At 68.0% G+C, this 90,616-nt stretch carries 83 protein-coding genes, 2 tRNA genes and 1 riboswitch (1 of these 86 only partly in view); of the genes, 41 read left to right on the top strand and 44 right to left on the bottom strand.

The features are described from left to right. Nucleotides 1-198: 198 nt before the first annotated feature. Nucleotides 199-1,413 carry an NADP-dependent isocitrate dehydrogenase gene (locus tag ABFX18_RS10450; RefSeq protein WP_090152143.1) on the bottom strand — a complete coding sequence of 405 codons (1,215 nt, stop codon included), beginning with the start codon at nucleotides 1,411-1,413 and terminating at the stop codon, nucleotides 199-201. 264 nt (nucleotides 1,414-1,677) lie between these two features. On the opposite strand from ABFX18_RS10450, the gene ABFX18_RS10445 reads away from it, so the two are divergent. The 5 genes from ABFX18_RS10445 (at nucleotide 1,678) to ABFX18_RS10425 (ending at nucleotide 5,327) form a co-directional block, all read left to right on the top strand. After that, nucleotides 1,678-2,760, top strand: coding sequence for an ABC transporter ATP-binding protein (locus ABFX18_RS10445; protein ID WP_090152476.1), 1,083 nt, complete (start codon nucleotides 1,678-1,680; stop codon nucleotides 2,758-2,760). Between the two features lie 170 nt (nucleotides 2,761-2,930). Beyond that, on the top strand, nucleotides 2,931-3,383 hold the full coding sequence (locus ABFX18_RS10440; RefSeq protein WP_200332283.1) for a GNAT family N-acetyltransferase: 453 nt from the start codon (nucleotides 2,931-2,933) through the stop codon (nucleotides 3,381-3,383). A 3-nt stretch (nucleotides 3,384-3,386) separates the two neighbouring features. Further along, the gene (rarD, locus tag ABFX18_RS10435) at nucleotides 3,387-4,295 is read left to right on the top strand and encodes an EamA family transporter RarD (protein ID WP_346058280.1); all 909 of its coding nucleotides are present in this window, start codon (nucleotides 3,387-3,389) and stop codon (nucleotides 4,293-4,295) included. 19 nt (nucleotides 4,296-4,314) lie between these two features. Then, complete coding sequence (locus tag ABFX18_RS10430; RefSeq protein ID WP_090152154.1) at nucleotides 4,315-4,629, top strand: metal-sensitive transcriptional regulator; 315 nt, start codon at nucleotides 4,315-4,317, stop codon at nucleotides 4,627-4,629. Nucleotides 4,630-4,688: 59 nt separating this feature from the next. After that, nucleotides 4,689-5,327, top strand: a complete 639-nt coding sequence (locus ABFX18_RS10425; protein ID WP_346058279.1) for a chlorite dismutase family protein — start codon at nucleotides 4,689-4,691, stop codon at nucleotides 5,325-5,327. A gap of 30 nt (nucleotides 5,328-5,357) precedes the next feature. Here the strand turns inward: ABFX18_RS10425 and ccsB are convergent, their stop codons facing one another. The 9 genes from ccsB to ABFX18_RS10380 form a co-directional block, all read right to left on the bottom strand. Next, nucleotides 5,358-6,299: a c-type cytochrome biogenesis protein CcsB gene (ccsB, locus tag ABFX18_RS10420; protein WP_346058284.1), complete on the bottom strand. Its 942-nt coding sequence runs from the start codon at nucleotides 6,297-6,299 to the stop codon at nucleotides 5,358-5,360. A 108-nt stretch (nucleotides 6,300-6,407) separates the two neighbouring features. Further along, the gene (locus ABFX18_RS10415; RefSeq protein ID WP_346058278.1) at nucleotides 6,408-7,400 is read right to left on the bottom strand and encodes an SRPBCC family protein; all 993 of its coding nucleotides are present in this window, start codon (nucleotides 7,398-7,400) and stop codon (nucleotides 6,408-6,410) included. A gap of 57 nt (nucleotides 7,401-7,457) precedes the next feature. Continuing rightward, complete coding sequence (locus ABFX18_RS10410; protein WP_346058277.1) at nucleotides 7,458-7,838, bottom strand: ArsR/SmtB family transcription factor; 381 nt, start codon at nucleotides 7,836-7,838, stop codon at nucleotides 7,458-7,460. Between the two features lie 67 nt (nucleotides 7,839-7,905). Then, complete coding sequence (locus ABFX18_RS10405) at nucleotides 7,906-8,553, bottom strand: DedA family protein (RefSeq protein WP_211649168.1); 648 nt, start codon at nucleotides 8,551-8,553, stop codon at nucleotides 7,906-7,908. Nucleotides 8,554-8,570: 17 nt separating this feature from the next. Continuing rightward, the gene (locus tag ABFX18_RS10400) at nucleotides 8,571-9,296 is read right to left on the bottom strand and encodes a VTT domain-containing protein (RefSeq protein WP_346058276.1); all 726 of its coding nucleotides are present in this window, start codon (nucleotides 9,294-9,296) and stop codon (nucleotides 8,571-8,573) included. Between the two features lie 91 nt (nucleotides 9,297-9,387). Continuing rightward, nucleotides 9,388-10,263, bottom strand: a complete 876-nt coding sequence (locus ABFX18_RS10395; RefSeq protein WP_346058275.1) for a bifunctional methylenetetrahydrofolate dehydrogenase/methenyltetrahydrofolate cyclohydrolase — start codon at nucleotides 10,261-10,263, stop codon at nucleotides 9,388-9,390. Nucleotides 10,264-10,266: 3 nt separating this feature from the next. Beyond that, entirely contained in the window at nucleotides 10,267-11,550 is a 1,284-nt protein-coding gene (gene glyA, locus ABFX18_RS10390) for a serine hydroxymethyltransferase (RefSeq protein WP_090152175.1), read from the bottom strand. Nucleotides 11,551-11,597: 47 nt separating this feature from the next. Continuing rightward, nucleotides 11,598-11,685: riboswitch (ZMP/ZTP riboswitch) on the bottom strand. Between the two features lie 80 nt (nucleotides 11,686-11,765). Next, nucleotides 11,766-11,969, bottom strand: coding sequence for a YbdD/YjiX family protein (locus tag ABFX18_RS10385; RefSeq protein WP_346058274.1), 204 nt, complete (start codon nucleotides 11,967-11,969; stop codon nucleotides 11,766-11,768). Beyond that, nucleotides 11,970-14,240: a carbon starvation CstA family protein gene (locus ABFX18_RS10380; protein ID WP_346058273.1), complete on the bottom strand. Its 2,271-nt coding sequence runs from the start codon at nucleotides 14,238-14,240 to the stop codon at nucleotides 11,970-11,972. 125 nt (nucleotides 14,241-14,365) lie between these two features. Between ABFX18_RS10380 and purU the strand changes: the two genes are divergently transcribed. Further along, complete coding sequence (gene purU, locus ABFX18_RS10375) at nucleotides 14,366-15,253, top strand: formyltetrahydrofolate deformylase (RefSeq protein WP_346058272.1); 888 nt, start codon at nucleotides 14,366-14,368, stop codon at nucleotides 15,251-15,253. Here the strand turns inward: purU and ABFX18_RS10370 are convergent. Further along, nucleotides 15,250-15,954 (bottom strand): TetR/AcrR family transcriptional regulator, encoded by a 705-nt coding sequence (locus tag ABFX18_RS10370; protein ID WP_346058271.1) that lies wholly within the window; start codon nucleotides 15,952-15,954, stop codon nucleotides 15,250-15,252. The two genes, purU and ABFX18_RS10370, sit on opposite strands and share 4 nt — an antisense overlap. Nucleotides 15,955-16,115: 161 nt before the next feature. On the opposite strand from ABFX18_RS10370, the gene ABFX18_RS10365 reads away from it, so the two are divergent. Together ABFX18_RS10365 and ABFX18_RS10360 are read left to right on the top strand one after the other, a co-directional pair. Beyond that, on the top strand, nucleotides 16,116-17,762 hold the full coding sequence (locus ABFX18_RS10365; RefSeq protein ID WP_346058270.1) for an amidohydrolase: 1,647 nt from the start codon (nucleotides 16,116-16,118) through the stop codon (nucleotides 17,760-17,762). 38 nt (nucleotides 17,763-17,800) lie between these two features. Then, complete coding sequence (locus tag ABFX18_RS10360; protein ID WP_211649177.1) at nucleotides 17,801-19,213, top strand: APC family permease; 1,413 nt, start codon at nucleotides 17,801-17,803, stop codon at nucleotides 19,211-19,213. A 115-nt stretch (nucleotides 19,214-19,328) separates the two neighbouring features. On the opposite strand, the gene ABFX18_RS10355 is transcribed toward ABFX18_RS10360, so the two are convergent. Next, nucleotides 19,329-20,009, bottom strand: coding sequence for a TetR/AcrR family transcriptional regulator (locus tag ABFX18_RS10355; RefSeq protein ID WP_346058269.1), 681 nt, complete (start codon nucleotides 20,007-20,009; stop codon nucleotides 19,329-19,331). A gap of 177 nt (nucleotides 20,010-20,186) precedes the next feature. Here ABFX18_RS10355 and ABFX18_RS10350 point away from each other — a divergent pair, with 177 nt between their 5' ends. Together ABFX18_RS10350 and ABFX18_RS10345 are read left to right on the top strand one after the other, a co-directional pair. After that, the gene (locus ABFX18_RS10350) at nucleotides 20,187-21,620 is read left to right on the top strand and encodes an amino acid permease (protein ID WP_090152488.1); all 1,434 of its coding nucleotides are present in this window, start codon (nucleotides 20,187-20,189) and stop codon (nucleotides 21,618-21,620) included. Nucleotides 21,621-21,693: 73 nt separating this feature from the next. Further along, complete coding sequence (locus tag ABFX18_RS10345; protein ID WP_346058268.1) at nucleotides 21,694-23,361, top strand: amidohydrolase; 1,668 nt, start codon at nucleotides 21,694-21,696, stop codon at nucleotides 23,359-23,361. Nucleotides 23,362-23,376: 15 nt separating this feature from the next. Here the strand turns inward: ABFX18_RS10345 and ABFX18_RS10340 are convergent, their stop codons facing one another. Further along, entirely contained in the window at nucleotides 23,377-24,255 is an 879-nt protein-coding gene (locus ABFX18_RS10340) for a biotin--[acetyl-CoA-carboxylase] ligase (RefSeq protein ID WP_346058267.1), read from the bottom strand. Between the two features lie 65 nt (nucleotides 24,256-24,320). On the opposite strand from ABFX18_RS10340, the gene ABFX18_RS10335 reads away from it, so the two are divergent. From ABFX18_RS10335 to ABFX18_RS10310, 6 genes are all read left to right on the top strand, one after another. Further along, nucleotides 24,321-26,354 carry a TPM domain-containing protein gene (locus tag ABFX18_RS10335; RefSeq protein ID WP_346058266.1) on the top strand — a complete coding sequence of 678 codons (2,034 nt, stop codon included), beginning with the start codon at nucleotides 24,321-24,323 and terminating at the stop codon, nucleotides 26,352-26,354. A gap of 64 nt (nucleotides 26,355-26,418) precedes the next feature. Then, the gene (locus tag ABFX18_RS10330; protein WP_090152208.1) at nucleotides 26,419-27,153 is read left to right on the top strand and encodes a PspA/IM30 family protein; all 735 of its coding nucleotides are present in this window, start codon (nucleotides 26,419-26,421) and stop codon (nucleotides 27,151-27,153) included. Nucleotides 27,154-27,247: 94 nt separating this feature from the next. Further along, on the top strand, nucleotides 27,248-28,585 hold the full coding sequence (locus tag ABFX18_RS10325; RefSeq protein WP_346058265.1) for a coiled-coil domain-containing protein: 1,338 nt from the start codon (nucleotides 27,248-27,250) through the stop codon (nucleotides 28,583-28,585). 85 nt (nucleotides 28,586-28,670) lie between these two features. After that, on the top strand, nucleotides 28,671-30,263 hold the full coding sequence (locus ABFX18_RS10320) for a carboxyl transferase domain-containing protein (RefSeq protein WP_090152492.1): 1,593 nt from the start codon (nucleotides 28,671-28,673) through the stop codon (nucleotides 30,261-30,263). Beyond that, nucleotides 30,260-30,616 (top strand): acyl-CoA carboxylase epsilon subunit, encoded by a 357-nt coding sequence (locus ABFX18_RS10315; protein ID WP_336661804.1) that lies wholly within the window; start codon nucleotides 30,260-30,262, stop codon nucleotides 30,614-30,616. Before ABFX18_RS10320 ends, ABFX18_RS10315 begins: the two co-directional genes overlap by 4 nt. A gap of 39 nt (nucleotides 30,617-30,655) precedes the next feature. Then, nucleotides 30,656-31,342, top strand: a complete 687-nt coding sequence (locus ABFX18_RS10310; protein ID WP_346058264.1) for an NUDIX hydrolase — start codon at nucleotides 30,656-30,658, stop codon at nucleotides 31,340-31,342. A 29-nt stretch (nucleotides 31,343-31,371) separates the two neighbouring features. Here ABFX18_RS10310 and ABFX18_RS10305 read toward each other — a convergent pair whose 3' ends face one another. Continuing rightward, nucleotides 31,372-32,010, bottom strand: coding sequence for a class II aldolase/adducin family protein (locus tag ABFX18_RS10305; RefSeq protein WP_346058263.1), 639 nt, complete (start codon nucleotides 32,008-32,010; stop codon nucleotides 31,372-31,374). Further along, on the bottom strand, nucleotides 32,003-33,622 hold the full coding sequence (locus tag ABFX18_RS10300; RefSeq protein ID WP_346058262.1) for a deoxyguanosinetriphosphate triphosphohydrolase family protein: 1,620 nt from the start codon (nucleotides 33,620-33,622) through the stop codon (nucleotides 32,003-32,005). The genes ABFX18_RS10305 and ABFX18_RS10300 overlap by 8 nt, the downstream gene beginning before the upstream one ends. Before the next feature lie 61 nt (nucleotides 33,623-33,683). Here ABFX18_RS10300 and ABFX18_RS10295 point away from each other — a divergent pair, with 61 nt between their 5' ends. The 3 genes from ABFX18_RS10295 (at nucleotide 33,684) to ABFX18_RS10285 (ending at nucleotide 36,163) form a co-directional block, all read left to right on the top strand. Continuing rightward, complete coding sequence (locus ABFX18_RS10295; protein WP_346058261.1) at nucleotides 33,684-34,292, top strand: hypothetical protein; 609 nt, start codon at nucleotides 33,684-33,686, stop codon at nucleotides 34,290-34,292. Nucleotides 34,293-34,326: 34 nt separating this feature from the next. Further along, nucleotides 34,327-35,283 carry a diacylglycerol/lipid kinase family protein gene (locus tag ABFX18_RS10290; protein ID WP_346058260.1) on the top strand — a complete coding sequence of 319 codons (957 nt, stop codon included), beginning with the start codon at nucleotides 34,327-34,329 and terminating at the stop codon, nucleotides 35,281-35,283. Between the two features lie 148 nt (nucleotides 35,284-35,431). Then, on the top strand, nucleotides 35,432-36,163 hold the full coding sequence (locus ABFX18_RS10285) for a YceI family protein (RefSeq protein ID WP_200332252.1): 732 nt from the start codon (nucleotides 35,432-35,434) through the stop codon (nucleotides 36,161-36,163). A gap of 20 nt (nucleotides 36,164-36,183) precedes the next feature. Here ABFX18_RS10285 and ABFX18_RS10280 read toward each other — a convergent pair whose 3' ends face one another. Beyond that, the gene (locus ABFX18_RS10280) at nucleotides 36,184-37,377 is read right to left on the bottom strand and encodes a RimK family alpha-L-glutamate ligase (protein ID WP_090152235.1); all 1,194 of its coding nucleotides are present in this window, start codon (nucleotides 37,375-37,377) and stop codon (nucleotides 36,184-36,186) included. A gap of 25 nt (nucleotides 37,378-37,402) precedes the next feature. Here ABFX18_RS10280 and ABFX18_RS10275 point away from each other — a divergent pair, with 25 nt between their 5' ends. Both ABFX18_RS10275 and ABFX18_RS10270 read left to right on the top strand, forming a co-directional pair. Then, on the top strand, nucleotides 37,403-37,882 hold the full coding sequence (locus ABFX18_RS10275; RefSeq protein WP_090152239.1) for a putative ATP-dependent zinc protease: 480 nt from the start codon (nucleotides 37,403-37,405) through the stop codon (nucleotides 37,880-37,882). A 54-nt stretch (nucleotides 37,883-37,936) separates the two neighbouring features. Continuing rightward, entirely contained in the window at nucleotides 37,937-39,034 is a 1,098-nt protein-coding gene (locus ABFX18_RS10270; protein WP_346058259.1) for an N-formylglutamate amidohydrolase, read from the top strand. Here ABFX18_RS10270 and ABFX18_RS10265 read toward each other — a convergent pair. Next, nucleotides 39,031-39,441: an META domain-containing protein gene (locus ABFX18_RS10265; RefSeq protein ID WP_176698400.1), complete on the bottom strand. Its 411-nt coding sequence runs from the start codon at nucleotides 39,439-39,441 to the stop codon at nucleotides 39,031-39,033. The genes ABFX18_RS10270 and ABFX18_RS10265 overlap by 4 nt on opposite strands. Nucleotides 39,442-39,873: 432 nt before the next feature. Here ABFX18_RS10265 and ABFX18_RS10260 point away from each other — a divergent pair, with 432 nt between their 5' ends. The 3 genes from ABFX18_RS10260 (at nucleotide 39,874) to ABFX18_RS10250 (ending at nucleotide 44,806) form a co-directional block, all read left to right on the top strand. After that, entirely contained in the window at nucleotides 39,874-41,892 is a 2,019-nt protein-coding gene (locus ABFX18_RS10260; RefSeq protein WP_346058258.1) for a trypsin-like serine protease, read from the top strand. 191 nt (nucleotides 41,893-42,083) lie between these two features. Then, complete coding sequence (locus tag ABFX18_RS10255) at nucleotides 42,084-43,442, top strand: MalY/PatB family protein (protein ID WP_346058257.1); 1,359 nt, start codon at nucleotides 42,084-42,086, stop codon at nucleotides 43,440-43,442. Next, nucleotides 43,439-44,806, top strand: coding sequence for an aminotransferase class I/II-fold pyridoxal phosphate-dependent enzyme (locus ABFX18_RS10250; RefSeq protein WP_090152262.1), 1,368 nt, complete (start codon nucleotides 43,439-43,441; stop codon nucleotides 44,804-44,806). The genes ABFX18_RS10255 and ABFX18_RS10250 overlap by 4 nt, the downstream gene beginning before the upstream one ends. Nucleotides 44,807-44,809: 3 nt before the next feature. Here the strand turns inward: ABFX18_RS10250 and panB are convergent, their stop codons facing one another. The 6 genes from panB to ABFX18_RS10220 are packed head-to-tail and all read right to left on the bottom strand — an operon-like array spanning nucleotide 44,810 to nucleotide 49,325. Further along, complete coding sequence (gene panB / locus ABFX18_RS10245) at nucleotides 44,810-45,655, bottom strand: 3-methyl-2-oxobutanoate hydroxymethyltransferase (protein ID WP_346058256.1); 846 nt, start codon at nucleotides 45,653-45,655, stop codon at nucleotides 44,810-44,812. A 1-nt stretch (nucleotide 45,656) separates the two neighbouring features. Next, nucleotides 45,657-46,529, bottom strand: coding sequence for a pantoate--beta-alanine ligase (gene panC / locus ABFX18_RS10240; RefSeq protein ID WP_346058255.1), 873 nt, complete (start codon nucleotides 46,527-46,529; stop codon nucleotides 45,657-45,659). A gap of 8 nt (nucleotides 46,530-46,537) precedes the next feature. After that, a complete protein-coding gene (locus ABFX18_RS10235; protein WP_346058254.1) occupies nucleotides 46,538-47,251 on the bottom strand; it encodes a DUF2520 domain-containing protein in 714 nt (237 codons plus the stop codon). Between the two features lie 6 nt (nucleotides 47,252-47,257). Next, nucleotides 47,258-48,448, bottom strand: coding sequence for a UDP-N-acetylmuramate dehydrogenase (locus ABFX18_RS10230; RefSeq protein ID WP_090152278.1), 1,191 nt, complete (start codon nucleotides 48,446-48,448; stop codon nucleotides 47,258-47,260). Next, nucleotides 48,448-48,873, bottom strand: a complete 426-nt coding sequence (locus ABFX18_RS10225; protein WP_200332234.1) for a MaoC/PaaZ C-terminal domain-containing protein — start codon at nucleotides 48,871-48,873, stop codon at nucleotides 48,448-48,450. The genes ABFX18_RS10230 and ABFX18_RS10225 overlap by 1 nt, the downstream gene beginning before the upstream one ends. Then, nucleotides 48,870-49,325 carry an FAS1-like dehydratase domain-containing protein gene (locus ABFX18_RS10220; RefSeq protein WP_346058253.1) on the bottom strand — a complete coding sequence of 152 codons (456 nt, stop codon included), beginning with the start codon at nucleotides 49,323-49,325 and terminating at the stop codon, nucleotides 48,870-48,872. The genes ABFX18_RS10225 and ABFX18_RS10220 overlap by 4 nt, the downstream gene beginning before the upstream one ends. 121 nt (nucleotides 49,326-49,446) lie before the next feature. Here ABFX18_RS10220 and ABFX18_RS10215 point away from each other — a divergent pair, with 121 nt between their 5' ends. After that, nucleotides 49,447-51,213 carry an acetyl/propionyl/methylcrotonyl-CoA carboxylase subunit alpha gene (locus tag ABFX18_RS10215; RefSeq protein ID WP_346058252.1) on the top strand — a complete coding sequence of 589 codons (1,767 nt, stop codon included), beginning with the start codon at nucleotides 49,447-49,449 and terminating at the stop codon, nucleotides 51,211-51,213. Nucleotides 51,214-51,284: 71 nt separating this feature from the next. Then, nucleotides 51,285-52,274 (top strand): LLM class flavin-dependent oxidoreductase, encoded by a 990-nt coding sequence (locus tag ABFX18_RS10210; protein WP_200332230.1) that lies wholly within the window; start codon nucleotides 51,285-51,287, stop codon nucleotides 52,272-52,274. Nucleotides 52,275-52,526: 252 nt separating this feature from the next. Here ABFX18_RS10210 and ABFX18_RS10205 read toward each other — a convergent pair whose 3' ends face one another. From ABFX18_RS10205 to ABFX18_RS10185, 5 genes are all read right to left on the bottom strand, one after another. Beyond that, a complete protein-coding gene (locus ABFX18_RS10205) occupies nucleotides 52,527-53,642 on the bottom strand; it encodes an FUSC family protein (RefSeq protein WP_346058251.1) in 1,116 nt (371 codons plus the stop codon). 95 nt (nucleotides 53,643-53,737) lie between these two features. Next, nucleotides 53,738-54,043 carry a biopolymer transporter Tol gene (locus ABFX18_RS10200; protein ID WP_346058250.1) on the bottom strand — a complete coding sequence of 102 codons (306 nt, stop codon included), beginning with the start codon at nucleotides 54,041-54,043 and terminating at the stop codon, nucleotides 53,738-53,740. Nucleotides 54,044-54,076: 33 nt separating this feature from the next. Continuing rightward, the gene (locus ABFX18_RS10195) at nucleotides 54,077-55,606 is read right to left on the bottom strand and encodes an MFS transporter (RefSeq protein WP_346058249.1); all 1,530 of its coding nucleotides are present in this window, start codon (nucleotides 55,604-55,606) and stop codon (nucleotides 54,077-54,079) included. 80 nt (nucleotides 55,607-55,686) lie between these two features. Next, nucleotides 55,687-56,184: a MarR family winged helix-turn-helix transcriptional regulator gene (locus tag ABFX18_RS10190; RefSeq protein ID WP_346058248.1), complete on the bottom strand. Its 498-nt coding sequence runs from the start codon at nucleotides 56,182-56,184 to the stop codon at nucleotides 55,687-55,689. Nucleotides 56,185-56,274: 90 nt separating this feature from the next. After that, nucleotides 56,275-57,849 (bottom strand): SDR family oxidoreductase, encoded by a 1,575-nt coding sequence (locus ABFX18_RS10185; protein ID WP_346058283.1) that lies wholly within the window; start codon nucleotides 57,847-57,849, stop codon nucleotides 56,275-56,277. A gap of 1,059 nt (nucleotides 57,850-58,908) precedes the next feature. Here ABFX18_RS10185 and ABFX18_RS10180 point away from each other — a divergent pair. From ABFX18_RS10180 to ABFX18_RS10170, 3 genes are all read left to right on the top strand, one after another. Further along, nucleotides 58,909-59,148: a hypothetical protein gene (locus ABFX18_RS10180; RefSeq protein ID WP_346058247.1), complete on the top strand. Its 240-nt coding sequence runs from the start codon at nucleotides 58,909-58,911 to the stop codon at nucleotides 59,146-59,148. A gap of 1 nt (nucleotide 59,149) precedes the next feature. Then, nucleotides 59,150-59,614, top strand: a complete 465-nt coding sequence (locus ABFX18_RS10175; RefSeq protein WP_346058246.1) for a BLUF domain-containing protein — start codon at nucleotides 59,150-59,152, stop codon at nucleotides 59,612-59,614. 123 nt (nucleotides 59,615-59,737) lie between these two features. After that, complete coding sequence (locus ABFX18_RS10170; RefSeq protein ID WP_346058245.1) at nucleotides 59,738-60,232, top strand: MarR family winged helix-turn-helix transcriptional regulator; 495 nt, start codon at nucleotides 59,738-59,740, stop codon at nucleotides 60,230-60,232. Between the two features lie 29 nt (nucleotides 60,233-60,261). On the opposite strand, the gene ABFX18_RS10165 is transcribed toward ABFX18_RS10170, so the two are convergent. Then, nucleotides 60,262-60,480: a hypothetical protein gene (locus ABFX18_RS10165; RefSeq protein WP_090152320.1), complete on the bottom strand. Its 219-nt coding sequence runs from the start codon at nucleotides 60,478-60,480 to the stop codon at nucleotides 60,262-60,264. Between the two features lie 308 nt (nucleotides 60,481-60,788). Further along, a complete protein-coding gene (locus tag ABFX18_RS10160) occupies nucleotides 60,789-62,048 on the bottom strand; it encodes a ferrochelatase (RefSeq protein ID WP_346058244.1) in 1,260 nt (419 codons plus the stop codon). Nucleotides 62,049-62,256: 208 nt separating this feature from the next. On the opposite strand from ABFX18_RS10160, the gene ABFX18_RS10155 reads away from it, so the two are divergent. After that, on the top strand, nucleotides 62,257-62,430 hold the full coding sequence (locus tag ABFX18_RS10155) for a CsbD family protein (RefSeq protein ID WP_200332220.1): 174 nt from the start codon (nucleotides 62,257-62,259) through the stop codon (nucleotides 62,428-62,430). 90 nt (nucleotides 62,431-62,520) lie between these two features. Here the strand turns inward: ABFX18_RS10155 and ABFX18_RS10150 are convergent, their stop codons facing one another. The 3 genes from ABFX18_RS10150 to ABFX18_RS10140 all read right to left on the bottom strand — a co-directional run bounded on the left by ABFX18_RS10150 (nucleotide 62,521) and on the right by ABFX18_RS10140 (nucleotide 66,988). Continuing rightward, entirely contained in the window at nucleotides 62,521-63,915 is a 1,395-nt protein-coding gene (locus ABFX18_RS10150) for an aldehyde dehydrogenase family protein (RefSeq protein ID WP_428833662.1), read from the bottom strand. Nucleotides 63,916-64,001: 86 nt separating this feature from the next. After that, the gene (locus ABFX18_RS10145) at nucleotides 64,002-65,807 is read right to left on the bottom strand and encodes a thiamine pyrophosphate-requiring protein (RefSeq protein WP_346058242.1); all 1,806 of its coding nucleotides are present in this window, start codon (nucleotides 65,805-65,807) and stop codon (nucleotides 64,002-64,004) included. 47 nt (nucleotides 65,808-65,854) lie between these two features. After that, the gene (locus tag ABFX18_RS10140) at nucleotides 65,855-66,988 is read right to left on the bottom strand and encodes a baeRF2 domain-containing protein (protein WP_346058241.1); all 1,134 of its coding nucleotides are present in this window, start codon (nucleotides 66,986-66,988) and stop codon (nucleotides 65,855-65,857) included. Nucleotides 66,989-67,218: 230 nt separating this feature from the next. Between ABFX18_RS10140 and ABFX18_RS10135 the strand changes: the two genes are divergently transcribed. Beyond that, nucleotides 67,219-67,377, top strand: a complete 159-nt coding sequence (locus ABFX18_RS10135; protein WP_211649216.1) for a hypothetical protein — start codon at nucleotides 67,219-67,221, stop codon at nucleotides 67,375-67,377. A 32-nt stretch (nucleotides 67,378-67,409) separates the two neighbouring features. Here the strand turns inward: ABFX18_RS10135 and ABFX18_RS10130 are convergent, their stop codons facing one another. After that, nucleotides 67,410-69,788 carry a glycoside hydrolase family 65 protein gene (locus tag ABFX18_RS10130; RefSeq protein ID WP_346058240.1) on the bottom strand — a complete coding sequence of 793 codons (2,379 nt, stop codon included), beginning with the start codon at nucleotides 69,786-69,788 and terminating at the stop codon, nucleotides 67,410-67,412. Further along, on the bottom strand, nucleotides 69,785-70,747 hold the full coding sequence (locus ABFX18_RS10125) for a TIGR03885 family FMN-dependent LLM class oxidoreductase (protein WP_336661827.1): 963 nt from the start codon (nucleotides 70,745-70,747) through the stop codon (nucleotides 69,785-69,787). The genes ABFX18_RS10130 and ABFX18_RS10125 overlap by 4 nt, the downstream gene beginning before the upstream one ends. A 393-nt stretch (nucleotides 70,748-71,140) precedes the next feature. On the opposite strand from ABFX18_RS10125, the gene ABFX18_RS10120 reads away from it, so the two are divergent. From ABFX18_RS10120 to ABFX18_RS10110, 3 genes are all read left to right on the top strand, one after another. Beyond that, the gene (locus ABFX18_RS10120) at nucleotides 71,141-71,806 is read left to right on the top strand and encodes a DUF6766 family protein (protein WP_428833661.1); all 666 of its coding nucleotides are present in this window, start codon (nucleotides 71,141-71,143) and stop codon (nucleotides 71,804-71,806) included. 56 nt (nucleotides 71,807-71,862) lie between these two features. After that, the gene (locus ABFX18_RS10115) at nucleotides 71,863-72,327 is read left to right on the top strand and encodes an SRPBCC family protein (protein ID WP_346058239.1); all 465 of its coding nucleotides are present in this window, start codon (nucleotides 71,863-71,865) and stop codon (nucleotides 72,325-72,327) included. Between the two features lie 506 nt (nucleotides 72,328-72,833). Then, complete coding sequence (locus tag ABFX18_RS10110) at nucleotides 72,834-73,430, top strand: hypothetical protein (protein ID WP_346058238.1); 597 nt, start codon at nucleotides 72,834-72,836, stop codon at nucleotides 73,428-73,430. Between the two features lie 183 nt (nucleotides 73,431-73,613). On the opposite strand, the gene ABFX18_RS10105 is transcribed toward ABFX18_RS10110, so the two are convergent. Both ABFX18_RS10105 and ABFX18_RS10100 read right to left on the bottom strand, forming a co-directional pair. Further along, nucleotides 73,614-73,687 (bottom strand) — tRNA-Met (locus tag ABFX18_RS10105). Between the two features lie 35 nt (nucleotides 73,688-73,722). Next, nucleotides 73,723-73,794 (bottom strand) — tRNA-Thr (locus tag ABFX18_RS10100). Nucleotides 73,795-73,924: 130 nt separating this feature from the next. On the opposite strand from ABFX18_RS10100, the gene ABFX18_RS10095 reads away from it, so the two are divergent. Continuing rightward, the gene (locus ABFX18_RS10095; RefSeq protein ID WP_346058237.1) at nucleotides 73,925-74,416 is read left to right on the top strand and encodes a hypothetical protein; all 492 of its coding nucleotides are present in this window, start codon (nucleotides 73,925-73,927) and stop codon (nucleotides 74,414-74,416) included. 96 nt (nucleotides 74,417-74,512) lie between these two features. Here ABFX18_RS10095 and ABFX18_RS10090 read toward each other — a convergent pair whose 3' ends face one another. The 4 genes from ABFX18_RS10090 to ABFX18_RS10075 form a co-directional block, all read right to left on the bottom strand. Next, complete coding sequence (locus ABFX18_RS10090) at nucleotides 74,513-75,352, bottom strand: sugar phosphate isomerase/epimerase family protein (RefSeq protein ID WP_346058236.1); 840 nt, start codon at nucleotides 75,350-75,352, stop codon at nucleotides 74,513-74,515. Between the two features lie 11 nt (nucleotides 75,353-75,363). Next, nucleotides 75,364-76,248, bottom strand: coding sequence for a carbohydrate ABC transporter permease (locus ABFX18_RS10085; protein WP_090152389.1), 885 nt, complete (start codon nucleotides 76,246-76,248; stop codon nucleotides 75,364-75,366). Next, nucleotides 76,245-77,132, bottom strand: a complete 888-nt coding sequence (locus ABFX18_RS10080; RefSeq protein WP_090152392.1) for a carbohydrate ABC transporter permease — start codon at nucleotides 77,130-77,132, stop codon at nucleotides 76,245-76,247. The genes ABFX18_RS10085 and ABFX18_RS10080 overlap by 4 nt, the downstream gene beginning before the upstream one ends. A gap of 69 nt (nucleotides 77,133-77,201) precedes the next feature. Next, a complete protein-coding gene (locus ABFX18_RS10075; protein WP_090152516.1) occupies nucleotides 77,202-78,524 on the bottom strand; it encodes an ABC transporter substrate-binding protein in 1,323 nt (440 codons plus the stop codon). Nucleotides 78,525-78,820: 296 nt separating this feature from the next. On the opposite strand from ABFX18_RS10075, the gene ABFX18_RS10070 reads away from it, so the two are divergent. The 3 genes from ABFX18_RS10070 (at nucleotide 78,821) to ABFX18_RS10060 (ending at nucleotide 81,981) form a co-directional block, all read left to right on the top strand. Next, complete coding sequence (locus ABFX18_RS10070) at nucleotides 78,821-79,816, top strand: SIS domain-containing protein (RefSeq protein WP_090152394.1); 996 nt, start codon at nucleotides 78,821-78,823, stop codon at nucleotides 79,814-79,816. 112 nt (nucleotides 79,817-79,928) lie between these two features. Further along, entirely contained in the window at nucleotides 79,929-80,849 is a 921-nt protein-coding gene (locus ABFX18_RS10065) for a PfkB family carbohydrate kinase (RefSeq protein ID WP_346058235.1), read from the top strand. A 31-nt stretch (nucleotides 80,850-80,880) separates the two neighbouring features. Next, nucleotides 80,881-81,981 (top strand): LacI family DNA-binding transcriptional regulator, encoded by a 1,101-nt coding sequence (locus ABFX18_RS10060; protein WP_346058234.1) that lies wholly within the window; start codon nucleotides 80,881-80,883, stop codon nucleotides 81,979-81,981. A 45-nt stretch (nucleotides 81,982-82,026) separates the two neighbouring features. Here the strand turns inward: ABFX18_RS10060 and ABFX18_RS10055 are convergent, their stop codons facing one another. Further along, nucleotides 82,027-82,770, bottom strand: coding sequence for a GntR family transcriptional regulator (locus ABFX18_RS10055; protein ID WP_346058233.1), 744 nt, complete (start codon nucleotides 82,768-82,770; stop codon nucleotides 82,027-82,029). Between the two features lie 169 nt (nucleotides 82,771-82,939). Between ABFX18_RS10055 and ABFX18_RS10050 the strand changes: the two genes are divergently transcribed. Further along, complete coding sequence (locus ABFX18_RS10050) at nucleotides 82,940-83,953, top strand: SIS domain-containing protein (protein ID WP_346058232.1); 1,014 nt, start codon at nucleotides 82,940-82,942, stop codon at nucleotides 83,951-83,953. Nucleotides 83,954-84,024: 71 nt separating this feature from the next. Here ABFX18_RS10050 and ABFX18_RS10045 read toward each other — a convergent pair whose 3' ends face one another. Beyond that, nucleotides 84,025-85,380 (bottom strand): nucleobase:cation symporter-2 family protein, encoded by a 1,356-nt coding sequence (locus tag ABFX18_RS10045; protein ID WP_428833660.1) that lies wholly within the window; start codon nucleotides 85,378-85,380, stop codon nucleotides 84,025-84,027. A gap of 160 nt (nucleotides 85,381-85,540) precedes the next feature. Between ABFX18_RS10045 and ABFX18_RS10040 the strand changes: the two genes are divergently transcribed. Continuing rightward, complete coding sequence (locus ABFX18_RS10040; protein WP_346058231.1) at nucleotides 85,541-87,664, top strand: glycosyltransferase; 2,124 nt, start codon at nucleotides 85,541-85,543, stop codon at nucleotides 87,662-87,664. Beyond that, a complete protein-coding gene (locus ABFX18_RS10035; protein ID WP_346058230.1) occupies nucleotides 87,661-88,965 on the top strand; it encodes a glycosyltransferase in 1,305 nt (434 codons plus the stop codon). The genes ABFX18_RS10040 and ABFX18_RS10035 overlap by 4 nt, the downstream gene beginning before the upstream one ends. Before the next feature lie 117 nt (nucleotides 88,966-89,082). On the opposite strand, the gene ABFX18_RS10030 is transcribed toward ABFX18_RS10035, so the two are convergent. Next, nucleotides 89,083-90,616, bottom strand: partial view of a molybdopterin-dependent oxidoreductase gene (locus ABFX18_RS10030; protein ID WP_346058229.1) — the 3' portion only. 83 nt of this gene lie beyond the right edge of the window; the window shows 1,534 of its 1,617 coding nt (coding positions 84-1,617); the start codon falls outside the window, past its right edge; its stop codon occupies nucleotides 89,083-89,085.

Here is a 90,616-nt window from a genome sequence, read left to right as displayed (position 1 = left end):
CTGCTGATACGAGGCATAGCGGGTACATCCCTTCGAATGAAGGGTGTTGCAACGACCAAATGAAACCGCCCGGGCTCAGCTCTCACCGAAGCCGAATCTCCCACCGAAGCCGGACCCGCTCATCCCGAGCACACGAAAATGGGGACCGGCGCCGAAGCACCGATCCCCATTTCACCGCGCGCCTTCGCGCCGAACGCACTAGGCCAGACGGGCAGCCAGGTTCTCGTCGATCGAAGCGAGGAACTCCTCGGTCGTCTGGTAGCCCTGATCCGGGCCGACGAGCAGCGCCAGGTCCTTCGTCATCTTGCCCGACTCGACGGTCTTGATGACGACGTCTTCGAGGGTCTCGGAGAAGGCGATCAGCTCCTGGTTCTGATCGAGCTTGCCGCGGTGCGCGAGGCCGCGCGTCCAGGCGAAGATCGAGGCGATGGGGTTGGTCGACGTCGGCTTCCCCTGCTGGTGCTGACGGAAGTGGCGAGTGACGGTGCCGTGGGCGGCCTCCGCCTCCACCGTCTGCCCGTCGGGGGTCATCAGCACGGAGGTCATGAGTCCGAGCGAGCCGAAGCCCTGCGCCACGGTGTCCGACTGCACGTCGCCGTCGTAGTTCTTGCAGGCCCAGACGTAGCCGCCCTCCCACTTCATGGCCGAGGCGACCATGTCGTCGATGAGTCGGTGCTCGTAGGTGAGGCCGCGCTCTTCGAACTGCTCCTTGAACTCGGCGTCGAAGACCTCCTGGAAGATGTCCTTGAACTGGCCGTCGTACGCCTTGAGGATGGTGTTCTTCGTGGAGAGGTACACCGGGTAGTCGCGTGAGAGACCGTACTTGAACGATGCGCGAGCGAAGTCGCGGATCGAGTCGTTGAAGTTGTACTGGCCCTGGATCACGCCGCCGTTCTCGGGCAGCGTGACGACCTCGAACTGCTGCGGCTCGGAGCCGTCGGCGGGCTCGTAGGTCAGTGTGACCTTGCCCGGGCCGGCCTTGAAGTCGGTCGCCTTGTACTGGTCGCCGTGCGCGTGGCGGCCGATGATGATCGGCTTGTTCCAGCCGGGCACCAAGCGGGGAATGTTCGAGATGATGATGGGTTCGCGGAAGACGACGCCGCCGAGGATGTTGCGGATCGTGCCGTTCGGGCTGCGCCACATCTTCTTCAGGCCGAACTCTTCGACGCGGGCCTCATCGGGCGTGATCGTCGCGCACTTGACGCCGACGCCGTGCTTCTTGATGGCGTTGGCCGCGTCGATCGTCACCTGGTCGTCGGTGGCGTCGCGGTGCTCCATGCCCAGGTCGTAGTACTCGAGCGTGACGTCGAGGTACGGGTGGATGAGGCGGTCCTTGATGAACTGCCAGATGATGCGGGTCATCTCGTCGCCGTCGAGTTCGACGACCGTGCCTTCAACCTTGATCTTCGCCAACGCTTCTCCCGTTTTTCGTCGTATATGAGCCGGGATTCATTCTACCCGAGTCCGTTTGAGTATCTCGACATCGAGATATATTCGCTCCGCTGCCGCCCCGTTGCGGCCCTCCTGCCGCCGCACATCGCGTGCGCCTCGCCCGTAGCGCATGGCCCCATCGCTCCCCTAATGTGGGTCTCACCCGAACCGGGTACCGACGGCGATGCAGCCGTCTTCCACTGCAACGGATCGTCCGGCACGTGCCTGCCGGCAGAGGAGTTCATCATGGCAACAGTTACGTTCGACAACGTCACCCGGGTCTACCCGGGTGCTTCACGCCCATCGGTCGATGCGCTCGACCTCGACATCGGGGACGGTGAGTTCCTCGTGCTGGTCGGCCCATCGGGTTGCGGCAAATCCACCACGCTGCGCATGCTGGCCGGGCTGGAGGAGATCGACGGCGGTCACATCCTCATCGGCGAGCGCGACGTCACCGACGTTCCCCCGAAGGATCGCGATATCGCGATGGTCTTCCAGAACTACGCGCTGTACCCCCACATGACGGTCGCCGACAACATGGGCTTCGCCCTCAAGATCGCCGGCGTCTCGAAGACGGAGCGCGAGGAGCGCGTGCGCGAGGCCGCCCGGATGCTCGACCTCGAGGAGTTCCTCGACCGCAAGCCGAAGGCGCTCTCGGGCGGCCAGCGGCAGCGCGTCGCGATGGGCCGCGCCATCGTGCGCCAGCCTCAGGTCTTCCTGATGGATGAACCGCTCTCGAACCTCGACGCGAAGCTGCGCGTGCAGACCCGCACGCAGATCGCGTCCCTGCAGCGCCGGCTCGGCGTGACCACGGTCTACGTGACGCACGATCAGACCGAGGCGCTCACCATGGGCGATCGCATCGCTGTGCTCAAAGAGGGGGTGCTGCAGCAGATCGGCACTCCGCGCGACCTGTACGAGACCCCGAACAACGTGTTCGTGGCCGGCTTCATCGGGTCGCCCGCGATGAATCTGCTGCCTGCGACGATCACGGGCGACGCGGCGCGATCCGGCTCGCTCGATATTCCCCTGGAGCCCTCCATCCGCAGCGCCGCGGCGAGCGGGGCGCTCACCATCGGCATGCGGCCGGAAGATCTGACGGTCGTGCCGGAGGGAGACGCCGGGATACGGGTGGAGGTCGATCTCGTCGAGGAGCTCGGCGCCGACGGCTACCTGTACGGGCACGCCGACGTCGACGGAGTGCGCACCGAGGTCGTGTCGCGGGTCGACGGGCGCGTGCACCCGGAGGCCGGCGAGACCGTCACCCTCGCCCCCAACCCCTCGCGCGTGCACGTATTCGACGGGGAGTCGGGCGCTCGCCTCTCCTGACGCTCGCGCCCGCTTCCGGATCGGGGTCGATCTCCGGGCACTCGCCGACCCGGCGACGCCCCGAAACCGACCCCGATCCGCGTCGGGCCCGCCGCCGGCGCCGCGGAGCGGCCGCCGAAGATCCTGCACCTCCTCCTTGCGCGAACGGCGCGAGGCGCTAGCCTTGATTCATGAGCGACCTGAGACTCGAAGAGCTTTCCGCAGCGACCATCGTCGCGGTGAATACGCTGGGCTTGAAGCGGGGCCAGGAGCAGTTCATCACGCCCGTCTCCTACGCTGCTGCGGCGGCGGTCACGCCCGCGCACACGGCGTGGCAGCGCGTCGTCCTGCGCGATGACGAGGTCGTCGGGTTCATCCACGGCAACTTCGATCCCGACGCCTCGCAGGAGGAGTTCAAGGCAGCGCTCTGGCGCATCAACGTCGACGCCGAGGAGCAGGGAACGGGCGTCGGCACCTTCGCCGTCAAGGCGCTCATCGAAGAGGCTCGGCGCCGCGGGTTCGAGCGCGTCACGGTGCTCTGGGAGCGCGGCGAGGAAGGGCCGGAGGGGTTCTTCCTGCACATCGGCTTCGCCCCGATCGGCGAGACGCCGTACGGCGAGGTCATCGGCGCAATCGATCTCTAAGGAGTGACCGGCTCGCTGAGCCGCGACTCGAGAGGGGCGATCGTTTCGGTCGCCTCTTCTGTGCTGTTCGCGGGAATCTACTTCGTCACGCCGCTGCTCGCCCCGGCCCCGGCTGAGGCGATCTGGGCGCTGCGCACGCTCTGCGCGATTCCCATCATCGCCCTCGCGCTCCTCGCCGCACGGCAGTGGGATCTCGTCGCCGAGCTCGGCCGCAGACTCCGGCGCACGCCGCTGCTCGTGATCGGAGTGATCGCATGCGGCGCGCTGATCGCCGTTCAGCTCTGGGTGTTCACCTGGGCGCCGCTGCACGGGCGCGGCCTGCAGGTCGCCCTCGGGTACTTCCTCCTCCCCCTGATGCTCGTGCTCGTCGGCAAGTTCTTGTACCGCGATCGCCTGCTGTGGTGGCAGTGGGCTGCCGCGGGCATCGCCGCGATCGGCGTCGGCTTCGAACTCGTGCGCGCCGGTGGCGTCTCCTGGGAGACGCTGCTCGTCGCCGTGGGCTACCCCGTGTACTTCGTGCTCAGGAGGGCACTCGGTTTCGCGCACCTGGGCGGCATGTTCTGGGAGTTCCTCGCGATGACACCGATTGCCGCGATCCTGCTGGCGCGCGAGCTCGTCACGGGCACGTCCCTCGCCGTCAACCCGAATCTCCTCTGGTTGGGACCCGTCTTCGGCATCGGCACCGGCATCGCGCTCGTCTGCTACATCCTCGCCTCTCGACTGCTGACGATCAGCGTGTTCGGGCTGCTCAGCTACCTCGAGCCGGCACTCCTCGTCGTCGCATCGATGCTCAACGGGGAACGCATCGCGCCTGAGGAGTATCCGCTCTACCTCGCCATCTGGGCGGCCGTGCTCGTGCTGATCGGCGGGGGTGTCGTCGGGTTGCTGCGCCGTCGGCGAACGGACGGCTGAACCCGGGTACAGTTCTCGCATGAGCGAAGTCATGGATGCTGCCTGCGCTGAGCACACGCACGGCTACATCGAGCACAAAGACGAACTGTTGAAGCGGCTGCGCCGCGCCGAGGGCCAGGTGCGCGGCGTCCAGCGCATGGTGCAGGAGGACGAGTACTGCATCGACATCCTCACGCAAGTCTCGGCGGCTACGAAGGCCCTGGAGCGCGTGGCGCTCGAGCTCCTGGACGATCACCTGCGTCACTGCGTCGCGTCTGCCGCTGCGGAGGGCGGGGCAGTGGCCGCCGAGAAGCTGCATGAGGCTTCGGCTGCGATCGCCCGGCTGGTGCGCTGACCATCGCGGCCGAGTCGCCGCCCCTTGCATCCCTCGCCTCCGGCCACCACGATGGAGGCATGAGCGAACTCGGAATCGATCCCGCAGCCATCCCTTCTGAAGCGCTGGAGAGCGGCGTGCCTGAGACCACGTTCTCGCTCTTCGCGGCGTTCCGCGTGAGTTCGTCGCACCCGGTCGTGCTCGACGGTCGTGACGTGCCCGGCATCGTCCGCGAGCTCGAAGACGTGTCGCGGGAGATCGATGATGAGGGCGTCGTCGTCCGCGGCTGGTACGACGTCAGCGGAGTGCGCTCAGACGCCGACGTGCTCGTCTGGCTGCAGGGGGCCGCACCTGAGGATCTGCAGTGGTCCCTGCGTCAGTTGCGGCGCACGGCGATCGTGCAGCCCCTCATTCGCACCTGGAGCACTCTCGGCGTCGTCGTCGATGCTGCCGCAGCCGATGAGGCGCCGAAGCAGTGGCTCTCCGTGAGCGGGGCGAGCGACCGGCCGGGCCTGGCCGGCGCCTCGGCGGCCGTCTCGGTTCAGTCGGCTGCCACCTGCGGGATCGGCGACACCGACTGGATCGTGACCAGTGAGGCCGACGAGCTCGTCTGGATCGTCGACCATCTGCGCGACGCGGGCGACCGCTCGGGCGTCACCGGCGGCACGATCGCGGGCCGCCTCATCGATCCGGCGGAAATGGTCGAGGTGCTGCAGTAGCCCATCGGCGCACCGCCGCTGGTCTCCCGCTTACAGGCCCGAGTAGGCGTGCAGCCCCTTGAAGAAGACGTTGACGATCGTGAAGTTGAAGATGACCGCCGTGTAGGCGATGACCGACAGCCATGCTGATCGCGTTCCTCGCCAGCCGCGCGTCGCGCGGGCGTGGATGTACCCCGCGTAGAGCACCCAGATGACGAAGGTCCAGACTTCCTTCGTGTCCCAGCCCCAGTAACGGCTCCACGCGGCCTCCGCCCAGATCGAGCCGGCGATGAGCGTGAACGTCCAGAAGACGAACCCGATGATCGCCAGGCGGTAGGCCAGATCTTCCAGGCGCACGGCTGCGGGGAAGGTGGAGAGGAACCGCATGGTCGGCGTGGCGCCCTGCGCATCGCGCGCTTCCCGTCGGGCTTGGAGCAGCTGCAGCACCGACAGTCCGAACGAGAGGGTGAGGAACCCGACTGCGAGCACGGCGACGAGAATGTGGATCACGAGCCAGTACGAGTCGAGCGCCGGCTGCAGCGGGACGATCGCGACGTAGAAGTTCACCTTCGTGACGCCGAGGAACAGGATCGTCATGCCCGTGATCAGCGCGCCGAGGAAGCGCAGGTCGACGAAGAACTGCACGACCAGGAAGATCAGTACGATCGCGCAGGTCGCGGTCAGCGCGAACTCGTACATGTTCGCCCACGGAACGCGCTCCGCCCCGATGCCGCGCAGCACGGTCGCTCCGAGGTGCAGCAGGAACCCGAGGACGGTGAGCGAGAACCCGATGCGCAGCGAGCGTGATCGCCGAGGCTTGATCACGGTACCGATGGCGCGGCTCGGCGGCGCCGTCCGCACCATCGTCGCGACGCCGCCGCCGGCCGTCGCCGCCTCAGCGTCGGCGGCCGGCGTACGGACCGCTGCGGCGTCACCGCTGCGGTTCGCGAGATCCACCGCGTAGAACACGAAGGCGATGGCGTAGACGATCATCGCCGAGTACAGGGCGATGGTCGAGTAGTTTTCCAGTTCCGTCAGCAGCACAGTCCCCTAGAGTAGCCGCTCCCGCTGTGAACGGGGCCCGTCGAGCCCGTCGTTCGCTCAGCCTGCGAGCACGACCTGCTCGAGACGCTGGTAGCCCGTCTCCATGCCCTCGGCCATGCCGGTGGCGAGCACCGCCTCGCGCACCGTCGCGTCCGGGTACGTGATGACGTAGGCGAACAGTGTGCCGCCGTCGACGGGAACGAGCGTCATCTCATTCAGGGTCTCGGGGCTGCCAGAGCCCTCGGGATCCTGCGGCGAGATCATCCGCTCCGTCGTCACGAGCCGATGCGGTGCGGCTGATTCGACGACGACCCCGGCGAAGCCGAAACGTTCACCGCTCTCGTCGTTCTGCCATTCGGTGCGCAGGCGCTGGCCGACTCCGGCGCCGTACTCGCAGACGGGCATGCTCCAGCCGTCGGGCCCCAGTTGCCAGCGCTGCAAGAGGGAGGGGTCGACGTGCGCCTGCCACACCTGCTCGACCGACCCGCGGATGATGCGGGAGACCCGCGCCTGCGTCTCGCCCAGCAGCTGCACTTCGGTCTCGCGCCCGGCGGCGAACGATCGGAGGTCCTCGACGACCGCGTCGATCTGCCCCATCGCAGCGCGCATGCCCTCTTCCATTCCCATCGCCTTGAGCTGTTCGAGCGCTTCGAGCGAACCGAATCGGGAGACGGTGGTGAGTCTGGAGCCGAGAGCCGACTCGGTGAAGGCGAACTCCATGCGCACGGTGGGGAACTCGGTGTTGGGCGTGCCGTCGTCGTTCGCGAAGCCGTCTCGCACCGCGAACGAGTGCGGTGCGTCGACGGACTCCCATTCCCAGTATCCGCAGCTCCGGTCTCCGCCCGGGCCCGTCATGATGTAGTTGCTCACGCCGCCCGCGACCGCGTCGTGCCGGGTGAACGTCGAGGGGTACTCGGGCGGCCCCCAGAAGCGTTCGATCTGCCTGGGATCGACGTAGGCGTCCCAGAGGCGGCGCACCGGGACGGTGAAATCGGCGACCACGGTGAGGGTGTACGCCTCGGTATCGGTCGTGACGGAGGTGATGGGCATGATGTCGACCTTTCTTCGCGTGCCGGGATCGCTGCGTCGGTGCAGCGCCGACGTGGGTTACTCGGGGCGTTCGGAGAGGAACACGTCGAGCCGATCGATGCGCGAGCGCCAGATCTGCTCGAAGTGGCCCAGGAGTTCCTGGACCCGACGGATGGTCTCGGGGTTGCCGCAGATGATGCGCTCCCTTCCCTTGGGGGTTCGTGCGACGAGATCCGCTGCTTCGAGCACGCTGACGTGCTTCTGCACCGCCGCGAACGACATGTCGTAGTCGGCCGCCAGCTCGGAGATCGAGGCTTCTTCGGTCAGGGTGCGTCGCACGATGTCGCGCCGTGTCGCGTCGGCGAGGGCGCGGAAGACGCGGTTCACCTGCTCGTCCGTCAGCCCGAGCGCGGGCTCGGCGCTGGCGTCAGCGGACTGGGGCGAGATTTGTGCAACCATTTGGTTGTACTTTAAGGCAGGATCAGCGCGCCGTCAACCGGCGAATGCCGATCGTACGCCGAGCGCTCTACGAGGCCCGCTTGCGGCGCGCGTTGCGCACCAGTCGGGCGATCACGAACCACAGGAAGAGCGCGACGATGATCACGATGATGGCGTCGGAGAGCACGCCGCTCCACTGCTCGAGTATCGGCTTGATCGCCGGCCCGAACGCGTACCCCAGTCCGATCCAGATCCCGTTCCAGACACCGGATCCGAGCAGCGTGTACATGCTGAACTTCGCGATCGACATGCGCTCGATGCCCGCGGGAATAGAGATGAAGGATCTGACGAGAGGGACGCAGCGGCCGAGGAGCACCGCCGTGCCTCCCCACCGCGAGAAGAACACTTCCGCACGATCGAAGTCGTCGTGGTCCATGAGCGGGATCCTGCCGACGACCCGACGGGTCCGGTCCCGGCCGAAGGCGGCGCCGATCGCGTACCAGACCCAGGCGCCCACCAGAGCCCCGAGTGTGGCCATCGCCCACGCGAACCAGAAATTCAGCCGCCCCTCGTACGCGAGAAAGCCGGCGCCGGGAAGCAGCGCCTCCGAGGGAATCGGAGGGATGAACGTCTCGAGGAAGACGGCGAGCCCGACCCCCCACTCGCCGATGCGCTCCATCAGCGTCAGGATCCAGCCGATGAGGCCCTCGTACTCGCTGCCCGGGTGCGTATTCATCTGTCTGCGCGCCCGCTTCAGGCGATCTCGTCGCCGTCGCGCGAGACGGGCGCCGCGACCGGAGCCCCGCGCTTCGCACGCCAATGCGAGAGGGCGCGGAAGAGTTCGATGAGGATCGGGATGCCCGGGATCAGCACGAGGACGATGATGAACACCTCGCTGTACTCGCGCACGAAGGGGATCTGCCCGAGGAAGAACCCGAGGAGGGTCACCCCGACGCCCCAGAGCAGGGCGCCGATCGCGTTGTAGAGGACGAAGTGGCGGTACTCCATCTTGCCGACGCCGGCAGCAGCCGGCACGAATGCTCGGAAGATCGGGAGGAAGCGCGCGATGATGATCGCCTTCGGACCGTGCTTCTCGAAGAACGCGTGCGTACGCGCGACGTTCTCGGGGTTGAAGAGGCGGCTCTTCTCCCGGTTGAAGACCGCAGGTCCCAGCTTCCGCCCGATCATGAAGCCCATCTGGTCGCCGGCGAAGGCGAAGAGGAAGAGGAGGGCGCACGTGATCCCGATCGGCACATCGATGATGCCCGTCGCGCTGAAGAGCCCGACCGTGAAGAGGAGCGAATCGCCGGGGAGGAACGCCAGCACGAGCACGCCCGTTTCCAGGAACACGAAGGCGCACGCGAGCACCAGCGCGATCCACCCACCGGCCTCCAGCAGGGTCTCCGGATCGAGCCAGTCGATGCCGAGCAGCGCAGGGACCGTCGCGGTCATGGAGAGTGCGGTGGTCGTCGATGTCACGTGCGGAGCTCAACTTTCGTCGGGATGGGCGGCGGGCACGACGCACACCAGTATGCCGCGCCCGCCTGAACGACCAGTCCGGGGGAATGCGTCAGGCCCGTTCCGCCATCTCCACGACGTTCTGCAGGAGCAGCGCACGCGTCATCGGCCCGACGCCGCCCGGATTCGGTGAGACCCACGCCGCGACCTCGGCGACCGAGGGATCGACGTCTCCGACGACACGGCTCTTCCCCGTCACCGGATCAGTCTTGCGCGACACTCCGACGTCGAGCACGATCGCGCCGGGCTTCACATGCTCGGCGCGAACGATGCCCTCGGAGCCGGCCGCAGCGACGATCACGTCGGCCTGCTGCAGGATGCTGCCGAGATCCTGCGTTCCCGTGTGCGTCAGTGTCACCGTCGCGTTGTACTCGCGACGCGTCAGCAGCGGACCGATCGGTCGCCCGACGGTGACACCCCGGCCCACCACCACCACGTGCTTGCCCGCCCATGAGATGCCGTTGCGCTCCACGAGTTCGATCACACCGCGCGGGGTGCACGGCAGCGGCGACTCGATCGGCCGGTTCGCGTTGAGCACGAGCCGCCCGAGGTTCGTCGGGTGCAGCCCGTCGGCGTCCTTGTCGGGATCGATGCGCTCGAGGATCCGATCGGTGTCGATGTGCTTCGGCAGCGGGAGCTGGACGATGTAGCCGGTGCACGCCGAGTCGGCGTTCAGCTCATCGAGCACGGCCTCGAGCTCCTCCTGCGTCACCGACTCCGGGAGGTCGCGCTTGATCGACGCGATGCCGACCTCGGCGCAGTCCCGGTGCTTGCCGGCGACGTACCACTGCGATCCGGGGTCGTCTCCGACGAGCACCGTCGCGAGCCCGGGCACGATTCCGCGCTCGCGCAACGCCGACACGCGGCCCGTGAGCTCCTGCTTGATCGCCGAGGCAGCTGCCTTCCCGTCCAGGAGTTCAGCGGCCATCGGTTACCACTCCTCGAGACCGGGGTACAGCGGGAACGCGTCGGCGAGCGCCGTGACGCGGGCCGAGAGCGCATCGACGTCGCCCGACTGCTGCAGCGTCAGTGCGATGATGTCGGCGACCTCGGCGAACTCGGCGTCGCCGAATCCGCGGGTCGCGAGCGCGGGCGTGCCGATCCGCAGGCCCGACGTGACCATGGGCGGGCGAGGATCGAAGGGAACGGCGTTGCGGTTGACCGTGATGCCGACCGAGTGCAGCGCATCCTCCGCCTGCTGCCCGTCGAGCGACGAGTCGCGCAGGTCGGCGAGCACGAGGTGCACGTCAGTGCCGCCCGTCAGCACATCGACGCCGGCTCCGCGCGCTGCCTCGGTCGTCAGCGCCTCGGCCACGAGCTTCGCTCCCGAGAGGGTGCGCACCTGGCGGTCGGCGAACTCCTCCGTCGCGGCGAGCTTGAACGCGGTCGCCTTCGCGGCGATCACGTGCATGAGCGGCCCGCCCTGCTGCCCTGGGAAGACGTTCGAGTTCAGCTTCTTGTGCAGGTCGAGATCGTTGGTGAGGATGAAACCAGAACGGGGCCCGCCGATGGTCTTGTGCACGGTCGACGAGACGACGTGCGCGTGCGGCACCGGGTTCGGGTAGAGGCCCGCAGCGACGAGACCCGCGAAGTGCGCCATGTCGACCCAGAGGGTGGCTCCCACCTCGTCGGCGATCTCGCGGAACTTCGCGAAATCGAGCGTGCGGGGGTAGGCGGACCACCCGGCGATGATCACCTTGGGCCGGTGCTCGAGCGCCTGCTGGCGCACGACATCCATGTCGATGAGGAACGTGTCGGGGTCGACTCCGTAGGAGGCGACCTTGTAGAGCTTGCCGGAGAAGTTCAGCTTCATGCCGTGCGTGAGGTGCCCGCCGTGCGACAGCTCGAGACCGAGGATCGTGTCGCCCGGCTCGGCGATCGCGGAGAGCACGGCGGCATTGGCGGACGCGCCGGAGTGGGGCTGCACATTGGCGTACGCGGCGCCGAAGAGCGACTTGGCGCGCTCGCGCGCCAGATCCTCGGCGACGTCGACGAACTCGCAGCCGCCGTAGTAGCGGCGGCCCGGGTACCCCTCTGCGTACTTGTTCGTGAGCACGGAACCCTGCGATTCGAGCACGGCGCGGGGCACGAAGTTCTCACTGGCGATCATCTCCAGCGTGGAACGCTGGCGGTTGAGCTCGTTCTTGAGGACCTCGGCGATCTCAGGATCGACGACTTCGAGCGGCTCGTTGAAAAAGGCTGACTGGGTGGTCATGCAATGCTCCTCGGTGGTGATTCGCGCGCGAGCGCGGCAACATTTCCGGATCCGACCCAGGCGAGCGGCCGTCCCATGCAAGCAGTGTGTCGTTTCCCGATGGTGACCATCTGTACGCCAGTCGCGACGGGCTCAGCTTAGCAAGCCGCGACGGCGGCGGCGAGCGGTCGGGCCTCGCCCGCTCGCCGTATCGCGGTGCGCCGCCGGCTCGTCGGTCAGCAGCAGCGCGCGCCGGGGTTCCGATCCTGCTCGGCGTAGTGCTCGCGCCAGAAGGTGCGCACGTCGGGCACCGGCGCGTCAGGGTGCGCGACCCGAAGATGCGCAACGTAGCGCTCGTACTTGGCGTCGCCGAAGAGCTCGCGGCAGAACCAGCGCAGACGCGCCCCGCCTGCCCCGATCGCGCGCACGAGCCGACGCACTCAGTGCCCCCTCGCGCGCGCCGCATGCGGCTGGTCGTCGGCCCATCGGCGCTCGAGCCTGCGCTCGTTCGGAGTCGCCAGTATGCCGGCAGGAGCATAGGTGCGGGATGCGACCGGCGGATCGCTCGTATCGACGGCCTCCGGGCTTCGGTGCGAGCGGAGTACCGCCAGTACGGCGGCGATGATGACGATGATCGCGAGCGTGACGAACAGGATCGAGAGCGTCGCCTGAATCGCGGTGTTGCGCACGACGGCGCTCATCGCCTCGACTCCCTCTGCCGTGCCGTGCGACGTCTCCCCTGCGGCGAGCGCCTCGCGGAATGCGACGTGATTCGCCCAGTAGCCGATCGCCGGATTGGGCGAGAAGATCTTGAACGCCGAGGCCGTGATCGTGACGACGGCGGTGAGGGCGAGCGGCACGACGACCACCCAGAGGTACTTGAAGTTCTTCTGCGCCGCGACGATGGCCATGACGACGGCGAGGGCGATGGCCGCGAGCAGCTGGTTGGCGATCCCGAAGAGCGGGAAGAGCGTGTTGATGCCCCCCAGCGGGTCGGTGACTCCCATGATCAGGATCGATCCCCATGCCGCGACCATGATCGCGGTCGTGATCCACACCCCTGGACGCCACGAGTTGTCGCCGAACTTCGGCGCGACGTTGCCGATCGAGTCCTGCAGCATGAAGCGGGCGACTCGCGTGCCGGCGTCGACGGCGGTCAGGATGAAGAGGGCCTCGAACATGATCGCGAAGTGGTACCAGAAGCCCATCATGGACGTGCCGCCGATGAGATCTTTCATGATGTTCGCCAGGCCGAGCGCGAGGGTCGGGGCGCCGCCGGTGCGCGAGACGATGCTCTCCTCGCCGACAGCGGCGGCCATGTCGGTGAGCTGCTGCGCTGAGACGTCGACTCCGGCGAGGCCGAGACCCATGACGAAGTCGACCGCGCCCTGCACGGTGCCGCCCGTTGCTGCTGCGGATCCGTTCATGGCGTAGTAGATGCCCTGATCGAGCGTCACTGCGGCGACCAGCGCCATCAGCGCCACGAACGATTCCATGAGCATGCCGCCGTACCCGATGACGCGGGTCTGCCGTTCCTTCTGCACGAGTTTGGGGGTCGTGCCGCTCGCGATGAGCGCGTGGAATCCGGAGAGGGCGCCGCACGCGATCGTGACGAAGAGGAACGGGAAGATGCTGCCGGTCACGACCGGAGCGGTGTCCGTGAAGGCGAACTGGCTGAGCGCCGGGGCCTCGACGTTCGGCATGACGAGGATCACCGCCGCGGCGAGCAGCAGGATCACGCCGATCTTCATGAAGGTCGAGAGATAGTCGCGCGGCGCGAGCAGCAACCAGACCGGCAGCACGGCCGCGATGAAGCCGTAGATGATGATGCACCAGGCGAGCGTCGTCTTGTCCAGGGTGAACAGGGCCGCGCCCCACTCGGTCTCGGCCACCCATCCGCCGGAGATGATGGCGGCCATCAGCAGCACGAATCCGATGATCGACACTTCCGTGATGCGCCCCGGGCGCAGGTAGCGCAGATACACCCCCATGAAGAGCGCGATGGGGATGGTGAGCCCGACGGAGAAGACGCCCCACGGGCTCTCGGCCAGCGCGTTGACGACGACGAGCGCGAGAATCGCGACGATGATCACCATGATGACGAGGGTCGCGAGAATCGCCGCCGTCCCGCCGATCCGGCCGAGCTGGTCGCGGGCCATCTGCCCCAGGGAGCGGCCTCCGCGGCGCATGGAGAAGTACAGCACCAGGTAGTCCTGCACGGCGCCTGCGACGATCACGCCGACGACGATCCAGATCGTTCCGGGGAGAAAGCCCCACTGCGCCGCGAGGATGGGACCGACGAGCGGCCCGGCGCCGGCGATCGCGGCGAAGTGGTGGCCGTAGAGCACGCGCCGGTCGGTGACGACGTAGTCGCTGCCGTTCGCCCGGTACTCCGCGGGTGTCGCACGGCGGTCGTCCGGTCTCGCGATCTTCCACTCGATGAACTTCGAGTAGAAGCGGTATCCGATGAGATAGGTGCAGACGCCCGCGAACACGAACCAGATGGCGTTCACCGTCTCGCCTCGCGCCAGGGCGAGCATGGTCCAGCCCACCGCTCCCAGGATGCCGACCGCGATCCAGATCGCGATCTTCAGACCGCGGTGCCTGCCCGCGTCCTCCGCGCGCTCGTCATCGCTGAGCGCGACCGGCGGAAGGCCGGGGTCCTGCTCGAAGATCGGGTCAGACGATTCGCCGGTACGTAGCTGCGACATCGATTCACTCCTTTGCGCTGATGCTCGCCGCCCGGTTGATGCTCTGCGCGCAACTCCGGGCGCCGCCCCCTGGCGTCACTGTAGCAAAATTGGGCCGATACGGCGCACGCACTACCCTGGAGACCGTGACTACGCTCTCCGCACCTCCCACCGCTTCCGACACCCAGTGGGTCCTGACCCTCTCCTGCATCGACGGACCCGGGATCGTGCACTCGATCAGCGGCGCCATCGTGGCGGCCGGCGGCAACATCGTGGAGAGCCAGCAATTCGCCTCGGCGGATACCGGCCGTTTCTTCATGCGGCTGCAGGTGGAGGCCGTCGCCCAGCCGGAGACGTTCGATGAGCGGTTCGCCGCTGCGCTCGCCCCGGTCACGGAGCGCTACCACATGACCTGGCGCCTGGATCGTGCGGACCGGCCGGTGCGCACGCTGATCCTCGCCTCGACGGCGACGCACTGCGTGAACGACCTGCTCTACCGTCGCCGCGCCGGCCAGCTCGCCATCGACGTCCCCCTCGTGCTCTCGAATCACGAGACGGTGCGCGACATCGCGGAGTTCTACGACGTGCCGTTCGAGCACCGCGCCATCGCCGGCGGCGATGACAAGGCGGCGTTCGAAGCGCGCGTCTTGGAGACGGTCGCCGAGCTCGACATCGAGCTCGTCGTGCTCGCGCGGTACATGCAGATCCTCTCGCCCGAGCTCTGCGCCGCGCTCGAGGGACGCGCGATCAACATCCACCATTCCTTCCTGCCGGGGTTCAAGGGCGCGAACCCCTACAAGCAGGCGCACCAGCGGGGCGTGAAGCTCATCGGGGCGACAGCGCACTTCGTCACGACCGATCTCGATGAGGGGCCGATCATCGAGCAGGACACGATCCGCGTGGATCACGGCTACACGGTGCGGTCGCTGACGCAGTTGGGCCAGGACGTGGAGGCGCGCGTACTGCGCCACGCCGTGCGCTCCTACGCCGAGAACCGCGTGCTCGTCGACGGCGATCGCACGATCATCTTCTAGGAGCGTCGCCGATCGTCGTTCTTCTGCGCTGCGAGAGCGGCGTACTCGGCGCGGAGGCCCGCGAGCATCGCACGCAGGCCGATGCCGAACGCGTCGTCGGCCGGGCTGGTCCCGGAGGCCTCGAGCGCCTCGCTTCGCGCGCGGTAGACCTCTGAGAAGGCCGGCACATCGCCCCGCCGCCCCGGATCGAGCATGGCCGGGTCCGCCGCGAGATCGAGCGCCGCCCCGAGGATGAAGCACTCGAAGGCCACGATCACCGAGAGCGCCCGCTCCTGCGGCCATCCAGCGCGCACCAGGCCGGCCGCGACCGCGTCGTACATGAACGACGTGCTCGAATCGGGGTCGAGTGGTTGCACGGCGAGCAGCGCGATCGTCGGCGGGTGCGACGCGAAGGCGAGCCGGTACCCGAGCGCCCACTGCTCGAGCGCCGCATCCCACGGCAGCTCGACGAACGGGGCGGTGGGGATCCGTTCGCTCACCAGGTCGCGCACGCCCGCGATGAGTTCGGCTTGACCGGCGACGTGGTTGTAGAGCGATGAGGGCCGCACACCGAGCTCAGCCGCGATCGCCCGCATTCCCGCGCCCTCGACTCCGTGCCGGTCGATGAGGCGGAGTGCCGTCTCGTGGATCAGCCGAGGCGACAGCACGTTCTGCTTGGGCCGGCCGGCTCGCCGCCGCTTCGCAGACTCCTCGCTGGCCATGCCACTCCTTCGTGCTCGCCGATACGGATTGCGCAACGAATCCGTGCGTTCGCTCGCTCTGCCGGAGAATCCGTACTATTCTCGACCCGCCGGTAAACGAACCCCGTTCGTTTACCACTCTAGACCTCCCGCCCTCCGGCACCGAGCAGCAAGGATGCAGCATGAGTGAAGCCTCGCACGTCACCGTCTTCGTGAACGGAACCGTCGTCGTCGATCCGATGGGGGGCGCGCACCGTGCGACGAGCGACGCGATCGCCTTCCGGTCGGGCAGGGTCGCCGCGATCGGGGAAGACGCGCGGGCGCTCACCGCTGAGGCGACGACCGTGATCGATCTCGCCGGGGGCGCGCTCGTGCCCGGCATCGGAGACGGCCACGCTCACCCCGTCCTGGGCGGCGTCGAGGCGCTCGGTCCGCAGGTGCGGCAAGCCGCCGACCTCGCAGGCATCGTCTCCGCCGTCGCAGCGTGGAAGGCCGAGAACCCCGACGCCGAGTGGATCGTGGGTGCGAGCTACGACGCGACCTTCTCCGAAGGCGGTCTGTTCGACGCGCGCTGGCTCGACGAGGTCACCGGGAGCACCCCCACCATCCTGCGCGCCTGGGATTACCACACCGCGTGGGTGAACAGTGCGGCGCTGGCCGCCGGCGGCATCACCGCCGACACCCCCGACCCCGAGCTCGGCCGCATCGTGCGCCGGGCCGATGGCGCACCGCTCGGCACCCTGCAGGAGGCGGCGGCCAACGATTTCATCGCGGACGTGGTGCCCCCGTTCGCGTTGGATCAGCGGCTCGAAGCGCTCGAACGGGCGACCCGGGGCTACGCGGAGCAGGGCACCACCTGGATTCAGGACGCCTGGGTGGAGCCGGCCGACCTCGAGCTCTACCTCGAAGCGGCGCAGCAGGAACGGTTGCACACGCGCGTCAACCTCGCATTCCGCGCCGACCCGGCGCGCTGGCGCGAGCAGGTCGCCGAGTTCGTCACGAACCGCAACCGCGTCAGGTCGCTGGACCACCCGCGACTGAGCGGAGAGACGGTGAAGCTCTTCCTCGACGGGGTCATCGAGAGCCACACCGCCGCACTCATCGAGCCGTACGCCGACCGGCCCGATGATCGCGGGCTGCCGAACTGGAGCGACGCCGAGCTCGCCGAGGCCGTGCGCGCCTTCGACGCGGAGGGATTCCAACTGCACCTCCACGCGATCGGCGACGCCGCGAACCGCAGCGCGCTCGATGCGCTCGCGCACGCCCGCGCGACGAACCCCGCCAGGGAGCGCGCCGACGTCATCGCTCACGTCGCGCTGCTCGATCCCGCCGACGTCCAGCGCTTCGCCGAACTCGGGGTCATCGCGAACTTCGAACCGTACTGGGCGCAGTGCGACGCGGTGATGCGCGACCTCACGATCCCGCATCTCGGCCACTCCCGCGAAGGATGGCAGTACCTCATCGGGTCGGTGCATCGCAGCGGAGCCACTGTCACGTTCGGCAGCGACTGGCCGGTGACGACACGCGACTGGCGGCCGGCGCTCTCCACGGCCATCACCCGCCACAGCCACACCGAGCCCGACGCCGACGCCTGGCTGCCGGAGGAGCGCATCAGCGCCGCGGCCGCGCTCGGCGCCTACACCACCGGCATCGCGCGGCAGGCCCTCGCGAATGATCGCGGCACCCTCGAGGTGGGCCGCGTCGCCGACGCCGCCTGGCTCTCGGCCGACCCGTTGACCATCGCCCCGGAGGCGATCGCCGAGATCGTCGTCAACGGCACCTGGCTCGCCGGCGACACCACCTTCCTGAGCACTTCCATCACCACCTGACCCGTTCCTCGACGTTGCACGAATCAAAGGAGACCATCGTGAGCGACACCCAGTCCAAGCCCCGATTGCAGCGGGCACTCGGCCTCACCGGCCTGACCCTCTTCGGGGTCACCTACATGACGGTCATCACCGTCTTCACGACCTACGGCATCGTCAATCAGGTCACCGATGGGCACCTCCCCGCGGCCTACGTCGTCGCGGTCATCACCATGCTCTTCACGGCGGCGAGCTACGGGGCGATGGTGCGCAAGTATCCGGTCGCGGGATCGGCGTACACCTATTCGCAGCAGTCCTTCGGGGGCGCGGCCGGGTTCCTGACCGGTTGGGTCATGCTGCTCGACTACCTCTTCATCCCGATGATCAACTTCATGCTCATCGGCATCTACATGAACACCCAGTTCCCGGCCATTCCGATCTGGGTCTTCACCCTCGTCGCGCTGGTGCTCGTGCTGGTCTTCAACATTCTGGGCATCACGCTCGTGAACAAGGTCAACTTCGTCATCATCGCCCTCTCCGTGGTGCTCGTGGTCGTCTTCGTCGCGCTCGCATTCAAGCAGTACCTCGGCGGCGACCAGTCGGTCGGCCTCATCGACCCCTTCACCTTCGGTGAGGGCGGCATCGGCGCGATCGCGTCGGGAGCCGCGATCCTCGCGCTCTCCTTCCTCGGCTTCGACGCGGTGTCGACGCTGTCCGAGGAGGCGAAGAACCCGCGCCGCGACATCCCTCGCGCGATCCTGCTCGCGACGATGCTCGGCGGCTTCTTCTTCATCCTCGTCTCGTGGGCCGGCGCCCTGGCGTTCAACCCCGAGTGGTCGACCCTCAGCAGTGCTCAGATCGACGCTGCGGGAACGACCGTGATGGACAGCTTCGGCACGAGCTGGTTCACGTCGTTCTTCGTCGCCATCTACGTGGTGGGCGCCTTCGGTTCGGGTATGACCGGCCAGGTGTCGGTTTCGCGCATCCTCTACGCGATGGGCCGCGACGGCATGCTGCCGAAGCCGCTCTCGCGACTGCACTCCCGCTTCGGCACTCCCGTGATCGCCGCGGTGGTCGTGTCGGTATTCGCGCTCTCCGCGCTCTTCCTCTCGCTCGACACCGTCGCGTTCATGATCAGCTTCGGCGCGCTCGCGGCGTTCGCGATGGTCAACCTCTCGGTCATCCGCACCTACCTCTTCCCGAAGCACGGCAAGCGACCGGAGGGCGCCTGGGCCCTGATCCGGTACGGCGTCATGCCGCTCATCGGGTTCGTGCTCACGATCTGGCTCTGGAGCTCGCTCGAGGCCCTCACCTGGCTCGTCGGCGGGATCTGGCTGGCCGTCGGCGTCGTCATCATCGCGCTCGTCACCGGCGGCTTCCGTCGGCCCGTACCGAAGATGGACTTCTCGGAGAGCGATCCGAGCACCGAGCAGATCGATCAGTTGGCGGAGGACTACCCGCTCGACCCGCGATAGTCACTGCGGCCGCGCGCACAGCGGCCCCCGCCCGCACGGGTGGGGGCCGCCATGCGTTTATGCATGCGCTCGCGCTCGTGCTCGCGCTCGTGCTCGCGCAGTGGATCCGCGCTGTTCAGCGCGGATCCAGCTGGGCCCCCCGTTCGCGCTGCTCGGATCGGAGGCCGCGCAGCAGCAGCTCGAGGCCGGCGGCGAAGGCCTGGTCCGCGGGCCCGGTGCACGTGTCCGAGCCCTGCCGATCGCGCTCCTCGTACGCCGCCGTGAAGTTCGGAACGTCGTCGCGGTCGCGCGCGTGCATCATGTCGGGCGCGGCAGCCGCGTCGAGCGCGGAGCCGAGGATGAAGGACTCGAAGGCGACGAGGATGTTGAGGGCAGCCGCCCGGCTCCACCCCTCCGAGGTCAGCAGCGCGACGATGCGATCGTACGAGGCGAATACGTGCGAGCCGGGGTCGAACGGCATGACGGCGAGCAGTGCGATCGTCGGAGGGTGCGCGGCGAATGCGTCTCGATACGATCTCGCCCAAGCGGCGAGGGCCACGTCCCAGGGCTCGTGCTCCAGTTCGCGCTGCGACACCCGGCCCGCGATCACCTCGCGGATGCCGCGGAAGACGTCTTCCTTGTTCTCCACGTGGTTGTAGAGCGCTGAGGGTCGCACCCCGAGTTCGCGCGCCAGGTCGCGCATGCCGAAGCCCTCGCCGTGCTCGTCGAGCAGATCGAGCGCGGTCTCCACGATCCTGACCCGCGAGAGCACCTGCTCGCTCGGGCGCCCCACGCGTCGCCGCACTGACTCAGTCACGCGCATCACTCCTTCGCTGACGCTTCGCGGCGCGAACCAGATGCACTCGACTCGCGCTCCCGACGATCTCCGTCTAGTCTAGTCACGTCAAAAAGAACCTTGTTCATTTTGGTGGTCGTTCCGCAGACGGAATCGGCGCACGGCACCGGCACCAGCCGCCACATCACAGGAGATTCAGTGAGCGAAGCAACCGGGGCGCATCTCAAGCGCACTCTTGGCCCCATCACCCTCACACTGTTCGGGCTTTCGTACATGGCGGTCGGCACCGTCTTCACGACCTACGGCATCGTGAACCAGCTCACCGAGGGCCACCTCGTCGATTCCTACATCGTCGCCCTCGTCGTCATGCTGTTCACCGCGGCGAGCTACGCGGCGATGGTGCGCCGCTATCCCGTCGCCGGATCCGCCTACACGTATTCGCAGCAGGCCTTCGGGGGCACGACCGGCTTCCTCACGGGCTGGGTGCTCATGCTCGACTACCTCTTCATCCCGATGATCAACTTCCTGATTCTCGGGCTCTACGCCAGCACCCAGTTCCCGAGCGTCCCGACGTGGGTGTTCACGCTCGCCGCGCTGATCGCCGTGTTCGTCTTCAACGTGCTCGGCATCTCGCTGGTCGGCAAGATCAACACGGTGATCGTCGTCGTCTCGCTCGCCGCCGTCATCGTCTTCGCGATCCTCGCCATCAAGGCAGCGATCAACGACCCGAACGCGCCGTCACTGCTCGAACCCTTCATCCCCGGCTCCGTCGGCTACAGCCCGATCTTCACGGGCGCCGCCATCCTCGCGCTCTCGTTCCTCGGCTTCGACGCCGTGTCGACCCTGTCCGAAGAAGCGAAGAACCCGCGCCGCGACATCCCACGCGCCATCATGCTCACGACCATCATCGGCGGCCTGATCTTCATCGTCGTCTCGTACGTCGGCGCACGCGCGTACTACCTCGACGATTGGAGCACCGCGTCGACCGAGCTGCTCGACGCGGCCGGTGCCGTGCTCTTCAGCCATGTGGGAGGCGAAGTGCTCGCAGCCATCTTCGTGATCATCACCGTCGCCGGCTGCTTCGGCTCCGGCCTCGCCGGCCAGGTCGCCGTGTCGCGCATCCTCTACTCGATGGGCCGCGACGGCATCCTCCCGAAACCGCTCGGCATCCTCTCGAAGCGCTTCGGCACCCCGATCGTCGCCGCGACCACCGTCTCGATCGTCGCCCTCGCGAGCCTCTTCGTCAGCCTCGACCAGGCGGCGTTCATGATCAGCTTCGGCGCGCTCGCCGCATTCGCCATGGTCAACCTCTCCGTCATCCGCACCTACCTCTTCCCGAAGGGCGGCCGCACCGAGCCCGTCTCGGCGTGGGGCTGGTTCCGGTACGGCGTGATCCCGCTCATCGGATTCGGGCTCACCATCTGGCTGTGGACCTCGCTCGAGGGCCTCACCTGGATCGTCGGCGGCATCTGGATGCTCATCGGCGTCGTCATTCTGGCGCTGAAGACCGGCTTCTTCCGCAAGCCCGTGCCGAAGCTGAACTTCTCTGAGGAGATCCCGTCGACCGAAGCGATCGACGCCCTCTCGGCGGAGTACCCGCTCGACGCGGCAGAGGCGCGCTCAGAGCGCTAGCCCGTGCAGGGGGCGCCGCACGAGCGCGGCGCCCCAGATCCCCCCATTCACCACCTGACCTCCGGAGGCCACCGTGACGACCACCCTGTACCGCAACGCCGTCGTCTTCACCGCCGACCCCACCCCCGAGCAGCCCACCCCGATCGCCGAGGCCTTCGCCGTCGAGCACGGACGGTTCATCGCCGTCGGGTCGATCGACGACGTGCGCACGGCCGTCGGAGGGGTCGCAGGCGGCGCCGGATCGCGGGAGGTCGTCGAGGTGGACCTCGAGGGGCGATTCGTCGCTCCCGGCGTCATCGATTCCCACACCCACCTCGTCGGGTTCGGCGAATCGCTCGCCCGCGTGCAGCTGCGCGACTGCGCCTCGCTCGCCGAGATGCACGAACGCCTGGTCGCTGCGCGAGCCGCCGACCCGGCCGGGGCGAGAGTGCTCGGCAGCGGCTGGCTGTTCGACGCGATCGGCGACGGCATGCCGACCGCCGAGATGCTCGATCGGGTGCTGCCCGATGTGCCCGTGTATCTCGACGCCAACGATTTCCACTCGGTCTGGGTGAACAGTGCGGCGCTCCGAGAGATGGGCATCACGCGCGACACCGCGAATCCCGTCGGCGGCGAGATCGTGCGAGACGCCGCGGGCGATGCGACGGGCTTGCTGCTGGAGACCGCCGGTACGCAATACGCCTCGGCGTTCCTGCTCTCCCAGACGACTGAAGCCGATGTCGTCGCCGCGCTCGATCGCGCGTTCGCGAGCTATCTCGAGGCCGGCGTGACCGGAGCGACCGAGATGTCGCTGAATGCGGCGGAGATCGACGGGCTGCGCGCCATCATCGACCGGGACGGCCGTCTCCCCTTCCCCATCACCGCCCACTGGATCCTCGAGCCGACGGGTGACGCGGCGCGCGACGTGGCAGGCGCAGCGCGCATCGCGACGCTCCGAGATGAGATCGCCGCGAGCAGTGCGGCCGACTGGCTGCGGGTAGCCGGAGTGAAGTTCATCATGGACGGCGTCATCGACGCGTGCACGGCCACAATGCTCGCGCCCTACGCGAACGGCAGCAACGCGGAGCCGATCTGGACAGCTGAGCGCATCCTCCCCGTCGCCGAGGCCGCCGATCGAGCCGGCCTGCAGATCGCCATGCACGCGATCGGCGATCGCACCAGTCAGATCGCCCTCGATGTGGTCGAGCACTGCGTGCGCATGAACGGGCCCCGCGCTCGTCGCCACCGGATCGAGCACCTCGAGAGCGTCGCGGACGACACCATCATCCGCATGGGCGAGCTCGGCGTCATCGCGTCGATGCAGCCGGTGCACTGCGATCCCGCCGTACTCGACAATTGGAAGGCGCAGCTCGGCGACGAACGCCAGGAACTCGGGTTCCCCTGGCACAAGTTCCGCGCGGCGAACGTTGCGATCACCCTCGGCACCGATGCGCCGACGGCGCCGCACGAGGCGATTCCCAACCTCTACATCGCGCTCACCGGCGCTTCAGCGCTCGATCCCGAACGGGCCCCGTACCACCCGGAGCGCGCCTTCAGCCCAGCGGACGCGCTGACGGCGATCACCGCAGGCGGTGCGTTCGCCGGCGAGATGGATGCGACGACGGGCCGAATCCGACCGGGCCTCGGCGCCAATTTCATCGTGCTCGACGTGAACCCGCTCGAAGCGGCACCCGAGGCGCTGCTCACCTCGCGCGTTCGCAGCACCACGGTGCTCGGCGAGGAGCTCTACCGGGCGGAGTGACGCGGCGCGACGCCGTCACCTGAGGTGCTCGACGTCACCAGCAGACACGGTGAGTTCGCCACCGGTGGGCAGATCGACGACGAGTGACCCGTCGGCGGCGAGCGCCCGGGCGCGCCCGTCCACGATCCGGTCACCGGGCAGGTGCACCCGCACCTCGGTGCCGATCGTGAGCGAGTGGCGGGCGATCCGCGCCCGTGCGGTCCCCGGGTCGTCGGCGGCGAGGCGCACGAGCCGGAGCAGCTCTTTGGCGTACTCGGAGAGCACGCGGTCTGCGAGATCCCGGCCCGCGGCGTCGGCGAGACTCTCAGCGCCACCCGTGTCGGCGCCCGCTGCGAGCAGCGAGGTCGCGCGGTCGGTGGGCAGCTCCCACTCGGGGATCAGCAGATTGATGCCAGTGCCGACGATGACGGTGTGCCCGCCGGTCGTGTCGCCCGGCAGCAGTTCGCACAGGATCCCGCAGAGCTTCTTGCCCGGCCTCCCGGCGATCGCGTCCTCCTCATCGCGCACGTGCACGTCGTTCGGCCACTTCACCCCGACGCGCTTCGCCTCGCCGCCTGCGGCCTCGGCAGCTGCCGTGAAGCACGGCTGCAGCGCGGTGACGATGGCGGAGCCGGCGAGCAGGGGAAGCCAGCTCACCCCCAGTCCGCTCGCTCCGAATCCGCGCACCAGCAACGAGGCCGCGATCGAGGTGTTCGGCGGAGTCACCCACCCGCGGTCGAGACGACCCCGGCCAGCGGTCTGATCACTCGTGGCCACCAACGTGCCGTGCGGAATGCCGGCAGCGTCTCGACCCGTCTCAGTCACCACGAGAGCGCGGAGCTCGGCGTTCGTGGAGGGCGAGGTCTCTGCCCATCTGACGTCGGGCAGTGCCGCACGCGTGCGAAGGAGCTCCATGAGCTTTACGTTAGCGCTTGGAAAACAATTGGACCCGGATGCCGAGGCACGAATACACTCCGATTGTGGAGCACTCAGGCTTGTCCCCCCGTCCGCATCCTCATCGGCCGCGCATCGGGCGCTGGTGGGCGAGCGCGCTGATGGGCGCCGGATTGCTCGCGCTCGGCGCGTCGAGCGCTGCTGCTGTCGCTCCCGGCTCCCTCGGCACCGAGTACGTGACCGACGCCGTCGACGTGCTCGACCCCGCTGAGGAGCAGACCGCGAACGCTCGTCTCGCCGCCGCCTTCGACGAGACGGGGCTCGACCTCTTCGTGGTGTTCGTCGACGAGTTCACCGATCCGGCTGACAGAATCGCGTGGGCCGACGAGACCGCGCAGCGCAACGGTCTCGGAGATACGCAGTATCTGCTCGCGGTCGCGACCGAGGGCCGCCAGTACTACATCTCCTCGCCGGAGAACGGGGCGCTGAGCAACGACGCGCTCGACAGCATCGAGCAGCAGCTGCTTCCCGAGCTCCGCGACGAGGACTGGGCGGGCACGATCGCCGCCGCCGCCGACCAGCTTGAAGCGGAGCAGGCGGCTCCCGGCCGCAACACCGCGGTCGCCGTCGGGATCGGCGCCGGAGTGCTGGGTCTCGGTGGAGCCGCCTACGGCATCACGCGCGTCGCGCGCAAGCGCCGCACCGAGGAGGCAGCCGAGCAGGAGCTCGCGGAGCTCGAGCGCGTCTCGGGCTCCGCCCTGGTCGCCGCCGACGATGCCGTGAAGAGCAGTGCGCAAGAGCTCGAGTTCGCCCGCGCTCAGTTCGGAGATGCCGCGGTCGCGGCCTATGCCGCATCGATCGAGTCGGTGCGAGCCCGCCTGCTCGAAGCCTTCACGCTGCGTCAGCAACTCGACGACGCCACTCCCGACACCGGCGCTCAGCGGCGGGAATGGCTGGAACGGGTCATCGAGCTCTGCGCCTCCGTCGACGACGAGCTCGACGCGCAGGCTGAATCGTTCGAGCGGCTGCGCGCGATCGAGCAGAACGCTCCGGCTGCGCTCGCCGCTGCGGCGGCACGCCGGGAACAGGCGGCCGCGCAGGCGGCGCAGACCGCTGCCGAGGTCGCCAGCCTCACGGCGACGTTCGCCCCGGAAGAGCTCGCCGCCCTCGAGGGCGCCCCCCAGCAGGCGGAGGCACTGCTCGCCTTCGCCGCGGAGCGGGAGAACGCCGCGGCCTCCGCGCTCAGCGCCACGCCACCGGAATCCGGCGCTGCCGCCGTGTCGATCCGCGAGGCAGAGGCAGCGATCGCGCAGGCGGAGACGATCCACCAGTCCATCGCGGCGCGCGGCCCGGAACTCGCGGGCGTCGAAGCGCGATGCGCCGAATTGATCAGCGAGTTGGAGGCCGACATCGCTGGGGCCCAGTCCGTCCCGGATGCGGATGGCGCCGTCGCGGCGGCGATCGCTGCGACGCAGGGGCGCATCGCCGAAGCACGGGACGATCTCTCGGGCGCCGGGCGCCGACCGTCGCGCGCCGTCGCAGCCCTCGAGGCCGCGAACGCGCACATCGACGGCGTCGTGCAGTCCGCCCAGCAGGCGGCGCGCGCTCGACAACTCCTCGACGCGCAGCTCATCCAGGCCGATGGCGACGTGCGCCAGGCCGAGGCATTCATCGAGGCGCGTCGCGGAGCGGTCGGCTCGATCGCGCGCACCCGGGCCTCCGAAGCACGGGCAGCGCTCTCCCGTGCCGGGGCGGCGCGCGGCGCCGACCCCGCCGCTGCGCTGTCAGATGCGCAACGCGCGAGCCAGCTGGCCCACCAGTCGCTCTCCGCCGCTCAATCCGACGTCTCCGGCTTCGGGTACGGAGGCAGAAGCCCGTCAGCATCGGGCGACCTCGCCGCCGTCCTCGGAGGGATTCTCGGCAGCGGCGGGGGCTCCAGCTACGGCGGCTCGGGCGGAGGCTTCTGGGGCAGCGGCTCCGGCAGCTCCTGGGGCGGCGGTTCCTCCCGCCGCTCGGGCGGAACCTCGCGACGCTCGAGCGGATCGTCTCGGCGCTCGGGTGGATCCTCGCGCCGCTCCCGCGGCGGCCGGTCGGGTCGCAGCGGCGGGGGCCGCTTCTAACTCGGCGCTTCCCCAGTACTGATCCCTACACTCAATCCAAACCGCTCCGCCGAAAGGAACTCACATGTCGAAGCAGTCCATCCTCGGGCGCATCACCACACTTGTCCGCGCAAACGTCAACTCGATGCTCGACTCGGCCGAAGACCCCGAGAAGATGATCGACCAGCTGATCCGCGATTTCTCGACCAACATCTCGGACGCCGAGACGGCCATCGCGGAGACCATCGGCAACCTCCGACTGCTCGAGCAGGATTACGACGAGGACGTGCGCACCGCTCGCGAGTGGGAGCGCAAGGCGATTGCGGCGAGTTCGAAGGCCGACGAGCTGCGCTCCGCCGGGAACTCCGTCGACGCCGACAAGTTCGACAACCTCGCGAAGGTCGCGCTCCAGCGCCAGATCACCGAGGAGAACGAGGCTCGTGCCGCGGAACCCACCATCGCCGCGCAGCGCGAGGTCACTGCGAAGCTGAAGGACGGCCTCAACGGGATGCGGGTGAAGCTGCAGCAGCTGCAGACCAAGCGCTCTGAACTCGTCGCCCGCGCCAAGACCGCAGAGGCGCAGAACCGCGTCGCCGACGCCGTGAAGTCGATCGACGTGCTCGACCCCACGAGCGATCTCGGCCGGTTCGAGGACAAGATCCGCCGTCAGGAGGCGCTCGCACGCGGCAAGCAGGAGATCGCGGCGTCGACGCTCGATTCGCAGTTCAACGAACTCGAGAACTTCGAAGCCGTCACCGAGGTCGAAGCGCGGCTCGCCGCACTGAAGGCCGGCCGCACGCCGCAGGCGCTCGAGCAGTAACCACGGAGAACCGAGCGGAGCGGACCGAGGCGGGTTCGCTCCGCTCTTCCATCGAACCGCAGTAAGCCATCGCACGAAGCAGACAGGACACACCGTGGCATTTTGGGGACGCCGAGACCGCGAGTCGCAGGAACGACAGCACGCCTCCGACGCGCAGCAATCGCAGCGCGCCCGCAGTGCGATCGTCGCCGCCGACGAGCGGATCCGCGCGACGAGCGACGAACTGGCATTCGCCACCGCGGAGCTCGGCGAAGACGCCACCGCCGAGTTGCGGGCCGGCCTCGACTCCGTGCGCGAGCACCTGAGCGAGGCGTTCCAGCTGCATCAGCTCAACCACGATCACATCCCCGATACGCCCGACGAGGTGCGCACCCGCAACGCGCGCATTCTGCAGCTGTGCGAATGGGCCGAGTCGGTGCTCGACGAGCGCACGACGGCGCTGCAGGCGAGAGTGGAGCGCGCCCGCCGCGCGCCGGAGATGGTGGAGCGCGTGCGCGCCGACGCCGCGGCCCTGCGCGCGCGGGTGCCGGACGCGCAGCGCGCTGCCGCCCGGTTGGCCGAGCGCTACAGCCCGTCAGCGCTGCAGCGCGTGCGTCTGCAGTCGGAGGACGTGGAGCAGCTGCTCGACTTCGCCGAGCACTCCGCCGATCTCTCGGATCGTCGCCGCACGGCCGGCGCACTCGCCGACGCGAACCTCGCGCTCGAGACTGCGACCGAGACCGTGCGCCGGGCGGCCTCCATTCTCGACGGCGTCGACAGCTTCGAGATCGAGGCGCTGCGCGCGCAGAACACGCTCGCCGACGTCATCGACGACTCGCGGGGCGACATCGCATCGGCCCGCACCGAACCCCGCAATGAGACGGTGGACGCCGCGATCGAGCGGCTCGAGCAGGCGCTCGCGGAGGTGAGCACGGGCCGCCAGCGCGACCCCTTCGCCGACCTCGCCCTCGTATCATCGGCCAACTCCGCGCTCGACGCCGCTCGTGCGCGCGCGGCGAAGCCAGTGCCGTCCGCCGCGCAGGTGCAGCACGGGGTCTCGGCAGCGGACCACGCCATCGGCATCGCCGCCAGCCTGATCGAGGGACACCGCGGCTGGATCGGCGCCGACGCCCGCACACGGCTCGCGGAGGCGCGTCGCCACCGCAGCGAGATCGCTGCACTGCCGGTCTCCGAAGACACCCGCGAGCAGGTGCTGCAGCTCGCACGCCGCGCCTCCGATCTCGCCGACGAGTCGCTGCGGCTGGCCCAGCGCGACATCGACTCGTCCCGACCCGACGACGACGACTGGGGTTGGGGCGGCGGAGGCGGAGGCGGCCAGTGGGGCGGCGGAGGTCGCGGTCGCGGCGGCGCGGGCGGAGGCGGTGGCGGCATGCTCGGACCGGTGATCGGCGGCGTACTGCTCGGCGGGCTGCTCGGCGATATCTTCGACTGAATCGTAGGTATCGCACCAAGGAGTTTCGATTCCGTTGGAGAGGTTCGGAGGGTCAGGGGTGGTGCTCCGCGCTAGGCTGGCAGGCGTGACTGCAGAGAACATCGCACCCGCGACGACCGCCGACCGCATCGCGGATCATCGCCGCAAGTACCAGGAAGCCGTGGGTGACCGCGATGCAGCCGCCGCGGCGAAGCAGCATGCGCGTGGAAAGATGACCGCGCGCGAGCGTATCGCGGCCCTCCTCGATGCCGGCTCGTTCGTCGAGTTCGACAAGTTCGTCAAGCACCGCTCGCAGGGCTTCGGCATGGAGCAGTCCCACCCGTTCGGCGACTCCGTCGTCACCGGCGCGGGAACGATCCACGGCCGCCAGGTCGTCGTGTACTCGCAGGACTTCACCACCTTCGGCGGATCGCTCGGCGAGGTCGCCGGCGAGAAGATCGTGAAAGCCATGGAGTTCGCGCTGAAGACCGGCGCTCCCGTGCTCGGCATTCTCGATTCCGGTGGCGCGCGCATCCAGGAGGGCGTCGTCGCACTCTCCAAGTACGCGAGCATCTTCCGGCTCAACACCATGTGCTCGGGAGTGATCCCGCAGATCTCCATCGTGATGGGCCCGTCGGCCGGAGGCGCCGTGTACTCCCCCGCGCTCACCGACTTCGTCATCATGGTCGACAAGACGAGCCACATGTTCGTCACCGGCCCCGACGTCATCAAGACCGTCACCGGCGAGGAGGTCGGCTTCGAAGAGCTCGGCGGCGCGCTCACGCACAACAAGACGAGCGGCGTCTCCCACTATCTCGCGAGCGATGAGCACGACGCGCTCGACTACGCCCGTGCGCTCATCAGCTACCTCCCCGACAACAACCTGGCCGAAGCGCCGATCTACGACACCGACACGGCGCTCGAGATCACCGACGCAGACCGTCGGCTCAACACCCTGATCCCCGACAGCGCGAACCAGCCCTACGACATGCAGACGGTCATCAGCGCGATTCTCGACGGCGGCGACTTCCTCGAAGTCCAGCCGCTGTTCGCCCCGAACATGCTCATCGGCTTCGGTCGCGTGGAGGGCCGAACCGTCGGCATCGTCGCGAACCAGCCGAACCAGATGGCGGGCACGCTCAACATCGATGCGAGCGAGAAGGCGGCGCGCTTCGTGCGCTTCTGCGACGCATTCTCCATTCCGATCCTCACGCTCGTCGACGTGCCCGGCTACCTGCCCGGCACCGACCAGGAGTTCCAGGGCGTCATCCGTCGCGGCGCCAAGCTGCTCTACGCCTACGCCGAGGCGACGGTGCCGCTCGTCACCATCATCACGCGCAAAGCCTACGGCGGCGCGTACATCGTGATGGGGTCGAAGCAGATGGGGGCCGACTTCAACATCGCCTGGCCCACCGCCGAGATCGCCGTGATGGGCGGCGCGGGAGCGGTGAACATCCTCTACCGCAAGGAACTCGCAGCGGCCGCCGAACGCGGCGACGACGTCGAGGCGTTGCGCGCCGAGCTCACCGCGAAGTACACCGCCGATGTGACGTCGCCCTTCCTCGCCGCAGAACGCGGCGAGCTCGACAACGTGCTCGAGCCCGCCGGAAGCCGCCTCGCCGTGATCAAGGCCCTGCGCGGGCTTCGCGGCAAGCGCACCGAGCAGCCGGCGAAGAAGCACGGCAACATCCCGCTGTGAGCGGGCCGTCTCCGAGCACGAGCACCGAGAGCGAGCACCACGTGGCCAAGCACGCTGCACCGCCCACCGACGTCGAGACCGACATCGACCGGCCGATCCTGCCCCCTGATGCCTCCGAGCGCGATGCGGCGAAACGAGATGCGGCGCTCGACGACGTGCTCCACGGCGACGACATCCGCTTCGTCACCGGGAAGGTCGACGAGACGGAGCGCGCTGCGGTGATCGCTGTGCTCACGCAGGTGCGGGCTGAGGAGTCCGACCAGGTGAAGCGCGTCGCCCGACGCGACCGTGAGCCCTGGGCGCGCTCCCAGCGCGTACCGGACAGCATCTACGACCTGCTCGCCGACGCCTGACCGTCCGCGAGCCGAGCGGGCGGTTGTAGGGTGACGGGTATGCCGCGAACCGTTGCCGACGCCGAAGGCGAGCTCCGCGCGCTCCTCAGCCGCCGCGTCGCTGTCTCGTACGAACCGCAGGCCCCCCGCACCGACCGGCCGCTCCGGCGGTCGGCGGTGCTGATCCTGTTCGGCGCCCTCGACCGTCGCCCCGCCGAGCACGGCGCCCGCACGGTGCCGCCGGAGCTCGACGTGCTGCTGACTCGCCGCGCCGACAGCATGCGGCATCACGCGGGCCAGATCGCATTTCCGGGCGGAGGCAGTGAGGCTCAGGACCGCGATGCCTCAGAAACTGCCCTTCGGGAGGCCGCGGAGGAGACGGGGATCGACCCATCGGGCGTCGAAGTGCTGGGATCGCTCCAGCCCGTGCACATCCCGGTGAGCAACAATCTCGTCACTCCGGTCGTGGGGTGGTGGCGCCGTGCGAGCGCCGTCGCCGCCGACCATGCGGAGTCGGTGGAGGTGTTCCGAGCTCCCGTCGCCGAGATGCTCGACCCGGCCGCACGCGGCACATCGGTGCTGCAGCAGGGCGCTTCCACGTATCGGGGCGCAGCGTTCGCCCTCGGCCCGCACCTCGGTGGGCACCTCGTGTGGGGGTTCACCGGGATGACCCTCGCGAGCCTCTTCGACGAGCTCGGGTGGGCGGAGCCATGGGACCCCCGGCAGGAGTTCCCGGTCGCCCCGTAGCCGCCGGCCCCGCCGAGCCCGGCTCCCGGTCAGGCGTGCGTCGCCCCGTCCTCCGGGAACGCGGTGGTGGTGTCGCCGAGCTGCACGGCCAGGGCGGTCGCCTGCGCGGCGTCCTCGAGGTTGAGCGCCCTGCGGTACGCCATCTGCACGGTGTCAGCGACGACCGAGCATCCGTGATGCTGCATCACGACGCAGTTGTGATCGCGCAGGGCCTCGGCTGCCGTGTCGGCGAGTTCGTCGGTGCCGTTGTGGTAGAACGGGACGACGGCGATCTCGCCGAGGTAGTAGGCGTGATCGAGGGTGAGCCGACGGATGGGAGTGCCGACGCTGGCCAGCACCACAGCCGTTCGCGGGTGCAGGTGCAGCACGCACTCCGCGTCGGGCCGCGCCAGGTACGCCCGGTGATGCAACTTCCACTCGCTCGACGGGCGCGGCCCGCCAAGCGCTGCGTCCCCCGACACGGAGGCATCGAGCGAGAGCACCGCAAAGTCTGCGGGGGTCAAGCGATCGAGCCAGGTGCCCGACGCGGTGACGACGAATTCCCGATCCGAGATGCGCGCTGAGAGGTTGCCGGCACTCGCGAGCACCAGCCCCCGCCCGACGGCGTCGCGGCCGACTTCGATCAGCTCCTCGACGAGTCGGTCCCGATCCCGCAACTGCTCACTCACTGGTCACTCCTCCGGTCAACGCACGATAGGTGGTCACGGCTTGCTGGTCGCTGAGCGAGGCGACATAGTCGAGGATCGCGCGACTGCGCCCCTGTCGCCGCATGCCGGCGTCGCTCGTGTCGCCCATCAGCAGCTCGGGTCGGTCGCGGCGCACGGCGAACCCCGCCTCGGTGGCCTCGTCGGCCCATTCGAGGAGGCGGCGGGGCGCACGACCGGCGTCATCGGGGTCGGCGAGCCAGGCGTCGAACCCGATGGCGAGCTGCTCGACCATCTTCGCCCGCCCGCGCTGCGGCTGCGCCAGTTCCGGCCGCTCGAGCACGAAATGCGCGTGGACGAATTTGAGCACCATCACCTCGTGCCAGGCCTGCGTGTTGAGTCGCACGTGGCCGCTCCGCACGTGGGGAGACTCCTCGACGACGATCGAGGTCCGCAGGTGGTCGATCCAGCGTCGGGTGAAGTCGGAGACGGATCGCTCGCTGTCGATGCCGCCGTCGTAGGGGGCGGCGAGGAGGGTCTGCCCCACCTCTTCGCTCACTCGGCGCACCGCGGCGCGGAATGCGTCGCGATCCGCGATCCAGCTGTCTTTCGCGTGCAGCCTGCGCCACAGCAGTTCCAGCGAGCGCCCCGGGGTGCGCCACTCCGCCGCCACAGCGTCATCCGCTTCGGTCGCGAGCGCCCCCGCGTGATCGAGCCAGGCGCGGAACTCCCCGGCGACCGACGATTGCTGCAGCACGCCCGCCCGGGTGAAGTCGTCGAGGTCGTGCACGGCGTAGGCGATGTCGTCGGCGAGATCCATCACGGCGCACTCGACCGTCTGCACACCGTCGGCGATGCGCCCGAACGGAGCGAGAGCGGTCTCCATCTCCGCGACGTCGAGCGCGTACACCGAGAATTTCTCGGCACCACCCGCGACATCGACCCCGACGCCGCGGGGTCGATCCGGCGCCGGTCGCGTGCTCGTGGGGACCCCGACCCATGCCCCGCGCGTCCAGGGGTACTTCAGGGTCGCCGCTCGCGTCGCCGCGGTGAGGTTGAGCCCGGGGAAGTCGCGCCCGAGGGTGTCGAGCTGCGTGAGGATGCGGAAGCTCTGGGCATTCCCCTCGAACCCCTCGGCCAGGCCGAGGCGCTCCCGGGCGACACGATCGAGCACGCGTTCGCCGAGGTGCCCGAACGGCGGGTGCCCGAGGTCGTGGGCGTGAGCCGCGGACTGCGCGACGATCGTGTCGCAGCCGCCGAGGCGCGCGATGATCGCCCCGATCGCGTCATCCTCCCCGCGGTTGCCGCGCATGAACTCGGCGTGCTGCGCGGCGCGGCCCGCGAGCTGCGCCGCGATCACCCGCGCCACCGCGCTCACCTTGAGCGAATGCGTGAGCCGGTTGTGCATCACGGGGCCGACCCCCGTCTGGGGCACGACCTGCGTCACATCGGAGAGGCGGGCGAAGTACGACGAGAAGCGGATGCGCTCGAGGTCGACCCGGTACTCCTGCGGTTCGACCGACAGCCCCTCGACGTCGGCGGGCCACTGCGAGTCGGCGATTCCGGCCGGGCGGTGCTGCGACGAGACGTGCTCCACATAGCGCCGGTGTTCGCGCCCGCCCCCCACTCCCTGCATACCCCTTATTCAAGCATGCGCGGCGCCACTACACTGATCGCAACGGCGAAAGGGGTCTTCCATGAGCGATGCAGCCGGATCCTCAGACGTCGCTCCGAACGAGTCCGGGGCATCGGCGACGGGGTCGAACCGCACCCGCGCCGAGAGCATTCCCGGCATCGAGCGGGCGACCGGGCGCGAGTGGAGCGCCTGGGTGACCCTGTTCGAAGCGCAAGGTGCCCCCACGCTGCAGCACCCTGCGATCGCGAAGATCGCTCGCGCAGCGCTGACCGACGAACTGCGCAATCCCGACTGGTGGGCGCAGGCCATCGCCATCGCGTACGAGCAGCACGCCGGCCTGCGCGTGCCGGGGCAGTCGTCCTCGGGAACGTTCCGCGTGAGCGCGAGTCGCACCCTGCCGTTCGATCGGGATGCGGCGATCGAGGCGTGGCGCACGGCGCACGGCTCACGCATCCAACATCTCGGGCACGCGGTGATCGATGCGCGAGCGTCGCGCACCGAGAAGCGCAGTTTCTGGCGGTTCGGCCTCGAGGGCGCGGGCAGGGTTGAGGTGTCGGCGTCTCCGAAGGGCGAGAAGGTGACCCTCGCGATCAGCCAGGACGGCCTCGCGGACGGTGAGCGCATCGAAGTATGGCGCGCTCATTGGAAGTCGCTGCTCGCGGCGCTCTGATCGCACCGCCCAATGGGGAATGAGGGAATGCAGTATGTCTGCTGAACGCATCGGCATCGTGTGGAACCCGTCGAAGGTCGCGGAGCACGAGATCCGTGCCGCCTGGGAAGCGGCGGTCTCCCGCGTGAGCGGGCCAGCACCGGAGGCCCTGTGGTTCGAGACCGATCCGGAAGACGCCGGACTCGGTGCGACCGCATCGGCTCTCGAGCAGGGGTGCGATGTCGTGATCGCCGCCGGCGGAGACGGCACGATCCGAGCGGTGGCGGAGGCACTGGGCGATTCGGGATCATCGAGCGCACAGCTGGGCGTCGTCCCTCTCGGTACCGGCAACCTGCTCGCCCGCAATCTGGGCATCCCGCTCGCGAATCCGCGCGCAGCGTTCGCCCGGGTGCTCACGCAGCATGCGTCTCCCCTCGACCTCGGACGCGTGACGTTCACGAACGCCGCCGGTGTCGAGGAACGACACGGCTTCGTCGTGATGGTGGGATTCGGCATCGACGCGCAGATGATCGTCGAGACGGACGACGAGCTCAAGGCGAAGGCCGGCTGGCTGGCCTACGTGGAGTCGCTCGGCCGAGCGGCGTCGGGTGCGGAGGTCGTGGAGTTCTCGCTCCAGCTCGATGATGCGCCGGCCGAGACGGTCGCCGCGCACACGCTGCTCATCGCCAATTGCGGATCGATTCAGGGCGGCATCACACTCCTTCCGGATGCCCGCCCCGACGACGGCGACCTCGATCTGCTCGTACTGCGCGCCGATGGCGTGGCGGCGTGGCTCGAGACGATGCACAATCTCGTCTGGCACAACGGTCTGAAGCGGATGCTCACGCGATCTGAGACGGCGGAGAGCGCCGACGCGATCGAGCATCTCACGGCCAGATCCGTTTCGGTCGCATTGCCGCTGCCACTCGCCTTCGAGGTCGACGGGGACGAGGTGGGCGAGGTCACGGCGTTCACCGTGGAGATCCTGCCCGGAGCCCTGCGACTGCGCTGAGCGCAGGCGCAGGCGGGAGAGAAACCGGGGGTTCCCAGCTTCTTCACCGGGTTCCCCGGGGGTGCTCCTGGGACGCGCTGCCATGGTTGAGGTCCATCGAACGCAGCGCACGGGCAGCCCCCACCCGCTCCAGGCCCCAGGAGACACTGTGAAGAAGTCCCAGAAAATCCTCATCGGCGTCGGCGCGGGAGTCATCGTGCTGGCCGCGGTCGCGGTCATCGCCGGACCGACGATCTATCGAGACCTGATCGCAGCCCCCGCCGCTGATGCTCCATCTCTGGCGTCGGATGAGGCCGACGGCGGCTCCGGGAACACGGATGATGCGGTCGCGGAGCTCGACCCCCGGTTCCTCGTCGGCGACTGGAACGTCGCAGAAGACTCGGAGGCCGGATACCGCGTGGACGAGGTGCTCAACGGCACCGACGTCACGGTGACCGGGCGCACCGATGACGTGACGGGCTCATTCACCATCGGCGACACCGGGCTCACGCTCGAGGCAGCCGACCTCACCGTCGACGTCGCCACCATCGCGACCGACAACAGCAACCGCGACCAGTACTTCCGCAGCGAGGCGCTGCGGACCGACGAGTTTCCAGAGGCGACGTTCGTGCTGAGCGAGCCGGTGACGCTCGACGGCGCTCCGGCCCTGGGCGATGTCGTGCAGACGGAGGCGACGGGTGAGCTGACCATCGCCGGCGAGACGCAGACCGTCACCGCTGAGATCGAGGTGCGCAGCGACGGAGAGACCGCCGAGATCGCGGGCTCGATCCCCATCACCTTCTCGGACTTCGGCGTCGAAGCACCGAACCTCGGATTCGTGTCGGTGGAAGACAGCGGCGCGGTCGAGTTCCAGCTGACCGCCGTACCAGCGCAGCGGTAGCCGGTGCCGCTGCTCGCCGGCTACCCGTCGGCGAGTTCGCGCGCGGCCTTCGACAGCTTGCGCACGCGCGTCCGGCGACGCCGACGCTCGGGGAGCATCGATCGCATCTCCTCGAGCTTCCCGAAGCAGAGCAGTCGGTCTTCGGCTTCGAGCACGAGGCTCTTGCGAGGATTCGGGATCACCTGCACGCCCCGGTGCAGCGTCAGCACCGTGACGTCGCGATCCCAGAGGCCGAGTTCGCCGAGCGTCTTCCCGACATATTCCGAGCCGTGCATGGTCAGCTCGGCGACCCCGTACGCGGTCGAAACGCTGAGGCGCTGCCGCAGATCGATCTCGGGGAAGTTCACCTGGTTGGCGATGAAGTCGATGATCGCACCGGCGATGTCGAGACCGGTCGCGCTCTCGATCCCCTGCAGGCCAGGCGAGGAGTTGACCTCCATGACGAGCGGTCCCTCGTCGCCCTCGAGCATGTCGACCCCGGCAACGCGCAGACCCATGATCTGCGCCGCGCGCACGGCCGTCTGCTCGTACACCGCGTCGAGCTCGACGGGCTCGACGGTGCCGCCGCGGTGCACGTTCGACCGGAACTCGTCTCCACCCGCGGTGCGCCGCATCGCAGCGACCACGCGATCGCCGATCACGAGAGCGCGCACGTCGCGACCGCGACTCTCCGACACGAAACGCTGGATGAGCACGTTCTGCCTGGTCGAGTGCAGCGTTTCGATGATGGCTTCGGCAACCTTCACCTGCGGGGCGAGAATCACGCCGATCCCCTGCGTGCCCTCGAGCAGTTTGATCACGACCGGCGCGCCGCCGACGCTTTCGATCGCGGGCCGCACGTCCGCACGATTGCGCACGAACGCCGTGGCCGGCATCTCGATGTTGTGGCGGGACAGAATCTGATTCGCCCGCAGCTTGTCCCGCGCATTCGCAATGCCGTTCGAGGTGTTCGGCGTGTACACGTCCATCTGCTCGAACTGCCGCACGACGGCCGTGCCGAAGTAACTGATCGAGCTGCCGATGCGCGGCAGTATGGCGTCGTAGTCGCTGAGCTGCTTGCCGCGGTAGAGGAGGTCGGGCGCCTCGCCCGCGAGGTCGATCGCAAAACGCAGGGTGTTGAGCACGCGCACGGTGTGCCCGCGCTCGAGAGCCGCGGACTGCAGGCGCTGGGTGGAGTACGCCTGCGGGGCGCGCGAAAGAATCGCGAGTTTCATCGTGATTTCCTGCCAAGATAGATGCGTGACCGTACCCGACCATTCAAGCACTCTCACGGGGTGGCGTGAATGGGTGAAGCTCATCGGAATCGGCGTGCCGTGGATCAAAGCGAAGATCGATACCGGAGCCCAGACATCGGCGATGCACGCGACCGAGATCACCGAGTTCGAACGTTCGGGCGCGTCGTGGGTGCGTTTCCTCGTGCAGCCCTGGCAGGTGACGGATGACGACGCGGTCGAGGTGGAGCTGCCGGTGCACGACCGTCGCACCGTGCGCAGCTCGTCGGGGCATGCTCAGCTGCGCCCCGTCGTACTCATGACGATCACGCTCGCCGGCCGCAGGATCAAGGCTGAGGTGACCCTGACCGATCGCGAGGAGATGGGCTTCCGCATGCTCATCGGCCGTGAAGCGCTCCGACAGGGGTTCGTCGTCGATTCGTCGGCCTCATTCCTCGGCGGCAAGCCGCCCCGGGACACTCGACGCCGCAATCGCGGGAAAGCCTGAAGCCGCGGCGCCAGCGCCGGGACTTGCCGCCTGCGAGACCACTACGCTGGTGCCATGGACGCGCATGATGTCGATCTGATCCCTGCCGGCACGGCGTTCTCGCCGGCCGACATCATCCACTACGCCGATCCCGACATGCGGGATCTGGCGCAGGCGATCTCGGACGCCGATGTGCTCGTGACCGCTCCGCATGCCGGCGCCGCGATTCCGGAGGAGCTCGCCGGCTTCCTCTCACCTGACCTCACCCGTCGCCTGCAGTACGACTTCTCGGACATCGCGACAGCGGCCGTGGTCAAGCGGTGGGCCGAGATCGATCCGCGCATCGTCGCCGTCATCAATCCGCATCCGCGGCTCGTGCGCGACCCGAACCGAGTGCAGCCGTCCGATCTGCGCGCCGTCGTGCGGGAAGCCTTCGATCGCGTGCGCGCGGCGGGCCCTCGCCGGGACGTCGACCTCACGGGGGTCGATGCGGTGCGGCCCGTCACCTATTCGTCCTTCCCCATTTTCTCCGCCCCTCGGAGTGACGTCGAACTCGCACGGCTCGTCGAGACGCTCTCGCACGTCGCGTCGCAGGGGCTCGACGTGTACGAGGCCACGCGCGAAGAGCTCACCGATCTCTTCATCACGAAGGTGCTCGCGCAGGGCGGCGCGTTCACGCGTCTGTCGTTCCACGATTCGATGCACGCGCCCATGCGCGCAGACGGCGCCCTCAACGACGATCCGGCGGTGCAGGCCGAGATGCCCGCCGTCGTGGCGCTGTCGAACCACGGCGACGAGGCCGGCGAGCAATGCGGTGCTGCCGATCCCGTGACGATGGCACCCGTCGAGTTGCGACGTCTCGCCGAGGCGCACCGCCGGGAATTCGAGGTCGCCGAGCCGGAAGCCGTGACCCTCAACCGGCCGTACCGCGGCAGTCACGAGATTCTCGACGCCGCCGAGCGCTTCGCCCGCGTCTCCGCCGAGACGGGACCCGCCGACGCTTCATTCGCCGCAGTGCAGGCCGAGTTCTCCCGCGCGTACGTGCTCGGCCCGCGTGCGTTGGAGGAGCTCTCCGAGCCGGGTGAGGCATGGGTGGAGGAGGATCACGAGCGCATCGAGTTCCTCGCGTATGCCTGCAAGCGAGCCTGGGACGCGTTCCGCGACCGGAGCTAGCTCTCTCGCTGCAGGGTGCCGATCTCGGCCCCCGAGCTGTTGAACACCTGGAGCTCGTCGCCCGAGAGCTGCACCTCGCGCACGCCGCGCAGCCAGTCATCGACCCCCGGGCAGGCCATCATCGTCGAGACGAAGCTCTCGATGAGCACGCGATCGCCCTCGACCTTGTACGTGGAACCGATGCCGTTGCACCCGTCCGTGCCCGAGACCTTCCCCGCGTCGTCGAAGGTCAGCGTCGGCTTGCCCTTCTCATCGGAGGTCCACGTGCCCACCACATCTGACTGCGCAACCATCTCGTCGTCCCCCGCTCCCGAATCCGTGCCTGCACCGCCGCCGTTCAGCGCTGCGCATCCCGCCAGAAGCGCGATCGCGCCGGTCATCGCGAAGACGCCGGCAGCCATTCTCATGCGTCGCTTCATCGCTCTCCCCCGCTTCGACCACGTTGCTTCCGTACCTATAGCGGTATCGTAACGACGCGAGATGCGCACTCCATCCGAAATTCTCAAATCGGACGGGCACCTGGGGTTTATAACGAATTGATACACTACCCAGAGGTCTCGCCCCTTGCATGGTGCAAATTATCAGGTTACGTTTACCGAGGCCCCTGGTGTCGGACCAGGGTGCTCGCGCAGGGGTAACGCGCGTGCATCCGACCGACTTCCACGTTAAACCTGCTCCAGTGGCCTCTTTTGACCATTCGAACACATAGGGGAACACACGTGACACAACGTCGCCCACTCGCGCTTGGCGCGGCCGCGGTGCTCGGTTTCGGCAGTCTCTTCATTGCCGCACCGGCAATGGCAGAGGAGACGCCGACCGTTGACACCACTGCTTCGGCAATGGCAGCAGTTACTGAGATCAACAAGGAGACCGCAGGGGACCCTGCGGTGGGTGCGGGGACCTCCACGAACGGCGAGCCCGTCGTTTTCGTGAGCGACGCAGACGCCATCGACGCGGAGGTGCTCAAGAGCATCAGCGCAGAGCACAACGTTGACAAGGTCGTCATCACCGGGGAGATCGAGGCGCAGGCTTCGACCGACATCGTCGGCGGCGCTGGCTACTTCGGCCCCGTGGCCGGCCAGCCGGAAGGCACGGTCGGCACGTGCTCCGTGGGCTTCACCGGCTTTGATCCCCAGGGTAACCCCGCTCTGATCACCGCTGGCCACTGCTCGAGCGACGGTGCGGTCACCGACATCGCGTTCTCCGATCCGTCGAACGACGTCGAGAACCCGGATTCGGTGCAGGACGACGGCAACGGCATCGCCGGCGCCTTCGGCTTCAGCCAGTTCGGCGGCGCGAACAACTCGCCGGGCGCAGAGAACGACCCGACGTCGACCGACATCGCTGTGATCGACATCACCAACGAGGCTCTGGATCTGCTTCCGGCGGTCACCGACTGGACGACCGCAGCGCAGGACGACCTGGCTGCGAGCGCCACTCTGATCAAGAACGTCGGGCTGCCCCAGTCGGGCACCATCTCGAAGTCGGGAGCCACGACCGGGCTGAGCAGCGGCGGAACGCGACTCAACATGCCGGTCCGCTACACCGACGGCTCCACCGGCATCGAGGAGATGGAGATCCTCGACGGCTACATGCAGGTCTCCGGCCGCTTCGTCCACGGCTTCCTCGGCGGGGCACTGACCAGCCCCGGCGACTCGGGCGGTGCGGTGTTCCAGGGCGAGACCGCCGTCGGCGTCGTCAGTGGCGGACCGGAAGAGGTCCCCTCAGGCGCGGACGATTACGCCTGGTACACCCTGCTCCAGCCGGCACTCGGCTTCACCGACGGCTACACCGTCGCACTCGACATCGACGAGCCGGTCGTCAAGACCGACGTCTCCGCCCCCATCAACGGTGGCAGCGACATCGTCGTGACGGTTCCGAGCAACGCCAAGGAGCTCTCCGTCGGCATGGGCAACATGGGTGACACGATCCCCGTTGAGGGCGCCGAGGTGTCGATCCCCGCGCCGAGCGAGCCGGGTGACTACTCGTACACGCTGGTTGCCCAGAACGGCTTCAGCAAGTCCGAGCCCGTTGAACTCAACTTCGAGGTCGTCCTCGGTGCACCGAGCGTCGACGACATCACCTCTGAAGAGTCCGGCGTTACACTGACGGGCACCGGCGTTCCCGGGGCCGAGCTCGACATCACCGTGACCCGCGAGGGTGCGGACCCCGTCTCCCTCACCGCCACGGTGAATGAGGATGGAACCTGGTCGGTACCCACCGAGCTCGAGTACGGCACGTACACCGTTTCCGCAACGCAGACCTTCGAGGATCAGACCTCGGCGGCCGGAACGGGCACCGTGTCCGTGGTTCCTGCAGCCCCGGCAATCACATCGGTGAAGCCGGGTGCTACCTTCGAAGCCGCTGATGCTCCCTCCTCGATCTCCGGCACGGGTATCGAGGGCGCCACGGTCGTTGTGAAGCTCAACGGCGAAGAGGTCGGCACCGCAACCGCAGGTGGCGCGGCATCCGAGTCCGGCGTGTCGGCTGAGGCCGCAGTCGTCGGCGCGGACGGCACCTGGACAATCGATCTCGGTGCTCAGCTCGGTGCAGGCGCTTACACCGTTGAGGCCACGCAGGCGATCAACGGAGCGACCTCGAGCGCAACGAGCCTCGTCTTCAACGTGGCCGCTGCACCTGTCACCCCGGTCGCACCGGTTGACCCGGGCGCACCGGCTGATCCCTCCAACCCGGCTGCCCCGGGTGGACAGGGTGGCACCGGCGGAGCAGAGCTCGTCAACACCGGTACCGGCTTCTCGATGCTGCCCTTCGGGCTCGCAGCACTCGGCATGCTGATCCTCGGCGGCGGCGCGATCGTCTTCACCCAGCGTCGTCTGCAGGCCACCGCCGCGGAGTAATCCGCGCATCGGCTGACGCAGTCGCGCAGCACAGCGGGCCTCGATCTTCGGATCGGGGCCCGCTGTCGTGTTTCCACCCGGCGACCGCACGGCTTCAGGTCAGTGGAAGCACCCATGACGTCTCGCGGGTAGATGACGGCCCGTTACTTCGCGGTTCGCGCCCGGAAGCGGCTCCGCGAGACGATGGGGGCATGAACGACGCAGACTGTGCACCGAGCCCGACTGCCGTCGACCCGTCGGTGCCCCCGTCAACCGAGGCCACTGCCGATCCTGCAGGCGTCCCCTTCGCGGCACTCGATCCTCGCCTCCTCCGCGAGCAGCGCACGAGCCTCAAATGGACGCGTTTCGCCCCGGACGTGCTGCCGCTCTTCGTCGCCGAGATGGATTTCGCGATCGCGCCCGAGATTCAGCGAGCGATGATCGAACGCGTGCAGGCATCCGATCTGGGGTACGTGGACGGCGCAGGCTCGCTTGCTCCGGCATTCACCGCATTCGCCCTGGACCGCTGGGGCTGGCATGTTCCGGACGAGCATGTGCATCTCGCCACCGATGTCGCGACGGCCGTCGTCGAGGCCCTGCGCGTCGGGCGCCCGGCCGGTGGGCGTCTCGCGATCTCGACGCCCACCTACCCCGGGTTCTTCGAAATGCTGGAGGAGGTGCCGTTCGAGGTCGTCGAGGTGCCGCTCACGAGAGATGCAGGCGCGGGGACCGGTGCCCCAGGCCGCGCCACGAGCGGCTCGGCCGTGCTCGCCCCGCCGGTGCGTCTCGACCTCGCGGCGATCGAGCACGCCTTCGCAAGCGACCCTGGGATCGACGCCTTCATCCTCTGCAACCCGCACAACCCCCACGGCCTCGTGCATACGCAGGCGGACCTGGCCGAGCTCGCTCGTCTCGCCGCCGCGTATGACGTGTTCGTGGTCTCCGATGAGATTCATGCCCCGCTGACCTTCCCCGGCGCGCGCTTCACCCCGTTCGCTCCGCTCGCGGCCGAGGCTGGAGCACTCTCCGTCTCGACCCTCTCGGCGAGCAAGGGCTGGAATCTCGCGGGCGCGAAGTGCGCGGTGCTCGTCGCCGCCGATGCGTCCGCCAACGAGCTGCTTCGCCGGCTGCCTCCTGAAACCGTCACGCGTGTGAGCATTCTGGGGTTGCACGCGAACGCGGCCGCATTCACCGCGGGGCGAGAGTGGCTCGATCGCGCCATCGCACAGGTCCAGGCGAATGTCGCGCTGCTGACGGACCTCGTCTCACGGCGCCTCCCCGGCGTGCGTCTCGTCGCCCCCGAAGCGGGGTACCTCGTCTGGCTCGATCTGCGGGGGGCCGGGCTGGGTTCGGACCCGTACAGCCGGATCCTGCACGACGCTCGCGTCGCCCTGAACGACGGCGCCGCTTTCGGTGCTGGTGGGGCCGGTTACGCCCGCATCAACGTGGCGTGCGCGCCGCAGACCATCCATGCGGCGGTGGATCGCATCGCGTCGATCCTGCCGCCCTTCGACGGCGGGGCCTCACCGGAGACCCGCTCGCCCAATCTCGATCTGGAGGAATCCCGATGAGTGAATCAGCCAACGACACCGCCCAGCCGGTCACGGATTGGGAGGGCTACTCCTTCGACACGCGGCAGGTGCACGCCGGGGAGTACCCCGACCGCAACACCGGTCTTCGCGTGCCCCCCATCGCCATGTCCGCAGGGTACGTCTTCGACGACTTCGACGATCAGGTCGACCGGTTCGCCGGACGATCGATCGACCCCATCTATTCGCGCCAGGGGAACCCGACGAATGCGGTTGCCGAGGAGCGCCTCGCGTCGCTCGAGGGCGGAACGGGTTCGGTGGCCGTCTCGAGCGGGCAGGCAGCCATCTCTTCTGCGCTCTTCGCGCTGGCGCAGCACGGCGACCACATCGTCTCGACGGCGTCCATCTACGGCGGCACACGCATCCTGTTCGGGCGCAGTTTCAAACGGTTCGGCATCGAATTCGATTACGTCTGGGACGCGGATGACGACGCGGAATGGGAGCGCGCGATCAGGCCGACCACGAAGGCGATCTTCACGGAGACGATTCCGAACCCGCGCAACGACGTCACCGACCTTCGACGCATCGCGGAGATCGCGGCCCGCTACAACCTGCCGGTGGTCGTCGACAACACGGTCGGCACGCCAGCGCTCATCCGCCCGTTCGAGCACGGTGCCGACATCGTCGTGCACTCGACCACCAAGTTCCTCACCGGGCACGGCGCCGCCGTCGGCGGTGCCGTGGTCGACGGGGGCCGCTTCGACTGGGCGGCGGCCGAACGGGCTGGGCGCGCGTACCCGCTCATCACGGCCGCGCCCCGGCCGGGTCTCGGGTCCATGCTCGACCGGTTCGGCACGGGCGCGTATGCACGCGCCGTTCGCGAAGCCGTCGTGAACGACATCGGCCCCTCTCTGTCGCCCTTCAACGGCTTCCTGCTCCACCAGGGCATGGAGACGCTGTCGCTGCGCATGGAGCGGCACGTCGACTCGTCGCTCTCCATCGCCGCGTGGCTCGAGCAGCAGCCGGAGGTCGAGTCGGTCGACTACGCCGGTCTCCCCTCGAACGCATTGCACGGGCTCGCGCTGCGAGACTACGACGGCCGCACCGGCTCCGTCTTCGGGGTCGCCGTGCGCGGCGGCATCGACGGTGCCCGCGCGTTCGTCAACGGTCTGCGCGTCTTCTCGCGCATGACGGGCATCGGCGACACCCGGTCCATGGTGATCCATCCGCTGTCCTCGACCCACGCGACGTTCCCGCAGGAGATCAATGATCGGCTGGGCATCACTCCGGGTCTGCTGCGCCTCTCGATCGGTCTCGAAGCGGTCGACGACTTGAAGCGCGACCTTCGCGCCGGGCTGGATCGCGTCGCCGCACTCGCGACGCCCGCGGTCTCTCTCGCGGGCTGATCGTCACACGCCGAGTTCGGCGCGCGCCGCGGCGAGCGCTTCGTCCGTGGCGGCGTAACGGTGCTCGGGCGCCGGGAACGCGCCGGAGCGCACGTCGGCCGCGTACGCCTCGATGGCGGCGGCGGAATCATCGCCGATGCTGGCGTACCGTTTGACGAACTTCGCGGCCCGACCCTCGGTGATGCCGAGCAGGTCGTGCGCCACGAGCACCTGGCCGTCGGCGTCGCCGGCCCCGATGCCGATGATCGGGATGCTCAGATGCTCCCGCAGGAGCGCCGTGATCTCCGCCGGCACCGCCTCGATCACCAGGCAGAACGCTCCGGCCTCCTGCACGCCGCGCGCCTCGCGCACGAGTCGCGTCGCGGTCGCCTCGGTGCGCCCCTGAGCGCGGAGCCCCCCGAGGGCCGTCGCCGTCTGCGGGGTCAGGCCCAGGTGGGCGACCACGGGGATGCCTGCGGCGACGATCGCGCGAATCCGACTCAAGCGCGGCTCAGAGCCGCCCTCGAGCTTGACAGCGTCAGCTCCGGCCTCCTTCACGAACCGCACGGCCGTGTCGACGGCCTGCGCGTCGGAGACCTCGGTCGAGCCGAATGGAACGTCGCAGACGAGGAACGCCGTTTCGGTGCCGCGACGCACCGCTCGTGCGAGCACCAGCATCTCGTCGGTGGTCACCGGCACGGTCGAGCCGTACCCGAGTACCACCTGAGCCGCAGAATCGCCGACGAGCACCATGTCGACCCCGGCACGCTCCGCAGCGCGCGCTCCCGGGAAGTCGTAGGCGGTCACCATCACGATCGGCTCGCCGGCCGCGCGCTTCTGTGCGAGCGCGGGAATCGTCACCTGTGGCATGTCAGTGCTCCTCGATCACATCGGGCGGGGTCAGCAGGGTGTTGTCGATGAGCCTCACCGCACCGACTCGTGCCGCGATCGCGCAGAGCACGGGCCCGGCGATCTCTGCGACGGGCACGAACGAGTCGGCGTCGACGAACGCCACGTACTCGGGGGCGATGCCGCCGGCGGTGAGCACGGCGACGACTCGCGCGTGCACGTGCTCGACCCGAGTCTCCCCCAGCGCGAACGCCGTTTCGGCTGCTTCGAGCGCGCGCGGGATCGCTGCGGCCTGCGCTCGTTCCTCGGCGCTGAGGCGCACATTGCGGCTCGACATCGCCAGGCCGTCGGCGTCGCGCACCGTCGGGCAAGCGACGATCTCGGTGGGGATGCTCAGATCGGCGACCATGCGGCGCACCACCATCACCTGCTGAGCGTCCTTCTGCCCGAAGTAGGCGGTGTCGGCGTCGACGGCCAGCAGCAGCTTCGCCACGACGGTCGCGACGCCGTCGAAGTGCTCGGGCCCTCGGCCCGCGGCTTCGAGCGTCTGCGTCAGCGGTCCGCCCACATGCACGGTCGTCGCGAAGCCGTCCGGGTACAGCTCGGACGGCTCCGGCGCGAAGAGGATGTCGACTCTGGCGGCCTCGGCGAGTGCCGCGTCCGCGGCCTCCTGACGCGGGTACCGCTCGAGGTCGGAGAGTTCCGTGAACTGCTTCGGGTTGACGAAGATCGACATCACGACGAGATCGCTGCCGTGCTGAGCGGCGCGCACGAGCGAGAGGTGACCGTCGTGCAGCGCCCCCATGGTCGGAACGAGCCCGACACGGGTGACTCCGTCCGTGCGCGCCAGTCGCACCGCTGCACGCGCTCCGCTCACGCTGCGTACGATCTTCATTCGGCCTCCTACGCCGGCGCAGCGGGCTGATCAAGCAGTCGCCGGCTCGCGTCCACCATCGCATCGTACAGGGCGACACTCGCCGGATCGCGCTCCCCGATCGCCGCGCGTTGCAGCGCAAGCGTCTCGTTGTCGCCGCGGACGACCGGGCCGGTGAGCGCTTCCGCTGGCCCGAGTCGCGCCCAGTTCGCCAGCGACCGTTCGGCGAGCGGGATCAGCGCTTCCCGCGGGACGCCGGCCGTCGCCGCAACCCGCTCCGCAGTCGCCGCGAGCACGACGAGGAAATTCGCCGCGATCGAGGCGGACGCATGATACGCCGCGCGATCCTCGTCGCGCACGCGGAACACTCGCAACCCGAGCAGGCGAGCGACCTCGGCCGCGGCGTCGACAGCGCGCTCCGTCGATCCGTCGATCGCCGCCCACGCCCCTTCGAATCGCGTGCGCGAACCTGCAGCTGCGAGCAACGGGTGCACGCTGCAGGCTTCATGCCCGACCAGAGGTGCGAGCGTCGTGATCCCAGACAGGTGGCCGACGATCGGCCCCGGCGCGATCATCGCCGATGCTTCGGCGATCGCAGCATCCGGAACGGCGAGGAGCACGAGATCTGCACCCGCCCCGTCGGCGCCTCGACCGCCGATCGGAAGCATCGCGGCTCCGGCCGCTCGCAGGGCGCCATCGATCGCTCGGCCCATGCGGCCACCGCCGACGACCTGAATGCGCATCGCCGCCTACAGCTCGAGACCGTACAGGTTCGGCTCGGGGGCCAGGATCACCCCGAACTCCTGCTGCACCCGCTGCACGACGAAGCGCGCGAGCTCGGCGACGTCGCCCGCACTCGCCCCGCCCTGATTCGTGATCGCGAGGGTGTGCTTCGACGATATCGCGGCACCGGATCCCGGCAGCCGGAACCCCCGCCGCACCCCGGCACGATCGATGAGCCAAGCGGCCGAGAGCTTCACCATGCGCTCCGGCGGCGGCGGCGGAACGCGCACCGGCAGCCCGGCCTCGAGCTCGGCGAACGTCGTGATCGCGTCTTCGGGCTCGGGCACCGGCTGCGGAAACCTCGGAGCGCTCTCCGGCAGCTCGCGCGCGAAATGCTCGGAGACGATCGGGTTGGTGAAGAAGGAGCCGCAACTCCAGGTGTCGTGATCAGCGGCGTCGAGCACCATCCCCTTCGATGCCCGCAGCCGCAGCACGGAATCGCGCAGATCCCGGATCGGCACGCGTTCGCCGAGTTCGACGCCGAGCGCACTCGCGAGCTGCTCGTAAGCGATGGGCTCGGAGAGCACCTCTGGTGCCGCGTGCGCTCGCCGGCCCGGGGATTCCTCCCCCACGCTCAACACGATGTCGATCGACAGAACGACGCCTTCGAGCCCCTGCTTGATCGCCGAGTCGCGATAGGCCAGGCCGAGCGCGTCGGCCGGGATCCGGCGGGCGTGCCCGCGCTCGCGGTCGAGGAACTCGATCGAGTGGAGCACGTCCGAGAGCTCCTGGCCGTACGCTCCGATGTTCTGCACCGGCGCGGCTCCCGCCAGACCGGGGATGCCCGAGAGAGCCTCGACGCCAGACCAGCCGTTGTCGACGCAGGCGGCGACCAGGTGGTCCCAGTCGTGCCCGGCCTGCACGCGCAACCGGATCTTGCCTTCGGGGAGCGCGTCGTCCGCGACGGGTGCGATCCCGTTCGTGCGCACGAGCAGCACGGTCCCGGCAAAGCCGTCATCATGCATCACCGTGTTCGAGCCGCCGCCGAGCAGCATCCACGGCTCATCCGTATCCCAGAGGCCCTGCGCATAGGCGACGAGCTCATCAACGGCGTGCGCCACGAGCACGCGCTCTGCCGGCCCGCCCACGCGCATCGTCGTGAGCTCCGAGAACGGGGTGCCGTCACCCGCGGGCTCCGGTCCGATCTCGGGAAGCATCACGCGAACGCCGCCACGAGCTGCGCCTTGCCGAGCACGGTCGCCCCGTCGAACGTCACCCGGAGGTCGATCCGCGCGGTGCGCGCATCGGCGTCCACCGCGCCGACCGTCGCGGTCACCGTGACACGGGCGCCGTCGACGGCATCCACGGGCACGGGACGAGTGAATCGGGACTGGAAGTCGCGCACGCTACCGCTCGTGCCGAGCCAATCGGTCGCGACCGACCCCGCGATCCCCATGGTCAGCATGCCGTGCGCCAGCACGCCGGGAAGTCCGACCGAGACCGCGATGTCGTCGCGGTAATGGATCGGGTTGAAATCTCCCGAGGCTCCCGCGTAGCGGACCAGGCGATCACGCGTCAGCTCGAACTCTCGCTCGGCGACGACGTCGCCGGTCGACAGGGATGCGAAATCAGGCGCGGTCATGCGGTCCCCTCCTCAGCAGCACGTACGACGAGCGTCGAGGTCGCCGTGACCACGTGCTCACCCGCAGCATCGACGACATCGCTCGATGCAGTCACCATCGAGTGGCCGCCGAGCTGCTTCACGGCGGCGATCGTCAACGTCGCGGTCAATTCATCTCCGGCGACGATGGGCCGCGTGTAGGTGAACCGCTGGTCGCCGTGGACGACGCGCGAGAAGTCGACACCGGCTGCATCATCGGCGAGGAGCTGGGCGAGCGTCGCCTCCTGCACCACGACCGCGAAGGTCGGCGGTGCGACGACATCGGCGTACCCGGCAGCACGAGCCGCCTCTGCATCATGGTGCAGCGGCGACGCACTGCACACGGCGCGCGCGAACTCGCGCACCTTCTCGCGCCCCACGAGATAGGGAGCGGTCGACGGATACACCCGGCCTGCGATCTCTGGATTCACCACGGTGCAAGTGTACCGAGCGGTGCATCTGACGCGCATACAGGCTGATTCCGGTAACGAATCACGAAAAGGTTTGTGCCATATATCCAAGGCTCCGCCCCGGCCCTCGAATAGGCTGTACCTCATGTCGCGCATCCGTAAAGTGCTCATCGCCAACCGCGGTGAGATCGCCGTCCGTATCATTCGAGCTGCTGCTGACAGCGGAATCGCTTCGGTGGCGGTGTACGCGGATCAAGATCGGGACGCGATGCACGCGCAGCTCGCCGACGAAGCGTACGCGCTGGGCGGCACCACGAGCAGCGAGACGTACCTCGTCATCGAGAAGATCCTCGGCATCGCACGGCGTTCCGGCGCCGATGCGGTGCATCCCGGATACGGCTTCCTCGCAGAGAACGCCGATTTCGCGCGCGCCGTCATGGATGCGGGCATGACCTGGATCGGGCCGGGCCCCGACGCGATCGAGCGTCTCGGCGACAAGGTCTCGGCACGCCACGTCGCGGAGAAGGTCGGCGCACCGCTCGCCGCCGGCACGAGCGACCCGGTGCAGAACGCCGACGAGGTGCTCGCCTTCGCCGACGAGGTCGGTCTCCCGATCGCGATCAAGGCGGCGTTCGGCGGAGGCGGCCGTGGTCTGAAGGTCGCATACGAACGAGACGAGGTCGCAGAGCTCTTCGAGTCGGCGACCCGTGAAGCCGTGGCCGCCTTCGGTCGCGGCGAATGCTTCGTCGAGAAGTACCTCGAGAAGCCGCGCCACGTCGAGACGCAGTGCCTCGCCGATCAGCACGGCAACGTCGTCGTTGTCTCCACCCGCGACTGCTCGCTGCAGCGTCGGCACCAGAAGCTCGTCGAAGAGGCGCCCGCCCCGTTCCTCACCGATGACCAGAACACCCAGCTCTACGCGGCGTCGAAGGCGATCCTCGCGGAGGTCGGGTACGTCGGCGCGGGTACCTGCGAGTTCCTCGTCGCGAAAGACGGTACGGTCTCCTTCCTCGAGGTCAATACGCGCCTCCAGGTCGAGCATCCCGTTTCCGAAGAGGTCACCGGGATCGACCTCGTGCGCGAGCAGTTCCGCATCGCAGAGGGCGGCACCATCGACTACGCCGACCCCGAACCCCGCGGCCATTCCTTCGAGTTCCGGCTGAACGGGGAGGATCCCGGGAACGGATTCCTCCCCGCCCCCGGGCCGGTCGCACTGTTCAAGCCGGCCGCCGGGCCGGGCGTGCGCATCGACACGGGCGTCGCGTCGGGCGACGTCGTCTCCGGCGCCTTCGATTCGATGCTGGGCAAGCTGATCGTCACCGGCGCGACCCGCGAGGAAGCGCTGGAGCGCTCTCGCCGCGCGCTCGACGAATTCGAGATCCAGGGCCTGCCAACGGTGCTGCCGTTCCACCGCAAGATCGTGCGCGATCCCGCGTTCACCGCGCCCGACGGCACGTTCGGTGTCTACACCCTCTGGATCGAGCGCGAGTTCGAGAACGACATCGAGCCCTGGGAGGGCGAGGTGCCCCCGATCGGTCAGGACGCGAAGCGCCGCAGCGTCACCGTCGAGGTCGAGGGCCGCCGTGTCGAGGTCACGATGCCCGCCACGCTGCTGCCCCTCGTCGACCAGGAGGTCACCCGCGGGCCCGCACCCCGCCGCGCCAAGGGAGCCGGCATCGCCGCTTCGGCCGGCGACGGCGTCGCTGCGCCGATGCAGGCCACCGTCGTGAAGGTGACCGTCGCAGACGGCCAGGAGGTCGCAGAGGGCGATCTGCTCCTCGTTCTCGAGGCCATGAAGATGGAGCAGTCGATCTACGCGCACCGTTCGGGCGTCGTCGCGGGCGTCGATGCGCCGGTCGGCCAGACGGTCTCGAACGGGCACCTGCTGCTGTCGATCATCGACCCGGCCTGAGTTCAGCTGACGGCGTACGCCTGAGGCCGCCGCCATGGAATAGGCGCTGATCGAGCGGGGTTGCACTCACCATGACTGCAACCCCGCTTTCGATTCTGGATCTGGCGACTGTCGAAGCGGACGGTACGATCGCCGACGCATTCCGGCACTCCGTCGACGTCGCACGACTGGCGGAAGCCAGCGGATACCGCCGCATCTGGTACGCCGAGCATCACAACATGCCGTCCATCGCTTCGAGCGCGACGTCCGTGCTGATCGCCCACATCGCGTCGCAGACCGCGTCGATCGGCCTCGGCGCGGGCGGCGTCATGCTCCCGAATCACTCCCCGCTCGTCATCGCCGAGCAGTTCGGCACGCTCGCCGAGCTCCACCCCGGGCGCATTCATCTCGGCCTCGGTCGCGCCCCCGGAACGGACGGTGCGACATTCCGCGCGCTCCGCCGCACCTACGAGGCGGCGGAGAGCTTTCCGAGCGACGTCGCGGAGCTGCAGCGGTACCTCTCGGACGAGCTGCCGCGCAATGCGGTGAACGCATACCCCGGGCGCGGAACGCGGGTGCCGTTGACGATCCTCGGATCCAGCCTGTTCGGCGCGAGTCTTGCCGCGCAGTACGGCCTCCCCTACTCGTTCGCGTCGCACTTCGCGCCGCAGGCGCTGAAAGCGGCCATCGAGCACTACCGCTCCCAGTACGTGCCCAGCGAGGCCCACCCCGAACCCTACGCGAGCGCGGGCATCAACGTGGTGGCGGCCGACACTGACACCGCAGCGGAATCCCTGTTCGCGCGGGCCGAGGTCGATCGTGTGCGGCGCTTCCTGTCGCGCGGCCGTGAACGCGAGCTCACCTTCGACGAGGCGTCGCAGCTGATCGAGACGCCCGCCGGGCGGGAGATCCGCGGCATGATGCAGTACACCGCCATCGGCGGCCCCACTCGCGTGCACGAGGAACTCGAAGCGTTCGCGAAATTCGCCGATGTCGATGAACTCGTCACGGTGCACATCGCGCCGACCCGGGCCGAGCAGCTCGAATCCGTGCGCATCGCCGCAATCGCGTCGCAGGCCTAGGCCGGTCGGCTCGACTCGGTTCTCCCGAGCCGCCCGCACCGCCCGCTCCTCCCGCTCCGCCCGATTCGTCCGAGCCACCCGCTCCGTCCGATCCTCCCGCTCCATCCGAGCCGGGTCACTTGGGGAGTGTGTCCCCCGTCGACCTGGCGCAACACACTCCCCAAGTGACCCGGCTGCGGTGGGGATTGCCGCGGAGCCGCGGAGGCGCGGAAGCGCGGAGGCACAGCAGCGCTGCCGATCGGCGGCCCGGCCTCACTCCGCCGCGGCGCTCGACTCCTCGATGCGCTCGTCGATGCGCCCCAGCATGCTGCGGAGCGCGAAGACGATGGTGCCGAAGCCGGACTCGGTCTCGGCCCGCTCGAACACGTCGCCGACATCCTGCACTGCGGCGGCGTACGTCTCCCGCGCCTCGTCGACGTCCACGTCCGTGTTCCACGCGCGGATGTACTCGGCGAGTGCGCTCAGCGCTCGACCGAGCGAATCGATCGCCTCGTCGGGAATCGTCACCGCCACGGGCTGATGCCAGATCGCACCCCCGAGCGCGTCTGAGATATCGGCGAGCCTGAGCCCGACGTAGCGCAGCGCCTCGATATCGGCGTCATCGCTCGACGCGTCGAACCGCCGCCACAGGTTGCGCGGATTGCCGCGACCGCTCTCCTTCGCCTCCCGCACCATCTCCTCCGCGTCGTCGACGGAGCGCTGACGACGGCGGGCGTCGTCGAGCCAGTCGGCGCGATCCGGCGGCCACGCCGTCGTGAGCACCGTTGCGAGGTCTTTCGCGGCGGCAGCGAAATCGCTCTTCAAGTCGGCGATGCGCGATCGGGCGTATCCGTACATGAGCGGCGGGATGAACACGAGGTTGACGACGGTGCCGACGAACAAGCCGATCCCGAACTGCGCGACGTACCCCGCGACGTAGGAGTCGGGGTCGCCCGCGCCGATGATCACGACGAACACCGCGGCGATAGCGACGTACGATCGGCCCTCGCCCAGCTTGCGCACGCCCGCGATGAGCATGCCGAGGCCGGCGGCGACTGGCGCGCGCACGTACCAGGGACTGCCGGTCGCGACGAGCACCCATCCGATGCCCAACCCGATGACGATGCCGGTGATGAGTTCGACGCTCGTGCGCACCGAGCTCACGATGGTCGGCGCCACCCCGAGCAGCGCGCCCAGCGGGGCGTAGTACGCGTACTCGTTCAGTTCGCCCGGGAGCACCCGCCCGATCAGCCAGGCGGCTGTCACCCCGATCGCGGCTTTGAGCGCGAGGAGGAGGCGAAAGCGCGTGAAGATCGGTCGCGCGGTGTTCAGCCCGCGGCGCAGCACGACCGCCACGCGCGAGGTCTCGGTTCGCTCACCATTCGGCACAGGATGAGCATGCCCGGGCGTGGGCGGTCGCAGACACCCCCTTGGTCACCGTGGACGGACGTGCTAGCCCCCGTTCCGCCGTCATGCTCCCGTCGTCAGTCCTCCCGCAGACGTCGCAGCCGCTCCTCCGCTCGCGAGACGCGGTCGCCCTCGTCCATCTCCCACCATGCGGTGCCGCGTTCTCCGAGCCCCTCCTTGGCGAGCTGCACGCGGTCCCTGAGGGCGGCGCGCCCTGCGTCGTCGGGGGCGGTGCGAATGCGTGAGCGCGCGCTGCCCAGTTCCGACTTCAGCGGCGCTGTGAGGCGTTCGGGCAGTGCCGGATCCATGGCTCGCCATCGGCGTCCGCCGACGATGATGTGCCGACCGTCTGGGGTGCGCTCGGGTCCGCTGGTTGCGTTCATGGTTTCGATGCGGGATCGCGTGCGGCCGGGTCGCTACGCCTGGTCCGCGGTTCGCTCCGGGAACAACTCGTCGAGGTCGAGATCCGGGTTCGTGTCCTGTCCTTCCACGAGTGCGGCCGCTTCTGCATCGGTGCCGACGCTGGGCATGGCGCCGGGAAGCGGGCGCCGTGCGGATTCCTTCAGCAGGGCGACGGCTACGAAGCCCGCGATCGAGGTGCCGATCACGTAGAACGCCGGCGCCAGCGCGGACCCGCTGAGCTGCACGAGCGATTCCATGATCACCGGCGCGGTCCCCGCGAAGAGTGCGACGGAGAGGTTGTACGAGATGCCCATTCCGCCGTATCGCGATGAGGTCGGGAAGAGCGCGGGCAGCGAAGACGCAAGATTGGCGACGTAGAAGGTCACGGGTACGGCGAGCAGGGCGAGCCCGAGAAGCGTCGACCACGTCTCGCCGTGCATCATGAAGAGGAAGGCCGGAACGGCGAGCACGATCGCGGTGCTCGAGCCGATGAAGAGCACCTTGCGTCGACCGATCCGGTCGGAGAGCTTGCCGGTGAGCGGGATGCACAGTGCCATTCCCACGAGCACGGGCAGCGTCAGGAGATTGCCGTGCACTTCGTCGTAGCCGAGGGTCTGGGTGAGGTAGGTCGGCATGTACGACGTGAGCGCGTACCCGACGGTGTTCGCGGCGGCGACGAGCACGAACGCGGTGAGCAGCTCGCGCCAGTACGCGCGGACCAGCGCGAGCACGCTCTTCGGGGCTTCGGGCGATGCCTCGGCGGATTCCGTGGCGCGCTCCGCCGCGTCGCGCGCCTCCTTGAAGGCTGGCGTGTCTTCGATCTTGAGGCGGAAGTAGATCGCGATCAGGCCGAGCGGCAGCGCCACGAGGAACGGGATGCGCCAGGCGAAGCCTTCCATGGCCTCTGCCGAGACGGTCAGCTGCAGGATCGAGACGAACGCGGCGCCGATCGCGAAGCCCAGGTACGAACCCATGTCGAGCAGCGAGGCGTAGAAGCCGCGCGTCCGATCGGGTGCGTACTCGGTGATGAAGGTCGTGGCCCCGGCGTATTCGCCGCCGGTCGAGAACCCCTGCGCGAGCTTCAGCACGATGAGGAGGATGGGGGCGAAGACGCCGATGACCGAGTAATCGGGCAGGACGCCGATGAGGAAGGTCGCGGCCGCCATCATGATGAGCGTGAACGCCAGCACCTTCTGCCGACCCATTCGGTCGCCGAGCTGGCCGAGCACGACGCCGCCGAGCGGGCGGGCGACGAAGGTGACGGCGAAGACGCCGAGGGAGAAGAGCGCCTGCGCCCCTCCCGAGGCGTCGGGGAGGAACACGCGACCGATGATGACCGCGAGGTACCCGTAGATCCCGATGTCGTACCACTCCATGAGGTTGCCGACGACCGTCCCGGCGATCGCGCGCTTGAGCATGGGGCGATCGACGATGTGGACATCGTCGACGGTGAGCCGCCTGGGTTCAGCGCTCTTCGCCTGGAAACGAGCGAACCATCCTCGCCAGAAGGCTCCGGCGCCGTTCGAATCGGGTGGGATGTGCATGCGCTGCTCCTTCGATTTCCGCATCGATGGAAGGCGAATGCGAGACCACGGTGATGGAAGGTGGTGGGAGGGTTGAGAGGTCAGTCGAGTTCGTCGAGCGCTCGGGTCAATCGTTCGAGCACCCGCGCCGCCGTGCCGGCATCCGCCTCGTCGATCTCCTCGATCTCGGAGACGAGCGCGGCGTGGTGACGCATGAAGATCGCCTCGACGTTGGAGATCGCCGTCGCGGTGGGCCGCAGGTAGTGGGCACGACGATCGCTGGGGTGCTCGACCCGGGCGACGAGGTGCCGCTTCACGAGTCGATCGACCACGTTGGTCACGTTCGCGCTCGACGTGCCGAGCATGCCGATGAGGTCTTTCGGCCCGAGGTTTCGCTCGTCCCTCGTCGCCTGCACGAGGTATCGGAGCGCACGCAGGTCGAGATCGGAGAGACCCGAGAGCCCGAGCGCGCTGGCTTCTTGGCGCTGCTCCGCCCGGCGCATCCGCAGCAGCGCGGCCGAGAGCGCCCGTCCGGCTTCCGAGGCGGGCTCGGGCGCGTACAGGTGCTCCGATTCGTTCAAGATGATGTTCTGCGGCATCGTCACCCCTCCAGCAGGCGCCACTCCATTTCGATACTCAGCATATTACACAAGTTATATGCAGTCTAATTGCTGAATCAAAAGGTCGTCTCAGCTATCAGCGCCACGACTGCGCTCCTCCTCCGCCAGACCGACGATGCGCGCCACCATGCCGCTGAAGATCAATCCGTGGAAGGGCAGCATTGCGAGCCAGTACAGCCGGCCCGCGAGTCCGCGCGGGAAGAACACCGCGCGTTGCCGGTACACGGAACCGCGGCCCGTCGGCTCGACGGACAGTTCGAGCCACGCCAGCCCGGGAACCCGCATCTCTGCACGGAGTCGCAGCAGACGGCCGGGCTCGATCGACTCGACGCGCCACACATCGACGGCGTCGCCGACGACCAGCCGAGTGCGCGAGCGCCGCCCGCGCTGCAGCCCCACACCCCCGGTGATGCGGTCGTACCAGCCGCGCAGCGCCCAGAGCCGCGGTGACGAGTACCAGCCGGTCTCACCGCCGATCTGCGTGATCACCGACCACACCGCATCGGGGGACGCCGTCGACTCGCGCTCGCGCTGATCGGTGAAGACGGTGCGCCCCGCCCACTCGGGGTCGCTCGGCAAGGGCTCGCTCGGTGCAGCGACGCGAGCGTCGACCCAGCTCGTCTCGACCCCGTCGACTTCGATCCGGCCGAGCGCGAGCCGCACGGCTTCGCGATAGGGAGTCAGGCCGTGCTCCGGTTGCGGCAGGATCGCATCGACGTCGTGGTTCTGCATGACGCAGCGATGCTGCAACGACTCGACGAGCGGCCGGGCGATCGACGTCGGCACCGGCGTCACCAACCCCACCCAGTGCGAGGCGAGCCGGGGGGTCAGCACCGGCAGGGATGCGATTCCTCGCTGCGGCAGACCCGCCTCGACGGCATACCCGTTCATCATCTGCCCGTACCTGAGCACGTCTGGCCCGCCGATGTCGAGCGCTCGATTGACGTCGTGCTCCACCCGTGCCGCGGCGAGCAGGTAGTGCAGCACATCCCGCACCGCGATCGGCTGGATGAAGTTGCGCACCCATTTCGGGGCCGGCATGTACGGGAGCACCTCCGTGAGATGGCGCACCATCTCGAACGATGCGGATCCCGATCCGATCACGACCCCGGCTTGCAGTTCGAGCGTCGGCACTCCCGAGGCGAGCAGAATCTCTCCCACCTCTGTGCGAGACGCGAGATGGGGAGAGAGCCGCACCCCCTCGGGGTGCAGGCCCCCGAGGTAGACGATGCGCGACACCCCGGCCTCGCGCGCCCGTGCGGCGACATTCTCGGCGATCTCGCGATCCTTCTCGGCGAACTCCGCCCCACTCGACATCGAGTGCACCAGGTACACGATGATGTCGACGTCGCGCACCGCCCTGGCCATCGCCTCGGCATCGCCCGCGTCGCCGACCTCGATCTCCGTCTCCTCCGACCACGGATAGGCGCGGATGCGCTCTTCCGAGCGAGAGAGCGTGCGCACGCGATATCCCGCATTCAGCAGACGCGGCATGAGCCGCCCGCCGAGATACCCGGTCGCTCCGAGCACGAGCACTCGCGGCATCTCCCCAGCGGGGCGAGGGATCGCACGAAGCACTTCTTCCTGCCCGGTCGGGGCGCTGAGGCCCTCTTCGCCCCCTGAACGATCTGCGCTGCTCTTCATCCGCTCCCCCACACCATCGGCCGAGACGGCACCCGTCTCGCGCTCCACCCCATGATCCGCGACTTCCCGCACGACCGCGATGGTCTTGACATTGTCGAGGACGCGAAAGTGCCCTCCCGTGTCGATCGGCACGTTGCGCGCTCCCGCGAGTTCACTGCCCTCGGGAATGTGGGGGTCGAACCGGGCGTAGACCGAGACGATGCGCGCATTCACCTCAGGAGCCTCGGCGAGGAGCACGATGGTCGGGTCGACAGGGGAGAACGCACGCAGGGTGCGGCCGAGCAGGTATCGCGCGTACCGGGATCCGCCGAACGGAGCGGCGACGGCCACCATGGACCGCACCCGGTCGGCGTGCCGCCCGAACGCCATCACGTGCTTGCCGATGAGCCCGCCCTTGCTGTGCGCCAGGAGCACGACGTCGGCCAGCCCGGCCGCGGCGAGATACTCGTCCACGATTCGCGCCCCCTCGACGACCGGAACACGGTTGTTGCGCAACGGGTCGAGCACGTGCACGGGGTGCCCGTCGCGATGCAGCCGTCGGATCAGCGGCAGCATGAACCGCCAGGGCTCGTACACGCCGGGAATCACGACGACCGGCGATTCCGAGCCGTTCAGGAAATCGCGCGGACCCGAGCGATCCCAGAGCGCGCGAGCCTGCCGGCGCACCGCGTAGACATAGTCCGCGGCCCACCAGGCCAGGCGACGCACGGTGCTGAAGCGGCGCTCGGCCGGGGCGCTCGTCAACGCGCGAGGCGCTGGGACTGGCGGCGCGTTCGTGTTCGTCGTTTCCCCCCGAGATCGTCATCGCACCGCGGCCCGAGGTCACTTGGTCGCCGTGGCAGTACGTTCCTGCTCGCGTGCGACGGTATCGCGCTCAGGCCCGCGTGACAAGCGCCGTGCCTCCCACGTCGCGGCCCACACGGAGTCATGGCGCGACCCATCCTGTCGGCCGCGGTACGTGAGCGATAAGATTGCTGCGGGCGACTCGCGTCACCCCCTCGCTGTGACCCATCGCGTTCTGTGCGACTTCGTGTCGATGGCATTTTTGAAAGGTACGCAATGAACGTCAGTACGAGCAGCCTCGCGGGAGCGATCACGTGGGCGAGAATCGAAGACGATTTCTTCGTCGGGAGCAGGGACGGCGAGTTCCTCGGCTTCATCGATATCGAGGAATCCGGCGTGTACGTGGTCTGCAACCAGTTCTCTCGTCCGGTCGGGCAGTACTCGGAGCTCGACAGCGCGATGGCCGCGCTGAGCGACGCATCGCTCGCCGCTCTCGAACAGACAGGAGTCGCCTGACATGCAGACCAACATCGCATCCACCGAGACGCGCACCGAGACGCTCAAGTCGCTCGTCTATTCGAGCGTCGCCGTCGCCCCCTTCAACGATGCCGAACTCGACGCCCTGCTGCTGCAGGCGCGTGCGCGCAACGAGGCACTGGGTGTGACTGGCATGCTCTCGTACCGCGGTGGCAGCTTCATCCAGTTCCTCGAAGGCTCCGAGGAGCACGTCGCGGAACTCATGGCCGATATCGAGGCCGACCCGCGCCACACGGACGTGCGCATTCTCATCGACGAGCGCATCTCGGAGCGGCAGTTCTCCAGTTGGACCATGGGGTATCAGCGCATGCGCACGACCGAGACACCCGTTCCCGCGGGGTTCCGCGATACGTTCACGGACCTCGAGCAGGGGGCAGATGACGTGATCACCGCTCGCGCGGCGAGCGAGCTCACATTCTGGTTCAAAGTTCGATCCGCTCGCTGACCAGTCGGAAAGCCGCTGTCGCAGGCGACCGGAAGCTCGCAGGCACTGGAATAGTCGTATTCTGTACTAAAACCTGACTTAAAATGGTCAGGGGACCAAGAATACGCGCGTGAAGGAAGTGTCGTGAGGAGCATCATCAGCAGCGAAGAGGAGCATCTGTACTCCACGGAGCCCATCACGGACTCCGCGCGCGCGCTCATCACCGCGATGCAGCAGTTGCGAGGCGCCCAGCAGCGCCAGGAGGCCCGGTCGCTCGATCAGTCGGGGTTGCACAGTCAGGACCTGCGCGCGCTGCGCTACATCGTGCAGGCCGACCGCAGCGGGCAGCCGATCAGCCCGAAGGATCTGATCACCATGCTCAAGACGTCGAGCGCGAATGTGACCAACGTCATCGACCGCCTCGTGAAGAAGTCGCTGGTCACGCGTGATCCGCACCCGACCGACCGGCGCGCGCGGTTCTTGAAGCCGACCGGGGTCGCGATCAATGAGGTCGATGCCGCGTTCGAAGAGCATCATGCCGCACTGATCGCCGCCGCGAACGGCATTCCGCAGAAGGACGTGGATACCACGATTCGCGTGCTCGGCGAACTCACCGCCGCACTGAACGACGTCGCTTGACCGCTGAGGCCGGGGGTGGCCGGCCCGAGCTACCGATCGAGGAGCCGCGGTCGCCGACCCGCCCGGCGGTCGAAGTGACTGCGCACTTCGAAGTGCGCCCGCACGGCATCAGCCATCTGCTCATCGAGCACCCAGGGCTGGTGGCTCGGATGATCGGGGTAGCGGAGGCGCAGAAACTTGCGCACGCGATGCCCGGGATGCACCCCTGGGGTGTGGCCGAGTTCATCGGCCAGTTCGCTCGGGCTCATCGGGTACTGCAACGCTGGTCTCCCCTCGGGCGCACGGCTCACTGAGGCTGTGCCGGTGCGCCATTGATCGGTCGCCGCGCACCCGTTCGAGGGGTCCGCGGATCAAAGTCGCCGTCACCGACTCCACCGGTAGCGTGTCAGGAGATCACAGTTCGGTCACGCGGCGCGCCGCGAAAGGTAAGAAGCTGACTTTAATTCTTTCTTAAACCAAATCCAATTTTCGCGAGGGGCCACGCTCTCCCGCGAGTGTCGAGCCGCCGCTGCATCTCGCGAACACGCGAGCGCAACGGCGGCTCAGATCACCGCGCTTAGGGCTGCAACCCTGCGATCGCCGGTTTGAAGCCGAGCCGCGGGTTCTCGCAGCACCCGGGGCGGCAGACGTCGAACCACGGACCGATCGACGTCGCGTTCGCACGCTCCTCGACCGGCCGCCCCTCGATGCGCTCCTGCACCAGATCGACGAGGGCTTCGACGAACGCGGCGTGCACCCCCGGAGTGGGCACGCGCGTCACCCAGAGCCCGCGCTCGGTCGCCGTCTCCGTCGCCTCCTCGTCGAGATCCCACATCACCTCCATGTGATCGCTGACGAACCCGAGCGGAACGATGACCACAGCCGTGCGGCCCTCGAGCGCAGTGATCGCGTCGTTGATGTCGGGCTCGAGCCACGGCTGCGACGGCGGGCCGGAACGGGACTGATACACCAACTGCCACGAGAACTCCGGGGCGGCCTGAGCGATGATCTCGGCGGCTGCGGCCAGGTGCTGCGCGGCGTACCCTCCGCCATCAGAGTCAGGGAAGAGACCGGCACCGGACAGCTCGGCGTCAGCGGTCGGAATGCTGTGCGTCGCGAACATGATCTCGACCTGATCCCCGCGATTCCCGGCGGCGAGCGCCTGCTCGACGCCGGCTCGCACCCCCTCGACGAACGGCTGCAGAAAGCCCGGATGGGAGAAGAACTGCCGCACCTTGTCGATGCGGAGCGCCTCCTGCAGGCCAGCGCTCTCGAGCGCATCCGCCCAGTCCTCCCGGTACTGACGGCACGACGAGTACGAGGAGTACGCGCTCGTCGGAATCGCCAGCATCGTGCGCACCCCGTCCGCGGCCGCTGCCGCGAGCGCCTCATCGAGATACGGCGCCCAGTTGCGGTTGCCCCAGTACACGGGCAGATCGATGCCCGCGGCGCTCAGTGCCGAGCGCAGCTCCGAGAGCAACTCCCGGTTGTGATCGTTGATCGGGCTCACGCCGCCGAAGTGCCGGTAGTGGTGCGCCACCTCTTCCAGACGCTCATCCGGGATTCCGCGCCCGCGTGTGACGTTGCGCAGGAACGGCAGCACGTCGTCCTGACCCTCCGGGCCGCCAAACCCCGAGAGCAGGATCGCGTCGTAGGCGAACGGCACGGTGGTGTGCTCTGGTCCGTCCTTCGTCGCGGAGGTCGCACTCGGCACGCGTGCGCCCGGGTCGAGATGCACCCGAGTCGCTGCGGGCGGCTTCGTCTCCCGGCGACCCGTAGGCCGGTAGCCCGTTTCCCCTGGAACGCTCTCGGTCAACGATGCGTCACTACTGTCCATCACGGTTCCTCCCATCACACCTGCTCCAATCAGCATAGATCTGATCTATGAGCATTCTTGCCAGGCTTCTCAGTAGCAGGCGCCGGCTCACGGGATCGACGCCACTCAGCAAATGAGAAAGAAACTGTGTTACAAAGTGAGTGTTGGAACGCGGTGGTGCCATCGCAAGCGGGCTCCGGCCCGAACCAACCGACGAAAGGGGATCATCATGGGACTCGACGACAAGATCAAGAACGCAGCTGAAGATCTCGGCGGCAAGGCGAAGGAAGCCGCTGGCAAGGCGACGGGCAACGAGAAGCTCGAAGCTGAAGGGCGCGCCGATCAGGCGAAGGCCGATATGAAGCAGGCCGCCGAAAAGGCGAAGGACGCCTTCAAGAACTGATTCTTGGGAGTACGCAGGTGGGGCGCGGAACGCGAGTTCCGTGCCCCACCTGTGCGTGAGGCCCTTCTTCGAGCGACTGCCAGCACCCGGCTACTCTGGCACTGGTTCGAGATGCACGACCTTCACCGTCGACATCTCGTCCAGCAATTCCGGCCCGTACCCGAACCCGGCACCGCTGCGGCCGCGAGGCTGAGCGGCCCCTCCGGGAGCGCCGCCGAAAACATTGTTGATCTTCACGGTACCCACCGCCAAGCGATCGATCGCGGCGTGCGCGTGCCCCAGGCTCGGCGTCAGCACCGACGCCGAGAGACCGTACTCGTCTGCTGCGGCACGCTCGAGCGCCTCCGCGAAATCATCGACGATCATGACCGGAGCGACGGGTCCGAACGTCTCCTCCCGCATCACGGCCATGTCGGGTGTGCACGCTTCGAGCACCGTGGCGGGATACCGACTCCCCGGCCCCTCCGGCACCACACCTCCGACGCGCGCTCGCGCCCCGCGATCCATCGCCGAGCGCACCTGCTCATGCACCTCGTCCCGCATCCGATCGTCGACGAGCGGAGGAACACGCTCTTCGGCGTCCCATCGCTGCGCCTCGGCGGCGAGCGCATCGATGAAGTCGGCCGCGATGTCGCGATGGACGAAGATGCGTTCGACAGAGGTGCAGATCTGGCCGGCGTTCGTGAACGCCCCGATCGCCGCCTGCTCGGCAGCCCACTGCACGGGAACGCCGGAATCGACGATCAAGGCGTCGTTTCCGCCGTTCTCGCGCACCAGGTGGGCTCCGGTGAGCGCGACGCTCCGCGCGATCCGCTCACCGGCATGCGTGGATCCCACGTGGGCGACGAGGTCCACCTCTGCAGAGCCGACGAGCACCTCGCCCTCTCGGGCGCCGCCGGTGACGGTCGAGAGCACGCCGTGCGGGAAGTGCTCGGCGAGAATCTCACCCAGCAGCACTCCCAGGTGCGGGCAGCGCTCGCTCGGCTTGTGGACGACGGTGTTCCCCATCGCGAGCGCGGCTCCGAGCAGACCGGCGCTCACCGCGACCGGGTCGTTCCACGGCGTCACGATCGCGGCGACCCCGCGGGGCTCTGGGCGCATCACGTCGAGCGACGTGCCAGAGCCCAAGAGGCTCTTCCCCCGGTGCACGGGTGCCAGTTCGGAGTACTGCAGCAGGGTGTCGACAGCTGCCCGCACTCCGCCGAGCGCGCCTTCGAGATCCTTCCCCGTCTCTCGGCGGTGGAGCTCGGCGACCTCCGCTTCACGTTCTGCCAGCGCGCGACCGGCTGCGCGAAGCATCTGTCCTCGCTCGCCCGCTGAGGTTCCCCGCCATCCGGGAAACGCCTCCCGCGCACGCTGAATGGTCTCGCGGATCTCAGCCTCCCCGGTCTTAGCGATGCTGCCGACGCTCGTGCCGTCCGCCGGATTCGTGATGTGCAGTTCGCTCTCGGCGGCTGCGTTCGTGTCGCTCTGATGCACGCGCATCCCTTCTGTACTTGGATCAGTGGTTGGTGGGGAGTTCTCGGTGGTCTCTGCCGCAAGCGGGCTGTGCGCCGTTGCCAGCGCGGGCCTCACTGCTCAGGGGCTGCGGCAATGTGCTCGTACGCTTCGAGGAGACGAAGCGCCTCGGTGCCGCGAGCGCCTTCGGCATCGAGGCCGGCCCGAACCGACGACAGCTTCTCCTCCGCCCCCGGGAACGGCGGCAGGAGCGGAACGTGCTGGGACACTGCCGCTTCGATGACGACCGGGCGCTGCGCCTGGAACGCCTCGTCCAGCGCAGATCCGAGCTGCTCGGGGGCTTCCACCCGGATCCCCTCCAGGCCGAGCAGCTTCGCGTACTCGGCGTAGGCGAACTCGGGCAGCTCCTGGGACGGAACGAAGCGCGGCTGCGCCCCCATCTCGCGTTGCTCCCAGCTCACCTCTGCGAGATCTCGGTTGTTGAGCACCAGCACGATGAACTGCGGGTTCTTCCAGCTCTGCCATCGCTGCGCGACGGTGATCAGCTCAGTGTTTCCGAGCATCTGCATCGCACCGTCGCCGGCCAGTACGGCGACAGGCCGACTGGAATCGGCTTCCTTCGCAGCGACGCCGTACGGTACGCCGCAGCCCATGCTGGCCAGCGTGCTCGACAGGTGCGCCGGCACCCCGCCTGAGAGCGGGATCTGCCGCGCGTAGTGGTAGACGCAGCTGCCGACGTCGCAGGCCAGGCGCATCGGCGGCGCGAGGCGCGACCCGAACTCCCGCACCGCGAGCTCCGGGTTGATGGGAGGAGCCGGCACCTCGGAGCGCAGTCGCGCCGTTTCGCGCCACTGCGTCACGCTGCCTTCGACCTCGTCGCGCCACGGCGTCCGGTCGCGCGGCTTCACTCGAGCAAGCAGCACCTCGAGGGTTTCGCCGGCATCGCCGACGAGACCCACTTCGACCGGGTATCGGTTGCCGAGCACGGCTGCGTCGACGTCGATCTGCACCGCCCGAGCGCTGCCGGGGGCGGGGTAGAACTCCGTCCACGGGTCATTCGAGCCCACGATCACCAGGGTGTCGCAGTGCTGCAGTGCGAAGGCCGACGCGTCGGAGCCGAGGTGCCCCATCGTTCCGGCCACGAGCGGGTGCGACTCGTCGACGTACGGCTTCCCGAGCAGACTCGTGGTGACGGCCGCTCCGAGGTGATCTGCGAGGCGGAGCAGCTCCGACTGCGCATTCGCGACTCCCCGCCCGGCGAGGATCGTGATGCGCTCCCCCGCTTCGAGCACGTTCACGGCGGCATCCAGATCCGCCGCGAGCGGGCGCGGCGTTCCTCGCGTGGAGAGCGGCGCGGTCACCAGGTGGCCGTGCTCCTGTCCGAGGTCGGGGGCGGGGGCCTCCTGCACGTCGTGGGGAAGGATCACCACGGTCGGCTGCGATCGGGCGCGCGCCGACCGGAAAGCGCGGTCGATCGCGAGGTAGATCTGCTCGGGAGAGCTCACGAGCTGCACGAACGGCGCGGCGACGTCGTGGAAGAGGGTTTGGAGGTCCACCTCCTGCTGGTAATCCGATCCGAGCACGCTGCGGTGCTGCTGCGCGACCAGGGCGACGACGGGAACGCTGTCGAGCTTCGCGTCGTAGAGCCCGTTGAGCAAGTGGATCGCCCCGGGGCCCTGCGTCGACGTGACCACTCCGACTCCGCCGGAGTATTTGGCGTCGCCGACGGCCATGAATGCCGCGCTCTCTTCGTGCCGGGCTTGGATGAACCGCGGCGCACGGTCACTCCGATCGAGCGCTCCGAGGAGCGGGTTGTTCCCGTCGCCCGAGTAGCCGTACAGTCGCTCGACTCCCCAGGCCGACAAGCGCTCGACGATCGCGTCTGCGACGGTGCCGCGTTCTTCCTCTGACTGTCCCATTACCGTTCCCTCCGTATTCGACGTGCTCGTCCCACCGCGGCGCGGCCCTACCAGCGCAGCAGCGCGAACGGCGGGCGCGGCTCGCGGGCCTCCCGGGCCGCGTCATCGGCCTCGGGTTCGTCTTCGATGATCCGAATCTGGGCATCGGTGAGCACCGCGGCCCGCGCGAGCGCTTCGGCGACAGGCACTCGCGCGATCTCGTGCGCCGCCGCGAACGTACCGCTCTCGGAGGCGACCCACGGCTCCGCATCCAAGACGCAGAGCGTCGCGGCCGAATCCTCGGTCGGACCCGGGATCAGACGCGCGTCGAGGAAGAGCTGCGCGACCTGAGCCTGCTGCAGCGCGGCGACGACCGCTTCCACGCCTTCCGCTCGGAGGCGCCCGCCTTCGGCGTGGGATGCGTCGATCGCTCCCGCCGTCTCCTCCGCGATGACGCGATCGAGCGCGGTCTCGATCGCGTCCGTCAACGCCGCATCATCCGCGCCGTCTGCTCGGGTGTTCGCGTCGACTTCGACGACGAGCGCCGAACTGTCGGGTGACAGCTGATCGCGCAGCAGCTGACGCGCCCGCACGTCGCCGGAGAGCGCGATGAATGCCGGCGATGCCTGCCGCGTCAATCGCTCAACGACCTCCGCCACTTCTGACTGGGTGTGCTTCCAGATCTCCTCCGAGTGGCGTTGCCAACGCGGCTGAGACCATCCGCCTGCCTGCACCTTCGGAAGGGAATCGGTGCGCCCCTCAACGCTCTCAGCTGCTTCGACGCCGCGCTGCCCGGCGGTCTCGAGGCGCACATCGGCTCCGTCGCGAGCGGTCTCCACGATGAGATAGCGAAGCATCGTGCCTCGGTGCCGGATGAGCGGTACGAGCTGGGGAAGGCTCCCGTACGCGAAGACTTCCGGGCCGCGGCGGGGGCCCGCGATCGCTTCGCGGATCACGATGCTCCCGTCGCGCACGAGGAGAAACAGCGTTGTCGGGTCGGGCGCTCCGGTGCGATCGCGAAGCACTTCGCGGATCGCCTCCACATCTGCGTCGGGCGCGCCGGCGGCCGCCACTCCGCGCAGCGTCCGCTCCTCGCGGGCCTCTGCTACGACCTGGGGCTCATCGCTGGTTCCGTCGGTGTACACCGTCGTCCACGGCCCAGGCGCCTGCGCTGCGTCCCGAAGTTCTCTTCCTGCGGTCATCACATCTCCTCTCGGTGATCGAAAGGCCTCGGCATCGAAGCTCCACTTCTAACCTGGGGCGTCGGGGTCGTCTTCGCGACGGCCTTGAAGCAATGCCCGAGTCCCCCTAAACTCCCCCATCACCGGCTCATGAGGCCGCCGCACGAGGCGGCGGCCAGACTCCGCTGATGCAGCCGGCCAGGATCGGCGCCGGCAGGCGCAGCGATCCGCACCGAGAGAAAGGGAATCCGATGGAAGACCAGAATCCAGAAGTGATCCGCGACAGCGCGGACAAGGCCGAAGAGGACGTCGAGACCACTCAGGAGAGCGACACTCCCCAGCAGGCGGAATCCGAGCACGCCGAGGAAGACGGGGGGCAGCAGGTGCTCCCGGAGACCGACCTCGGATAGCCGGACCGAAGCGCCGCCCCGCCCAGAGGATCTCACTGCTCAGTGAATGCGCGGCTCGCCGGTCGCGGTGATCGTCCTCTGGGCGACGCGGGTGCGTCTCCCGGCGCGGAGTGATCCGGCGTCGGGAGGCGCACGTCGCGACCCGGTTCGAGCTGCGCCTCGTCACCGAAATGCCGGATGCGGAGCGGTGGCCCCTCGCGCAGGCGATACGTCGTCGCGTCCCGGGTGATATCCAGTTCGATCACGGAGCCGTGGAGGCGCACCGCGAAGCTGAGACGGCTGAGGCGCGCAGGCAGCCGCGGGCTCAAGCTCGGCGCTGCAGCGCTGTCGCGGAGGCCCCCGAATCCGCACACGAGCGCCGTCCACACGCCTGCGAGCGCCGCGACGTGGAGGCCCTGGTCCGTGTTCTCGTGGAGGTCGTCGAGGTCGAGGGTCGCGACCTCCGCGAGATAGTCGTACGCGAGGTCGAGGTGACCGAGTTCTGCGGCTACCACGGCTTGGGCGGCAGCGGAGAGCGAGGAGTCGCGCACGGTGAGCGCTTCGTAGTAGGCGAAGGCGCGATCCTTCTCCTCGTGCGAGAAGTGCTCGTGCGCGAAGAACAGCGCGAGTACGAGGTCCGCCTGCTTCACCACCTGCTTGCGGTAGAGATCGAAATACGGGAAGTGATCGTGCAGCGAGTACTGCTCGGGATGCGTCGACTCGAAGTCCCAGCGCTCGAGATCCGTGTACCCGGCCGATTGCGGATGCACCTCGCGCTGGGCATCGAACGGGATGTGCATCGCATCTGCCGCAGCGTCCCATGCGGCGACCTCGTCGTCCGCGATGCCGAGGCGGCGTGCGACGTCGGGGTGCGCCCGTGCCGCCGACACGGCTCCCCGCAGATTCACCTGAGCCATCAGGTTCGTGTAGACGTTGTCGTTCATGACGGCTGAGTACTCGTCCGGGCCGGTCACGCCATCGATGTGGAAGGCGCCCTGGCCATCGGTACGGCCGAGCGAGAGCCAGAGCCGCGCGGTCTCGGCGAGCATCTCCACCCCGCACTCGCGTTCGAAGTCGATGTCGCCCGTGGCGCGCACATACTGCACGACGGCGGCCGCGATGTCGGCGTTGATGTGGAACGCCGCGGTGCTGGCCGGCCAGTACCCCGAGCTCTCACGCCCATCGATCGTGCGCCAGGCGAACGACGCTCCCCGCAGATGCAGCAGCTTGGCGCGCTCGCGTGCGTGGTCGAGCGTTGCGTACCGCCAGCGGAGCGCCTGCTCGGCAGCGCCGGGCATGGTGGAGATGAGCACCGGAAGCACGAACGCTTCGAAGTCCCAGAACGTGTGCCCCTCGTACCCCGACCCGGTGAGCCCTTTGCCCGGGATCGAGCGCAGCTCCAACCGCGCCGAGGCCTGGTGCATCTGGAACAGGGCGAAGCGCACCGCCTGCTGCAGCCGTGGCTCGCCTTCGACGCGAACGTCGGCGCCCCTCCAGAACTCGTCGAGGCGCTGCCTCTGGCTCTCCAGCAGGCCGTCCCAGCCCAGGCGCACGGCGCCCGCGACGGCTGCAGCCACCTGTTCCTGCAGTGTGGCGTCGGATGCTCTCGCGGACCATTCGTGGCCGACGAATTTGACGAACTCCAGCGTCTCTCCCGCACCCAATGAGGCTCGGATCGTCGTCCGCGCAACATCGCCCTCGGCGTGAGAGCGCAGGGTCGCTCCGACACCCCCGGCCGTCCGTCCGCCGCAGAGCACGTGATCCATGGAGGTCGCGACCGTCAACCCGCTCTCCCTGGTGCGGTGCACGACGGTGGCACAAGTACCGGCGACCGCACTGGAGCGGCCGATGAGCGGCTGGGCGAGCAGATCCTTCACACGAGGATCGCCATGATCGGTCGGGAGCGGTTCGTTGGCCAGCACTTCGGATTCCACCGTGATGTCGACGGGCGATTCCAACGCCCGAACGGAGTACCGCACCGCCGCGATGGATCGGTGTTCGAACGAGACCATTCGCGTGGAGCGGATCTCGACAGCTTCGCCCGCCGGCGTCGTCCAGGTCAGACTCCTGCTCAGCGTCCCCTCCCGGAAATCGAGGCGTCGCACGTGGTCGTCGACCGTTCCGTGTCGCACGGTGAACGGCTCCCCATTCACCGTGAGCCGGATGATCTGCCCGTTCGGCACGTTGATGACGCTTTGGCCGGTCTCCGGGTACCCGTAGCCGTCTTCTGCATACGGCATCGGATGCTCTTCGAAGACGCCGTTGAGATAGCTGCCGGCGACACCGCGAGGGTCGCCCTCGTCGAGGTTCCCGCGCCACCCGACGTGACCGTTGGACAATCCGAAGATCGTCTCCTCGTGCGCGAGGTACCCCGCGTCGATCCCGCCGGTGCTGAGGCCCCACGGGTCCACGTCGAACTTCGGTGCCGTCACAGGATCCTCCTCAATTCGGGCAGCAACTCGGTCTCGCATCGCCTCAGAAACGTCAGCTGATCGCGCCCCACGTGATGCAGGTACACGTGATCGAAACCAGCGGCGAGCTGCGCGATGCGATCGGCCATGTCGATCGCCGAATCGGAGATCACCACTGCGTCTTCGAGCGCCCCGTCCGACAATCGGGCGACGGCCTCGTAGTCCTCGGGATCCTCCAGATCCCACATGAGCTCGCTCGAGACGGTGCTGTGCGCCCACTGCTCCTCGGCTTCGCGCGTCGCCTCCTCCGCGGTCTCGCCCAGACTGACATGCACCTGCAGCCGGGCACTCCCCTCAGCGTTCCCTGCTCGAAATCGTTCGAGGATGCCCTGCGTCTCCGCTGGCGTCGACGCCACCGTGATCAGCCCGTCCGCCCAACCTGCCACCCACTGCGCCGTTTCGGCGCTCGCCGCGGCGCCGAGCAGCGGCACACGTTCGTCCGGGCGACTCCACACCCTGGCGTTGTGCACGTGGGTGAGGTCGCCGCGAACACTCACCCGTTCTCCGTCGAGCAGTCGTCGGATCACGTCGTGGCACTCCCGCAACCGGTCCTGGCGCGCAGACTTCACGGGCCAATCTTCGCCGGTGACATGCTCATTGAGCGCCTCGCCGCTGCCCAGCGCTGCCCAGAAGCGGCCAGGGAACATCTCGGCGAGGGTTGCGATCGCCTGGGCGACGATCACCGGATGGTACCGCTGCCCCGGCGCGTTCACGACGCCGAAGGTCAGGTCGGTCGTCGCCATCGCCGCTCCCAACCAGCTCCACGCGAACCCTGATTCGCCCTGCTGTCGTGTCCAAGGCGCGAGATGATCCGAGCACATCGCCGCTTCGAATCCGGCTTGCTCGGCGAGGCGGACCGTCTCCAGCAGCTCTCTCGGAGAGTGCTGCTCGTGCGACGCGTGGTAGCCGATCACTGCCATCTGTCAGACCCCTTTCCGGCCGGGCACGGGCTCGGCCGCTCGCGCCCGTGCGCACGACTGCGCACTGTTGAAACACGAGGCTACTGAGGCCCGCCGGGGTGCATCAACGGCTTGCGCTCGGCCCACCCGATTCCCTATGCGGCGGTTCCGGCCAGTGCCACTGCTGCCGCGGCCCCGTCAATCCCCCTGCGCCCGGCTCGTCGGTGCGTCATGCTCAGACCAGAGAAGCGGGGGGGGAGGAGAGAAGGCGAGGACGCTGTGCGCCAGCATGAACGCAACAACAGAATCTCCCAGGCGGTTCCGTTCTGGGCGTGGATGACGATCGTGGTCGTCGGCCTCGTCGTCATGATCGCACTGCCGCTGATGGGGCGGTGAGGCGTGATGCGGGAGTTCATGCGGAGTACACGACTCAGCCTCGTGTTCCTGATCATCTTCTTGCTGACGCTCATCGGGCAGTCCGTCGTGGGGTTTCTCTACAACAACGAGGAGCTCACCCAGCACGGCCAACCGGAGATCGGCTACTTCGAATTCGTGACCACCTCGGCGTTCCTCGTGGACGTCGCCGAGAACTGGCAGTCCGAGTTCCTGCAGTTCTTCCTCTTCATTCTGGCGACGATCTGGTTCATCCAGAAAGGGTCGCCGGAATCGAAGAAGCCTGGTGACGAAGGGCTCGGCTCGGATGAGGATCAGCTCGTTGGAAGTCATGCGCGGCGCGATTCTCCGCGCTGGGCCCGCGCGCACGGTGTGCGACTGTGGATCTATTCCAATTCCCTCCTGCTCACCATGGGTGCCGTGTTCGTGCTCTCCTGGTTCGCCCAGTCGCTGGCCGGGCACATCGTGGCGAACGATGAGAACATGCAGCACGGTCTTCCGCCCGAGAGCTGGGGCGCATACGTCGTGTCGGCGGAGTTCTGGAACCGCACGCTCCAGAACTGGCAGTCCGAGTTCCTGGCTGTGGGCGCGATGGTGGCGTTCTCGATCTACCTGCGTCAGCGCGGGTCCAGCGAGTCGAAGCCGGTGGGCATGCCGCACCACACGAGCAGCGAGGAGTCGCAATAGGGGGCTCGCGATGTGCACCCCTCGCGGGGAACGCACGCCCTCCTAGACTGACGACCATGTCTGCGCCGCTGAACTTCGTCGGTTCCATTCGCATCTCAGCGGATCCCCTCACCGTGTACGGCGTGGTGTCTGACGTGACGCGCACCGGCGAGTGGTCGCCGACGTGCCGTGAGTGCTGGTGGGATGAGGATCATGGCCCGCGCCGGGGCGCCTGGTTCATCGGGCTCAACGTCACGTCCGAGCGGGAGTGGAAGACCCGCAGCCAGGTCGTCGTCGCCGACCCCGGGGTCGCGTTCGGCTGGAGCGTCGGCCCGGGCCGCGTCGTATGGACCTACCGCATGGAGCCGTCGTGTGACGGGACCCTGCTCAGCGAATCATGGGAGTTCACGCCGGAGGGGCAGGCGTACTTCGCCGAGCGTTTCGGTGAGCACGCCGCAGAACAGGTGGCGGTGCGCAGCGCGGCGGCGCGCGAGGACATCCCCGCGACGCTCGCCGCGCTCAAGCGCATCATCGAGCAGTAGGCCAGCCGCAGTTCAGGATGTGAGGCGGCAACGAGACGCACTCGATGACCACTTGCTCGCGCATCTGAAATAGACCATATATTCCGGTCACGTTTCACTTCTGTGGCAGCAGGGAACCGCCGATGAGTGAAGCGTGGGTGCACTTCTCTGAACGGCTCCCCATGTGTCCCGCGACCTCGTCGTGCTGAGTGGCGCAGTAGCCGAGCAGTACGTCAAGAAGAATGCTGATCTCATGTGAGTGATCCTCCTTCCAAGGACGAAGCCTGGCCCACTGTCCTCAGAGGTCCCGTCAGAGATGCATGACTACCGGTCGCGGCGCGCAGAGCACTCAATGTAATCGAGCGAATACGGCTTTTATGCGGGCGAGTGCGCAAATGTGCACCAACGCTGCTGCATGAGCGTCGGCGAGTGCTGTACTTATCGGCGAAACGCTTGAGCGCCGGTGTGCCGTATCCGCGGCACCGCCAGGGCTCATCGAAGCCAGGACGCGCTCGACCTGCAGACGCATGTGGTCGCCCGCCAACCGAACCGTTGCACGAATACGTCGAGAGTTAGATCGCATGCTGGTAGAGAGCTGCCCCGATGGGGAAGCCGCGCGTCGGATTGCAGCGGAGAACCGGGTCGACACTGAGTCGTTCGCTCCACCGTGGGCCGACGCATCTCGCGTGCTCTTTCAGGGCACCTTCGACCAACTGTGGGAAGTGCGTTGCAAGTCCATTCTCGAAACCGTCATCGACCTTCGCGCACTCGAACCACTCGTACTGCTTCCCGACGACATCCAGTTCGACCACTACAGGAGCCGGTACGAGACGCTCTACGGCGATGCCGCGCTCGATGTACTGGCCTCGCTCACGATGGGCGAAACGGACATCGCCCGTGGTCGCTTCATCTTCATCGATCTCGAGCCCGTCATGCTTGCGCTCAGCACCGAGTTCGACATCGCTCTGCACCGACTGCTGCACAGTGGACGGCTTGGCCTCCCGATGGTCGGTGTCGCCACGTCGCGTCCGGAGTGCATTGCCGTCACCGGCTTTGACCATCTCACCGACCAGACGATGCCGGGGCGTGACAGCGGCACGGCCCATTCTTCGACTGCGCAGTGACCGGGATTTCGAGCGCGTAGCCGCCATCGTTCCTGCTGCCGTGCACCGGGTTCCCTGGATCGCGCGCCTCGCTGAACTGGAAGCCGGTCCCCCGGCCGAGGCGAAATAACCGGAGCGCGTCGGCCACCTCCTCCGGGAACCAAGAAACCCCCTCCGAAGAGGGGGTTTCTCAGAGACTCTCTGTAGCTGAGGCGGGGCTCGATCCCGCGACCTCACGATTATGAGTCGTGCGCTCTAACCAGCTGAGCTACTCAGCCAAACTGGCCCGCACGAGTGCGAGCCAGAGAGTCAGAGCCCCGACCGGGATTTGAACCCGGGACCCCTTCCTTACCATGGAAGTGCTCTACCACTGAGCTATCGGGGCGTGGCCACCGTGCGATGACAACCGTTAGAGAATAGCACTGTTCGCGGCACAAAGTGAAATCTGGTTGGCTAGTACTGCGCACCCGGGCGGGTCTTCTGCCGGAGGTGCTGAGCACAGGTGAGGAGCAGGCGTGCGGAGCTCGGTCGTAGTCGTCGTCGGAGTGGTATTGGCGCTGTGGATGGCGGCCGGCCGCTGGCTGTTCGGCATCGGTGGCAGCCTGACCTGGTGGTACCTCCCGACAATCGGGTTGGTGTTCATCTGGTTGCAGGTGTGGCAGGCGCGCCGGCTGCGCGTGACCGCATCCCGCGGGCGTCGCACGAGCCGGAGCACGATCGTCACGCTGATCCTCGCGTGGGTCTGCGCGATCGGTTTCGGCCTGACCGTTCCCGACCGCGTTGGCGATGACCTCGTCTCCATCCTCAGCCTCGCCGGGGGTTCCGCGTTCTCGGCGGAGATGTCGCTCGCGCTCTGCAACCCGTTCGGCATCCTGGCGTTCACGCTCGCGATCGCCTCGCTCGCATTCGCGTATGCGGATGCCCGCGACCCGAAGCCGGAAGAGGACGAGCACCTGGACGAGCACCCGGGTGGCAGCACTGCCATGATGGCGCACCCGCTCGCCTGAGCATTCCCCTCCCGCGAGCACGAGGGTTCCCGTCGACCGTGCACCGAGAAACGCAGCTCAACCCCTCGGAGTCGAGAGGAACCCTCGGTGTCAGCGCTAAGACGCGGGCAGTGCAGCCTCGATCGCCGTGAGCGACCGGGCGAGCGCGGGCCGGGGGTCGATCGCGTAGCTTCCGTCCCCGAACAGTTCCACGGTCATCCACCCCGAGTAGCCGTGCCGGTCGAGGGCCGCCAGAATGTCCTCGAGCGGAAGCTCGCCGTCGCGCCAGGCGAGGTGCCCAGTCGGCGTGCCGTCGATGAGGTGCACGTGACGCACACGGTCTGCGAGCAGCGCGAAGTATCCGTCCACCGTGTCTCCCGCCGCCGCCATCGCCACGGTGTCGAGCGCGACGCCGAGGTTCGCAGCGCCCACGTCTTCGAGCGCTCGAGCGGCGTCTTGAGCGGTGTTCACGAGGTTCGACTCCACCCGCTGCAACGGCTCGAGGAGGCACTCGAGTCCGAGCGTCTGCGCGTATGCGGCGATCTCCCCGAGTGCGTCGATCGATCGCCGCCACGCCGATTCTCGAGCCTCGCTCTCGAACCCGCGGCCGGGGGTGAGAAAGAGCTTCGGTGCGCCGAGCTCGACGGCCAACTCGGCCGCACGTCGGAACGTTGCAACGCTCGTCGCACGCATCCGGGGATCAGGGGATGCGATGTTCACGGGGTACATCACCTGCTCGGGCGTGAAGCAGACGATCTCGAGACCGCGCGATGCCGCAGCACGACGCATCGCCCGAGCATCGGCGCCACTCATCCACGGCACGTGCAACTGCGGTGCGACGCCCCACAGCTCGACGCCGGTGCGGCCGAGAGCCGCAAGATCGTCGAGGCACTGGTCGAGCGGGTGGTGCTGATACGAGAAATTGGATCCACTGACCTGCGTGAGCGCGAGCGACACGATGCGTCTCCTTACTTTCCGACCCCGTCGGCGAGGCCCTTCACGAAATAGCGCTGGCAGGCGAGAAACAGCACGACGACCGGCACCGCCGCGATGACCATCCCGGCGAAGACCACCGGGTAATCAGTGCCGTGCTTGCTCATCAGGCTCGTCAGCCCCACCGGCAGCGTCTGCGCGCCGACGCTGCTGGTGAAGACCATCGCGAAGAGGTATTCGTTCCATGCGAAGAGCACGTGCAGCAGCACCGTGGAGACGAGAATGGGTTTGCACATCGGCAGAATGATCCGCCAGAACGTCGTCCAGCGGCTCGCGCCATCGATCTGCGCGGCCTCGTCGACCTCCATCGGCAAGTCGATCATGTAAGAGCGGATCAAGAACGTCGTGAAGGGAATGCGGAAGGCGGTGTAGAGCACCATGAGCGCCCAGAAGGTGTTGTAGAGCCCGAGCGCTTGGAACATCTTGACGAGCGGTACCAGTGCGACGGCGGGGGCGAGCATGAGCCCGCCGAGAATGATGCCCGACCAGAATGCGCTGAACGGGATCTTCACGCGAGTGAGCCCGTATGCGGCCCAGGCGCTCACGAGCACCGTCGTGACCGTCGAGACGACCGTGACGAGCAGGCTCGTGGTGAGGAAGTCGCTCACGCCGCGATTCCAGGCGTTCGCGTAGTTCTCCCAGCTCCACTGCTGCGGCAGGGCGAACGGATTGCCGAACAGCTCGGTGTTGGTCTTGAAGCCGTTGAAGATCATCCACAGCAGCGGGTAGATGACGATCACCGCGAGGCCGATCAAGAAGGACCAGGCGAAGACACGACCGATGATCCCGAGAAAACCCGCTCTGCCGATGCGAGCTCGCTGCGGTCGCACCGTCAGCAGTACTGCCGTCTCGGTACTCATACCTCGACCCTCCGTTTCCGTGTGTACCAGAGCTGTGCGAGGCCGATCCCGAGCGATAGCAGGAAGATCACGACGGCGATCGCCGCCGCGTACCCGAAGTCGTTCCTCACGAACCCGTTGCGGTACAGCCATGTGCCGAGCACCTGCGTCGAGTTGTTGGGTCCGCCACTCGTCATCACCATGACCTCGTTGAACACCTGGAATGCGCCCGAGATGGTGACGATCATCATGAGCCCCGACATCTCGCGAACGAGCGGGAGGGTGATGGTGAAGAACCGCCGGAACGGGCCGACGCCATCGATCTGCGCCGCCTCGTAGAGTTCGGTCGGGATCCGCTGGATCGCGACGGTGAAGAGCAGGGCGGAGTAGCCGAATCCCTGCCACTGGCTCATCGCGATGATCCCGAACATCGCCGTGCTCTCCTGCCCGAGCCAGGGTTGCGCGAGGGCGTCGAGGCCGAAGAACCCGAGGGCGCTGTTGAGCATGCCGATGTTCGGCTCGTAGATGAAGTAGAAGAGCAGGCCCGAGACCGTGATCGAGATGGCCGATGGGATGAAGTAGATCACCCTCAGTGCGTTGCGCACCCGGGCATTCCTGACGCTCTCCACCATGGAGGCGATGACCAGCGCACCACCGACCTGGAAGATGATCGAGGCGGCAGCGTAGAGCAGGTTGTTGCCGAGCGAGCGCCAGAAGATCGGATCGTGCAGCAGCTTCTCGAAGTTCTTCGCTCCGACGAACTCCTGCGTTCCCGAGTAGATATCCCACTCGCCGGTCGCAAAACCGAAGTTCTGCACGAGGGGAAGATAGACGAAGGCGATGAGGATGAGAATCGCGGGGGCCAGCCACAGCAGCCCTCTGAGCGATGCGAGGCGCTTTTGCATGTCAGTCACCTATCCGTTCAGGATCCGGCGGGGCGGCCGAGCTGCAGCACTCGACCGCCCCGAGCAGGATCACTGCGCCATCGAATTCGCGTTCTGCACGCTCGCGAGGATCTCATCGGGTGACGTATCACCGCTGATCAGCGCCTCACCGCCCGCGAGCCACGCGTCGGCCACTTCCGGAACGGTGACGGTGTCGAGCCAGACCACGAGCTGCGAGGCATCATTGACCTGCTCGATCCCGCTGAAGACCGCTGCGCTCGAGGTCTCCTCGGTCACCGCTCCGATGACGGTACTCGGCTGACCGTAGGGCGGAGATGAGAGCGTCTGGGCGTTGGCCTGGTCGGTCGCGAACTTCATGAAGTCCACGGCGAGCGGAGCACGAGGAGACTTCGCGTTGATGAGGTAGCCCTCGGGCGACCCTTGGATGGCGTCGGTGTCGCCCTTCGCCCCCTCGGGAACCGGCAGCTTGAAGATGCCGAAGTTCTCGGGAGTGAGCGCTGCGCCCTCGGCGGTCACCGTGTCGAATTCGAGGATCTCCTGGTAGTACATGGCCGCTCGGCCCCCGGAGAGGGCCTCCTGCGCGGTGGTGTACAGCACCCCGTTGGTTCCCCTGCCGGAGTCCGTGCACTCCGTGACCAGCTGATCGAACTGCTCGAGCGACTCGACGTAGCCCGGGTCGCTCCACTCGGCCGTCGCGGGGTCGAAATCGGCGTGCAGGGTATCGGATGGCACGTTGTACCCGAACAGCTGCTGCAGGTAGTGCAGGGCGGGCCAGCCGTCCTTGTTTCCGAACGCGATCGGCTCGTACCCGGCCTCGCGCAGGGGCCCGCAGGTATCGATGAGCTCCTCGAACGTCGTCGGCACCTCCACGCCGGCCTGCTCGAATGCCTCGACGTTGTAGCCCATGAACTTGCCATTGTTGTAGAGCGGTACGCCGAAGTACTTGTCATCGAACTTGAAGGCGTCGAGCGAGGCTTCGCCGAACTGCCCGCCCCACTCCGTTCCCGGCGCGATCACTTCGCTGAGGTCTGCGGCGAGCCCGCCCTCCACGAAGTTCTGAGCCCATGTGCCCGCCCACGTGAAGTAGATATCGGGGAGCGCCCCCGAAGCCGTCAGCGTTTTCGTCTTGTCCTTGACCGACTGATCCGTCTCCTGGATGAACTCGAACTCCACGTCCGGGTGCTGCTTCTGGTATTCCTCGGCGACGTCGAGAAAGTACGGCTCGAGTGGTTCGCCGGCGAACTTGGTGAGGACGCTGAGCGTGCCAGAGTACTCAGGCTCGGCCGTGACGTCGACGGCTTCACCGCCGCCACCGCCGCCCCCGGTGCATCCGCTGAGCGCGATCGCCGCCGCGGCGGCCATCACCATGACCGATGTTGTCTTCCGATGCATATTCATGCCCTCCTCGTTGAGAGCGCCGCTGTGCGCGACGGCCCGCCAGGTGTATTGAACGGCGTCGGCAAGTTTTCGTCCGGCGTACTGATACCGGTCCCACCTGCCTGAAAAGTATTGTGACCGAATGGCGGCGGCACCGCAAGCCCCGGTCACGCGAGTACTCAGTATTTTCGGGCATGAAGCCGCGTGTAACCGGAAGTGTGTTGACGGGGTCGCATTCGTCATGGCACGATACTCGAACGTGATACCGGTATCAGGCCGGGTCAAGGAAGCGTCACGAAAGGAACGTCACCATGCTCGGTTTCAACGAGGAAGAACTGCGTGAGCAGCTCAGCAGTGCGGTCGCCCTCCGCCCGCAGATCGAATCACTCGTCGATCAGCTGCAGAACATCGACAACGTGCTCCTCATCGGCTCCGGAGGCACCTACGCCCAGATGTGGCCCTACGAGTACCTGGCCCGCCGCCACTCCAAGCTCCCCGTGCGCGCCGCCATCTCCCGTGAGCTCATCGAATCGGGCGACGCCTGGCTCGGCACCGGCACGCTCGCGGTCTTCGCCTCGGCATCGGGCACCACCGAGGACGTGCTGCTGGCGATCGACTATGTGAAGAGCAAGGGAGCGACCACGGTCGCGTTCACCGGCATCGGAGACTCCCCGATCGCGCAGAACGTCGATCATGCGCTCGTCTGCGCGCCCAAGACCTGGCCGTTCGATCCGCAGCTGCTGCTCCTCGTGGGCCGCATCATGCACGTTCGGGGCGAATTCGACGGATACCCGTCGCTCGCAGACGAGCTCGTGCACCTGCCCGACGCCGTGATCGAGGCCGCCAAGGCGACGGAGGAGAAGGCCAGGGCATTCGCGGAGGCGCACAAGGACTCCGACTACTACTTCCTCATCGGCGGCGGCCCGCTCTGGGGGCTCACCTACCTCTACTCGATGTGCGTGCTCGAAGAGATGCAGTGGCTCCACACCACGCGCGTGAATGCTGCGGAGTTCTTCCACGGCTCGCTCGAGCTGCTCGAAGAGGACACGCCGGTGCTCATCTTCCAGGGAGAAGACGAGACGCGTCCCCTCACCGATCGCGCCGAGGCATTCGCGAAGCGGATCTCGAAGGACGTCACCGTACTCGACAACCGCGATTATGAACTCGCCGGCTTCAGCCAGGAGAATCGGGCGCTCATCGCGCCGATCGTGCTCGACATCGCCGTCGGGCGCTTCAGCAAGCATCTCGAGCGAGTTCGGGATCACTCGCTCGACCTCCGCCGCTACTACCGCGTCATGGACTACTGACCCGGATTCCCACCCGGGCCTGCGCAGACCTCGCCGCGCAGGCCCGGGTCACCCCTCCCCTCCGTGCGCGACGCCCGTTCCGCACGACTATCGCGCTTGAGAGGAACGCTCAGTGAAGATCCTCGGATTCGGCGACAACATCGTCGACCGCTTTCTCGATCGCCGTCTCGACTACCCAGGCGGCAACGCCGTCAACGTCGCCGTGTACGCTCGTCGCCTGGGCGCGAGCGCCGGGTATCTCGGAGCCTTCGGCGACGATCCCCTCGCACGCTTTCTGCAGGCCGCGCTCTCGAACGCGGGTGTGGACCATTCCCGCTCCATCGTGCGTCACGGCGAGACCGGCATCTCCACCCTGAATGTGATCGACGGCGAGCGCGTCTTCCTCGAATGGAACGACGGCGGCGTCACCGTGCGGGAGCCCATCGATCTGAATGAGGGCCGGTCTGAGTATGCGGCAACCTTCGACCTCGTGCACTCCAGCGTGTATTCGCGCACCGAACCCGAACTTCCGCGTCTGCGCCAGACCCCCGCGCTCGTGAGCTTCGACTTCTCCTCTGAACCGGAGTTTCGCACGAACGCGTACATCTCCCGTGTCGCGCCGCACATCGACCTCGCGCTCGTCTCGTGCTCCGATCAGAGCGTCGCGCAGACGCACCAGTTGCTCGACCGACTGATCTCGGCCGGCGCCGGCATCGCCCTCGCCACTCGCGGCACCGACGGGGCGATCGTGACGGATGGAACGCAGCGCGTCTCGGCGCCCGCCGCCATCATCAGCGATCCGGCGACCATCGTCGACACCATGGGCTGCGGGGACGCGTTCGTGACCGGATTCATGGTGGAGCTGCTCGAACGCGGGTGGAGCCGTCAACACGCGCCGAGCCACGACGCGCTGCGCGCCGGCCTCGACGCCGGGAACGCATCATCACGCGCGCAGTGCTTCGTCGAGTCGGCGTTCGGCGGAGGCCGGGCGATCCCCGACGAGGAACTGCAGCGCTACGCTTCGACCGGCGACGCCGTTCGCAGCGGCCCCTAAACTGGAATCTTCGGCATCGAGGAGGTAGACCGTGGGCAAGCCTCGCCCTTCCGCCCCGACGATTTCAGAAGTCGCAGCCGCCGCCGGCGTCGGGCGGGCCACCGCAGCGCGCACACTGGGCGGGTACGGCTATGTCAGCGCCGAGATGCGAGACCGCGTGCTCGCCGCGGCCGATGCCCTGGGGTATCGCACCAATCAGCTCGCACGAAGCGTCTCCACCGGCGTCAGTCACACGATCGGCGTGGTCGTCGCCGACATCTCGAATCCGTTCTTCGGCGGCGTCGCGCTCGGCATATCCGAGGTGGCGAGCGCGCGCGGGTTCGACGCCCTGGTGCTGAGCACCGCAGAGCACCTCGAAGAAGAGATCAACGCCGTCAACGTACTCGTGGACAAACGGGTCGACGGCATCATCCTGTCCTCCGCGGCGTGCGCCGCCGATTCGACGGCGCACCTCCAGCTGCCGAACGAGCAGGGCATCCCACTCGTGCTCCTCGACCGACTGATCCCGGGGCTCGACCTCGACGCCGTCGTCATCGACAATCGCGCTGCCGCTCGGCATGCGACGACGGAGCTGATCGCGGCGGGACACTCGCGCATCGGCTTCATCTGGGGCCCGCCCGTGCCCGAGCGGATCGAGTACCGTCGAGAGCTCGTCGAGGCCGCTGGCCGCAATCTCTGGTCGGACGGCGAGCGACTCACCGGGTACCTCGACGCCCTCGACGATGCAGCGATTCCGCTCGACCTCGACCACATCATGCTCGGCGAGAAGACGGAGATGAGAGCGTACGAGGCGGTGACCCGCATGCTCGCACTCGATGCAGCGCCCACCGCGTTCTTCTGCACCGAGACCGATGCGCTGACCGGCACTCTGCACGCACTCCGAGATGCCGGCCTCGCGATCCCGAGCCAGGTCTCGATCGTCGGGTTCGATGACAGCTCCTGGGCTGCGGTGATGAACCCTCCGCTCACGATGGTGCGTCAGCCGATGCTCGAACTCGGCCGCCAGGCCGCCGAATTGCTGCTCAGGCGCATCGACTCGGGAGCGGGCGATGCCGAGCCGCCGATGCAGCGCGAGCTCGAGACGGAGTTCATCGAGCGGGAGTCGGTCGCCCCCGCTCCCACGCACAGGTGAACGGCTGAACAGCTGAACAGCTGAACAGCTCGAGGGTCAGCGCGACTATCGCTGGCGCAGCACGGTGAACGATATCTCGCTCCCGCGATGGTAGTCCTTCGCGTGCAGCACGCGGCGCCCGGAGATGCTGAGTCCCACCTCGGTGACCAGCAGCCACGGTCCCATGCCGGAGAGATTGAACTGCGCTTCCCAGTCGGCCGGCAGTTCCACCGCTGAGAGGGTCGCGAGCGCGGTCTGCACGTACTCCCCGTGCGCGGCGAGGGCCGCGGTCAACGAACCGCCCCAGTCCCGATGCTCGATCGGACCGGGGAGGAGCTCTCTGGGTACGATGTTCTCGCTCACCACGAGCGGGCGGTCGTCTCCGAAGCGAATCCTCACGAGCCGGATCACAGGCGCACCGATCTCGACTTCGAGGGCAGCGGCCGCTTCGGCGTCCGCCTCCGTTTCAGAGACGCTCAGCACGGCACTCGTCACGCGGTAGCCGCGTGCGGTGAGCACCTCGGTGATGCTCTCGTACTTCGTCACCGGCCGCTCGACGCGCAGTCCGCCGGAGGCCGAGAGAAAGCGCCCCTGCCCCTGCACCGCGACGACGATGCCGCTCTGCTCGAGCTGACGAAATGCCTCCCGTACCGTGGAGCGGGACGTCTTCAGGCGGTCGGTCAGGGCCGCCTCGGTCGGGAGACGCTCGCCCGGCCGAAGGGCGAGCTCGTCGATGAGCGCGGTGATCTGCGATCGAGTGCGGTCGACGGCACTCTCCCGAGCCCCGCTTCCCGCGGTCGTGTCGGACAAGGCTCCTCCTCTGACAGAACATGCTCGGCGGCCCAGTGGTGAGTCGCGCATCTCCGCTTCAGCTTAACGAGATTGCGCATGGCATGGAGAATGCGGAGCTTGCGCGGATGTTGTTGCACTTCTAGATTAGTTGTCAGACAATTATTGTCATCAACAGACAGGAGCAATGATGCTGAAGTTCGATCCCGAGTCCTATCTCGCCGTGCAGCGCGGAGCCGTCGCGCTCGCCCCCGAGATCCGCACCGCCGTGCGCGCCTGGCTCGACGACGGAGGCAGGAATCTGTTCTTCATGGGTGCAGGTGGAGTGAACTTCCTCATGCTGCCGGCGGCTCGCCTCCTGCAGACCCGATCCACCCTGCCGGTGCACATCGAGATGAGCGCCGAGATCGTGCACTCCGGCAGTGCGCACCTCGGTCCCGGATCACTCGCCGTCTTCCCCTCGGTCTCAGGCACCACGAAGGAGGCGGTGGCCGCGCTTCGATTCGCCCGGTCGCGCGGCGCGACGATCCTGAGCCTCACCTCTCACCCGTCCACCCCGATCGCGGAACTCGCCGACATCGCATTCTCCAACGCCTGCGCCGATCCGACCTCGAGCGAGAACTTCCACCTGCAGTCGCTGCTGCTCGCACTCGCCATCATGGATGCCCGGGGCGAACTCGAAGACTACGACGCCGTCGTGGCAGAGCTGCGCCGACTCCCCGATCTCCTGGTCGCGGCGAAGCAGGCCTTCGAGGCGCGCGCCGAAGCGCTCGCGATCGAGATCGCCGACGAACAGCATCACATCATGACGAGCGCGGGCGGCTCCTGGTTCGAGGCGATGTACTACGGCATGTGCATTCTCGAAGAGATGCAGTGGATCTGGACCCGCCCCGTGCACGCGTCGGACTTCTTCCACGGCACCCTGGAACTTCTGGAATCAGACACGAGCGTGTTCATCCTCAAGGGCGAAGACGAGCAACGACCGTTGACGGATCGAGTCGAGCGCTTCGCACGCACGGTGACCGAACGCGTCAGAGTCATCGACACGCTCGATTTCGAACTCCCCGGACTCAGTCCGCGCGCGCGGGCACTCGTCTCACCGATCGTGCTCGCCGCCGTGCTCGAACGCCTGAGCACGCACTTGGAGCGCGTGCGCGGCCACGACCTCACGATCCGCAGGTACTACAAGAAGGGAGACTTCTGAGCGACACCACCACCCTGCCGAACCCGAGGGTTGCCGCCGCAGCACTCAGCGCACGCAGCCGCAGCAGCCGGTCAGGCGGTCGTCGGCGCCGCCTCGGACTCGACGGGATGGCGCTTTCGCCCGATCTCGTTGAACAGCAGGTTCAGCAGTACCGCGGCGATCGCGGCCGAGCTGATCCCCGAGTGGAAGATCGTGCTGAACCAGGAGGGGAACTGATCGAAGAAGTCGGGTGCGACGACCGGGATGCACCCGATGGCGAGTGATGCCGCGACGATCAAGAAGTTGAAGTTGTTCTCGTACTGCACCTTGCTCAAGGTGCGGATGCCCGACGCGGCGACCGTGCCGAAGAGCAGAATCCCCGCCCCGCCGAGTACGGCCATCGGCAGGGTGGCGACGACGCGGCCGAGCACGGGCAGCAGGCCGAGAACGAGCAGGATCCCGCCTCCCGTCGCGACGACGAATCGGCTTTTCACGCCGGTGATCGCGACGAGCCCGACGTTCTGGGCGAACGCGCTCTGCGTGAACGTGTTGAAGACGGGGGCGACGACGCTCGACAGCATGTCGGCGCGGAGTCCGTCCGCGATGCGACGCGAGTCGACTTTCGATCCCGTGATCTGCCCGACGGCGAGCATGTCGGCCGTCGTCTCGGTGAGGATCACGAGCACGACGATGACCATCGAGATGATTCCGCTGATCTCGAAGACGGGCAGCCCGAAGGCGAAGGGCTGCGGAATCGCGAAGATCGCTCCGTCACCGACCGACGAGAAGTCGGTCTTGCCCGCGATGAAGGCGATGACCGTGCCCAGCACGAGGGCGAGCAGGATCGCCATCCGGTTGATACCGAAGGCTCGCACGCGAGAGAGCACGAGCGCGATGAGCAGCGTGGCCCCGGCGAGCGCGATGTTCCCCACACTGCCGTAGTCGTCGGCGGTCGCCGATCCTCCCATCGCCCAGCGCGCCGCGACGGGAATGAGGGAGATGCCGATCGTGGTGATCACGACGCCGGTGACCACGGGCGGGAAGAACCGCACGATCCTCGCGAAGAAGGGTGCGATCAGGAGGCCGATGGCGGCGGCGCCGAGCACCGCTCCGAACACGGCGGGCATGCCTCCGCCGCCTCCGACGATGGCGACGAGAGTCGCGACCGAGGCGAAGGAGGTGCCCTGCACGAGCGGGAGCTGGCTGCCGAAGAACGGGAGGCCGATGGTCTGCAGGATCGTCGCGAGCCCTCCGATGAAGAGGCAGCTCGCGATGAGCACGCCGATCTCCGTGCTCGACAGGCCCGCGGCGGTGCCGATGATGAGCGGTGGGGCGATGATGCCGCCGTACATGCTCAGCACGTGCTGCATGCCGTGGGCGAGGTTCTTCGTCCAGTGCAGTCGTTCATCCTCGGGACGAGGAGCTCTGCGGGAGGTTCGCGTATTCACAGCCGATGACTCAACTCTCGGTAGAGACTGATGCAGAGACGGAGCCGATGCCGCTTCCTTACCCGTCAGATGGTGACTTACCGCGACAATAGCTTAGAATTTGTGTAAAACACATCCAAGCTTAAAATCTAAGCAATTATCGACAGGACGTGGGTGCGGCATGACAGTGGAATCGCTGCTGCGAACGATGCGCGAAACGGGCAGTCTCACCCAGGTGCTCATGGCGTCCGAACGGCTCTCCGACGCGGCGCGAGACGAGCCGACGTCCGTCGATGCCCTGACCGCGGCGATCGAGGGCGAAGATCAGGCCGTCGCAATCGCGGCATTGCACGCCGTCGCGCACATCGAGCACGACGGGCCCGACCCGCACGGAGCTGCCGGTGCGGCCGACGCGGTACTGGCAGAAGCACTGCGCGATCCTCGAGCGTTCATGCGCACGCACGCAGCCTGGGGCGCCGCGCGGCGGCGCCCGCACCTCCCCTCCATCGCCCCGCTCGTCGCCCTGCTGACTGCGGGAGGTCTGGACGGCATGCTCGCTCAACGAGCGCTGGAGGCCTGGCGCACCGACGCGAGCGACGCCATCGTCGACCATCTGGCCGTCGCACTCCAGACGCAATCGGACGCACCCGTGCGGCGCCGGTTGACGGAAACCCTCGGGCTCATGAGCGGCCCGAGCGCGATCGCAGCACTCGAGAGCATCGCACTCGATACCGACGAGGCCGACGCAGTGCGCGAAGCCGCACGAGACGCGTTTGACGACGCCCGACGAGGCGACGCCGCACCCCGCGCAACCACACCCGTGGACCCGGGCGCGGACGAAGCGCTGACCGTCGCCCAGCTCTTCCTCGGCGCCGACATCGACTCCGGCCTGCGCACCGTGGGGAGCGGCAACAACGGGGGCATCGCCACACTCCTGGTCCGGCTCGGCGATGCCCTCCTGGCCGGCAGCGATGCGGGTGCAGAAGCGCACTCCGAGAGCCCCGCCATCGGCCGTGTACTCACGATCTCCCGAGGCAGTGACGCGGCGGCCGACGGCGACGCGAAGGCCGCCCCGGGCGGTCACGCCTACTCGCAGATCGGGCTCCCCGTCGCCGTCACGCGCGCCGAAGACGCCTGGTCGAACTACGTCGCCGCGCGACGCGGCATCGCCCGGGCACTGGCCGCGCAGAGCACCGTCCACGCGATCCACCTGCGCATGGCCGACGTGGGAACGCTCGCGGCATGGGATGTCGCTCGTGCAGCCGGGATACCGGTGATCTTCACCGCTGCGCCCGATCCGCACGCCCTCATCGAATCACTGGAGCTCGCAGGCGCCCTCACCCGCGAGAACTTCGGAGATCACGACGCGCAGGATCGCTACTGGTTCCGCGCACAACTCGTCCGAGAGCTCGCGGAAGCCGCCGCGCACACCGTGCTCATGCCGCGCGAGCACCTGCAAGCCGACCTGCAGCGTCTCGTCGGAATCGACATCGACGACCCCGCACAGTACACGCCCGTCGCCGAGGGGATCGACGTGTCCGTCATCGACGCCGCCGTCGCCGAGGCCCGCGCAGCCGCGGCGGGTGCGCCTGCCGGCACCGCACTGCGGGAGCTCACCGGCCTGCTCGAGGAGCTTCCGCCGCACCGCCGCGGCCTCCCACTCCTCATCAGTGTGGGGCGCCTGCACCGCGTCAAGGGCATGTCGACGATCGTCGACGCCTGGGCCGACCCCGCACTGCAGGAGCGCTGCAACCTGCTGATCGTGGGAGGCAACCTCGCGCGTCCATCAGCCGACGAAGCCGACCAGCTCGCGCTGATCGACGCCGTGGTGGACCCGCAGGCGCGTGCAGCGCGCGGCCTGCTCATCGTTGGGCACCGCCCGAATCAGGTCGCCGCCCAGTGGATCGCCGCCGCCCGCTTCGGCATTCCGGGACTCGCAGCGCCGCACGGCGTGTACGTCTGCGGCAGCATGAAGGAGGAATTCGGTCTGGCGATCCTCGAGGCCATGGCCGCAGGGCTCTTCGTCATCGCCCCGCGCCGCGGCGGCCCGGCGACCTACATCGAGCCGAGACGCACCGGGATCCTCACTGACACGACGGACGCCGGGAGCCTGCGAGCCGCGATCGTGGAGGGACTCGGCCTGGCTGCGGAGCGCCCCGACGATCGCGCCGCCGCATCGCGCACGCTCGTATCCGACCGATTCTCCATTCACACGATGGCCCGCACGCTCGCGGGCATCTACGCAACAGCTCATCGACGTCGCACTGCTGCTGGGCTCCCCAGAGACTTGGAAACGAACGCATGACCCTCCTCATCATCAGTCCCGACTACGCATCGCACCTGTACCCCTTGGCAGCCATCGGCCAGGCCTGGCGGGATCACGGGCACCGCGTCGTCGTCACCACAGGCCCGGCGACGGCGCCCATCGTGCGGTCATTCGACTACGAGCACGTGCCGCTGAGTCTCGGCAAGGGATCCAACCCCGGAACGATTCGCGCCGAGCAGCAGCCGAAAGGTGAGGACGACGTGCTGCGCGGCTTCTTCGATGCGACCCGCGCCGGGATGATCGAGACGCTCGCCTTCCAGGCGCGTGCGCGGCTGCACGACCTCATGTGGCAGCCCGTCCGAACCGCGCGCCGTGTGCTCGACATCGTCGCGGAGGTGCAGCCCGACGAGATCGTGGTGGATCACCTCGCATTCAGCGCGCGACTCGCCCTGCGATCGGCCGGCATCGACTCCATCGACATGGTGCTGGGGCACCCGACGGCGCTGCCGCTGCCCGCGTTTGGCGAGCTCTACGGATACCCGTCGGCGTGGCCTCGGGCGTTCTCGCCGAGCGATCACCAGCTCGACGAGCTGCGCGAACTCTGCTCCCGTGTCAGCGCGTCGTTCACCGCTGAGTGGAACCACGCGCTCGCGGAATTGGATCCTGCACTGCCCCCCTCGCGCGAGGCGTTCGCCGAGCACGGCGACTTCTTGGTCTTCAACTATCCGGCAGAGCTCGTGCCCGAGGAGCGCCGCGAGATACTGCCGCCGCACACCTTCATCGGCTCGTCACTGCGACCAGAACAGCCCGACGCCGCAGTGCAGCGTTGGCTCGATGCGAGCGCCGAGCCCTTCGTGTACGTGAGCTTCGGCAGCTTCCTGTCGGTGCGGAGCGACGTCCTGCGGAAGATCGTCGAAGCACTGCGCCTGCTCGGCGTGCGGGCGGCGATCGCCCACGGCTCGTCGGATGTCGACTCACTCGGGGAGCTGCCCGCCGACTGGCTCGTGCAGGAGTTCCTGCCGCAGGTGACGCTGCTCGAACGCGCGGCAGGCGCGGTGTCGCACGGCGGCAACAACAGCGTGACCGAGGCCCTCTCGTTCGGTACTCCGCTCGTGGTGCTCCCCTTCTCCACCGACCAGTTCGCCGGCGCCGAAGCACTCGAGCGGGCCGGGCTCGCCGAGGTGCTCGCACCGAACGAGGCGACCGTGCCCGAGCTGCAAGAGGCGATCGCGTCGATGCTCGCGCGGCGTCCGCCGCGTCGCATGCTCCCCGAGGCGCTTGCCGATAGCCGCCGCAGCGCCGAGGCGGCGTACGGCGCGCGCCAGGTGGTGCGCGCCTAGCGACGTCGTGGCGCCCAGCGACCGTTCAGCCCAGGAGATAGATCCAGACATTCTCCGCGCCCTGCTCCACTGGCTCGACGGCGCGAACAGCAAGAGCTGACGGTGAGGAGGTGACGGTCAGGCGCTGACCGTCAGGAGTACCCGCTGCCAACCGCTCGACCCGTCGGGGGCAATCGGCGTGCGCTCCTCGGTCTGGGTCTCGCCGTTCTTGTTGATGGCCCGCACCTCGACGTAATGGGTTCCGGCGGTGGCCTCCCACGGCATCATCCACTGCACCCACGTGTCGGAGTTGATGGGATTCGAGAGGGTGGCGGACTGCCAGTCGCCGTCGTCGATTCGCACCTCGACGCGATCGATGCCGACGGTCTGGGCCCACGCGACGCCCGCAACGGCGACTGTGCCCGCCACGACCGGCTTACCGGTACGAGGCGTGTCGATGCGCGAGGCGAACTTGATGGGCGCTTGCGCGGCGTATCCGCGAGGTGTCCAGTACGCCTCGTCGGCGTCGAACGTCGTGACTTTCAACTCGGTGACCCACTTGGTCGCCGAGACGTAGCCGTACAGGCCGGGCACGACCATGCGCACGGGGAAGCCGTGCTCAAGGGGCAGCGGCTCGCCGTTCATCGCGACAGCGAAGATCGCGTCGAGCCCGTCGTCGGTGAGCGATTCGAGTGGAGTGGATGCCGTGTAGCCGTCGACGCTGCGCGAGAGCACCATGTCGGCTCCTGCTTGAGGCCCCGCCATCTTCAGGATGTCGCGGATGGGGACGCCCTGCCAGATCGCGTTGCCGACGAGCCCGCCGCCGACCTCGTTCGAGACGCACGTGAGCGTGACCGAATACTCGTCGAGCCCCATGCCGACGAGATCGTCGAAACTCAGCTCCACCCGCTCGCGGACCATCCCGTCGATCACGAGCCGCCATGTGGTGGGATCGACCGCGGGCACCGTCAAAGCCGTGTCGACGCGGTAGAAGTCGGCGTTGGGGGTGATGAGGGGTGACAGACCATCAACCTCGAACTCGGCACCTTGAGGGATCGTGACGGTCGTCCGCGGCTCGGGCAGCCGCAACTCGCGGCGGGCGGCGTCAATGGAGGCGCTCGTGGCGTTGAGCATGCGAGCCCCGATCCCGACCACCACGGCCGACAGGCCCACAGCGCCAGTGACGATCAAGAACGACCGGCGGCCGACCTCGCGCGCTGCGGGTGTCTCGGCGTCAGGCGGCCCGGTCCGAGCCGCGGAACCCGCGACAACGTCACCCGACCACACGCGCAGCCGGGTAATGAGCAGGATGAGCACGGCGCAGCCGACTAGGGTTCCCAGGACCGGCGGGGCGGCAGCGAGCACCGATGCACCGGAACGTGTGACGGTCGCGGCAGTCGAGAGCGCTCCGGCGATGACGAGGACGACGAGCCCGAACGGGCGCGCGAAGAACTGCAGGATGCCGCCGATCGCGGCGGCGAGGGTGACCGCCAGGCCGAGACTGCAGAGCAGCACGACCTTGTCGGCTTCGCCGAAGGTCGCGATTGCGAACTCTTTGATGGGTTGCGGCACGATGTCGATCACGAACGACCCGACCGCGAGGATCGGGCTGCTCTCAGGGGCGACGAGCAGAGTGACGAGTTCGGCGACGGCGAGGAACGCCGCAGCGCTC

This window comes from Leucobacter alluvii, assembly GCF_039530485.1.
In the GTDB taxonomy this organism is placed as follows: domain Bacteria; phylum Actinomycetota; class Actinomycetes; order Actinomycetales; family Microbacteriaceae; genus Leucobacter; species Leucobacter alluvii.
This window is presented reverse-complemented; position numbering and strand designations above follow the sequence as displayed.

Excerpts from the sequence above, each read along its gene's own strand:
- ABFX18_RS10445 (WP_090152476.1), top strand. The coding sequence starts at position 1,678 with ATGGCAACAGTTACGTTCGACAACGTCACCCGGGTCTACCCGGGTGCT.
- ABFX18_RS10440 (WP_200332283.1), top strand. The coding sequence starts at position 2,931 with ATGAGCGACCTGAGACTCGAAGAGCTTTCCGCAGCGACCATCGTCGCG.
- ABFX18_RS10430 (WP_090152154.1), top strand. The coding sequence starts at position 4,315 with ATGAGCGAAGTCATGGATGCTGCCTGCGCTGAGCACACGCACGGCTAC.
- ABFX18_RS10425 (WP_346058279.1), top strand. The coding sequence starts at position 4,689 with ATGAGCGAACTCGGAATCGATCCCGCAGCCATCCCTTCTGAAGCGCTG.
- ccsB (WP_346058284.1), bottom strand. The coding sequence starts at position 6,299 with ATGATCGTCTACGCCATCGCCTTCGTGTTCTACGCGGTGGATCTCGCG.
- ABFX18_RS10415 (WP_346058278.1), bottom strand. The coding sequence starts at position 7,400 with ATGCCCATCACCTCCGTCACGACCGATACCGAGGCGTACACCCTCACC.
- ABFX18_RS10410 (WP_346058277.1), bottom strand. The coding sequence starts at position 7,838 with ATGGTTGCACAAATCTCGCCCCAGTCCGCTGACGCCAGCGCCGAGCCC.
- ABFX18_RS10405 (WP_211649168.1), bottom strand. The coding sequence starts at position 8,553 with ATGAATACGCACCCGGGCAGCGAGTACGAGGGCCTCATCGGCTGGATC.
- ABFX18_RS10395 (WP_346058275.1), bottom strand. The coding sequence starts at position 10,263 with ATGGCCGCTGAACTCCTGGACGGGAAGGCAGCTGCCTCGGCGATCAAG.
- glyA (WP_090152175.1), bottom strand. The coding sequence starts at position 11,550 with ATGACCACCCAGTCAGCCTTTTTCAACGAGCCGCTCGAAGTCGTCGAT.
- ABFX18_RS10380 (WP_346058273.1), bottom strand. The coding sequence starts at position 14,240 with ATGTCGCAGCTACGTACCGGCGAATCGTCTGACCCGATCTTCGAGCAG.
- ABFX18_RS10370 (WP_346058271.1), bottom strand. The coding sequence starts at position 15,954 with ATGGCCAGCGAGGAGTCTGCGAAGCGGCGGCGAGCCGGCCGGCCCAAG.
- ABFX18_RS10365 (WP_346058270.1), top strand. The coding sequence starts at position 16,116 with ATGAGTGAAGCCTCGCACGTCACCGTCTTCGTGAACGGAACCGTCGTC.
- ABFX18_RS10340 (WP_346058267.1), bottom strand. The coding sequence starts at position 24,255 with ATGGAGCTCCTTCGCACGCGTGCGGCACTGCCCGACGTCAGATGGGCA.
- ABFX18_RS10330 (WP_090152208.1), top strand. The coding sequence starts at position 26,419 with ATGTCGAAGCAGTCCATCCTCGGGCGCATCACCACACTTGTCCGCGCA.
- ABFX18_RS10310 (WP_346058264.1), top strand. The coding sequence starts at position 30,656 with ATGCCGCGAACCGTTGCCGACGCCGAAGGCGAGCTCCGCGCGCTCCTC.
- ABFX18_RS10300 (WP_346058262.1), bottom strand. The coding sequence starts at position 33,622 with ATGCAGGGAGTGGGGGGCGGGCGCGAACACCGGCGCTATGTGGAGCAC.
- ABFX18_RS10295 (WP_346058261.1), top strand. The coding sequence starts at position 33,684 with ATGAGCGATGCAGCCGGATCCTCAGACGTCGCTCCGAACGAGTCCGGG.
- ABFX18_RS10290 (WP_346058260.1), top strand. The coding sequence starts at position 34,327 with ATGTCTGCTGAACGCATCGGCATCGTGTGGAACCCGTCGAAGGTCGCG.
- ABFX18_RS10280 (WP_090152235.1), bottom strand. The coding sequence starts at position 37,377 with ATGAAACTCGCGATTCTTTCGCGCGCCCCGCAGGCGTACTCCACCCAG.
- ABFX18_RS10270 (WP_346058259.1), top strand. The coding sequence starts at position 37,937 with ATGGACGCGCATGATGTCGATCTGATCCCTGCCGGCACGGCGTTCTCG.
- ABFX18_RS10265 (WP_176698400.1), bottom strand. The coding sequence starts at position 39,441 with ATGAGAATGGCTGCCGGCGTCTTCGCGATGACCGGCGCGATCGCGCTT.
- ABFX18_RS10260 (WP_346058258.1), top strand. The coding sequence starts at position 39,874 with ATGGCAGCAGTTACTGAGATCAACAAGGAGACCGCAGGGGACCCTGCG.
- ABFX18_RS10255 (WP_346058257.1), top strand. The coding sequence starts at position 42,084 with ATGAACGACGCAGACTGTGCACCGAGCCCGACTGCCGTCGACCCGTCG.
- ABFX18_RS10250 (WP_090152262.1), top strand. The coding sequence starts at position 43,439 with ATGAGTGAATCAGCCAACGACACCGCCCAGCCGGTCACGGATTGGGAG.
- panB (WP_346058256.1), bottom strand. The coding sequence starts at position 45,655 with ATGCCACAGGTGACGATTCCCGCGCTCGCACAGAAGCGCGCGGCCGGC.
- panC (WP_346058255.1), bottom strand. The coding sequence starts at position 46,529 with ATGAAGATCGTACGCAGCGTGAGCGGAGCGCGTGCAGCGGTGCGACTG.
- ABFX18_RS10235 (WP_346058254.1), bottom strand. The coding sequence starts at position 47,251 with ATGCGCATTCAGGTCGTCGGCGGTGGCCGCATGGGCCGAGCGATCGAT.
- ABFX18_RS10230 (WP_090152278.1), bottom strand. The coding sequence starts at position 48,448 with ATGCTTCCCGAGATCGGACCGGAGCCCGCGGGTGACGGCACCCCGTTC.
- ABFX18_RS10225 (WP_200332234.1), bottom strand. The coding sequence starts at position 48,873 with ATGACCGCGCCTGATTTCGCATCCCTGTCGACCGGCGACGTCGTCGCC.
- ABFX18_RS10215 (WP_346058252.1), top strand. The coding sequence starts at position 49,447 with ATGTCGCGCATCCGTAAAGTGCTCATCGCCAACCGCGGTGAGATCGCC.
- ABFX18_RS10210 (WP_200332230.1), top strand. The coding sequence starts at position 51,285 with ATGACTGCAACCCCGCTTTCGATTCTGGATCTGGCGACTGTCGAAGCG.
- ABFX18_RS10200 (WP_346058250.1), bottom strand. The coding sequence starts at position 54,043 with ATGAACGCAACCAGCGGACCCGAGCGCACCCCAGACGGTCGGCACATC.
- ABFX18_RS10195 (WP_346058249.1), bottom strand. The coding sequence starts at position 55,606 with ATGCACATCCCACCCGATTCGAACGGCGCCGGAGCCTTCTGGCGAGGA.
- ABFX18_RS10190 (WP_346058248.1), bottom strand. The coding sequence starts at position 56,184 with ATGCCGCAGAACATCATCTTGAACGAATCGGAGCACCTGTACGCGCCC.
- ABFX18_RS10185 (WP_346058283.1), bottom strand. The coding sequence starts at position 57,849 with ATGAAGAGCAGCGCAGATCGTTCAGGGGGCGAAGAGGGCCTCAGCGCC.
- ABFX18_RS10180 (WP_346058247.1), top strand. The coding sequence starts at position 58,909 with ATGAACGTCAGTACGAGCAGCCTCGCGGGAGCGATCACGTGGGCGAGA.
- ABFX18_RS10175 (WP_346058246.1), top strand. The coding sequence starts at position 59,150 with ATGCAGACCAACATCGCATCCACCGAGACGCGCACCGAGACGCTCAAG.
- ABFX18_RS10165 (WP_090152320.1), bottom strand. The coding sequence starts at position 60,480 with ATGAGCCCGAGCGAACTGGCCGATGAACTCGGCCACACCCCAGGGGTG.
- ABFX18_RS10160 (WP_346058244.1), bottom strand. The coding sequence starts at position 62,048 with ATGGACAGTAGTGACGCATCGTTGACCGAGAGCGTTCCAGGGGAAACG.
- ABFX18_RS10155 (WP_200332220.1), top strand. The coding sequence starts at position 62,257 with ATGGGACTCGACGACAAGATCAAGAACGCAGCTGAAGATCTCGGCGGC.
- ABFX18_RS10150 (WP_428833662.1), bottom strand. The coding sequence starts at position 63,915 with ATGCGCGTGCATCAGAGCGACACGAACGCAGCCGCCGAGAGCGAACTG.
- ABFX18_RS10145 (WP_346058242.1), bottom strand. The coding sequence starts at position 65,807 with ATGGGACAGTCAGAGGAAGAACGCGGCACCGTCGCAGACGCGATCGTC.
- ABFX18_RS10140 (WP_346058241.1), bottom strand. The coding sequence starts at position 66,988 with ATGACCGCAGGAAGAGAACTTCGGGACGCAGCGCAGGCGCCTGGGCCG.
- ABFX18_RS10135 (WP_211649216.1), top strand. The coding sequence starts at position 67,219 with ATGGAAGACCAGAATCCAGAAGTGATCCGCGACAGCGCGGACAAGGCC.
- ABFX18_RS10125 (WP_336661827.1), bottom strand. The coding sequence starts at position 70,747 with ATGGCAGTGATCGGCTACCACGCGTCGCACGAGCAGCACTCTCCGAGA.
- ABFX18_RS10120 (WP_428833661.1), top strand. The coding sequence starts at position 71,141 with ATGCGGAGTACACGACTCAGCCTCGTGTTCCTGATCATCTTCTTGCTG.
- ABFX18_RS10115 (WP_346058239.1), top strand. The coding sequence starts at position 71,863 with ATGTCTGCGCCGCTGAACTTCGTCGGTTCCATTCGCATCTCAGCGGAT.
- ABFX18_RS10110 (WP_346058238.1), top strand. The coding sequence starts at position 72,834 with ATGTGGTCGCCCGCCAACCGAACCGTTGCACGAATACGTCGAGAGTTA.
- ABFX18_RS10085 (WP_090152389.1), bottom strand. The coding sequence starts at position 76,248 with ATGAGTACCGAGACGGCAGTACTGCTGACGGTGCGACCGCAGCGAGCT.
- ABFX18_RS10080 (WP_090152392.1), bottom strand. The coding sequence starts at position 77,132 with ATGCAAAAGCGCCTCGCATCGCTCAGAGGGCTGCTGTGGCTGGCCCCC.
- ABFX18_RS10075 (WP_090152516.1), bottom strand. The coding sequence starts at position 78,524 with ATGCATCGGAAGACAACATCGGTCATGGTGATGGCCGCCGCGGCGGCG.
- ABFX18_RS10070 (WP_090152394.1), top strand. The coding sequence starts at position 78,821 with ATGCTCGGTTTCAACGAGGAAGAACTGCGTGAGCAGCTCAGCAGTGCG.
- ABFX18_RS10050 (WP_346058232.1), top strand. The coding sequence starts at position 82,940 with ATGCTGAAGTTCGATCCCGAGTCCTATCTCGCCGTGCAGCGCGGAGCC.
- ABFX18_RS10040 (WP_346058231.1), top strand. The coding sequence starts at position 85,541 with ATGACAGTGGAATCGCTGCTGCGAACGATGCGCGAAACGGGCAGTCTC.
- ABFX18_RS10035 (WP_346058230.1), top strand. The coding sequence starts at position 87,661 with ATGACCCTCCTCATCATCAGTCCCGACTACGCATCGCACCTGTACCCC.